This window comes from Agrobacterium sp. SOY23, from assembly GCF_027212525.1.
Classification (GTDB): Bacteria; Pseudomonadota; Alphaproteobacteria; order Rhizobiales; family Rhizobiaceae; genus Agrobacterium; species Agrobacterium tumefaciens_I.
Genome location: NZ_JAPWDT010000001.1, coordinates 453969 through 567965 on the forward strand (window position 1 = coordinate 453969; position 113997 = coordinate 567965).

A 113997-nucleotide genomic window follows, 5' to 3' on the forward strand; every position below is an offset into this window, starting at 1 on the left:
GTCTGGCCACCCACATCCTCGCTTTCGAGGGTGACAGCCATGTGGAATGGTTCGAAGGCAACTTCGAAGACTACGAAAAGGACAAGGTCCGACGTCTCGGTCCGGAAAGCATCAAGCCCGGCCGCGTGAGCTACAAGCGCCTGACGCGCTGATCCTTTTCCCGCATTTCTCAGAAAGGCCCGCCGCAAAGCGGGCCTTTTTTCGTGCAATAATTCGACTTCAAGACCGCGCAGGACACTTTGCGCTTGCATCGAACGCGACATCGACATAAAGATATCTTTATATCTTGATTAGCTTGCGAGGCGCGGCAGAGTGTCGTTCGGTTTGGACAAATTGGTGGATCTCCTGAAGGCGGCGGGCGAGCCGACGCGCTTTCGTTTGCTGGCGCTTCTTGCGGCCGGCGATCTGACCGTTACTGATCTTACCGAAATCCTCGGCCAGTCGCAGCCGCGTATCTCCCGTCACCTCAAGCTTTTGACGGAAGAGGGGCTGATCGAGCGGTATCAGGAAGGGGCCTGGGCCTATTTCCGTCTGCGGCAGGATGGTGAGCCCGCCGTTGTCGTCCGGCAACTGCTTGGCGCGGCATCGCCTTCTGACGCCGTTCTCCAGCGTGACAGTGAGCGGCTTGCCACCGTCAAGCGGGTGCGGGCCGAGCGGGCGCAGGATTATTTCAGCCGCAATGCATCCGCCTGGGACGAACTGCGCCGCCTGCATGTCAGCGATGAGGCCGTGGAAGGCGCACTGCTGAAGCTGGTGGGCACCACGCCGATCGATTCGCTTCTTGATCTCGGCACGGGCACCGGCCGCATCCTTCAGCTTCTGAGCGGCATCTATCGCCGTGCGATCGGCGTGGACGCCAGCCGCGACATGCTCTCGGTGGCACGCGCCAATCTCGACAAGGCGGGCGTCGTCAATGCCTCGGTTCGCCATGGCGATATTCTCAACCTGCCGCTGGAGGGACAGGATTTCGATCTGATCGTCATCCATCAGGTCCTGCATTTTCTTGACCAGCCGGAAATCGCGCTGGCGGAAGCCGCGCGCATGCTGCGACCCGGCGGGCGGTTGATCGTCATCGATCTCGCGCCGCATTCCTTCGAATATCTGCGCGATGAACATGCGCATGTGCGGCTCGGCTTTTCACATCCGCTGATGGAAGAATGGTTGAAAAAGGCCGGACTTTCTCTGGAGCGCGCCGTTGATCTTCATTCTGAAAAAGCGTCCGACGAAGCTCTGGACGTGACGATATGGGTTGCCCGTGACCAGCGGCTGCTGATGGCAGACGATGTGGTGCAAGAGGTGGTTTTACTTGGCTCCGGGAGGGCATGATATGTTGAGGTCGGAAACCGCGCGCCGCGATGGCGATATCCGGTTGTCTTTCGAATTTTTCCCGCCCAAGAATGCCGAGATGGAAGCCCAGCTCTGGGAAACGGTTGCCGAGCTGAAGAAGTGGGATCCGGATTTCGTGTCCGTCACCTATGGCGCCGGCGGTTCCACCAAGGCGCCGACGCTGGATGCCGTGCGCCGGATGATCGGTGACAGTCATCTGCCGACAGCGGCACATCTGACCTGCGTTGATGCCAGCCGTGAGGATGTGCATCAGGTCATTGAAGAGTTCCGTAACGCCGGCGTTCGCCATTTCGTGGCGCTGCGTGGCGATCCCTCGACGGGCATCGGCACGGCCTATAAGCCGCATCCGGAAGGTTACGAAAATGCCGCCGCTTTGGTGCGGGGGCTGCGGGAGATCAGCGATTTCGAGATTTCCGTTTCGGCCTATCCGGAAAAGCATCCGGAAAGCGCCAGCGAAGCGATCGATATCGATATGCTGAAGCGCAAGGCGGACAATGGTGCGACCCGGGCGCTGACGCAGTTCTTTTTCGATAATGACGTATTCGAGCGCTACATGGAGCGCGTGACGGCGGCGGGTATCACCATTCCGGTGGTTCCAGGCATCATGCCGATCCAGAATCTCACCCAGTTGAAGCGTTTCGCCGGCCGTTGCGGCACCAGCATTCCCGGTTTCCTGGATGAGCGTTTCGAAGGCTATGACGAGGATCTGGAAGGCCGCGCCCGCGTGGCGGCGGAGGTTGCCGCCGAGCAGATCGCCGATCTTCAGCGGCGCGGTATTAACGAGTTCCACCTCTACACCATGAACCGCGCTCCGCTGGTCGACGCCGTGCTGGAAAACCTCGGGCTGGAGCGTCTGCGCCGCAGCGCCGCCTGATCTCAGACAAGCGGATTATCGACATGAAAAAAGCGCAGGTCCCTCGGGGCCTGCGCTTTTTAAACTCGTGTCATCTACGGTTTTTATCTGCGTTTGGTCTTCACGTCTCGTCAGATGAAAAGCATCATCGCTACGAACAAAAACGCCAAACCGACTGCCAAGGCATTGAGAGATTTTGTAAGTCCCATGGGTGCCTCCTCTTGTTGACAGCTTCGATAATATGACCGTTTTGTGGCAGTTGAAAAGCGGTTTTTATAATGCGGCGCAGCATGTTTGGGCGCGGCGTAAAAATGAAAATTCTTTAATTGTTTGAAAATAAAAGACTATTTTAAAATCACGCAGTGCTTCATATGTTTAAAAAAAGTAAATGACCGGGGTGTTATCCCCAGTCATCAGGTCGAGATTAACAGATTTTGCCCTGATTCCGGCCGATAGATTAAAGGCCGGAAGACGCCGTTAAGATTGCTTAAAGCGCCTGCAGAAGTGCCGTCGACGGCCAGCCATCGGCGGGCAGTCCGAGACGCTGCTGCTCCTTCTGGATGGCGACGCGGGTGCCGGAACCGAGAATGCCATCCACCTTGCCGACATTGTGTCCGCGCGCTTCGAGCTTGGTCTGAAGCTCTTTCATCGTCGCGTCATCGAAGCCCGGTTCGGGATTGCCCTTGTTGTAGACGGGGGCGCCCATCAGGCGGGTGGCGAAATAGGCGGCCGACGTCGTGTAGATGAACGACTGGTTCCATTCGAGATAGATGTTGAAGTTCGGATAGGTGATGAAGGTCGGTCCCTTGCGGCCCTGCGGCATGATGAGGGCAGCGGGCAGGGAGGAGAAGTTCTTGTTGCCGTCGCGCGGGGTGACGCCGAGCGCGAACCAGTCGGCGGCGGTCAGCGGGCCGCCGAGGCCGGATTTTTCCCAGGGGAGGTTTTCCGGCAGGGAAACTTCCTGAATCCAGGGTTCGCCCTTCTTGAAACCGAGGTGCTGGATGAATTTCGCGGCCGTCAGGATGGCATCCGGGGCGCTGCTCTTGACGTTGACGTGGCCATCGCCATCGCCGTCGACGCCGAAGGCGATGATGTCCTTGGGCAGCATCTGCACCTGACCGATTTCGCCGGCCCAGGCGCCCGTATTGGCGGCGGGGTCGAGATCACCATGCTGAACCATTTCGATGAGTGCCAGCAGCTGCGGACGGAAGAGTTCCGGGCGGCGGCAATCATGCGAGAGCGTCACCAGCGCGTTGCGGGTGTTGAAATCGCCCTGAACGGCGCCGAAATCCGTCTCCATTGCCCAGAAGGCGGCGATGACGCCGGCCGGTACGCCGAATTCGTTTTCGGCGCGGGCGAAGGTGGAGGAGAGCTCCTGCAGCTTCTTGCGGCCGATATCGAGACGGGCCTGGCTGACGGTGCGCTGGGAGAATTCCAGGAAGGTCTGGCGGAAGACGCCCTGGGCGCGGTCACGCGAGAGCACTTTCGGGTCGATTTGCGCGCCGGCAAGCGCCTTCTGGATCGCGTCGGCCGGAACGCCCTTGGCGAGCGCATCGGCTTTTACGCCTTCGAGAAACGCGCCGAGATCACCGCCGCAGGCAACCTGCTTGGGATCGTCAGGCGAAGCGACGGGCGGCGTTGCGAAGGCGGAGCCGGTGGAAAGAAGCGACAAAGCGGCGGCAAATACGATGCTGCGCGACCGGAAGGTGGGCATGGGAATTTCCTCGATGGGTTGTTGGCCCGCTTTACCCATATGTTTGCGACAAAAAAACGGACCGGGCGATCTGCTGATGCGAAAGAACGCCGATTTTTCGAAAGTGTTGCTTCTTGGCCGTGTTATTTGGCGGAAGCAATCCATTTTCGCCAGTTTTTCTCCGTGCCGGCAAAGACATTGATGTCGGTCGGGCCGTTTACGCCGGGCACGACGCCGGTTGCCGTATATTGCCAGAAGGCCCATTTCCGGTCTTCGTAAATCTTGGCCGGATGGGCGGCGACGGAACGCACCCAGAAATGATAGTCCTTGAACTGGCCGACAAGATTGTCGCGGTGGAAATCCACCGAGGTATAGATGATCGGGCGCTTGCCGTAATGGGCCTCGATGCGGTCGAGGAAACGCTGCATTTCGGCGCGCACGATGCCGGGTGCCGGGCGCGTCTTGCAGGTGGGCGAGGAGGGGTTCCACTCCACATCGAGAACCGGCGGCAGGGTAACGGCTTCTTTCGGCACGTTGCGGATGAACCAGTCGGCCTGCGCATCTGCCGTCGAGCAGAAATAATAGAAGTGGTAGGGCGCATGCAGAATATTGGCTGCCGCCGCGCTGCGCCAATGATCGCCGAATTTCGGATCGATGCGGTCGGACCCTTCCGTCGCCTTGACGAAGACGAAGGAGACGCCGGATTTGCGCACGGTCTGCCAGTCGACATCGCCATTCCATTTGGACACGTCGATGCCGTGTACCTCGTGGCGGTGCGGGTTGTTCGTGCCGAAATCCTGCGGGTCGGTATCGGAGAACTTCGGCTTGGAAACGGATGCGGTTTCCAGCAGGTCGTAACTGGTGGACGTGCAGCCGCTGATCAACAGCAAAGCCGACATTAGTGCCGAAAAACGCAGCCGCATTGGAACCCTGATGAAAATGTTGCCCATCCCGCGGCCGCAAAATGGCGTGCCGCATCTCCCGATCTACGCATAACATGGTAAACAAGCGGTTATGGCAAGGGGCAATGGCTGATTTCGGCCTTGCAAGCCGCTGAATATGAAGCGATTTGCTGTTTTGCGGATCGGAAAATGCCGGAGCGCGCCAAAGCGTTTAACGGCAATGATGCCGATGGCAGTACTGCGCCCGCCCTCGAATCGGCAAGTCGAATCGGTAAGGCGCGATGCCAGATTGATCAGGCGTCCGCCAGTATCCGGCTGATTTTCGGCTGTGCTTCGATGACCGGAAGCGTGATGACGGCCCGCCAGGCATAACCCCGGGCAATCTCCTCGAACTCCAGATTGCCTTCAAAGCGGCCTGCCATATTGGCGAGCACATAACGAAGGTTGGCGCGGGGCGTGACGTGGAAGCGGGTAAGCCAGGCCCTGAGGAGGCTGCGGAACCACTTCGGCAATTGCTCCTGCTGGCCGAAATCGACGATATGCAGCGAGCCGCCGGGTTTCAGCGCGGTGAGCGCCTGTTCGATCGCCTTTTCCCAGTCCGGTATCATCGACAGCGCATAGGGGATCATCACACGGTCGAAACCGTCGGGCTGGCCGAATTCGGCGGCACGGAAAGCGGTGGCGTCGGCCACGCGCAGGACCGGGCGTTCTGCCTTGCCGTTAAAATTCTCGGAAGCCGTCAGCAGCATTTCGGCGGAAATATCGAGGCCGAACAGCTTTGCCTGCGGAAATTTCCGGCTGGCCAGCAGCAGGTTGCGGCCGGTGCCGCAGCCGACTTCAAGCAATGTGCCGCCCTTCGGCACGTCGAGGCCGGAAATCGTCCGGTCGCGGCCGAGAAGGTAATATTTGCGGGTGATATCGTAGATATGCCGCTGGTGGCGATACATGCGGTCCATCAGGCTCGCATGCGCGCTGTCTGCAAGGCCCACATTCTCGCCGATGGTTTTCATGCCATAGCCTTCTGGTAGATATGGAAGCCGCCATAAATGGCCGAGCGATCCATGGCGTTGAGCGCGTTGGAGCGCTCTTCGAGATAGACCCACTGGTTACGGATATCAGGAGAGAGACGACCTTCGATGACGCTCTTTTCGGCGGCGGTGCGGAAGATGACACGCGCGCCGGGGGCGGCAGTGCGGCTGATCTGCGACCACAATTCGTTGAGTTGCGTATCCGTCATCCAGTCCTGGGCGTCGAGCAGGATATAGCGGTCAACAGCGCTGGCCGGCTTTCTGGAAAGAAGCTCGGTATAGGTGGCGTGGTGCACCGCCACGCGGGCCGTGTTGTTGCGGATCGTCTCGTAATATTCCGGCTTGAGATAAGCGGGCAGGGCGCCCTCATGCGGCTCGGGATAACGGCGTGCAAAAGCCTGCCAGGCAAAATAATTGTCGCTGAGCGGGAAGTTGCAGGCCAGCTTCTCCAGCCGCTCCTTGAGCACGGAGGCGACCGTGCCGTCGTTGGAAAGGCTCGCCAGTTCGTCATATTGGCGCGGAGGAATGCCGAGGCCGAAAAGCGAGCTCTTGCGCTTCGTCAGCCAGCGTACCACCGGCTTGTCGAACAGCGGCGCAACCTTGCTGTCGAAAAACTGGCGCTGTTCGTCCAGCGTCCGGGTCTTGGCCATTTCGGTGAGTTTCACGCCATGCAGGCGGGCCATGAGGTGGCCGGCGCCGATGAAGCGGCCGAGCAGGCCGGTGCGGTAGATGTTCCTGTCGAACACCGAAATGCGGCGGCGGCCGGAAAGGGTGCGCTTCGACCAGTAAGCCTTGGTGGTGGCGTCGAGATGCTCGGCGATGAAACGGTCATAACCGACGCTGTTGCTGCGCGTATTGGCGCGGCCGAAGTGGCGCACCACGTCCTGATGGGCGGGCAGATGGCGGAAGGCGGCGAGCTTCAGCTTGTTCAGCGCAATGTGATGCGGGTTGAGGTCCACGACATCGATGCTGGCCGGGTTGCGGGAGAGATAGGCCAGCATGTTGCAGCCGCCCGAGCCGATGGTGACGATGCGGTGGCCTTCGCCAAGCTCCATCGCTTCCATGTCGATCTCAGGGTCTTCCCAGATCTGTGGATAGACGAGGCCGGAAAAGAGGACACCGAAGAACCGTTCGGAAAGTCCACTTTTGGAGAGTGCCTTGTGCTGGAGCAATGCGGACTTCAGTTTCGTGTTTTTGCTGAAGCCGGTCTTGGGTGCCGCACTCGTCATATGTTCACCTCTCAGTCGATTGAGAGGCGTCTACAGCCGTGACACTACAGTTTGATGACAGGGGCTGTGGGTTGAGGCAGGGAACAGAAAAGACCCCTGGGGATCAGCCCGGGCCAATCCGAGCCGGGCAACAGAGTCATCGCTGGAAGGGAGACGAACCACGTCCCACTCAAACGTCATCCTCGGACTTGTTCCAAGGATCTGCAACGGATTGATTTTTCGACGTGATCAAATCCCTGGGACAGGCCCGGGGATGACCAAAGAAAAGGGCGCGCAACGTATTTCAGAAAAGCCGTTTAGCTGAACGGTGTTCCCGGCATGGCCAGCGCAATCACTTGCGCAGGACGTGCAGCATGCCCTTGCGCTTGGCGTCGTAATAATAGCCGCGCGCATAAAGCCGGACGGCATTGTCACGGTCGTTACCCGCCACAACCCATGCGCCGCGCAGGTATTTGACGGCGTATTTGAGATTGGTTTCGGCATCGAACAGGCCGGAGGCGGGGCCATCGAAGCCCATGGAGCGGGCCGTGGCATGCCGGATTTGCATCAGGCCGAAATTGCCGCTGCTATAGGCACCGGGATTATATCGGCTTTCGCGCTGCACCACGCGGTGAACCAGATCTTCCGGCACATCATACATGGTGGCGTATTTGGTAATCAGTCCGCTCAACTTTTCGCGCCCGGCCGGTGCGGAATTGAGCGGCGCCGTCATTGATTCGTTCTGCCGGATGGCGGCAAGCGCGGCATTGGTGGGGCCCGCGGCATAGGCGAGGACCGTGCTGTCCGGCTTCGGCAGGGGAATGACTTTCCGTTCCGCCGTCAGTTCGGTGCCGATGGACGGCGTGCCGGGCGGTGGCGGTGCGGGCGGGAAGCTGCCCTTGACGGCGACAACCTGCGGCAGGTCGGCCGCTGCATTGTGGGTGGTGGGCTTCGCCCCCATGCTCGCCGTTTCGATGGCTGCCGCCGCCGGGGTGGCGCTTGTCGGTGCCAGAGCCGCAGCCGTGGTCGGCGCGGATGTCGTTACGGCGGCTTGCGCCACGTCGGTCTGTTGCGGCTGCATCTGCGCGGCAATAGCTGCGGCGGCTGCGATTTCTGAAGCCGGCGGCAGGGCCACGCGTCCGCCCTTGACGGCGACGGCGGTGGGAAGTGCTGCAGGCTGAGAAGATGTTGCGGCTTGGGCGGTCTGGGCCGCCGGTGCGGCCGGGGTGGCGCTGGCTGCGGCCTCAGCCGTTGCCGGCTGTGTCGATGCCTGGGCAGGAGCGGTGGGGCTGACCGTTGCGATTTTCGGACCATTCGGCCCTTCCTTCGCGGTATATTCGACGCTGGTGCATGCGCTCAATGCCAGTGCCAGACCCACGGTGGAAGACAGAAGAAGTGCACTTCTTCCGCGGAATTTTCCCGAATTTCGCATGTTGCCGCCTTCGTTATGCCTGTCTTTCGATACCCCCGCGTCGAGCGAAGCAGGCAGTGTCCCGTCGCGCCTTCATTAACCTATTGTAAGGAAAGCGGCAAGCCGGGACGTGGCGCCCCGGTTTTCAGGCCGCGATGCGCCTGTATCCGGCACTGACGGCGCGGCCGGAAATGAAGTGGGTGCGGTATTTCGGCCGGATTTTTTTATCACCGGACATGCGGCGCACCAGCGCCAGAGTCCGGCCGGCAAACAGCGCCTGCGCGGTCAGAATCACAAACGTCAGAATCAGGATCGCGGCCTGTGCCATGGCGAGGGTTTCAACGGCGTTGCCCGTGGTGGAAATAAATTGAGGCAGCAACGCCAGAAAGAAAGCGAAATAGCGTGGGCGCAGGGCCGCGATGGCGTAACAATCGCGGAAGATACCGCTCCAGGATTTGCCCGGCAGATTGTCATTATCGGCATTGGCCGCCTGTGCGGCCGGCGTGGCGAAAGTCCACAGGACAAACAGCATCAGCCAGCCGATGCCTGCCCATTGCACGATTTCAAGGAAGGCTTGTGGCAGATAGGCAAGACCGGCCACCGGAATGGCGGAAATCGTCATGGCAGTGACGATGCCGAGTGCGCCGCCGCTGACGGAGGCGAAGACCGTCTTCCTGCCGCGGATGGCGGCATAGGAGGCGACAGAGAATACAAGGGGAGAGGGGAGTGCGAACACAACGGCACATGCTGCACAAAAAATCAGCCAGGCCTGTCCAGACATTCTCTTCCTCCTTGCCCTCCCTGTCGCCGTCTTATTTTAGACTATCGTAAAATCAGGCCGCTGTGAACGGCTGACCGACGTGTTCCATCACTTCGGTAAACCATTTTGCAGAGAGGTCGAAATGCTTTCCGCCCTTGATACGCGGAAACTCGATGGTTCGCAATTTGCCATTCTGGTCTTCGTCATGGCCGGTGACACCGGAGACCTTGTTGAGCGCGCTTTCGACCGCCAGATCGACCATGCCCTGAATGAGGCGCAGGTCGTCGCCATTGGCGGCGGCGGAACGGGCGAAATAGCCCGATTTCTGCACCATGGAACGCTCTGCGCCGATGAGGCTGGCAAACTGCTTCTGGAACCAGCCGCCGACATTGATGGTGTCGATCTTCACATGGCCGAAGGCATCGCGCTTCACGGCCTCACCCGAGGCTTCGCGTTCGGCGACGATGGCGTCGAGGCCTGCACCTTCGGACACGAACAGCGTGACATAGCCGTTCTTGTCCATGACTTCCTTGAGTCGCTCGGCTTCCGCCTCGATGTCGAAGGCCATTTCCGGCAGGTAGATGCCGTCAATGTTCTTCATCTGCGTGTTCATCATCAGGCCTTCGACATATTCATTGCCGCTGGTCTTCTGAATATAGGCGCGGGCGGTGGCGGCCGTCAGCCAGCCGCAATGGCGGCCCATGACTTCGTGGATGACGAAGGTCTTCGGCGCAGCGCTCTGTTCGTTGCTGACATTGTCAAAGAAGGAAGCACCGACTTCGGCGGCCGTCCAGGCACCGAGCGACTGCTTGATCGGCACGACGTCATTATCCACCGTCTTCGGCAGGCCGACGACGGTAAGGTTGTAGCCGTTGGCGCCGAGATAGGCGGCAAGGTCGGCGGCGGTCGTATTGGTGTCGTCACCGCCGATGGTGTGGAGAATGGTGACGCCGTCAGCCGCCAGCCGGTCAGCGGCGACGCGCAGCGGATTGTCGCCTTCCTTGACGAGACCGCGCTTGGCGCAATCGGCGGCATTGGTGAGCTTGACGCGGCTGTTACCGATCGGCGAGCCGCCGTAACGGTGCAGCAGATGCGCCTTTTCGCGCATATCCTTCGTGATCTCGATACGGTCGCCCAGAAGCACGCCCTGATAACCGGAACGGTAAGCGATGATGTCGATCTCAGGCGCGATGTCACTGTAGCGTTCGATCAGGCCACCCACGGCCGAAGAGAGACAGGGCGCAAGGCCACCCGCGGTCAGCATTGCGACTTTCTGTTTGGCCATCATGGCTCTCCTTTTCACATATATCCAAAGACATGTCTGGCAAATGGATGCGACAGCCGCGTGTAGGTGTAAAGTGAATTTATCAAGAAAAACGCCGATTTCTCGCGGTTTTTCAGCGGCTTGACAAAACTGGCCGAATATAATCGTTTCAATCCGCATCAGGGCTGCCGCGCGGCCGTGTCCGTCTGCGGCATCTGTGGAAAACTGGGCTTGCGCCGTTCGCCTCGCTCTTGTTCCTGCAGTAAAACTGTCGCAAAGATGAATAAAAGTTAATGCCGCCAGGCCGCCGGGCGTCTTGCATTCCCGGTAATATCCCGTCATGCTTGTCGCATGATGTTCGATTTCGCCTGTCTGCAAATTTCATCCCTGTGGGAACGACTGCTCGGCGCAATCGGCGACGCGGCAGGCGGCGCACTCGGGCGCGTGGTGGAAGCCATCCGCACCCTGTTTGAGGGTGACCCGGAAACCCGCCGCAAGGTTTCCTTTTCCGTGGCCATCATCGCACTTTCCGCCAAGATGGCGAAGGCTGATGGCGTCGTGAACGATGCCGAGGTTCGCGCCTTCCGGCAGATTTTCGATTTCCCGGAAGAAGAAGCCAAGAACGTCGCCCGTCTTTATAACCTCGCACGTCAGGACGTTGCCGGTTACGAGGCCTATGCGGAGCGACTGGCGGGTCTGTGCGGTTCCGGCCACGCCAATTGCGAGATGCTGGAAAGCGTCATCGACGGCCTGTTCCACATTGCCAAGGCCGATGGGCTGATCCACGAGCGGGAACTGGCCTTCCTCGGCCGGATCGCGGAAATCTTTCGTATCACCGAAGATCATTTCGAAACGATCATGGCGCGGCATGTGCATATGGACGGGCGCGATCCCTATCGTGTGCTCGGCGTTTCGCCCTCCGACGATTTTTCCGATATTCGCCGGCGTTACCGTTCGCTGGTGGCAGAACACCATCCGGACAAGCTTATCGCACGCGGCGTGCCGATGGAATTGCATGCCGCCGCAAATGAGCGTATGGCGGCTCTCAACGCCGCCTATGCGGCCATCGAGAAAGAACGCCGCGTCGCATGAGTGAATGTCTGCCGGATTTTACCCCGGATTTCGGGGGCGCAACTGTTGCGCCTTCGCCTAACCATGGCGAAAGACAGGGCGTGGACGGCCCCGATATCATTCTTCTCCACTATACCGGCATGACGACGGCGGATGGTGCCCTTTCGTGGCTCTGCAATCCCGAAAGCCAGGTTTCCAGCCATTATTTCGTCTTCGAGGACGGGCGCGTCATCCAGCTCGTGCCGGAAACCCGCCGTGCCTGGCATGCCGGTAAAAGCATCTGGGCGGGGGATGAGGACATCAATTCCCGCTCCATCGGCATCGAGATCGCCAATAAGGGCCATCCCGGTGGCCTGCCGGAATTCCCGAAGAAACAGGTGGAAGCCGTTATCGAATTGTGTCGCGATTGCGGCCAGCGCTGGAATATCGCCCCTGAAAGGGTGCTGGCGCACTCGGATGTCGCGCCGATCCGCAAGGTCGATCCGGGTGAAAAATTCCCGTGGGACATCCTGTCGCAGCACGGTGTCGGCCATTGGGTGGAGCCTGCACCGATCCGTGGCGGTCGTTTTTTCCAGCGCGGCGATCATGGCCAGCCGGTCGAAGCGCTGCAGTCGATGCTGTCCATCTATGGTTATGGTGTTGAAATTACAGGCGCTTATTGCGAGAAAACCGAAGGCGCCGTGGCTGCCTTCCAGCGGCATTTCCGCCCCGCCCTGGTGGATGGGATCGCGGATTTCTCCACCATCGACACGCTGCACCGGCTGATCGCCAGCCTGCCGAGATTTTCGGCCTCCTGAGCGGCGATTCTGGAAAAGCATTCCCGCTTTTCCGGTGTGTTCAAGTCGCTTTTTTTGTTGTGCCACAGTTAATCCGCATTGAGGAAGTTTAAGAACGTCACTGCATGCGGTGTCGTTCTTCAGGGGAACCTGCCGTCAATATCAATCAAGGAGACTGGACAGCGGGAAGTCGCGATCGACTTTCCGGGCGTTGAATATTTGTGCCGCTTCATTGTTCTGGTCATCCGATCTGGAGACTTTTTCTACATATGAACAGGGTTGTTGTTGCTGTTGTGGCGGGCGTTGTTACGCTCGCTTCGCAGGCGGGGATTGCTTTTGCCAAAGACGAAGACGTGAAGACCAAGATCGTGACGCTGGAGACCTTCTTCCGCAAGCCCGGTTATCCCATTCCCGAAAAAAGCCTGCCTACCTCTCTCAAGAACGGCTATTCCGAGCTGATCGTCAAATATGCCAAGCGTTACGGCGTTCCCACCAATCTGGCGCATGCCGTGGTTTCGGTGGAAAGCAAGTTCAACCCCAAGGCCCGTGGCAGCGCCGGCGAGGTCGGGCTGATGCAGATCAAGCCGGCAACGGCGCGGATGATGGGCTATCGCGGCACGACCAAGGCGCTCTACGATCCCGAGACCAATATTCGCTGGGGCATGCAATATCTGGCGACGGCGCATCAGCTTGGCGGCGGCGAAGTTTGCAGTACCATCCTGCGTTACAATGCCGGCCACGGTGCCACCCGTATGAACCCGGTGTCCAAGCGTTATTGCGGCAAGGTGCAGGCACTGCTGGCAAGCTAAGGCCGGTATCGATCGTCTGCGGAATTGCGAAAAGCGATTCCGGTTTGGGCCGGCATGCTGTAGTCAGAAACAAATCTGATACGGAGCATGACATGCCGGATTTCAAATATATCGTGGTCGGGGCCGGGATGATGGGAGCGGCCGCGGCGCGGCATCTCTCAGTGCAAACGGATGGCGTGGCGCTGATCGGGCCGGCTGAGCCGGCCGACCGCAAAACGCATCAGGGTGTGTTTTCAAGCCATTACGACGAAGCGCGTATCACCCGTGGGTTTGACGGTGATCCGGTCTGGGCCGAACTCGCGCAGCGCTCGATCCGGCGTTATGCCGAGATCGAGGCGAAAAGCGGCATCCGGTTCTTCACCGAAGCGGGCTGCCTGTTCACCGGCAACGGCAGGGGGCTTGCGGGAGACTATGTATCGCGGGCGCTTTCCTCGGCGGATCGTCTCGGTCTTGAGGTGCAAACGCTCGGCAATGCTTCGCTGGCCGACCGATTTCCAATGTTCTCGCTGCCTGCCGATCACGGTGGCTATTTCGAGGCCAGCAATGCCGGCCTCATCAATCCGCGGGCGCTGGTGAAGGCACAATGCGTGATTGCCGAAGCGCAGGGCGCCCGGCTTTTGCGCGAGACGGCGGCGCATATCCGCGATACCTCCCGTGGCGTCGAAGTCATGACACGGGAAGGGGCCACCTATACGGCCGAAAAGATCATCGTCGCGGCGGGTGGTTTCACCAACATGGCGGAGCTTCTGCCATCGCCGGTCGATATGGCGGCGACGGGCCGTACCATCGTGTTTTTCGAGCTAGATGAGGCAAGGCAGGCGCTGTTTGGCGCGATGCCCTCGACGATCGTGCTGGCGGAAACCGAGGACGATATCGTCTATATCCTGCCGCCGGTGCGATATCTCGATGGCAAGGTCTATCTGAAGATCGGTGGCGAAAGCGAAAAGGGCAGGCTTGAAACGCTTGCCCAAGCGGTGGACTGGTTCCACTCGGACGGCACGCCGGGCGAGGTGGATTTCCTGACGAAAAAAGCCTTGTCGCTGATGCCGGAGCTGGTCGGCTGCCCGGTCACGTCCGGTTCCTGTGTCGCCTCCATCACCCGCAGCGGTTATCCCTATATCGGCTATACGCAATCCTCCAATATCGCGGTTCTGACCGGCGGCAATTTCGTTTCGGCCAAGTCTTCGGACGAGATCGGGCGACTGGGCGCGCAGCTGCTTCTGAACGGCCAGCTCACCGAGGATGAATTCGCCGCCGAGATGTCACCGGTTTTCGTCTGACATTGCCCGGCGAGGCGGCTACAAGAGTGTGGCTGAACGGAACGGGTAAAGAGGGCGGCATGTCGGGGCATTTCAATTATATCGTCGTCGGTCGCGGCATGATGGGTGCGGCCGCTGCCCGCCATCTGGCGGAAACGGTGGAGGGCGTGGCGCTGATCGGTCCCGGTGAGCCTGCCGATATCAAAACCCATCAGGGCGTCTTCGCCAGCCATTACGATGAAGCGCGGATTACCCGCACCATCGATGGCGATGCCGACTGGGCTTTGCTCGCCAACCGTTCCATCGCCCGTTATGCCGATATTGCCGCACGCAGTGGCGTCGCGTTTTACGCGCCGGTTGGTTGCCTGATGGTGGGGCCCGAACGGGGCGGTGCCAATCCCTTTGTCGACGATGTTCTCAAGGCGGCGGGTCGGCTCGGCGTTTCCACGGAACTGCTGGATGACCAGAGCCTGAAAAGCCGCTTTCCCTATTTCTCCTTCGAACCGGATTGCGAAGGCGTATTCGAAAGGGACAATGCCGGTTACGTCAACCCGCGCGCGCTGGTGAAAGCACAGGCCATACTGGCGGAAAAGGCCGGCGTTACGCTGATCGATGATATCGTCGTCTCGACGCGGGAAGAGGGTGGTCGCGCCTCGGTGCAGACGGCTTCTGGCGCGGTTTATACCGCAGACCGGGTGCTGGTGGCGGCCGGTGGCTTCTCCATCACCAAGGATTTGCTGCCGCAGCCGGTCGGGCTTGATGTTTATGCCCGCACCGTCGCTTTCTTCGAGATAGATGAGGGCGATCTCGCCCAATATGCAGACATGCCGTCGCTGATCTATGAGCCGCGTGATACCACGAAACATATCTATCTCCTGCCGCCGGTGCGGTATCCCGACGGCAAATTTTACCTGAAGATCGGCGGTGATCCCGACGATAAAAGGGTCGGCAGCGACCCGGAAATCCGCGAATGGTTCCGTTCCGGCGGACGCGAGAGTGTGCGTGACCATCTTTCGGAGATAGTGGACAAGCTGGTGCCTTCCGTTGATCTCTCTCGTGTCTCGATGGCCGCCTGCGTCGTCTCAAAAACGCAGAGCGGTTACCCGGCCATTGGCTTCACCGCCTCGCCGCGCATTGCGGTTCTGACCGGCGGTAACGGTACGGCGGCCAAGAGTTCCGATGAGATCGGGCGGCTGGGTGCTACGCTGCTGCGGGATGGAAAAATCGCCGATGATACCTTCTCGACGGATTTCACACCGGCATTTCTTTGATCTTTGCCGTCGCTTTTCGGTGGCTTTCGCTGCGGAACATGGTTATTGAGCCCATGCCAGTTGGCCGGGCAGCCGCGCTTTACCAATGTCGAAAGACGGTAAGGTGAGGAAAGTCCGGGCTCCACGGAAATACGGTGCCGGATAACGTCCGGCGGGGGCGACCCCAGGGAAAGTGCCACAGAGAGCAAACCGCCATGTTTTGCATGGTAAGGGTGAAAGGGTGGGGTAAGAGCCCACCGCGCCGCTGGTGACAGTGGTGGCAAGGTAAACCCCACCGGGAGCAAGACCGAATAGGGATGACACGGGGCGGGCGAAAGCCCGTTCACAGCCGGTTTCCGGGCCCGTCATCCGGGTGGGTTGCGCGAGGCGGCATGCAAATGCCGTCCCAGATGAATGGCTGCCACGTTCCGGGTCAAACCGGGGCCATACAGAACCCGGCTTACAGGCCAACTGGCGAATTTTCCTGCCGACCTTTCGGCGAGGATCACCCCTCGATGATATGGGGAACGTAGCGGGAGAGATTGGCGGTGATGGGCGATGCGTCCTCGCGAATGCCGAGCCCGCAGGGCCGATCGCCGACGATCCAGCTTCCGAGCACGGCATATCCGAACTCGCTTTTGAACAATGGCGCGTAGGCCTGAAAAACATACCCCTCTTTGCCATAGCTGCCCGGGGCCGATAAAATTTCGCGCCGGTTTCGGTAAAGGCTGACATTTTCGCCTTCACGCGACAGAAGCGGCTTCACCACGTAATCCTGTAATTCGTATATTTCCGGATCGTCGGGAAAGAAACTCGGGAGCAGGTTTGGGTGATTGGGATGCCGCTGCCAAAGCATGGGCAGCAGGCCCTTGTTCGACAGCACGGCTTTCCAGGCCGGCTCGATGAAAATGCCGCTCTCCGCAGGCAGATGTGCCCCAAAGGATTCCCGTAACATGAATTCCCAGGGATAAAGCTTGAAGCAGCGCTCGATGACGCGATTCTGGAGGTCGGCATAACGTCCGTTCGCATCGATGCCGATGTCTCGGATATCGAGAAACTGGGCGCGGTGGCCAGCCTGAATGGCGCAGTCCATGAGATAAATCGTCGTGCCGCAATCTTCGGCGCTGTCGCTCACCGCCGCGAAATGGAAAATCCTGTCTCGTGAGAATTGCCCGAAGGCTTCGATCAAGGCTTCCTGAACCGAGTTGAACTGGTCGGTTTGCGCCGGGAACGTTCCAAGGGCAACCTGATCCGTCAGCCAGTTATATTGGAAATATCCCGTTTCGAAGACGGAAGTGGGTGTGTCGGCGTTGTATTCGAGCAGCTTTGCGGGCCCATGTCCGTCATAGGCAAGATCGAAGCGGCCATACAGGTGGCGGTCACCCCGCCGCCAGGAATTTCGGATCACATCGTGATGATCGCGCGGGATGGCAAGGCGGGTGAGCGCCTCCTCACTGTTGACGATGTCGGCGACGAGATCCATGCACATGTCGTGCAGGACCTGGCTCGGCTCTTCGATATTGCGTTCGATTTCATCGAGTCCAAAGCAATAGGCCGCATCGTCCACCCAGTAAGGTTCGCCGTGCATTTCATGGAAGGAGAAACCCACGGCATTGGCTTTTTCGCGCCAATCCGGGCGCGGTGGTACTGTGATGCGGCGCATGTCAGCTTCCGGAAGAGGAGTGGCCGCCAAATCCGCCGCGGCCCCTTACGTTCGTTTTGGCGTTGAGCGGTTTGACGTCACTCACCAGCGTGTCGCCTCCTGCATTACGTCCGCCTGAAGAGCCGCCGTTCTGTTGGTCGGTGCGCACATCCGGTGTGACGAGGTCGCCATTGCCTTTTCGATAGGCCGACATCGCACCGGTGGAACCCGACTCGCTGTTTTGCTGATGGCGACGATATTTGCTGTAGTCTGCAAAGTTTTCGACGGACCGGGGCATGACAAATCCGACCGGTGACGGTGCGAAGACGCTCATGCCTGTGGAATTGCCGGAATCGACGCTTTGTCGCAGCTGAGCGCAATTACCCGCACCATATTCCATTTCGCATGCGACCATGTTGCGAAATCTCGGCGCGGTGGCGAGGTGATGCTGGCTGGCGTCTTCGGATGCCGCCTGGCAAGCCTTGGGATAAACTCCTGAGGCGACGCATTTGTCAACGGAGGTGTAGAGGACATCTTCCTCCGGTGAAAAAGCCATAAAAAGGCCTATCGCGGCAATCGTTCCGAGGGCGAGACGCGGATGTTCTGTCACGTCCAGATACATGTCTGTTCCTCAATACACCATGCAGGCGGCGTTCAAGGTCCCGATGACCACGGCGATGCCGCCGCTCCAGAGCCCGGCCGCGACGTTACCCTCGGTGATTTTCAGGTGCAGGTCGGTCATGGAGAGCTTGGCGATGTAGAATGCAAGGACTTGCACCAGCAGGCCGATCACCGCCCAGATCACGTAGTCGGGAAGGCTGACGGAATGGGCCGCAGCCGAAGCCAGCGGAAGGCTGAAGCCGATCAGGGCGCCGAGAAAGGCGACCACCGCCGAAATGTTTCCGGCCTTGATGAGTTCAACTTCTTCGTGTGGCGTCAGGCGCGTGTAAATGGCGGAAAAAATCGCAAAACAAACCAGGCCAATACCAAAATAACTTAAAAATGCGGGTAAACCTGTCGCGTATATCGCCATCATTACATCTCAATAAAGATCAATTTGAGGTGCATAAAATCAATTGAAAGTTTAAAAAGTCAAGCTCTGATACGGCCGTATTCGACGTCAACGTGGTTGGTATTGTCCGAGCGGGCCGGACAGGGCGCAAGGTCATCGTTGCTGTAAAGGAAGTCCGGCGGCGCGCCTTTTGCCGTCAGTGGGATGTCCCAAATCATTTCCTTGTTTTCACGCGAAAAACGTCGATTTCATCGCGCCTTTCCGTGCCGTGAAAGCGCAGCCGCGCACCTGAAGTAAACCATTCGTTAAACTTAACGGCTTATGAATTTCCGATGCGAAGTCGGTATCGTGCCGGCTTCTCCCATTGACGCCCATAGTGTCCCATGATATCCCAAATGCACACCACATTGGGTCGTGTTTTTGACCCGCAATCGCTGAAACGAGTGAGGAGCCTACGAGGGGCTGCTGCAGGGCACGTCGCCTTGGCGCTTGGCGATGTGTCGTGCGTACCGGTGTCGTCTGTGAAGTGGATGGTTCGCTTTGCGGAATGCGGTTTTGGCGAGTTGAGTAATGGACCGCTTTTTATCGAACGTGACGAACAGGATCGACGCCAAGGGGCGCGTTTCGGTTCCGTCTCCGTTTCGTTCGGTGCTGGTCAGGCGCGGCATTCAGGAGCTTTATTGTCTCCAGGATTTCGCCTTTCCGGCAATCAGTGTCGGCGGTCTGGATCTTTTGGAGCGCTACGAGCGGCAGATCGCGTCCATGGATGCCTTCTCGCCGGAGGCGAACGCAATGTCGCTGCTGGTTCACGGTGGCGGCGTTTTCATGAAGCTCGACCAGGAAGGTCGATTGATGGTGACGGATTTTGTGCGGGAATTCACCGGCATATCCACCGAGGTCACCTTCGTTGGACGGGCGGATCATTTTCAGCTTTGGCAACCGAATGCGTTTCTGGCGGCGCAGGCGGAAGCAAGAGCGGGGCGCGGTTTTTCGGCTGCTCGCCCCGCCTAGGACGGGGATACGGGATGGCGGCGAATTCTGGCGGACGATCTTCTGATGCCGATGGCGGACCTCAGCGTCACATCCCGGTCCTGCTTCGCGAAGTCATTGCGGCGCTGGAGCCTGCACCCGGCAAGATCATTCTCGACGGTACATTTGGCGCCGGCGGTTACACCCAGGCCATTCTCGATCAGGGTGCCAATGTCATCGCGCTTGACCGCGATCCGACCGCGATCACCAGTGGTCAGGCCATCGTTGCCGCCAATGGCGGCCGGCTGAACCTCATCCAGTCGCAATTTTCCGATCTCGCAAAACACGCGCCCGAGGGCGGGCTTGATGGCGTCGTTCTCGATATCGGCGTTTCCTCCATGCAGATCGACGAGGCCGAGCGCGGTTTTTCTTTCCAGAAGAACGGTCCGCTTGATATGCGCATGTCCGCTTCCGGCGTTTCGGCGGCCGATGTCGTCAACCGCGCGAAGGTTGGCGATCTCATTCGCATCTTCGGTTTTCTCGGTGAAGAAAAGCAGCCGGGTCGCATTGCCCGCGCCATCGAGAAGAGAAGGGCGGAAGAGCCTTTCCGCACCACCCGCGATCTGGCCGGCCTCATCGAGATCGTCACACCGCGTAAAGCCAAAGACAAGATCCACCCCGCAACGCGAGTGTTTCAGGCGCTTCGTGTTTTCGTCAATGACGAGCTGGGCGAACTGGCGCAGGCGCTGTTCGCTGCAGAGCGGTCCTTGAAGCCCGGCGGCCGGCTGGTCGTCGTCACCTTCCATTCGCTGGAAGACCGTATCGTCAAGAAATTCTTCTCCGACCGTTCCGGCAAGGCCGCCGGTTCCCGGCATCTGCCGATGGTCGAGGACAAGCCCGCCATTTTCGAGAATATCGGCAAACCGATGATCGCTGCCAGCGAGGAGGAGGCGGAGCTCAATCCGCGTGCCCGTTCCGCCAAGCTGCGGGCTGGCCTGCGCACCACCGCGCCGGCGCGGGCGGCGGATTTCTCGATCTTCGAACTTCCCGATCTCGCCAGCCTTGAAAAGATGGGAGGCTGATATGCTGCGCACTTTCGATGTCATCTTGATGGGTGTGATGGTCGCTGCGGCGGTCGTCACCTATTCGATCAAGCACAAGGCCGATCTGAAGCTTGAGGAGGTCCGCAAGCTCGAGGCCGAGATCAAGCTTGAAAAGGATACGATCGATCTCCTGAGGGCAGACTGGGCGCTGCTGACGCAGCCGAACCGTCTGCACCGTCTGGTCAATGCCTATCAGACGGAACTTGGCCTTTCGCCGACGCTGCCGACGCAACTGGCGCAGCCGCGTGAAATGCCCATGCTGCGTTCGCAATTGCCGCAGCCGCCTGAGCCTGAAGGCATGAGCGTCGAGGATGTCATCGCCGCCGCCGTCAACGGTTCCAAGCCGGGCGCCACGCTCGGTGGCACTTCGAAGCCCAAATCGCCGCCTGCGGGCCAGATCGCCGTGAACGGTGTTCCGGTTCCCACGCCCCGCGCACGCGTTTCACGTCCGGCGCCGGCACCTGTCCCGGTCGCTTCCGCCACCGCTGGTGATGAAACCGGCGAGATGGATGAAACCATAACAGGATCGGTGAACCGCTGATGTCTTTTCTCTCCCGCGTCATGGTTTTGAAGAGCAAGGCTCACTTTTCCGCCAGCACCACCGGTGTCTATACGGATCATGCGGCTTTTGAGGGCGCCCGCAAGAAACGCGCCGCCCAGGCGAAAAGCCGCGTCGGCCTTCTCATTTTCGGTTTTGTCGCCTTTTATGCCGTCGTGGGCGGCCGTCTCGTGCAATATGGCATGGCGCAGCAGGAAACGGTTTCGAGCATTGCGCCCGCAGACCGGCTGATGGCATCGCGCCCCGATCTTCTCGACCGTAACGGCGAGGTGCTGGCCACCGATATCCGCACCGTCTCGCTGTTCGCCGAGCCGCATCGCATCGTGGATATCGATGAGGCCATCGAAAAGCTGCGTACGGTCCTGCCTGATCTCGACCAGCGCAGCACCTATCAGAAGCTTTCTTCCAATTCGCGTTTCCAGTGGCTGCGCCGCCAGCTGACGCCGAAGCAGCAGAGCCAGATTCTGGCGCTCGGCATTCCCGGCGTTGGGTTCCGCCCGGAAAAGCGGCGCTTTTACCCCGGCGGGCCGACCGCGGCCCATGTCGTCGGTCATGTTAATATCGACAATCGCGGCGTTGCCGGCATGGAACGTTACGTCGACAGCCAGGGGCTTGCCGATCTGACGGCGCTCGGCATGACCAGCGACCAGCCGCTGGAGCCGGTGAAACTTTCCATCGATCTGCGTGTGCAGTCCATCGTGCGTGAAGTCGTGACCGCGGCAATTGCCAAGTTCCAGGCGATCGGTGCGGGTGCCGTGGTTCTGGATGTGCATACCGGTGAAGTTCTCGCCATGGCCTCGGTGCCGGATTACGATCCGAACAACCCGGCCGAAGGCGCCAAGGAAGGCTGGCTCAACCGCATGTCGAACGGCACGTTCGAAATGGGCTCCACCTTCAAGTCCTTCACCATCGCCATGGGTCTCGATTCGGGCCGCGTGCGTCTCGGCGATATGTTCGATGCGCGTTACCCGATCCGCATCGGCGGCTTCACCATCAAGGACTTCCACGGCAAGGGCCGAATGCTTTCGGTGCCGGAAATCTTCCAGTATTCATCGAATATCGGCACGGCCAAGATTGCCGACACTGTTGGTACCGAAGGCCACAAGGAATTCCTCACAAGGCTTGGCCTCCTGACCCGTATGCAGACCGAGCTGCCGGAAGTGGCGTTGCCGTCGCAGCCGCGTGAATGGAAGAAGATCAACTCCATCACCATCTCCTTCGGTCACGGCGTTTCCACGACGCCGCTGCAGACGGCGGTTGCCGGTGCGGCACTCGTCAATGGCGGCAAACTGATCGAGCCGACATTCTTGCCGCGTACCCGCGAACAGGCGGATCAGGTGGCGAAGCAGGTTCTGAAACCCGGCGCCAGCAAGGATATGCGTTTCCTGTTCGAATGGAACGGCGTCAACGGTTCCGGTCGTAATGCGCGCGTCGACGGTTTCAACGTCGGCGGCAAGACCGGCACGGCCGACAAGGTCGTCAACGGACGTTACGTGCATGACAAGAACTTCAACGCCTTCCTGTCGGCCTTCCCGATGGACGACCCGCAATATGTCGTGCTGTCCTTCATCGACGAACCGAAGACCGACAAGGGCAATGGCGCAGCACTCGCCGGCACATCCGCAGCACCGATGGTGCACGATATCATCACCCGCACGGCGGCGGTGCTGGGCGTGAAGCCGAAGTTCGGCAAGGATGGCTCGGCCTTGCTCGTGTCTTATTGATTGTTAGCTTATGATGTTCCGGCGATTCGCGCCGGGGGGACAAGACGGAAACAGTCGATGAATTTGCGAGATATATCCGGAAATGCGTTTCCGGAATTGAAAGAATTGCTCCTGTCTCAGATCGGGGCGATCGAAATCGGGGGGATCACCGCAGACAGCCGCAAGGCTGCGCCCGGCAGCCTTTTCGTGGCAGTTGCGGGCACCAGGGCGGACGGCGCGACCTATGTGAAGGACGCGGTTGCCAAAGGTGCGGTCGCCGTTGTTTCCGGACATGCGGTAGAAGCCGATGTGCCGGTGCTGGTCGTCCCGGACCCGCGGCTTTATCTCTCGCTTGCCGCTTCCCGTTTTTATGGAAAACAGCCGGAAACCATGGTTGCCGTCACCGGCACCGCAGGCAAAACGTCGGTCGCCTCCTTCGTGCGGCAGATCTGGGCTTTTGCCGGCCATGCCGCCGCACAGATCGGCACCACGGGCGTCATCGCTCCCGGCCGCGAGGATTATGGCGCGCTGACGACACCTGATCCGGTGACGCTGCACGCGCTTCTGGCCGAACTTGCCGCCGAAGGCGTCACGCACGCGGCGATGGAGGCGTCCAGCCACGGCCTCGACCAGCGCCGTCTCGACGGTGTCAGGCTTTCCGCCGCGGGTTTCACCAATCTTGGCCGCGACCACATGGACTACCATCCGACCGTCGAGGATTATATGGCCGCGAAGATGCGGCTCTTCGATACGCTGATGGAAAAAGGCGCTCCGGCGGTGATCTTCGCCGACGATCCATGGTCGGACAAGGCAATCCAGGCAGCACGCGCAGCGGGTCTCGATGTGCGCACCGTCGGTCGCAAGGGCCAATATCTGACGCTGAAGCGTGTCGAGCATTTCCGTCACAAGCAGATGATCGAAGTGCATCATGACGGCGTGATCTTTGAAGTCGATATCCCGCTGGCGGGTGATTTCCAGGTTGCGAATGCGCTTGTTGCCGCTGGTCTGGCCATGTCCACCGGTGTTGCCGCGGCAACCGCGCTGAAGGCGCTTGAAAAGCTGATCGGCGCTGCCGGCCGTCTGGAACTCGTCGGCCAGACGAAGAACGGCGCGCTTGCCTATGTGGATTACGCCCACAAGCCGGATGCACTGGAAAACGTGCTGACCTCGGTCAGGCCCTTCACCTCCGGCCGCATCATCACCGTTTTTGGCTGCGGCGGCGACCGCGACAAGGGCAAGCGCCCGATCATGGGTGAGGTTGCGACGCGGCTTTCCGACGTCGTCATCGTCACGGACGACAATCCGCGTTCGGAAGATGCCGCAACGATCCGTTCCGAGGTCATGGCAGCAGCAGCCGGGGCATTGGAAATCGGCGACAGGGCAGAGGCGATCCGTCATGCGGTGTCGATGCTGTCGCATGGCGATACGCTGATCGTCGCGGGCAAGGGGCACGAAGAAGGGCAGATCGTCGGTTCCGTGACGCTGCCGTTTTCCGATCATGAACAGGTGCGCTCTGCACTGGCAGGGCTGGAAGGATCGAAGATTTGAGCTGGTTATGGACAGTCGCCGACATGATCGCCATCACGGCAGGCCGCCCCGTGGGCAACCTGCCGACCGGTATCACCGGCATTTCCATCGACAGCCGGACGGTCAAACAGGGTGAGGCCTTCTTCGCGATCAAGGGTGATCGCGTGGACGGCCATGACTATACCAGCTTCGCCGTTGCCAACGGCGCCGGCCTTCTGGTCGTTGCAGAAGCCAAGCTGCCGGCGCTCGGTCGCCTGACCGTGCCGATGATCGTGGTCGAAGACGTGCTCGCAGCACTTGGCAAGCTTGCCCTTGCCGCGCGCGAAAGAACCTCGGCGCGCATCATTGCGGTGACCGGCTCTGTCGGCAAGACGACGACCAAGGAAATGCTGCGGCAGGCTCTGGCCCCTTCGGGCCGGGTGCATGCGGCGGTAGCATCCTTCAACAATCATTGGGGCGTGCCGCTGACGCTTGCGCGCATGCCGGCCGACACGGAATTCGGCGTGTTCGAAATCGGCATGAACCATTCCGGCGAAATCCGGCCGCTGGTGAAGATGGTGCGCCCGCATGTGGCGATCATCACCACGATTGCGCCGGCGCATCTCGGCAATTTCAAGAATATCGAAGAGATAGCTGCCGCCAAGGCGGAGATTTTCGAAGGCGTGGAGGAGGGTGGTTCCGTCATTCTCAACCGCGACAATGCCCAGTTCGAGCAGCTTGAAGAAGCGGCACAGGAGCAGGGTATCGAACATATCCTCACCTTCGGGCAGCACGCCAAGGCGGATTTCCGCCTTGCGGATTTCGAGAGCACGACGACGGGTTCGACGATATGGGCGATCCTGAACGGTGAAACCAGCGAGCTGCACATCAATATTCCCGGCCGGCACATTGCCGATAACGCCATGGCGGTTTTGGGCGCTGTGGCCGTCACCGGCGCCAATCTCGACCGCGCTTTTGAGGCGCTCGGAACCCTCGAGGCGGTGAAGGGACGTGGCCAGCGTCATCACCTGACGATCAATGGCGGCTCCTTCCTGCTGATCGATGAAAGCTACAACGCCAACCCCGCTTCCATGCGGGCAGCGATTGCCGTGCTGGCAGAAACCGAAACGCAGGGTCACGGCCGGCGCGTGGCGGTTCTTGGCGACATGCTGGAGATGGGTGAATTTTCCGCGCAGTTGCACGAGGAACTGGCCGGGCCGCTGCTCGCGGCCGGTATCGAACATGTGTGGCTCGCGGGGGAGGCCATGGCCGCGCTGCGCGATGCGCTGCCGGACAGCGTCACCGTCATCTGGTTCCCGACAACGGCGGAACTCACCGATTTTGCCCTGCAATGGGTGCAACCGGGAGACGCGCTAATGGTAAAATCGTCACTTGGGCTTGGTTTCGGCAAGATTGTCGCCGCCCTGCTTGACAAGTATCCGGCATTCCCCGAGACGGAACGCCAAGTCTGAAATAGCCTTTTGAAAGGGCAATTATGCTGATCTGGCTCGTCGAACTGTCGGATAAAATTCAAATCTTCAACCTCTTCCGGTACATCACATTCCGGGCGGGTGCGGCGATGTTCACCTCTGCGTTGATCGTCTTCCTGTTCGGACCGGCGATCATCAACTCGCTGCGCGTACGTCAGGGCAAGGGCCAGCCGATCCGCGCCGATGGGCCGCAGACCCATTTCAAGAAGGCCGGTACGCCGACCATGGGCGGGCTGATGATCCTTGCCGGTATTCTCGGCGGTTCGCTGCTCTGGGGTGACCTGTCGAATGTCTATGTTGTCGCCGTTCTGATGGTGACGCTCGGTTTCGGCGCCATCGGCTTTTACGACGATTATCTGAAGGTCACGAAGCAGAGCGACAAGGGCTTTTCCGGCAAGGCCCGTCTCGGCATCGAATTCCTGATCGCGGCGATCGCCGTGTTCTTCATGATGAAGATGGCGCTTGCCTCCGCACCGCATGGCGGCACGCTCGGAAGTTCCATCGCCTTTCCTTTCTTCAAGGAATTCGTGCTCAATCTGAGCTATTTCTTCGTGCTGTTCGGTGCTTTCGTCATCGTTGGCGCGGGTAATGCGGTGAACCTGACGGATGGCCTCGACGGCCTCGCCATCGTGCCGGTCATGATCGCCGCCGCCACTTTCGGCGTGATCGCCTATCTCGCCGGTAATGCGGTTTTCGCCAATTACCTGCAGATCAATTTCGTGCCCGGCACGGGTGAGCTCGCCGTCATCGTCGGCGCGGTCATCGGCGCGGGCCTCGGCTTCCTGTGGTTCAACGCGCCGCCCGCCGCTATCTTCATGGGCGATACGGGTTCGCTGGCGCTCGGTGGCCTCATCGGCTCCATCGCTGTCGCCACCAAGCACGAGATCGTCATGGTTATCGTCGGCGGTCTCTTCGTCATGGAAACGCTGTCGGTCATCATCCAGGTCTTCTGGTTCAAGCGCACTGGCAGGCGCGTTTTCCTGATGGCGCCGATCCACCACCATTTCGAGAAAAAAGGCTGGACGGAAAGCCAGGTGGTCATCCGTTTCTGGATCATCTCCGTGGGCCTCGCGCTGCTCGGCCTCGCCACCCTGAAGCTGAGGTGAGCGATGATCCCGGTCACGTCGTTTAAAGGTAAGAAAGTCGCTCTCTTCGGGCTCGGCGGTTCCGGTCTCGTGACTGCCCGGGCGCTGGTTGCCGGCGGTGCGGATGTCGTTGCTTTCGACGACAATCCCGACAGCGTCACCAAGGCTGAGGCTGAGGGCATTACGACTGCGGACCTTCACACGATTGACTGGTCTTCGTTTTCCTCCTTCGTGCTGGCTCCGGGAGTCCCGTTGACGCATCCGAAGCCGCACTGGTCGGTGGATCTTGCGAAGGCGGCTGGCGTCGAAGTGATCGGTGATATCGAGCTTTTCATCCGCGAGCGCCGGGCCCATGCGCCGGATTGCCCTTTCATTGCGATTACCGGCACCAACGGCAAGTCGACGACGACGGCGCTGATCGCCCATATCCTCAAGGCTTCGGGCCGTGATACGCAGCTCGGCGGCAATATCGGCACGGCGGTGCTGAGCCTCGATCCGCCGAAAGCCCAGCGCTTTTACGTGGTCGAGTGCTCGTCCTACCAGATCGATCTGGCGCCGACGATCAATCCGACGGCCGGCATCCTGCTCAACCTGACGCCTGACCATCTCGACCGTCACGGCACGATGCAGCATTATGCCGACGTCAAGGAACGGCTGGTTGCGGGCAGCGGCACGGCCATTGTGGGCGTTGATGACAGCTATTCGACGCTGATTGCCGACCGTATCGAACGCGCCGGCGTCAAGGTGGAGCGCATCTCCAAGCGCAATGTCGTTTCCGAAGGTCTTTATGCCGAAGGCAGCCGCATTTTGCGGGCGCACGGCGGCACATCTTCGCTGCTTGTCGATCTGGACGGTATCCAGACCCTGCGCGGCAGCCATAATGCACAGAATGCTGCGGCAGCCATTGCAGCCTGCCTCGCGGTCGGTGTTTCCGAAGATGAAGTTCGCGCCGGTCTTAAGTCCTTCCCCGGCCTCAAGCATCGCATGCAGCCGGTGGGCCGGCGTGGCAATGTCACCTTCGTCAATGACAGCAAGGCCACCAATGCCGATGCGGCAGCGCCCGCACTTTCGAGTTTCGACCGCATCTACTGGATCGCCGGCGGCCTGCCAAAGGCCGGCGGCATTACAAGCCTTTCGCCGCTTTTCCCGCGCATCGCCAAGGCCTATCTGATCGGCGAGGCGGCAGCGGAATTTGCCGCGACGCTCGGCGAGGCTGTGCCCTACGAAATATCCGGCACCCTGGACAAGGCCGTGCAGCACGCGGCGGCGGATGCGGAAAAAGACGCGACGGCCGGCAATATCGTGATGTTATCCCCGGCTTGCGCAAGCTTCGATCAATATAAGAACTTTGAGATCAGAGGTGATTCGTTCGTCGCGCAGGTTGCGGCGCTCGATGGCATGACGATGCTGGTTGACTCTGGAAAAGGGGGCTGAAGGCCATGGTAAGCCGAGTTGATCGCGGTCCGGTCGCGGAATGGTTCTGGACCATTGACCGTTTCTTTCTGGCGGCGTTCATCGCGCTGATGGGCATCGGCCTGATGCTGTCCTTCGCGGCGTCGCCGGCGGTTGCCGAGCGCATCGGTCTCAACAGCTTCTTCTTCGTCGAGCGTCAGGCGATGTTCATGGTGCCGTCGCTGGCGATCATGGTCGGCCTTTCCTTCCTGTCGCCGCGTCAGGTCAGGCGTGTCGCGGTCATCATGCTGATTGCCGCACTGTTGATGATGATCTTCGCGCTGTTCTTCGGCATTGAGGTCAAGGGTGCACGGCGCTGGATTTCCATCGGCAGTTTCTCGATCCAGCCCTCGGAATTCATGAAGCCGGCCTTCGTCATCGTCTGCGCTTGGCTCTTTGCGGAGCGGGCGCGCCATCCTGAAATTCCGGGCAATCTCTTTGCCATCATCACCTTCGGCATCGTGGCCGCACTTCTGATCGCCCAGCCGGACTTCGGTCAAACGATCCTGACATCGGTGGTCTGGGGCGGCATGTTCTTCATGGCTGGCGTGCCGTGGTTCTGGATCATCATGCTCGGCGGCCTCGGCGTCGGCGGCATTGTGACCGCCTATCTCATGCTGCCGCACGTTGCGGGCCGTATCGACCGGTTCTGGACGGGTGAGGGTGATACGTTCCAGGTGGATACGGCGCGCGAGGCGATCATTCGCGGTGACTGGTTCGGTCGCGGACCGGGCGAGGGTATCGTCAAGCGCATCATTCCCGACAGCCATACCGACTTCATCTTCTCGGTGGCGGCGGAAGAGTTCGGCATCGTTTTCTGCATGTTCCTTGTCGCGATCTTCGCCTTCATCGTGCTGCGCGGCCTGTCGCACGCCTTCAAGGAAAAAGACGATTTCTGCCGTTTCGCCGTGGCAGGCCTTGTGCTCCAGATCGGCATGCAGTCGATGATCAATATCGGTGTTAATCTGGAGCTGATGCCCGCCAAGGGCATGACATTGCCGCTGATTTCCTATGGTGGCTCGTCGATGATGGCGATCTGCGTCACCGCCGGCTTCCTTCTGGCGCTGACACGCCACAGACCTGAAAAGCGGGCGCAGGAGCGCAGCTTCTTCCGCGTCGGTTCCGGCGTTCCTGCGGAGTAAATGATCATGAGCAAGGGTATTGTTCTTCTTGCCGCCGGGGGTACCGGCGGCCATGTATTTCCGGCGGAGGCGCTTGCGCATACGCTGAAAGCGCGTGGTTATTCGGTGCATCTCGTCACCGACAGCCGCGCCGAGCGTTATGCGGGCAAGTTCCCGGCCGATGAAATCCATGTCGTGCCGTCTGCCACCATCGGTTCGAAAAACCCGATTTCCGTGGCGCGGTCGCTCTGGAAGCTATGGGTGGGCCTGCGCGCCGCCCGCCGGCTGGTGGCGAAACTGAAGCCGGTCGCGGTTGTCGGTTTCGGCGGTTATCCCACCGTGCCGCCGCTGCTTGCCTCGACCGGACTTGGCGTCCCCTCGATCATTCACGAGCAGAATGCGGTGATGGGCCGCGCCAACAAGGCGCTGGCTGCCCGCGTGAAGGCAATCGCCGGTGGCTTCCTGCCGCCCGCCAACGGCCAATATTCCGACAAGACGGTTGCTACCGGTAACCCGGTGCGCCCGGCGGTGCTGGCGGCATCTGAAATTCCCTATACGCCTTCGCAGACGGGCGAGACCTTCCAGCTCGTGGTTTTCGGCGGCAGCCAGGGCGCGCAGTTCTTTTCGAGCGCGGTGCCGGCAGCGATCTGCCTGATGAAGGATGAGCAGCGCAAGCGCATCGTCGTGACCCAGCAGGCGCGCCCCGAAGACAAGGACAGCGTCATCGCGTCCTATCAGAAGCTTGGCGTGAAGGCGGATGTCTCGCCCTTTTTCGGCGACATGGCCTCGCGTATCGGCGAGGCCGATCTGGTCATCAGCCGCTCGGGCGCCTCAACCGTATCGGAACTTTCTGTCATCGGCCGTCCGTCGATCCTCGTGCCCTATCCGCATGCGCTGGACCATGATCAGGCGGCGAACGCGGCAGCGCTTTCGGCGGCGGGCGGGGCAAGTGTCATCAAGCAGGCGGAGCTGTCACCGCAAAAACTTTCCGGCCTGCTGACGTCGGCGCTTTCGGAACCGGATCGTCTTTCGGCAACGGCGGCTGCGGCCAAGGCGACCGGCAAGCCGCATGCGGCGGATGTGCTGGCTGATCTGGTGGAAGCGATTGCTTCCGGCCAGTCCGTACAGGAATTCAAGAACAAGAATGAAGGAGTTGAGGCATGAAGATGCCGAAAGCCATAGGCCTTGTGCATTTCATCGGCATAGGCGGGATCGGCATGAGCGGCATTGCCGAAGTGCTTCACAATCTCGGCCATCGCGTTCAGGGGTCGGATCAGGCTGATAGCGCCAACGTGCAGCGCCTGCGCGACAAGGGCATCGAGGTTTTTGTCGGCCACACGGCGGACAATATCGGTGACGCCGAAGTGGTGGTCGTTTCCACGGCCATCAAGAAGAACAATCCGGAACTCATCGCCGCGCGGGAAAAACACCTGCCGATCGTTCGCCGTGCCGAAATGCTGGCCGAGCTGATGCGTTTCCGCAATGCCATCGCCATCGGCGGCACCCACGGCAAGACCACGACCACCTCCATGGTCGCGACGCTGCTGGAAGCCGGCAATCTCGACCCGACGGTCATCAATGGCGGCATCATCAATGCCTATGGCACCAATGCCCGCATGGGTGAGGGCGAGTGGATGGTGGTGGAGGCCGACGAATCCGACGGCACCTTCCTGAAGCTGCCGGCCGATGTGGCCGTCATCACCAATATCGATCCGGAACATCTGGATCACTACGGCAATTTCGACGCCGTGCGCGCCGCGTTCCGGCAGTTTGTCGAGAACGTGCCGTTCTACGGTTTCGGCGTCATGTGCCTCGACCACCCTGAGGTTCAGGCGCTGGTCGGCCGTATCGAGGACCGCAAGGTCATCACCTATGGCGAAAACCCGCAGGCGGATGTGCGCTTTTCGAATGTGCGTATCGATGGCACGCGGTCGATCTTCGACGTGGAAATCCGCCGTCGCCGCACCGGCAGGATATTCTCCTTCAAGGACCTCGTCCTGCCGATGCCTGGCCGCCACAACGTCTCTAACGCGACGGCGGCGATTGCTGTCGCCAATCGTCTCGGTATTTCGGAAGCCGACATCAAGAAGGGGCTTGCCTCCTTTGCCGGCGTCAAGCGCCGTTTCACGCTGACGGGCGAAGCCAATGGCGTTCAGGTCTTCGATGACTACGGCCATCATCCCGTCGAGATCAAGGCCGTTCTGGCGGCGGCGCGGGAGGCCTGCAACGGCCGCATCATCGCCGTGCATCAGCCGCACCGCTACAGCCGTCTTTCCAGCCTGTTTGACGATTTCGCCCATTGTTTTAACGATGCCGACACGATTATCCTTGCTCCGGTCTATGCCGCGGGCGAAGATCCGATCGAAGGCGCAAGCTCGGAAGCGCTGGTTTCGGCCATCAAGGCCGCCGGCCACCGCGACGCCCGTTTCCTCGAAAAACGGGAAGACCTTGCGTCGCAGGTCGCAGCCATTGCGAAGCCGGGTGATTTTGTGGTTCTCTTGGGGGCTGGAAATATCACGCAATGGGCAGCCGCGCTGCCTTCGGAATTGAAGAGCATATCAGGAAAGTCTGAATGAGACAGGTCGATGGGGTTAAATTGCTGGGGAGGCTCGGCGACGGGGTAAAGGAATTGCGGGGACGTCTGACACCGGATGCGCCCATGGACCGCGTGACGTGGTTCAGAGCCGGCGGTCTTGCGGAGGTCATGTTCCAGCCGCACGATACCGACGATCTGATCGCCTTCCTGAAAATTCTGCCGGAAGATGTGCCACTCACCGTGGTTGGAGTCGGCTCCAACCTGCTGGTGCGTGATGGCGGCATTCCGGGTGTGGTCGTGCGCCTGTCCGCCAAGGGTTTCGGCCAGGTGGAGCTTGCGGGCGAAAACCGTATCAAGGCCGGTGCGATCTGCCCGGACAAGCATATTGCGGCCATGGCCATGGATAATGGCATCGGCGGGTTCCACTTCTATTACGGCATTCCCGGCTCCATCGGCGGCGCGCTGCGCATGAATGCGGGCGCCAATGGTGGCGAGACGCGTGAACGTGTGGTGGAAGTCTATGCGGTCGACCGTCAGGGCAACCAGCATGTGCTTTCCAATGCGGATATGGGCTACAGCTACCGCCATTCGGGCGCTGATGCGGGTCTGATCTTCACCGGCGCGCTGTTTGAAGGTTATCCGGAAGACAAGGCGAAGATCCGCGCCGATATGGACGCCGTGCGTCATCACCGCGAAACCGTGCAGCCGATCCGCGAACAGACCGGCGGTTCCACCTTCAAGAATCCTGAAGGTCATTCCGCCTGGGAACTGATCGACGAAGCGGGCGGTCGTGGTCTGGTCATCGGCGGGGCGCAGATGTCGTCGTTGCATTGCAATTTCATGATCAATACCGGCCATGCGACCGGCTATGATCTGGAATATCTGGGCGAAACGATCCGCAAGCGCGTGTTCGAAAAGTCGGGTATCCGGCTGGAATGGGAAATCAAGCGCCTTGGCCTCTTCATGCCGGACCGCGAGGTTGAGCCGTTCCTCGGAGCGTGAGCCGGGCTTTCCGCCATAATTTGTGATAAATAGCTATTGATCGAACCGTCGCCTTTATCGTAACGGTCGATCAATAGTTTTTCCCCATAATTAAGGGGAATGAGCGAGCGGGCGAGGCAAGTCTCGTCCCACCGATATTCAATGCGTTTTTATTAGGGAATACCAACGACGTTACGTGATTTAGGCACTTTTGAGCATGATGTTGGGTCTTTGGAAAAAACCGATCGAGATGATGAGTTTTTCGGTCGCGACGCCGGAGGACCGCCGGCGGCTTGAACCGCTGGAATTCTCCATTCGCATTGCATGCCTTGTGACAATCGTCGTCGTGGTGATGTGTACGGGCGGCCTCGTGCTCCTGTCGCAGTTCGGGCTGGTGACCGATCTCGTCAACGGGATCATGTTGAGCGTGACGCTCGGCGGGGCCGTAGCGTTCACGGTGACGCTGCTGGTCTGCTGGCTGAATGCCAGGGAAGTGCAAATTCTCGTGCAATCCCATGAGCGCTTCCTGCATCTGAGCCATACGGATGCCCTGACGGGCCTGAGCAACCGGCTCGGGCTTTATGCCGGGTGCGCCAATCTCGGCACCGAATATTGTGTCGCCTTTCTGGATATCGATCACTTCAAGTCGGTAAATGACCGGTACAGCCATCTCGCCGGCGATCTTGTCATTGCAAGCGTGGCGCGCAGGATCAGCGACCATTTCGGTCCGCCGGCCCATGTCGCCCGTCTGGGTGGTGAGGAATTCGTCGTTGTGCAGGAAACCAGTCCGCTGGCCTTTCTGCAGATGTGCGAGAAGGTTCGCGCGGCAATCGAGGCCATGTCGGTGGAGTATCAGGGCCTGCGAATCGCCGTGACGATTTCTATTGGCGTGGCCTTCAGGGGCGACGCCGAGATTTTCGACAAGGTCATGCACAATGCCGATCTGGCGCTCTACCGGGCAAAGGACGGAGGGCGCAATCGCGTCTGCATGAGCGGTCATGTCGAGCGGCGCCAGGCCGTGGCGTAAGCGCGCAATTGAGTGAGCAAGTGAGCAAGAAAAAGCCCGCGAAACGGAGGTTTCGCGGGCTTTTTGCTGTCAGTATCCTGCGGCTCAGACTTCGTCCTTGCGGGACAGAAGAATGCAGGCCAGCGTGATGAGTGCGGATACGCAGAGGTAATAACCGACATAACCCATGCCGTAATTCACCTGCAGCCATGTGGCGATGTAGGGCGCCAGCGATGCGCCGAAGATGCCGGCCATGTTGAAGGTGATGGACGAGCCGGTGTAGCGCACGCGGGTCGGGAAGGGTGCGGCGAGCGCCGTGCCGATCAGGCCGTAGGTCATGCCCATCAGCATCATGGCCAGAGCCGCGAAGACGAAGATCGAGCCTTCGCTGCCAGTCATCAAGCCGGGCAGCAGGAAGGAGAACAGGCCGATCAGCACCGTCGTCAGGATCAGGATTTCACGACGGCCGAATTTCTCGGCGAGCTTGCCCGCGATCGGGATGAAGATGCCGAAAACGATGGAGCCGAGGATCTGCACTTCCAGCGCGTCGAGGAACGGGATTTTCAGAACCTTGACGTTGTAGGAGAGCAGATAGGCGGTGCCGATATAGAAGAGCACGAAGGTGGCCAGCGCCACGAAGGTGCCGAGCACGAGGCTGCGCTTGTGGTTGCGGAACAGTTCCGCGACCGGCACGGCCACACGTTCTTCCTTTTCGATTGCCTTCTGGAAATCGGGCGTTTCGGTAATCGACAGGCGAACCCACATGCCGACCGCGATCAGGATGATCGACGCGACGAAGGGAATGCGCCAGCCCCAGCTGAGCAGCGCTTCCTGCGACATGAAGTGCAGGAGAATCCAGAAGACACCGGAAGAGAGGAACAGGCCGACAGGCGCGCCAAGCTGCGGGAACATGCCGTACCAGCTACGCTTGCCCGGAGGTGCGTTTTCCGTCGCGAGCAGAACGGCGCCGCCCCACTCACCACCAAGGCCGAAGCCCTGGCCGAAGCGGCAAAGTGCCAAGAGCAGCGGCGCCAGAACGCCGGCGGTCTCATAGGACGGCAGCAGGCCGATCACGACCGTCGAGACACCCATGGTCAGCAGCGCTGCGACAAGCGTGGTCTTGCGTCCCACGCGGTCGCCATAGTGACCGAATACGACGGCACCGAGCGGACGGGCGAAAAAGGCGATGGAGAAGGTGGCGAAGGAGGCGAGAAGCGCCGTCATCGGGTCGTTGTTCGGGAAGAACAAGGTGGGGAACACGAGCACTGCGGCCGTGGCATAAACGTAGAAATCGAAAAACTCGATGGTCGTGCCGACCAGGCTGGCAGTGAGAACTCGTGCAGGCGAATTTGTCTTTACAACGTTCGAATTGTCAGCGGTCGGCGATACCGGAGATATCGCGTCGGTCATGGTATTGGTTCCATTTTGGATGATTGCAATGTCATGCCTTGGGAGGCGATGACTGCGTTAACGCAATTTTTGTTCCTATGGAATGCTAAAAAAGAAATAATGCAAATAATGTGATTGATGAATGCGACAGGCTTCGCATCCTGTTGCCGGATGCCGTTCCGGCGATTGAGAGACTGATTCAGGCCGTGGATTTAAAACGCTGAAACGCCAGATAATTTTCCCTGGGGAATAATCCGGCCTGTTAACGTTTCGACCTTGCCTTCATCGCGGATTGTCGGGCGCCCCAGCGCGGTTTTATTTCCGATCATTGAAAACCTGCATGTTGCAATCCGCGCAACTCTCTGATTCCAAGGAGGGAATCCGGATCGATGCTGATTCTTTAACGGAACTCGGCATGTTGGACGCGGCGGTTAACGAAAGTAAACGATTCATTAACCTTAATGGCGTTTAACTGATCTCAAGGGTCATGTGCCAGAATCACCGTTCGTTTAATTCGGTCGGTTCGCGCGAGGTCCGTAACGGAGAGTTGGTGTCAGAGGGTTCTATGAGCGGCAAGCACGTAGCTGTTCTTTTGGGTGGGTTTTCGTCGGAGCGGCCGGTCAGCCTGTCGTCGGGCAATGCCTGCGCGCTCGCGCTTGAGGGTGAGGGCTACAAGGTCACCCGTGTCGATGTGGGGCGCGATGTCGCCGCCGTACTCGACGAGCTGCGCCCGGATGTCGCCTTCAATGCGCTGCACGGCCCATTCGGCGAAGATGGCACCATTCAGGGCATCCTCGAATATCTCGCCATTCCCTATACACATTCCGGCGTGCTGGCTTCCGCACTTGCCATGGACAAGGCGCAGGCCAAGAAGGTTGCTGCTGCTGCAGGCATTCCGGTGGCTGCCGAGCGCGTCATGAACCGCTTCGATTTCACCAGCGAACATCCGCTTGCGCCGCCCTATGTGGTGAAGCCGGTGCGCGAAGGCTCGAGCTTCGGTGTCGTGATCGTCAAGGAAGACCAGTCGCATCCGCCGCAGATCCTCACCTCGTCGGAATGGCGTTATGGCGATCAGGTCATGGTCGAACGCTACATTCACGGCCGCGAATTGACCTGCGGTGTGCTGGATGGCGAGGCGCTGGGCGTCACCGAAGTGGTGCCGCTCGGTCACAATTTCTATGATTATGATGCGAAATACGCTGCCGGTGGCTCGAAACATGTCATTCCCGCAGAAATTTCACCGAAAATTTACCAAAAAATTCAAACACTGGCGGTTATGGCGCATCGGGCGATCGGGTGCCGTGGCGTAAGCCGTTCAGACTTTCGTTACGACGACCGCTTCTCAGAAGATGGCGAAGTTATCTGGCTTGAAGTGAATACGCAGCCGGGCATGACGCCGACCTCCCTGGTGCCGGAAATGGCGGCCCATGCTGGCCGCTCCTTTGGTAACCTTGTCAGCTGGATGGTGGAGGACGCTTCGTGTTTGCGGTGACCGGCAAAAAGTCGACGGCAAAAAAGCGCGAGCAATACGCGGCGGCGGCCAATGCCGACGATCGCAGGGTGCTGCCGCGTCCACTGCGTCGCTTCGTGCGTTTCGGTGTCAGCCTCGCGACCGGACGCATTCACATTCCCGCCCATACCGGCACGCTTTCGGCCGTCGCCTTTTATGCGGTGATCGGGCTTTACGGCATGTCGCTCGGCGGCCACACCAACATCGTCACCCAGACCACGACATCGGCTGCCGGTTTTGCGGTTGAGGATGTGAAGGTCTCCGGCAATCTTCAGACCTCGGAAATCGATGTCTTCCAGCTTCTCGGCCTCGACGGCAGCACCTCGCTGATCGCACTCGATATCGACGCGGCGCGCCGCAAGCTCGTCCAGCTTCCCTGGGTGGAGGACGTCGATATCCGCAAGGTCTATCCGAAGACGGTGGAAGTTCGCCTGAAGGAACGTCAGGCCTTCGGCATCTGGCAGCACGGCTCGGAACTGTCGCTGATCGAAAAGAGCGGCAGCGTTATCGCGCCGCTGCGCGACAATAAATTCGCTTCCCTGCCACTCTTCGTCGGCCGTGACGCGGAAACGGGCGCCGCCGGTTTCGTCGAGCAGCTGGCCGACTGGCCGGAAATCCGCAACCGCGTCCGCGCTTACGTGCGCATTGCCGGCCGCCGCTGGGATCTGCATCTCGATAACGGCATCGTCGTCAAGCTGCCGGAAGAAAACCTGCCGCAGGCGCTGCAACTGCTGGCGCGGCTCGACCTCGAAGAAAAGGTCCTGTCGCGCGATGTCGCAGCGGTGGACCTGCGTTTGTCCGATCGTACGACCATTCAACTGACCGAAGGCGCTGCCGAACGCCGCCAGGCTGCCGTCGATGCGCGCACCAAGGCTCTCAAGAAAGCGGAGAAGAACACATGAGCTTTTTCGGTTCTTCCCATTTCGGCCTGCCTCGTCTGAAGCCGCTTTCTTCCAAGCGTAGCCACATCGTTTCGGTGCTCGACATCGGCTCGACCAAGGTCGTGTGCATGATCGGCCGGCTGACGCCGCGTCAGGAAAGCGAAATCCTCCCCGGTCGCACCCACAAGGTTGAAATCATCGGTATCGGTCACCAGCGTTCGCGCGGCGTGAAATCCGGCGTGATCGCCGATCTCGACGCGCTGGAAGGTGTGATCCGCCTTGCAGTCGATGCGGCCGAGCGCATGGCGGGTCTCACCGTCGACAGCCTGATCGTCAATGTTTCGGCCGGACGGCTGGCGAGCGATATCTACACCGCGAGTATCGATCTCGGCGGCCAGGAAGTGGAAGCAAGCGACCTGCGCAAGGTTCTGGTGGCGGCAAGCCAGCAGTCCATGCGCCAGGACCGGGCTATCCTGCATTCGCTGCCGACGGGTTATTCGCTGGATGGCGAACGCGGCATCCGCGATCCGCTGTCGATGTATGGCGACCTTCTCGGCGTCGACATGCATGTGGTGACGGTCGAACGCACGGCGCTGAAGAACCTCGAGCTTTGCGTCAATCGTGCGCATCTGTCCGTCGAAGGCATGGTGGCGACACCCTATGCCAGCGGTCTTGCGGCTTTGGTCGACGACGAAGTTGAACTCGGCTGCGCGGCCATCGACATGGGCGGCGGCACCACGACGATCTCGGTTTTCGCCGAAGGCCGTCTCATCCACACCGATGCGATCGGCCTTGGCGGCCATCATGTTACGACAGATCTTGCACGAGGCCTCTCGACACGAATCGAAGATGCGGAGAGACTGAAGGTGGTGCATGGTTCGGCTTTGCTGAATGGCGCGGATGAGCGCGACATGATTTCGATCCCGCCGATTGGCGAAGATGATCGCGATCAACCATCGCAAGTTTCAAGAGCCCTTGTAACCCGCATCGTGCGGGCGCGTATCGAAGAGACGCTGGAATTGATCCGTGATCGTATCCAGAAGTCCGGCTTCAGCCCCATCGTCGGCAAACGCGTTGTCCTGACCGGCGGCGCAAGCCAGCTGACGGGGCTGCCGGAAACGGCACGGCGCATTCTCGCCCGCAACGTTCGCATCGGCCGACCCATGGGTGTGGCCGGTCTTCCTGTGGCGGCGAAGGGACCGGCATTTTCAACCGCCTGCGGACTGATGATCTATCCGCAGGTGGCGGATATCGAAATTCATGCGGCGCAAGGCGGAATGTTCTCGCCGTTTGGTACGGGTAGCGGCCGGATAGCCCGGGTGGGGCAATGGCTGAAAGAGAGTTTTTGAGTAGCCTCGTGGCGCAAGCCGGAGGTTTCAGAGTTGAGTTTCAAGAATCGGCCAGCGGGGCGATGCGGCCAGAGAAAGAAGGAATGTTAAAATGACGATACAGCTGCAGAAGCCTGATATCACAGAGCTGAAGCCACGCATCACCGTCTTCGGTGTCGGCGGCGGTGGTGGTAACGCTGTCAACAACATGATCACGGCCGGTCTCCAGGGCGTCGACTTCGTCGTCGCCAACACGGATGCTCAGGCGCTGACCATGACGAAGGCAGACCGGGTTATTCAGCTCGGCGTCAACGTCACCGAAGGCCTCGGCGCCGGTTCCCAGCCGGAAGTTGGCCGTGCCGCCGCTGAAGAATGCATCGACGAGATCATCGATCATCTGAACGGCACCCACATGTGCTTCGTCACCGCCGGCATGGGCGGCGGCACCGGCACGGGTGCTGCACCCGTCGTCGCGCAGGCTGCGCGCAACAAGGGTATCCTCACGGTCGGCGTCGTCACCAAGCCTTTCCACTTCGAAGGCGGCCGCCGCATGCGTCTTGCCGAACAGGGCATCGAGGAACTGCAGAAGTCCGTCGATACGCTGATCGTCATTCCGAACCAGAACCTCTTCCGTATTGCCAACGACAAGACGACCTTCGCCGACGCATTCGCCATGGCCGACCAGGTTCTCTACTCCGGCGTTGCCTGCATCACCGACCTGATGGTGAAGGAAGGTCTCATCAACCTCGACTTCGCCGACGTCCGCTCGGTCATGCGTGAAATGGGCCGCGCAATGATGGGCACCGGCGAGGCTTCCGGTCCGGGCCGCGCAATGCAGGCTGCGGAAGCGGCAATCGCCAACCCGCTGCTCGACGAAACCTCGATGAAGGGCGCGCAGGGCCTGCTGATCTCCATCACCGGTGGTCGCGACCTTACCCTGTTCGAAGTCGACGAAGCGGCAACCCGTATCCGCGAAGAAGTCGATCCGGATGCCAACATCATCCTCGGCGCGACCTTCGACGAAGCGCTTGAAGGCCTCATCCGCGTCTCCGTCGTCGCTACCGGCATCGACCGCGTTGCGGGCGTTGGCGAACAGAACATCGCCGAGATGCGCGCCGCAGCTGCCGTTGCCAAGCCGCTTATCCGTCCTTCCGCGGCCGTTGCTCCCGCTCCGGCCGCAGTACAGCCTGCAGCAGTCTCGCAGGCACCGAAGGCCGTAGACCCGATCGCCCAGACCATCCGTTCGGCAGAAGCCGAAATGGAACGTGAACTTGGTTTTGCAACGCACCAGCAGCCGGCCCAGGACTTCCGTCCGCAGAGCAAGCTGTTCGCGTCTTCTCCGGCTGAAGCTCCGGTTCTGCGTCCGGCCCAGCCGGTTCAGCAGGCTGCTCCGGCTCCGGTTGCCCAGGCGCCGGTCTATCACGCTCCGGAACAGGTCGCCGCTCCGGCACCGCGCATGCAGCAGCCGCAGGCTCCTGTCTATCAGGAACCCGCACCCGTTGCCCGCCAGCCTGAGCCGGTCCGCATGCCGAAGGTCGAAGACTTCCCGCCGGTCGTCAAAGCCGAGCTGGACCACCGCACCCACGCCGCTCCTGCTGCCCAGGAAGAGCGTGGCCCGATGGGTCTTCTGAAGCGCATCACCAACTCGCTTGGCCGCCGTGAAGAGGAAGAAGTTCCCTCCGACATGATGGATGCGCCGAGCATGGCTCCGCAGCAGCGCCGCGCCCCGCTTTCGCCGGAAGCAAGCCTCTACGCACCGCGTCGTGGCCAGCTTGACGACCACGGCCGCGCAACGCCTGCCTCGTCCAGCCATCACGATGACGACCAGCTGGAAATCCCGGCCTTCCTGCGCCGCCAGTCCAACTGAAGGCGATTCCAGACACCCTTCGAAACGCCCGGATCTCACGATCCGGGCGTTTTGTTTATTTTACGTTATTAACACTAAATTAATTCGTGTTTTCAACGGCTTGCGCATGTAACAATCCGAAACGAACAGTGATTTGTCGTGGCACGTACATGTGCGTATGTATGAGGCTGGGTAAGGGAAAAGATTGACTTTGCCGGTCGTTAAAAACCGGCTTGAAAACTTGAACGGCGCTGGCCCAGGGCGGCGCGGTTTGCAAAACAAGGCATAGACGCATGACTATCGGACTGCTCGGATTTCAGACAACTATCGCACATGCTGTTCAGCTCAAAGGCATTGGCGTGCATTCCGGCAATCCGGTCTCGATGACCTTCCAGCCCGCAGAAGCCGGAACGGGCATCGTCTTCCACCGCCTTCATGACAATGGCAGCGTTACCGAGTTGAAGGCGGTTTCGGCCAATGTCGGCAATACCGATCTGTGCACCGTGCTCGGCCGTTCGCTTTCCCAGTCGGTAGCGACGATCGAGCACGTCATGGCCGCCATCTACGCCATGGGCCTCGACAACCTCATCGTCGAGGTTGACGGCCCGGAAGTGCCGATCATGGATGGCAGCTCCGCGCCTTTCATCGAGGCGATCGAATCGGTCGGCATCAAGAACCTCGGTGCGAAGCGCCGCTATATTCGCGTCACCAAGCCGGTGCGTATCGATTCGGGTGCCTCCTGGGCGGAGTTCCGTCCCTATGACGGCACACGCTTCGAGGTCGATATCGATTTCGACACGCCGCTGATCGGCAGACAGTCGTGGAAGGGCGACCTGACGGCGGAGACCTTCAAGAAGGAATTGTCGCGCGCCCGCACCTTCGGTTTCATGCGCGATGTCGAGCGTCTGTGGGCCGCCGGTTATGCGCTGGGTTCCTCGCTTGAGAATTCGGTCGTCATCTCCGACGACAACAGCGTCATCAACATGGAAGGCCTGCGTTACGCCAAGGACGAGTTCGTCCGTCACAAGACGCTGGACGCCGTGGGCGACCTGGCGCTTGCCGGCGCGCAGTTCATCGGCTGCTACCGCTCCTATCGCGGCGGTCACAAGGTCAATGCGAATGCGCTGAAGGCTCTGCTGAGCGACCGCACGGCCTATGAGATCGTCGAAGCGCCGGCTGCCCGCAACCAGATGGTCCGCGCCCGCGAATTCGTGGCGGTCAACATGCCGGAATTTGCGCCCTGGTCTGCGTAAGTTTGTTTGCAGGCTATCAATTGACAGGAGAAGCCGCTCCCTTTCGGGGCGGCTTTTTCGTGAGGCGGGGCGGGAAGTTGCATATTATCGCCCGATAATCGTGCGATTGCATGGGCCGATGCCATAAAAATGCGTTAATGCGTCATCATTGCGTTGCCCTGCGGATGCTTTTATGGCTAGAAACGCCAGTGCAAAGCCGATGCTTATGTATTTGCGCGGGAAGTGGGAACTGTCGAATGAAGCATGTAGGGTCTGGTGCAATGAAGGGTACGATGCGGGGGATCGCCGTTTCGTTGATGTTGGTCGGCGCAAGTGTCGTCGTCACGGCCTGCCAGTCCGATCCGGATATCGACATCACCAAGCTCGGCGTCGAAACCGATCCGCCGGATGTTCTGTACAAGCAGGGCCTTGCCAACATGAACGCTGGCAACATGACGGAAGCCTCACGCAAGTTCGAGGCGATCGACAAGCAATATCCCTTTACCGAATGGGGCCAGAAGGCGCTGGTGATGCAGACCTTCATCGCCACGCGCACCAACAAGAACGATGTGGCGATCACAACCGGCAGCCGGTTCCTGCGGCAATATCCGCGTTCCAAGGATGCCGCTTACGTTCAGTACATGATCGGCCTTGCCTATTCGAAGCAGATTTCCGACGTGACGCAGGACCAGCGCGCCGCGCAGCGCACTGTCGAGGCGATGAACAAGGTCGTCAACGACTATCCCGATTCGGAATATGTCGCCGACGCGCAGGCCAAGATCCGTTTCGCCCGCGATCAGCTCGCCGGCCGTGAAATGCAGGTCGGCCGTTATTACCTTGAGCGCAAGGAATATCTCGCCGCCGTTTCGCGTTTCCGCATCGTCGTCGAGCAGTACCAGAACACCAACCAGATCGAGGAAGCGCTGGCGCGTCTGACGGAGGCCTATTACGCAATGGGTCTGACGGACGAGGCGCAGACCGCGGCCGCCGTTCTCGGCAACAACTATCCCGACAGCCAATGGTATTCGGATTCCTACAAGCTGCTGAAGGGCAGCGGGTTGGAGCCACGTGAAAACAAGGGGTCCTGGATTTCGCGCGCCGGCAAGAAGCTCATCGGCGCCTGAGACGGGGCATAGGCCATGCTGGTCCAGCTCTCGATTCGCGATATCGTCCTGATTGAAAGGCTTGACCTCGGTTTCGAGGCGGGCCTTTCCGTGTTGACGGGGGAAACGGGCGCGGGCAAATCCATCCTGCTCGACAGTCTCTCGCTGGCGCTGGGTGGCCGTGGTGATGGCGGTCTGGTGCGCCATGGCGAGGACAAGGGGCAGGTGACGGCCACTTTCGAAGTCCCGAACAATCACCCCACACGGCTGCTCCTGCGCGAAAACGGCCTCGATGACGATGGCGACCTGATTTTCCGTCGTGTCCAATCCGCCGATGGCCGGACCAAGGCCTATGTCAACGATCAGGCCATCAGCGTGCAGATGATGCGCCAGCTCGGGCAATTGCTGGTCGAAATCCATGGTCAGCATGATGATCGCGCCCTTGTCGATACCGATGCCCACCGCACGCTGCTCGATGCCTTTGCCGGGCTGAGCGATGAGGCCCGCACCGTTCAGGGCCTTTACCGCACCTGGAAGGACGCCGAGCGCGCCCTGAAGACCCACCGCGCCAAGGTGGAAGCGGCGGCGCGTGAGGCGGATTACCTGCGCTCTTCCGTCGAGGAGCTTGAGACGCTCTCGCCACGGGATGGCGAAGAGGATGAGCTGGCCGAGCGCCGGGCGGTGATGCAGAAATCCGAACGCATCGCCGGTGATATCGCCGAAGCCAGCGAGTTCCTGAACGGCAATGCATCGCCCGTGCCGATGATCGCCTCGATGATGCGCAGGCTTGAGCGCAAGAGCCATGAAGCGCCGGGATTGCTGGAAGACACCGTGCAATTGCTGGATGCCGCGCTCGACAGCCTTTCCAATGCGCAGATGGAAGTGGAGGCGGCGCTGCGCCGCACGGAGTTCGATCCGCGCGAGCTGGAGCGGGTGGAGGAGCGGCTGTTTGCGCTGCGCGCCGCCGGCCGCAAATACAATGTTGCCGTGCCTGATCTGCCGGCGCTCGCCGAAAAAATGGTGGCCGATCTCGCCGATCTCGATGCCGGCGAGGAAAAGCTCGGCAAGCTCGAAGCCAATCTCGGCGTCGTGAAGGCCGATTTTGACCGGGCCGCCCAGTCGCTTTCCGAAAAACGCCGCCACGCGGCGGATGCGCTTTCGAATGCCGTCATGGCCGAGCTTCCGGCGCTGAAACTGGAGCGGGCGCGGTTTACCGTCGAAGTGATCGCCGATCCCGAGCAGGCGACGGCGGATGGCATCGATACGGTGGAATTCCACGTCCAGACCAATCCGGGCACACGGCCGGGGCCGATCATGAAAGTGGCATCGGGCGGCGAATTGTCCCGCTTCCTGCTGGCCCTGAAAGTGGCGCTGGCGGATCGCGGTTCGGCACCGACCCTGGTGTTCGACGAAATCGATACGGGTGTTGGCGGCGCTGTGGCGGATGCCATTGGCCAGCGGCTGCGCCGCCTGTCGAAGACCGTGCAGGTTCTGTCGGTTACCCATGCGCCGCAGGTGGCGGCGCGGGCGGCGACGCATCTTCTCATTTCCAAAGGCCCCACCGGTGATGGCAGCGAGCGCATTGCCACCCGCGTCGCCACCATGGAGCCGAACCACCGCACCGAAGAAATCGCCCGCATGCTTGCCGGCGCCTCGGTGACGGACGAGGCACGGGCTGCGGCCGCGCGCCTCTTGGCCGCCAAGGACTGACCGCTCGCCTTGGCTGCCTTTTGGCGCTGTGAGTCCAGCGGCAAAACTGTTTTTAATGTTCTCTATTTCGGCTAAAAGCGTTCGGTAATTCCGAAACGAGGCCGCCATGTCGAAAGACCAGAAATCCGTCGAAAACCTCACCGAACTCGAAGCCTCTTCCGAGCTTGCATTTCTGGCGGCCGAGCTTGCGCGTCACGACGCGCTTTACCACGGCAAGGATGCGCCGGAGATTTCGGATGCGGAATATGACGCGCTGAAGCGGCGCAATGATGCCATCGAGGCGGCTTTTCCGGCGCTGGTGCGGGCCGACAGCCCGTCAAAGAAAGTCGGCTTCGCGCCGCTCCCCACTTTTGCGCCGATTGTGCATGCCCGCCCGATGCTCTCGCTCGACAATACGTTTTCGGAAGAGGACCTGCGCGACTTCGTGAGTTCCGTTTATCGCTTTCTCGGGCATCTGCCGGATGATTCGATTGTCTTTACTGCGGAGCCGAAGATTGACGGGCTTTCCATGTCCATCCGTTACGAGAACGGCAGGCTGAAGACTGCGGCGACGCGCGGCGATGGCACGACGGGCGAAAACGTCACCGCCAATATCATGACCATCAAGGAAATCCCCAACACCTTGCCCGCCGATGCTCCCGATGTGGTGGAAGTGCGCGGCGAGGTCTATATGGCCAAGAGCGACTTTCTGGCGCTCAACGCCCAGATGGAGGCGGAAGGCAAGCAGACCTATGTGAACCCGCGCAACACGGCATCCGGTTCGCTGCGCCAGCTCGACCCCAATGTGACGGCCCGACGCAAATTGCGTTTCTTTGCCTATGCGCTGGGCGAGGTCTCGAATGGCGGCCAGCCGGGGCGGATTGCCGATACGCAATATGGCATTGTCGAGAAGTTCCGGGAGTGGGGTTTTCCGGTCAATCCGCTGATGAAGCGATTCACCTCCGCCCAGCAATTGCTTGAGCATTATAATGAAATCGGCGTCGCGCGACCTGATCTCGATTACGATATCGATGGCGTGGTCTATAAGGTCGACCGGCTCGATCTTCAGGAACGGCTGGGTTTCCGCTCGCGCAGCCCGCGCTGGGCCACCGCGCACAAGTTTCCGGCCGAGCAGGCTTTCACCACGGTCGAGAATATCGAAATCCAGGTGGGGCGCACGGGTGCGCTGACGCCGGTCGCGCGTCTCACCCCGATCACCGTCGGCGGCGTGGTCGTCACCAATGCGACATTGCACAATGCCGACTACATCGAAGGCATCGGCAATAGTGGCGAGCGCATTCGCCCCGAGGATCATGACATTCGCATCGGCGACACGGTCATCGTGCAGCGTGCCGGGGATGTCATTCCGCAGGTGCTGGACGTGCTGTTGGAAAAACGTCCGGCCGAGGCGGTGAAATACCCGTTCCCGGAAAAATGTCCGGTCTGCGATAGCCATGCGGTGCGGGAGCGCAACGAAAAAACCGGCAAGCTCGATTCGGTCACGCGCTGTACGGGCGGTTTCGTCTGCCGGGCGCAGGCGGTGGAGCATCTCAAACATTTCGTTTCACGCAATGCCTTCGATATTGAAGGGCTCGGCACCAAACAGATCGATTTCTTCTTCGAAAGCGACGATCCGGCACTCTCGATCAAGACCGCGCCTGACATCTTTACGCTGAAGGCGCGGCAGGAAGCATCCCATCTGACCAAGCTCGAAAATATCGACGGCTTCGGCAAGGTCAGTGTCAAGAAGCTGTTCGACGCCATCGATGCCCGCCGCGAGATCGATCTTCACCGCCTGATCTTTGCGCTCGGTATCCGCCATGTGGGCGAGACGACGGCGAAGCTTCTGGCGCGCTCCTATGGCACCTACGAACATTTCGAAGAGTGCATGAAGGCGGCGGCGGACCTGGCAAGCGACGCCTGGGCCGAACTCAACAGTATCGACGGCATCGGCGAGGTAGTGGCCCGCGCCATCATCGAGTTCTACAAGGAACCGCGCAATCTCGATGTCATCGATCGGCTGATACGCGAATTGCAGCCGAAGGAGGCCGAAAAGCCCTCGACCGAAGGCAGCCCGGTGGCGGGCAAGACCGTGGTTTTCACCGGCTCGCTGGAAAAATTCACCCGTGACGAGGCCAAGGCCCGGGCCGAAAGCCTCGGCGCGAAAGTGGCCGGTTCCGTCTCGAAAAAGACCGATATCCTCGTAGCCGGGCCGGGAGCCGGTTCCAAGCTGGCCAAGGCGACGGAACTGGGTGTGCAGACCATGGATGAGGACGAGTGGCTGGCGTTGATCGGCGGCTGATGGGCCGTCATGGCCGTGTTGTTCTGCACAGCTAGAGCTTTGCGGCCGAAACGGAGAACGCAGCATGGATGACCGCATCGTCGTCACCACACAGCAGGTCCGGGCGCTGATCGCCAGCCAGTTTCCGCAATGGGCGGCGTTTAACATCCGGCCGGTGGAACTGAGCGGTTGGGACAATCGCAGTTTTCGCCTCGGTGATGACATGCTGATCCGCATGCCAAGCGCCGCCCGCTATGTGGCGCAGGTGGAAAAGGAGCACCGGTGGCTGCCGGTGCTTGCGCCGCTGCTGCAGGTTCCGATTCCGGTGCCATTGGCGCTGGGGCAACCGGGAGAGGGTTATCCGTACCCTTGGTCCGTTTATCGCTGGCTTGAAGGCGAACCTCTCGCCCGGCATCTGGACAGCACCGATCTTTCGGCCATCGCTGTCGATGTCGCCACCTTCCTGAAAGCCCTGCACGGTATCGATGCTTCCGATGGCCCGCTTGCGGGCGCGCATAATTTCCATCGTGGCGGGTCGCTTGCGGTTTATGACGGAGAGACAAGGGCTTCTGCGGCGCGGCTTGCCGATGAGGTGGATCAGGCGCTGGCCATGGAGATATGGGAGCTTGCGCTTTCCAGTAGATGGCAAAGGCAGGGTATCTGGGTGCATGGCGATATTGCCGAAGGCAATCTGCTGGTGAAGAACGGGAGGCTGGCGGCCGTCATCGATTTCGGTAGTTCCGGCATCGGCGATCCATCGTCCGATCTCATTCTTGCGTGGAATGTGCTCGATGCGCAAAGCCGGGATGTTTTTCGTCGGGCGCTGGATCTGGATGAGGCCACATGGCAGCGCGGGCGCGGTTGGGCGCTATGGAAGGCGTTGATCGTGCTGGATGCCGAGCGGGGGCATAACGAAAAAATGGCCGAATGGTCACGGCGGACCATTCGGGAAGTGTTTGCCGATCACCTTGAAAGCTGAAAGCGCCTATCGAAGCCGTGCCATCACATGGGCGTCGACGTATTTTCCGTCACGATAGGCGTCGTTGCGCAGGGTGCCTTCGCGTTCGAAACCGAATTTCTCGTAAAGCCGGATTGCCGGGAGATTGTCGGTAAAGACGTTGAGCTCGATGCGGCGGATATCGTGCCAGTTGTCGGCGGTATCGACCAGCGCTCCAAGAAGATGCGAGCCCACGCCTTTGCCCGCGAAATCGTCATGAACGCTGATTACCAGATCGGCGATGTGAGCCTGCCGTCCCGCCCGGCGATACAGTCCGCCATTGGCGACGATCTTTCCGCGCCATTCGCCGATGATCGCAATATCGTTCGGACCGCGATTTTCCATCGCCTTCCTGGTCTTTTCCACCGACTGGAAAGGTTGCCGCAGCGTGCCGTGGCGGACACCGGGCAGGTTGAACATTTCGGTCAAGGCTTCGGCGTCCTCCAGACGTGGAGCGCGCAGGCGGATGTCGCTCAACCGGAACTGAGCATCTTCATTATCGGCAAATTTCGCATTCTGCATACCTGTCTCCTTGGGCGTGTGCGGAGCAGGTGTCCGAACCCTGCTCTAGCTGGCAGGGTGGAAATGGATCGCTTAACGCGACGACATACCTTTCCCTGCCGAACGGCCGGTCATGGTATGGCGACGGGTGATGTACTGTGTCGTTGCGATCATGGGCGCAGAATGCTTTTGCCCCGTGTCCCTGTCAAGCGGGCGCGTTGCGCAGCATGCTTCGGAGCTTGGCTGGCAATCTGCCATCGATGGCAGCCAGTCCTGCGGCAATCATCGCCATGCCGGCGAAATGCTTGAATTCCAGTTGCTCACCGAGAAGCAGCGAACCGAGCAAAATGGCGCTGACGGGGATGAGGAAGGTGACGAGCGCGAGATTGGTGGCGCCGGCGCTGGCGAGAATGCGAAAGAAGATCAGATAGGCGAGCGCGGTGGACAATAGCGCGATGCCGATCAGCGCCCCCCAGGTTCCAAGGCTTGGCATGGCGAGCATCCACGGCTTGTCGATGAAGAAGGCCGCAGGGATGAGCATCAGCGTCGAAGAGGATATCTGGCCGGTGGCGGTCATCAGCGGCGGTACGCCCATGGCCTTGAAACGGCGGCCGAATATGCCGGCGAAGGAATAGGAGATGGCCGCGCCGAGAATGGCGATCTGGCCCCAGAGACCGGATGAGCCGCCAAAGGCCGCCGGTCCGATCATGGTCGCCACGCCGACAAAACCGATCAGCACGCCGGCGAGCTTGTTGCCGGTCATCTTCTCGTCGGCGGTCAGAAAATGGGCGACGATGACGGTGAAGAGCGGTGTCGTGGCATTGAGGATCGAGGCGAGCCCGCTGGCGATCTGGGTCTGGCCCCAGACGATCAGGCAGAAGGGGATGATGTTGTTGAGCAGGCCCATGCCGAAAAAGGCACGCCACACCGCCCATTCCCGTGGCAGGCGAAGACCCATGATGCGGCAGACAACCAGCAGCGCCATGGCCGCAAGACTGACCCGCAGCGTGACGATGGTGACAGGCGGCAGCTCCTTGACCGCGACACCGATGAAAAAGAACGATCCGCCCCAGAGCAGCGAAAGTGCCACCAGCATTGCCCATTCGCTGGCATCCATCTGTTTCTGTATCGCCATTTTCGTCTCCCACGGGGTATGAATATCGCTATTGTTGCAGACAGGGCTGTCGCCATCCACCCGATATCGGTTGAGTTTATCTGAAGTGGATATTGTTGGCCTGTCGCGGCCTTTTCTGTCCTATTGCGTCTATTTACGCCCTGTTTTATGGTTCTTTCAAACGATAGTTTCTCGTCAGGTAATTGAGCTGGGCTAAATCATGGCGGCTGAACTTCCATCGCTCAAGGGGCTGCAGGCCTTTGAAGCCGCGGCGCGGTATCGCAGCGTGACGCTTGCCTCCAACGAATTGAACGTCACGCCCGGCGCGGTCAGCCTGCAAATCCGGGAGCTGGAGGCGCGCCTTGGTGTGCAGCTGTTTTTCCGCAGGCCGCGCAGCATCCAGCTGACACGGGAGGGCGAGCGCTATTACGGTGCGCTTCGCACCGCCTTCCGGATGATGCGCGAGGCGACGGCGGAGCTGACGGCGCGATCCGAGATCACGGTTCTGACGCTGAGCTGCACGCCGACTTTCGCCGTGCAATGGCTGATGCCGAGATTGCCGACCTTCCAGCAGCAGCACCCGCATGTGGATGTCCGCATCAGCGTCACCAACCGGCTGGTGGATTTTTCGCGCGACGATGTCGATCTGGCGGTGCGGCATGGCTTCGGCCGTTACGAAGGGCTGGAGAGCATCCGCTTCATCGATGACAGCACCCTGCCGGTCTGCGCGCCGCAGCTTCTCGAAAAATACGGGCCGCTTCGGGAGGCGGGAGACCTGAAATCCGTGCCTCTGCTGCATGATGAAAACCGCAATGAGTGGCGACGCTGGCTGGAGGCGGCGGGCGCATCGGAAGTCGACGCCTCCGGCGGCACCGTCTTCATCGACAGCAATGGCGCGCTGGATGCGGCCAAGGCCGGGCACGGCATTGCGCTGACCCGGCGCTCCCTCGTTTCCCGCGAGCTGGCTGAAGGCGCATTGATTGCGCCCTTTGGGAAAGACATGGCCAGCACACTTGCCTATTTCATCGTTTATCCGCGGCGCATGCTCGACAATCCCGATCTGGTGATGCTCATCGACTGGATGCTTTCGGAAGCGGGTTCTGCCGAGGCCGGTTCTCTTTGAGGCCAATCCGGTCTATGCCGGAATGAAACAACGGGAATCACTCTTGAAAACCATCGCCATCGATTTCGAAACCGCCAATGAGGAACGGGGCAGCGCCTGCTCCGTGGGGCTTGCGTGGATAGAAGAGGGTGAGATCGTTCGCGTCGAGGAACGTCTCATTCGGCCGAAGGACATGCGGTTTTCGCCCTTCAACATTGCCGTGCACGGCATTCGCCCGGCCGATGTTGAGGATGCGCCGGAATTTCCCGAGGTGATGGAGGAGTTTATCGACGACTTCCAGGGCGCCACCATGATCGCCCATAATGCCGCCTTCGATTTCAGCGTCATGCGGGCTTCCTTCGATAAATACCGGCAATCCTATCCGGACCTGTCCTATCTCTGCAGCGTCAAGATTGCCCGGCATGTCTGGCCCCAGCTCGAGTCGCACAAGCTGAATGTCATTGTTCATCACCTCCAGCTTCGTTTCGTGCACCATAACGCGGCGGAAGATGCCGTCGTCTGCGCGGCCGCTTCGATTGCCGCCGCCAGGGCGCTGCGCGTTGCGCATATTCGCGACCTGCCGGAAAAGATCGGTATGGTCGCCGGTCGTCTCACCTCCACGGGTTACCAGCCCTGCAGCATGAAAAAACGCGCCGCCTCCCGGCTTGCGTAACGCTTGCTCCCACCTATGTTTGAAGCAGCGTAACGGAGAAGATGCGATGAGGATGAAAACTCTCTCGGGTTTGTTTGCGGGCTTTCTGGCATTGCTTCCGGTGACAGCGGCGCATTCGCAGGTCGTCGGCGAGGTCGGTGTCGACTGGATCGGCAATGACATCGTCATCGAGGCGATCGCCGATCCGAAGATCAAGGGCGTGACCTGCCACGTCACCTATTTCGAGCGCGGTGTCATCGACCGGCTGAAAAACGGCAACTGGTTCGAAGATCCTTCCAACAACGCCATTTCCTGCAGCCAGACGGGGCCGGTGGAGATCGGCGACATTGATCTCTCCAAGGGTGGGGAAGAGGTGTTCCGGCAGGGCATGTCGCTGGTCTGGAAGAAACTCGTCGTCAGCCGCGTTTATGACAAGGCGAATGACACGCTGATCTATCTGGTGCATGCGCGGGAGCTGACGGATGGTTCGGCCAAGATGGCGATATCGACGGTGCCGCTCTATAACCAGCAGGTGACGTGGCAGAAGGGCAAGCCGTGAGGGTGCTGTCGGGGCTGCGTTGCCGCCAATAGCTCAACCGTCATACCGGACTTGATCCGGCATCCAGCCACGGCGCGTCTACGCCGTGAAAAAAAGTGTTTCTCGATCAAGGACTTGATCGAACTGCATTCCGGCTCAAGGCCGGAATGACGGAGTGCGGATGTTTCGGAATCGTTAAAGTATCTGGTGAGCGGGCCTAGTTAGGCCGCTTCGCGTGCCAGTTCGTCCGCGATAACCGTGTCGAGGTTAAGGAAGCAGACCATGCTCTTTTCCAGCGCCACGATGCCGCGGCAGAAGCTGCGCTGTTCTTCCGGAATGATATCCGGCGCCGGCTGCAGGTCTTCGGAGCGGATGGTCATCATGTCGGAGACCTGTTCCACGAGAAGTCCGACCAGCTTGCCGCCGATATCGGTGACGATGATGGCGGAGCGTTCGGAAGGTTCGGTCATCTTCATGCCGAGGCGGCCGGCCATGTCGATGACGGGAATGACGGCGCCGCGCAGGTTGATGAGGCCGAGAACATAAGGCGGGGTATGCGGCATCGGTGTAACCGGCGCCCAGCCGCGGATTTCGCGGATCGCCATGATGTCGATGCAGAATTCCTGATCGCTCAGATGGAAGGAAACGATTTCGAGATATGCGCCGGATTGCTTGATGGCGTTGGACATGACGGCAGGTTTCCTCTGATGGCTCTCTAACAGGCCCGCGCAGGATTGAGCTTTATGCGGTGGCCGGAATGGACCGGGAGACATCATGTCGAGGCTTGAAAAACCGCTGCGGTCATCATGCGCAGCAAGATTTTAAACTTTCCCTAACAATTACCGCCGCTGGACCGCGAAAACCCAGTATTTTGGCGGTTTTCGCGTCTGCGCAAACAGGTTATAACAGGGATATGAAGGCACTGACGTCCCATCCGCTGAAGTTTATTCTGGCAAGTCTTGCCGCGGCGGCTTCGCTTGCCATCGTGCTTCTTGCCTTTGACGGCTGGGTGCGGCACGGCACGGATATCTTCCTGTCCGCCGTACAGAGTGGCATCGCCTGGTGCCTGTGATCCTTTTGGTCACTGCGGCTTTGTGACAAATCAGCGCGGTCGGCCCAAATACGGCCAGTTGATTTGCCGTCGCCGCTGCCGTCCGCTATCAGTCGGGGCAGGGCCTGCGATATGCCGTGGCTTCCGGGGTAGGATTGGACAATGAGAAATATTCGCATCGTATTGTGGGCCGTGGTGGTCGTTCTTGCCGGTGTCGTCAGCTGGTTGACGATCGAGATGACGAAAACCCGTGAGGAGATGGTGGAGACGGCCTATGGCGTTCCGTTCCAGCTTACCGCGCAAAATGGCCAGCCGATCACCGAAAAGGCGTTTCAGGGCAAGCCGACGGCGCTGTTCTTCGGCTTCACCCATTGCCCGGAAGTCTGCCCGACCACCCTGTTCGAGCTGAACGGCTGGATGGAGAAGGTGGACCCGGCCGGCGATAAGCTGCAGGCCTATTTCGTGTCCGTCGATCCCGAGCGCGATACGCCTGAGATCATGCAGCAATATGTCTCCAACGTCTCGAAGCGGATCACCGGCATCACCGGCCCGGCCGACAAGATTGCCGAGACGCTGAAGGGCTACCGTATCTATGCCAAGAAGGTACCGGTGGACGAGAAGAATCCGAATGGCGATTACACCATGGATCACACGGCGTCCGTGATCCTGCTCGATGCCAACGGTCGCTTTGCGGGAACGATCGCTTATGGCGAAAATCCCGATGTCGCCGAGCAGAAGCTCCAGAATCTTCTTAAAGGCGCGAAGGCATAATTACGCCGGGCTTATTGGACTGGTGAAGGTTTTGTGGCAAAGGCAGATTGAGTAGCCCTAGCCAGAGAAAGCAGCCGCCGTGAGCGAAATCCGCCTCTATGTCACCACGACCGAAATCAAGGCCGGTGAAATCCTCGATCTCATGTCGGACTATTTCGGCGAGGAGGATGTCGCGATCGCCACGACCGAGGTGGATGAGAAGCGCGATATCTGGGAAGCCTCCGTCTATTTGATGGCCGAACAGGAAGAGGAGTTCCGCGAGCGCGTCGAAGCGCTGCTCGCGCCCGCATTTCCCGGTCTCGTCATTGAGAAGGAAATCGTTCCCGATGTCGACTGGATTGCCAAGTCGCTCGAGGGGCTGAAGCCGGTGCGGGCAGGGCGGTTCATCGTTCATGGCGCGCATGACCGAGACAAGGTGCAACCCCACGATCTCGCAATCGAGATCGAGGCGGGTCAGGCTTTCGGTACCGGCCATCACGGCACGACGGCCGGTTGCCTTGAAATGATCGAGGAGGTGCTGCGGGCGCGCACCGTGCGCAATGCGCTCGATCTCGGCACCGGCAGCGGTGTTCTCGCCATTGCCGTGCGCAAGATGCGCCCCATCCCCGTGCTGGCGACGGATATCGATCCCATCGCCGTCAAGGTGGCGAAGGAGAATGTGCGGCTGAATGGCATCGTTTCCGGACTGGCGCTGGAAACGGCGCCGGGTTTCCACTCGGATGCCTTCCGCAAGCACGGGCCGTTCGATCTCATCATCGCCAATATTCTGGCGCGGCCGCTCATCAAGATGGCGCCGCAGCTCGTTACGCATCTGGCGCCCGGCGGTACCGTCATTCTTTCGGGTATTCTCGCATCGCAGCGCTGGAAGGTCCTTTCCGCCTATAATGGCGCAAGACTTTCCCATGTCCGCACCATCTGGCGTAATGGCTGGGTGACGCTGCATCTGCGCAAGGACTGAGGTTTTCCGGACATCTCTTTCGGGCAAAAGAAAAGGCGGCGCTTTCGCGCCGCCTGGAAACCCGCGAGCATGGGAGGAGCTTGCTCAAGCGGGTCGACGTATTCCTGTTCAGACGCGGGGAAGGGAGGATCGCCGCGCCCGACGTGATCAGAATACGTAGCTGGAATTTGCCTTGCGGCGGAGATCGGCGCGGTTCATGCCAAGCGCTTCGAGCGACTTGTCGTCGAGGTTCAGAAGGGCGGCGTTGACATGACGGCTGACCTGACGCTCGCGTGCTTCAATGACGCGATCGAAGGCGGTGCGGAGGAAAGATTTTGCCACTGCTTCAAATCCTTGTTTGCCAGGAGAGTGTCTCTCTCGCTGTGTTGACCTGAAGATAAGCGATGTGTTTTTGTTTGGTTAGAGGGGATGTTTCAGGGTAGATGTGCGTTTTATGCATAACACTGTGCCTTCAGTATTACTTAATTTGCGGATTATGCACAATTTATCGCCGTATTCCGGTCTGTCATATATGGCTTGAAACCGGCTTTGTCGGCATGGCATTGTCGTTGCGCGCCAATGATTTGACGGCGCGGACGAATAGCTTTCCTCACGACAGTTCCTGAAAGACACCCATGTTCCAGACCTTCGAAAACAAATCCGCGCCGCAATTCGGCAAGGCCCGCGTCGAGGCGCTGCGTGCCGGTTTTGATGCCCTCGGTATCGACGGTTTTCTCGTGCCGCGCGCCGATGAATATCAGGGGGAATATGTGCCGGAATGCGCCGAGCGCCTGTCCTGGCTGACCGGCTTTACCGGCTCGGCGGGTATTGCGCTGGTGACGCGCAACGAGGCCGTGGTGTTTGTCGATGGCCGTTATACGACGCAGCTCAAGTCGCAGGTCGATCAATCGATCTTTAGCGGCGGCGATCTGGTCGGTGCACCGCCGTCCGTCTGGCTTGCCGAACATGCTTCACAGGGGTTCCGGCTCGGTATCGATCCTTGGCTGCACACCGGCGCCGAGTTGAAGCGGCTGGAAAAGGTGCTGGCCGGCAAAGGCGGCTCGGTCGTCCTCCTGGAAAAGAACCCGCTCGATGCCCTCTGGCAGGACCGTCCCGCCGAGCCGCTGGAACCGGTCGTCATCCAGCCCGAAGCCTTTACCGGCAAGCTTTCGAAGGAAAAGATCGCCTCGCTCGCGGAAACGGTCTCGGCCAAGGGCGCGGATGCCCTGCTGGTCACCGACCCGTCCTCCATCGCCTGGATTTTCAATATTCGCGGCAATGATGTGCCGCATACGCCGCACCCGCTCGCCCGCGGTATCATTTATGCGGACGGCAAGGCGGATATTTTTCTCGATAAACGCAAGACCGGCATCGAGACCGAGGCCTATCTGGCGCAGCTTGCGACACAGCTGCCGCCTTCGAAGATCGCCGACCGTCTGCACGCCATTGCCAGTGCCAAGGGCCGGGTGATGGTCGATGCCGAGCTGACGCCGGTGGCGCTGACGGGTGCGGTAACGGCGGCTGGCGGTTCGCTCATCGAGGAGGCCGATCCTGTCCGTCTGCCGCGTGCGCGCAAAAATCAGGCGGAACTTGCCGGCTCGGCTGCCGCCCATGTGCAGGATGGTGCGGCCATGGTCGAATATCTCAGCTGGCTGGACCGCCAGCAGCCGGGCAGCGTCACCGAAATCGCCGCGGTCAAGGCGCTGGAGGCGACACGCGCCAAAGTGGGGCAGGCGATGCAGAACCCGCTGAAGGATGTGTCGTTCGACACGATTTCCGGCGCTGGCGAACATGCCGCCATCATCCATTACCGCGTCACGACGGACACGGACCGCACACTCGCGGACGGCGAGATGTTCCTCGTCGATTCCGGCGCGCAATATGTCAACGGCACCACGGATATTACCCGTACCGTTGCGATCGGCGCGGTGCCGGAAGAGCAGCGGCGCTTCTTCACGCTGGTGCTGAAGGGCGTGATTGCCATCAGCGCTGCTCGGTTTCCCAAGGGAACGCGCGGCTGCGACCTCGATCCGCTGGCGCGTATCGCGCTGTGGAAGGCAGGCGCCGATTACGCTCATGGCACAGGCCACGGTGTCGGCTCCTATCTCTCCGTGCATGAAGGGCCGCAGCGTATCTCACGGCTTTCGACGCAGGAGCTCTTGCCCGGCATGATCCTGTCGAACGAGCCCGGCTATTATCGCCCCGGTGCTTTCGGCATCCGTATCGAAAACCTGATCTATGTGCGCGAGGCGGAAGAGGTGACCGGCGGCGACCAGCCGATGTTCTCTTTCGAGACACTGACCTGGTGCCCCATCGACAACAGGCTTGTCGTCGTGTCCCTGCTGACCGACGAGGAACTCAACTGGCTTAATGCCTACCACGCCAGCGTTCTGGAGAAGCTGTCGCCCCTGATCACCGATGAAGAGGTGAAGGCGTGGCTCGTTGCGGCGACGAAGCCATTGGAGCGGGCCGCTTAAAGCAGCCCGAAATGCCTGATGGCGATGACGATGGCCCAACCGATGGCGAGCATCGTCAGGCCGGGAAAGCGCAGGCAGACCAGAAGGGCTGCCGCCATGCCGATCTTCACCTCGTATCCGCCTTCAAAAAAGGCGGGTGCGACGAGCGTGGTCAAAACCGCAACGGGCACGGCATTAAGTCCCGCCTCCATGCGTGGCGGGATGGATTTCATCCGCGTCATCAGCACATAACCGCCGATGCGGGTGAGATAGGTGGCGATGGCGGCCAGCGCGATCAGGAACAGCGTATCGGCGTGAAGCATATCGTTCATGGTGTTTCCGCCCCGCTTTCGGAGGTCATCCCGGCCTTTGGTTTCGGCGGATAGAGGACCGCGACGATAATACCGGCAACCGCGCCCAGGCTGACATGCCAGGGCGAGCCAACGAAATGATAGGCCGCCGTCGCGCCGGCAGCGCTTGCCAGCATGACAGGGTAGAAATTCTCCCGCTGGCGGAAGCTCAGGACCATGCCCATGAAATAGATCGGCAAAAGCACGTCGAGCCCGATGGCTTTCGGATCGCCGACGAGATTGCCGAGCGAGGCGCCGAGAATGGTCATGGCGAGCCACAGCACATAAACGGGTGCGGCAAAGCCCATGTACCAGGAAAAACCGACCGTGCCGGTGTTTTCGTATTTCCTGACCGATTCGGCGAATTGCGGATCGACCAGCACGAAGAAGCCTGCGGCTTTTTGCAGGAGCGACCAGTTCGAGATCATCCGGGCGATGGCGGCCGAATAGAGGATATGGCGGAAATTGACCGCGAAGACGGAAAGAACGATCAGCCAGGGGGCAACCTTCTGGCCGAACAGTTCGATACCGACCAGCTGGCTTGCACCGGCATAGACGGCGCCGCTCATGATCGTGGCTTCGGTGACGCTCAGGCCGTTATCGACCGCGACCGCGCCAAACAGCGCACCGAAGGGCGCGGCGGAGAGGGCGATCGGGAAACCGCTCTTCAATCCCTCGCGAAAATCTGCATTGAACATGTCTGGAAACTCCTTGCCGTCGCTCTATCGCCGCACCGGCCGGCTGGCAAACGAATTGCATGAATGGATCGATTGATTCCTTTGAACCTTCCGTTACGGTGACGCCTCATGCGGCGGCGCCGTGAGGAGAGGACCTACCGCTTTCTTCGCGCTTGCCCTCATGCGCAGACCATGGAGGATCGATGCTGGAAAAGCAGGAAAAGGCCGCTCTGGCCGCACGTATCAGGGACTATCTCGCCCGTGAGACAGAAACCGAGATCGGGCTATTGCAGGCGGAAATCTTCGTGGATTTTCTGGCCGAGGAAATGGGATACGTGTTTTACAATCAGGGGCTCGGGGATGCCCATGCGGCGATCCTGAGGCGGCTGGAGGATGCGGCTGCTGATATCGACGTGCTGGAGAAGGCTAAGCCGCGCTAAGGGCGCGACCTCCTCATTCCTGTGACAAGCACAGAAATGAGGAGAGCGGTAAGCCCAGTGCTGTTCAGTTCCGCAATATGTCGCGGCTCCTGAGAATGATCGCACCCTTCTCCCGCATGGTCGCCACCGCGGCCTTGATGCCCTGCGGGTCGATGCCACGGCTGGCATCCTCGATGAAGCGAACCTTGACGCCGGGCAGCATGTCGAGGGCGTCGAGCACCGAAAAACTGACGCAATAATCGGTCGCGAGGCCGCAGACGTCGAGTTGCGTCACGCCCTGGCGGGCCAGATAGTCGGCCAATCCGGTCGTGGCCACCTGGTCATTGTCGCGAAAGGCGGAATAGCTGTCGATGGCGGGGTTTTCGCCCTTCTGCTGGATGTAATCGAAGGCTTCCGTCTTCAGGTCGGGGTGAAATTCCGCATCCGACGTGCCCTGCACGCAATGGTCCGGCCACATCATCTGCGGCTTGCCGGAGAGTTCACCCATGTCGAAGGGCTTCTTGCCGGGATGCTGCGAGGCGAAGCTGCCGTGATTTTCCGGGTGCCAGTCCTGCGAGGCGACGATGAGATCGTAGCCGCCATTGTCGATCAGGGCATTGGCAATGGGCACGACCCCGTCTCCATCGGCAACGGCCAGATTGCCGCCCGGGCAAAACCCGTTCTGGATATCGATGAGCAGCAGCGCCTTCATGATGTGCCTCCCTTTTTGGCTCAGGATGCCAAGCCGGCTTTGGCGGATCAAGCCCCTTTTGATCTGTCCTGTCGGCACGGGTGTTTCCGGCAAGGGGTTGGCCTGTCGCAGTCCTGCCGCATTTGCAGCAAATTTCCGGCCAAGTCGGAATTTACCTGACAATGCGGCGACGGAAATTTTTTAGGCCGATGACGCCCCTTCAAGGGGCATTTCCCGGGACGATGCGGTGCCGATGCACGCAGTACCCGCGCAAGTCATTGTTTTGCCTTCGCCTTACAATGCGCAGACCTTAACGAAAGATTTTTGCAGGGACTCGTAAACACTTTGGTTACCATAATTCGTCATGCTTCGAACCAGTCAATTCCGAAACCGGCGTGGTGTTTGCCCGCTCTTCGGATGTCCCAAAATCCCTCCGGCATCGGCCGGGTATGCGTGAACGGTTCGAGTAACGAGTATCATGGCGTTTTCTGCTGCGGCCTATAATGGTGCCGGCTTTGCCGGTTCGTCTTCCGCCAAGAGAGGCAAATCCTCTTCGCTCGGACGGATGTCCGCACTTCTCGGCGGTGGCGTCTTCGCTGGCCTCTTTGCAGTCGCTGCCTTTGCCTCGCTGCACAGCATGGCTGCCGCCTCGCATGGTGTGGGGCAATTTGAAAAGACCCTCGTAACGCGACTGGATTCCGCTGAAACGGCGGTTGCCCGCTCGGCCGCGCGCGATATTCACGTCCGCAAGTTTTCCCGCCTGAGCGACCACAGCCATGGCCAGCAGAAGGCCGTTCGCCTTGCCGGCATCATGCCCGAAATCGGCGCGAAGGAATTTGGCGAGCGATTTGGCGCGGTTGCCAATGCCAAGGGGCAGGCCACGGTGAAGGAGTTTGCAGCTCTCAAGCCGTCGGCAATCGTCGATTCGGCGCTGGGACGCACGTCCGAGGTCGCTTATCAGAGCGCGGTTCCGCAGCATCCGGCATTTGAAGTGGCGCTGGCGCGGCCGCAGATCGAAGAAGAGGCAAGCAGCCTGCTTCCCGACGATGTTCCGCTGCCAAGCTTCAGGCCTGAAGTCGCGACGGCCCAGGCCGTCGAACCGTCACCGCGTCCCGCCACGCCCTCCAAGGCCGAGGAACATGTTCCCGCTGTTGCTTCCGCACCCGCGTTTGATGCGCCGGTTCCGCTGCGGGCACCTGCGCCGCCGAAGCAGAGCACCGGCGCCATGCTCGCCTTTGCGAAACCCGACAATCCGATGCGTGAGCCGAGCAAGATGGATGCGGTTCCCTGGCCGGACCGCGGCAATGGAACGGCGATCTACGATATTTCCTCCGGCGTGGTGCATATGCCGAATGGCGAGAAGCTGGAGGCGCATTCCGGCATCGGCAAGATGCGCGACAATCCCGACTATGTGCATGTGAAGATGCGCGGCTCGACGCCGCCTTCCAGCTATCGCCTGACGATGCGCGAGGCCCGCTTCCATGGTGTGGAAGCCATTCGCTTGACACCGGAAAATGGCGTCAACCCGCATGGCCGCGACGGCCTTCTTGCCCACACCTACATGCTGGCGAAACGCGGCGAATCGAATGGCTGCGTCGTGTTTCGCGACTACCCACGTTTCCTCGCGGCCTTCAAGCGCGGTGAGATCAAGCGCATGGTGGTGGTGCCGAAGCTGAACGGCAACCGCCCGACGCTTGCGAGCAGTGGCGGTAAAAGCGGTGGCAAGACGCTGCTCGGCATGTTCTCGCGCGGCAGCGATTCCTGAGCGGATTTGATTTTAGCGGAATGCCCTAGCGGCGGCGCTGTGTCAGCACCATGCCGCCAAGGATGAGCAGGATGCCAAGCGCGCTTGCCCAGATTTTCGGCGGGTGATCGCTGAAAAGATCAAGAACGACGCCCGATACCATCTGGCCGCTGATGACGAGAAGGGCCGTATTGACCGCGCCGATGCGGGGAATGAGCCAGCTTCCCGAAGCGATGAAGACGACGCCGATGGGGCCGCCGATAAAGGCAAGCCAGGGCGCGTCGGCCGCACCCGGCGGAATGAGGCCGCCGACGATGAGGCCGATGACGGTCAGCACCGCGAAGCCGACGATATGGTTCCAGAAGGAAGCGATCAGCGGCGAGTTGGACAGGCTGAGGCGGCCATTGATCTGCCGGCTCAGCGCCACGAAGACACCGCCGGTAAAGGCCATGGCGATCCAGACGATCATGCCGCTCTCCCGACAAGAATGATGAGCGCGCTGCCGCAGAGAATGAGGGCCACCGCCGCCATGTCCTGCAAATCCGGTCGCCGTTTTGGTAACCCGAAGAGGCCGAAGAGATCAGCCAGAAGGCTGAAGATCACCTGCCCGCCAAGCCCGAGCGCAATGGTGCCGGAAAGCGCCAGCGGCGAATTGACCGCCGTGGAGGTGAGGATGACGATGGCGGCACCCACGACACCACCGCAATAGGCCCAGAGCGGCGCTTTTGGTTTTTCTGTCGGGCCCGCATCCTTTTTCGGACGCATGATCGCCAGATAGATCAGGGCTGCAACAGTGCCGGTGCCGTGCGCCGTCCACGAGGAAAACAGCGCATTGCCATAATGGGCAAGCTGACCGTTGAAATGCACCATCAGCGTCAAAAGGCAGCCGCTTGCGAAGGCGGCGGCGAGATGCAGCGGGTTCAGTCGGGGATGCGTCGTTTCTGTCATGGCGGGCCGGGAAAGCTGAAGATGAAAACGAGCTTTAGCCGATATGTGCCTGAAGCGGAATCGAATTGCGCCGATGCAAGGCTTCAGGCGACATTATCCTGTGTGTCGAGGAACAGGCGACGCCGTCGCGCATTATTCCATTATGAAGAAAACGACCCGCAAACCATTGAACCGGATGACGATTTTCGTCATTTCGATCTTCATTCTCGCAGCCGTGATTGCAGCCATCTATCTCGTTGGCTTCACACCTGGGGAGGTGTGAGCCGCAGGTTCAGTTGCCGGCAGGAATTGCTTTGGCCTTGCCGCGTTCCATTGCCACCTTTGCCTTTGCCATCAAGAAGCGGATGCCGCGCAGCAGGAACCGGCTGCTTTCCAGATAGGCACGATAGGGCAGAACGGTGAAATACCGCCAGCGCGGCAGGCGGTAGATGCGCAGATTGTTCTGGATCTGGCTTTCGTCATCCGCATCCTGCGTGGCGCAGAGCGGATAGATGAAGGCCGCCTTCAGGCCGGCGAGATATTCCAGATCGAAGGCAATGTCATAAGCGAGTCGCATGGGAATGAGTTTCGATATCCATTTCCCGGCACGGCGGTTGACGAGGTAGGCCCCCGATCCCTTTTCGCGGGTGAGTGCCACTGCCAGCGAACGGCCATTGGACAACGGGCGGAATGCAAATTTCCGGCCGTTGCTGACCGTCGTCAGCCGCAGCAGATCCCAGTCACTGCCGTTCAGCACCGCTTCGTCGATGGCATTCAGAAAATCATTCTCGAAGACAACGTCGTCTTCGAGAATGAGGGCGATATCGGCATCGCTCGCCATGAATTTATTGGTGCAGGTGACATGGCTGAGATAGCAGCCGATCTCCGGCGGCGAGGTGCGGCGGCCATGCATGAGCATGTAGGAAATTTCACTGAATTCCGGGATCGGGTAATTCAGCTCCCTGCCATTGACGCCGGCTACACGCTCCGCCTTCAGCCCCAAGGCGTCGAGGCGGGCGTTCATATCGGCGAGGCGCTTGGTGGCGCTATCCATATTGATCAGGAAAACGGCAAGCTTGCGCCGGCTTTTCGGTAATATATGCAAAGCAGTCCTCGCCCGGTTTTTACACCCCTGTTGCAACTCCTTTATTGCAACGACATGACGCGGGCTACGGAAAAAAAGCGGGCTTCAGGCACCTATAGTTGCCGAATCAGGCCTTTTCCACAAATCCATCCAGCACGCGCTTTTGCCCGGCGCGGTCGAAGTCGATGGTCAGCTTGTTGCCTTCGATGGCGGAGATATTGCCATTGCCGAATTTGAGATGGAAAACGCGGTCGCCGACGAAGAATTTCGAGGGCGTGTCGGCCACGGATTTCGCCACCAGCTCTCCGTCGATGGTGCGGCTGCGCGGCCCGCTTTCGCCATAACCGATCCGTTCCACCGCATGACCGGAGCGCGTGCCCCAATTGTCGCGGGTGGCATCGCTGCGGTTCTGCTGCGCGCGCTTCCAGCCGGGGGTGGAATAGTTGTTGGTAAAGGGATCGGCCTTGTCGAAACGTGACTGGCCATAGCCGCCGCGTCCGCCATAACCGCCGTAATTGCTGTCGGAAGCCGCCACATCCACGTGCGCGGGCGGCAGTTCGTCAAGGAAGCGGGAGGGCAGGGTGGATTGCCACAGCCCATGAATGCGGCGGTTCGACACGAACCAGATATGGCAGAGCTTCTTGGCGCGGGTGATGCCGACATAAGCGAGGCGGCGTTCTTCCTCCAGACCGGCACGGCCACCTTCGTCCAGTGCCCGCTGGTGCGGGAACAGGCCTTCTTCCCAGCCGGGCAGGAAGACGGTGTCGAATTCCAGGCCCTTGGCGGAATGCAGCGTCATGATGGAGACGGCGTCGAGATTCTCGTTCTGCTCGGCATCCATGACGAGCGCGACATGCTCGAGGAAGCCGCGCATGCTCTCGAAGGCTTCCATCGAGCGGATGAGTTCCTTGAGGTTCTCAAGCCGTCCGGGCGCTTCGGCCGTCTTGTCGGCCTGCCACATGGCGGTATAGCCGCTTTCGTCGAGGATCTGCTCGGCGAGCGTGGTGTGTTCGGTGTTTTCCAGCAGGCCCTGCCAGCGGCGGAAATCCTGCACCACATCGAACAGCGCCTTGCGCGCCTTTGGCTTCAGCTCGTCGGTTTCGATGATGTCGGCGGCTGCCGCCAGCATCGGAATATCGCGGGCACGAGCATAGTCGTGCAAGTTACGGATCGTCGTATCGCCAAGGCCGCGCTTCGGCGTATTGACGATACGCTCGAAGGCGAGATCGTCGGCCGGCTGGCAGACGAGCCGGAAATAGGCCATGGCATCGCGGATTTCGAGGCGCTCATAAAAGCGCGGGCCGCCGATGACGCGGTAATTGAGGCCAAGCGTGACAAAACGATCTTCGAATTCGCGCATCTGGAAGGAGGCGCGAACGAGGATGGCCATATCGTTCAGCTTGTGGTTCTTGCGCTGAAGCTGCTCGATCTCCTCGCCGACCGCGCGGGCTTCCTCTTCGGAATCCCAGGCGGCATGCACCACGACCTTTTCATCGTCGGGGCTGCTGCGTTCGGTGAACAGTGTCTTGCCGAGACGGCCCTCATTATGGGCGATCAGATGGCCGGCCGCACCGAGAATATGTTCGGTGGAACGATAGTTGCGTTCGAGCTTGATGACCTTGGCGCCGGGGAAGTCCTTGTCGAAACGGAGGATATTGTCCACCTCCGCGCCGCGCCAGCCATAGATTGACTGATCGTCGTCACCGACGCAGCAGACGTTCTGCGGTTCGCCCTTGGCGCGCTGGGCCAGCAGCCGCAGCCACATATATTGCGCCGTATTGGTGTCCTGATATTCGTCCACCAGAATATAACGGAACTTCTGATGATACTCCTTCAGAATATCCGTATGGCGGCGGAAGATGCTGATCGGGTGCAGCAAAAGATCGCCGAAATCGCAGGCGTTCAGCGTTTTCAGCCGGGCCTGATAGGCGGCGTAAAGCTCACGGCCCTTGCCGTTGGCGAAAGCACGGCTGTCACCCTCCGGAATATCCGGCGGCGTCAGTCCCTTGTTTTTCCAGCCGTCGATCATGCCGGCGAACTGTTTGGCCGGCCAGCGTTTGTCATCCAGACCTTCGGCCTGAATGAGCTGCTTGATCAGCCGCACCACATCGTCGGTATCGAGAATGGTGAAATCCGATTTCAGGCCGATGAGTTCGGCGTGGCGGCGCAGCAGCTTGACGCCGATGGAGTGGAAGGTGCCGAGCCAGGGCATGCCCTCGACGGCGCCGCCAATCAGAACGCCGATACGTTCCTTCATCTCGCGCGCGGCCTTGTTGGTGAAGGTCACGGCAAGAATCTCGCGTGGGTAGGCGCGACCGGTGGCAATTATATGGGCGATGCGGGTCGTCAGAACGCGGGTCTTGCCGGTGCCGGCGCCGGCGAGGACGAGAACCGGGCCATCCAGCGTTTCCACGGCTTCGCGCTGTTCCGGGTTGAGACCGGAAAGATACTCGGGGGCGGGCCGTGCCTGATCACGCGCCGCCATGGCGCGGGCAGCAATGCCAAGCCCGCCGCTGCTTTCCGCACCGGCATTGTTCGTCGCCCTGCGCGGCGCCACGGGTTCTTCATCGAAGAACGGCATATCGTCAAAACTGTTGCTCATGCGGCCCAATGTAGTGATTCGGGATATAAAGGCCAGAACCGTGTTCTGCTTTTATTCCGGTATCAACCGTCAAAACGCCTATTCCAAGGCATTTTTTAAGGCTCATGCCTTCCTGTCGGCGTCGAAAGCGGCATCCACGGGCACTTGCAGCGCCACCGCAAGCTGGTTGGTCCTGGCGGCGAGCGCGATCACCCGCATCAGATCGGCGTGCTGTTCCCTGGTCATGCCCTTGGCTTTTGCGGCCGCCGTGTGGGAATGGGCGCAATAGGAGCAGCCATTGGTGACGGACACCGCGATATAAAGCATTTCTTTCACCAGTGGATCGAGCGCCGAAGGTGTGGCCATCACTTCCTTGACCTCGGCCCAGGTTTTTTCCAGTAATTCGGGGTCGAAGGCGAGGTAGAGCCACATATTGTTGATGAAGTCCGATTTGCGGGTAGTGCGGATATCATCGAACACGGCCTTGACGCGTGGATCGGTTTCGGGATTTTGCGTTTTCGTTACGGTGCTCATGGCTTCCTCCGGCTCATTTTCCGGGGGCAGATTATCGCGTTGAAGAATATTTGCGATAAAAATGGCCTTCGCCGTGCCTTCGACGAGAATCCATCACAAATTACAATTACGTAAGAAACGGATTTGTGCGTTGCCTCGTTTCAGACGAGCGGGAATACTGCGCATGTTCCGAAGTGAGTGCTTCAGGGGCGGCTTTGTGCTGCGATGATCGACCGGAGAAATATATGCGGGTCTGGAAACAGGTGGGTGTCAGTCTTGCCGTGGTAGGGGCGGGTCTCTGTCTTTGGGGCGTTTATTCGTCCGAAGGCCGCAATCTGCTTGCCGGCATGGGGCTCGGCAAAACGCCTGCCGGTGCTATTGAACTCGCCGCATCCGGCGCGGGGACACCCGCATCGTCGGGCCAGAATGCCGGCGGCAACCGCCGTAACGGCAATGCCACGCTGGTGGTCACCGCTCCGGTAAAGACAGGCACGGTCAACGACAGGCTGAATGCCATCGGCAATGGCGAGGCGATCCAGTCGGTCGTCGTCATGCCGCAGACCTCCGGCACGCTTTCGGAAATCCGCACATCGTCCGGCGCACGCGTCGTGAAGGGGCAGGTGCTCGCCCGGCTGGATGACGAGGAGCAGGTGATCGAGCGCGACAAGGCGCAGGTCTCGCTGCGCAGCGCCGTTGAAAAATCCAACTCCTACAAGAACCTGAAATCCGTCTCCCGCCTCGATGTGCTGGATGCACAGATTGCCGAAGAGGCCGCCAAGCTTGCGCTGAGCACCGCCGAACTCAACCTCAGGCGCCGCGATATCGTCGCGCCCATCGAAGGCGTGGCCGGTATCGTCGCCGCCAATATCGGCGACAACGTCACCACACAATCAACCATCGTCAGCATCGACGACCGCTCCGAGATTCTCGTTAATTTCTGGGCGCCCGAACGGTTCGTGACTGCGATCAAACTCGGCATGTCGGTGGAGGCGACCTCCATTTCCCGCCCCGGCGAGACCTTCAGGGGCGAGGTCGAGGCAATCGACAACCGCGTCGATGAGGCAAGCCGCACCATCCGCATCCGGGCGAAGTTCGGCAATGAGAAGGACGAGCTCAGGGCCGGCATGTCCTTCGGTGTTACCATGCGTTTTGCCGGGGAGACCTATGCCTCGGTCGATCCGCTCGCCGTGCAATGGGATGCGGAAGGGGCCTATGTCTGGCGCGTCGTCGACAACCGCTCGAACAAGGTGCGGGTGCAGATCGTGCAGCGCAATCCCGATGCGGTTCTCGTCAAGGCCGAGCTGGCGGAAGGCGAGCCGGTGGTGATCGAGGGCCTGCAGCGCGTCAGGGAAGGCGGCGCGGTCCGTGTCGGCAATCAGCCGAAATCGGAGGAGGTTGCCAGCCAATGACGACGCAGCCGCCTTCCGGTCAGGATTCGAAGCTCGCCTTCACCGCACTCTTCGTGCGCCGGCCCATACTGGCAGCGGTTCTCAACACGCTGCTGGTCGTTGCCGGCCTTGCCGCGCTGGTGGGCGTTGAAGTGCGTGAATTGCCGGATGTCGACCGGCCATCGATCAGCGTCAGAACCACCTATGACGGGGCGGCTCCGGAAACCATCGATCAGGAGGTGACGCAGACCATCGAAGGCGCTGTCGCCCGCGTCAGCGGTGTCAAATCCATTGCGTCCAATTCGCAATTCGGAACCAGCCGCGTGACGATGGAATTCGGCGACAATGTCGACATGGCCGTGGCCGCGAACGATGTGCGCGACGCCATCGGCCGCATCGCCGACCAGTTGCCGGACGATGCCGACGAACCGCAAATCATCAAGGCGGATTCCGACAGCCAGCCGATCATGCGCCTTGCCGTCACCTCGTCCACGCTCAGCATGGAGGATCTGACCAAGCTGGTGGATGACGAAATCATCGACCGCCTGGCCGCCGTCGATGGCGTTGCCGATGTGGAGCTTTACGGCGATCAGGAAAAGGTTTTTCGCGTCGATCTCAACCAGGCTGCGCTCGCCAGCCGTGGTTTGACGGTGACCGATGTTTCCAACGCGCTCGCCAGCGCCGCACTGGACGTGCCGGCAGGATCGCTGAAAAGCACGACGCAGGACATCGTCGTGCGCGCCACGGCCAGGCTGACGAAGCCGGAAGATTTCTCCAACCTTCTCATCAAGAACAATATCCGCCTTCGCGACGTGGCGACCGTCATGCTGGGTGCGGACGATGAATCCACCTCGCTGCGCTCCAATGGCGTGCAGGGCGTCGGTCTCGGTATCATCCGCCAGGCGCAATCCAACACGCTCAATATTTCCACCGGCGTGAAAGCGGTCGTCGACACCATGACGGCCAATCTGCCGAAAGGCACGCAGGTCGTCGTCACCAGCGACGATGCCGTCTTTATCGAGGGCGCGCTGCACGAAGTGGAGCTGGCGCTCGGTCTTTCGGCGATCATCGTTGTCGTCGTGCTTTATCTGTTCCTGCGTGACTGGCGCGCCACCCTCATTCCGGCAATCACCATGCCGGTGGCGCTGATCGGCACCATCGTCGCCATCTACATGGTCGGCTTCTCGGTCAATATTCTGACGTTGCTCGCCATCGTTCTGGCGACGGGTCTCGTTGTCGATGATGCCATCGTGGTTCTGGAAAATATCGTGCGCCGCCGGGCGGAAGGCATGGGGCCGCGCGCCGCCGCGGTTCTCGGCACCCAGGAAGTCTTCTTCGCCGTCATCGCCACGACGGCCACACTAGCCGCCGTCTTCATTCCGCTCTCCTTCCTGCCGGGTCAGCTTGGCGGTCTGTTCCGCGAATTCGGCTTCGTGCTCGCCTTCGCCGTGGGCTTGTCCTCGATCGTGGCGCTGACGCTCTGCCCGATGCTTGCCTCGCGCATGTTGAAGCAGGGGCTGAAGGAACCGACAGGACCGCTCGCATGGTTCGGCAATGTCTTTGCCTCCACCTACAAGACGACCCTTGCCGCCTGCCTCAACAATCCGCTGATCGTTATCGTCGTTGCGCTGATCTTTTCGGGCCTGTCGTGGATCGCCTTCGGCATGATCCAGAACGAGCTGACGCCGCGCGAGGACCGCGCCTCGATCATGATGCGCATCACCGCGCCGCAGGGTGTCAGCCTCGAATATACGCGCGACCAGTTGCAGCGGATCGAGGAAAACCTGCAGCCGCTGCGCGACAGCGGTGAAATCCGCAATATCTACTCCATCACCGGCATGAATGGTTCGTCCAATACCGGTTTCATGGTGCTGACGCTCGCCCCCTGGGCGGATCGCGAGCGCACGCAGAACCAGATTGCCGCCGATGTCACCTCCGCCGCCAACAAGGTGCCGGCGCTGCGTGGCAACGCAGCGCAGCCGAACAGCTTGCGCATTCGCGGTGCCGGCAACGGGCTGCATATGGCAATGGTCGGCAGCAACTATGGAGCGCTGACCGCCGCGACGCAGAAACTGCTGCTTTCCATGGAGGAGAGCGGCCTGTTCGATACGCCGCGTTTCGATAACGAGCCCAACCAGGCGCAGCTTTCCGTCTCCATCGACCGCGAGCGCGCTTCCGATCTCGGCATCGACATCACCGGCCTGTCGCGCGCCATGCAATCGCTTCTGGAAGGGCGCTCGATCGTGGATGTCTTCGTGGATGGTGATGCGATCCCGGTCAGGCTCCTGTCCTCCACCCGGCCGATCAATGATCCGACCGATCTTGAAAACGTCTTCCTGAAAACGGGCGACGGCAAGATCGTGCCGATGTCGGTCATCGCGACGCTGAAGGAAAATGCGGTCGCGCCGCAGCTCAATCGTGAACAGCAGCTTCCCTCCGTCGGCTTCACCGCCAACCTGAAGGACGGTGTTTCGCTCGGCGAGGCGTTGCAGAAGGTCAATGAGCTGTCGCAGTCGGTCCTGCCGCCGGGCGCCCGCCTGCTGCCGCTCGGCGAGGCCGCGACGCTCGAGGAAAATTCCAGCGGCATGCTGCTGACCTTCGGTTTCGCCATCGCCATCATCTTCCTCGTGCTGGCCGCCCAGTTCGAAAGTGTTCTGAGTTCGGTCATCATCATGACCACGGTGCCGCTCGGCCTTGCCTGCGCGGTCATCGCGCTGCTGGTTACCGGATCGAGCCTCAACGTCTATAGCCAGATCGGGCTTGTGCTGCTTGTTGGCGTCATGGCCAAAAACGGCATTCTCATTGTTGAGTTCGCCAACCATCTGCGTGATCAGGGCGCGACCGTGCGCGAGGCGATCGAAAAGGCCACCAGTATCCGCCTGCGCCCTGTCATGATGACGATGATCGCCACCATTCTGGGCGGCGTGCCGCTGGTGCTGGCGCAGGGGGCGGGTGCGGAAGCGCGCATCGCGCTCGGCTGGGTCATCGTCGGCGGCCTCGGCTTCGCGACGCTGGTGACGCTTTACATCACCCCGGTCTCCTATCTGCTGATCGCCCGCTTCGCCAAACCGCAGGCGGATGAGGAAATTCACCTGCACCGCGAACTGGAACTCGCCGCCCGCCGCAAGGCGCTGGAGGAAGACAAGCCGCTGCTCGCTGCGGAATAGAATGGGGTTTTCGCCAAACCGTATCCGGCGCAATCGCGATGCTGGACAAAGCGTTAACCTTATCCCATACCACCTGACGAAATTTCGCAACGGATCGAATCCGTTACGGGTGAATGTTGCGGTGGAGATGCATGATGGCGCTGAAAGATGTGGTGGCGGGTGAGCGGAACGAAGAGGGCATAGCCTCAGTGCTTGCCGTGCTGAAGCAGCAGCTTGGTGACAGGCTCCAGACCGGACAGGCGTTTCGCGAGCAGCACGGGCACACCACCACCTACCTGACCCTGCAGGCGCCTGATGGCGTTGTCTTTGCCGAAAGCGCCGATGATGTGAAAGCCGTGGTCACGGCTTGCGCGCAGTACAGGGTGCCGGTCATTCCCTTCGGCACGGGGTCTTCGCTGGAAGGGCAGGTCAATGCGCCGAATGGCGGAATCTGCATCGATTTCAGCCGGATGAATCGCATCATTGAGGTGAATGCCGAAGATCTTGACGTGACGGTGGAGCCGGGCGTGACGCGCGAGGACCTCAATGTCTATCTGCGCGATACCGGCCTGTTCTTTCCGATCGATCCCGGCGCCAATGCCTCCATCGGCGGCATGGCCTCGACGCGGGCTTCCGGCACCAATGCCGTGCGTTACGGCACGATGAAGGACAATGTGCTGGCCGTTACTGCCGTTGTCGCCAATGGCGAGGAAATCCGCACGGCGCGGCGTGCCCGCAAGTCATCCGCCGGTTACGACCTGACCCGGCTTTTTGTCGGTGCCGAGGGTACGCTCGGCGTCATCACTTCGGTGACGTTGCGCCTGCAGGGCATTCCGGAAAAGATCGCCGGCGGCGTCTGCACGTTCGACAGTATCAAGGCGGCCTGCGATGCCGTCATTATGACGATCCAGATGGGCGTTCCGGTTGCCCGTATCGAATTGCTTGACGAGGTGCAGGTGCGCGCCTGCAACGCCTATTCCGGCCTGAACTACGCGGAAAAACCGACGCTCTTCGTGGAATTCCACGGCACGGAGGAGACGGCGGCGCTGCAATCGCAGCAATTCGCCGAGATTGCGGCCGAATGCGGCGGTGTCGATTTTCGCTGGACGAGCGATGCGGCCGAGCGCAACAAGCTCTGGAAAGCGCGGCATGACGCCTATTGGGCCTCGCGCGCACTCGCCCCGCATCTCGACGGGCTTTCCACCGATGTCTGCGTGCCGATTTCGCGGCTTGCGGATTGCGTGGTGGAAACGCAGCGGGATATTCAGGAAAACGGCTTTCTCGCGCCGATCGTTGGCCATGCGGGCGACGGTAATTTCCATGTCCTTATCCTTTTCGACGGCAAGGATGCCGAAAGTGTCGCGAAAACCGAAGCCTTCGTCGCCCGTCTCAACCGCCGCGCCATCGCCATGGACGGCACCTGCACCGGCGAACATGGCATCGGCCAGGGCAAGATGAGTTTTCTGGCCGAAGAGGCGGGAAATGCGCTCGACGTGATGCGTGCCATCAAAACGTCGCTCGATCCGGATAACATCTTCAATCCGGGCAAATTGTTCCGTCTTGTCTGATCATTCTCATATTTGATTGGTACAAAAGGCTGCTTGCCGTTAAGGCAGAAAAGAATAGGTTTGCTGCGTTCGCGAAGGGAGATGCAGGTCAGTGCTCGGGCGTATTCTGGTTTTTCTGGGCGGACTGCTGGCCGTGGTGCTGTTTTCGGCGCTGCTCATTCCCTATTTTGTCGACTGGACGGATTTCCGACGCGATTTCGAGGACCAGGCCAGCCGCATTCTGGGCAAGAAGGTGGTGGTGCATGGCCGTGTCGAGGCCCGTATCCTGCCTTTCCCGTCGGTGACGCTGCATGATGTGCGCGCCGGAACCGATGCGGATGGATCGCCGCTCATTCAGGTCGCCCGTTTTTCCATGGATGCCGAGCTTGCGCCGTTCCTTTCGGGCGAAGCGCGCATCTTCGACATGCGTATCGAGGAGCCCAAGGCCAAGATCCGGCTGCTGAAGGACGGCACGCTGGACTGGATGCGCGGCAGCCGCGCTGAAATTCCCGCCCGCACCGTGGTTCTGGAAAGCGTGCAGATCGAAGGCGGGCAGATCGAATTCATCGACGAGCAATCCGGTCGCAACCGTGTCGTGACGGGTCTCAATGCCGACATGTCCGCCAATTCGCTGGCCGGACCGTGGAAAGCGGAAGGGCGTGCTGCCGTCGACGGGCATCCGGGCTCATTCTCGCTCTCCAGCAGCGAGCCGGATTATGCCGCCGGTCGCATGGGGCTCCGGGTTCGCGTGGTGCCGGATGAACATCCGGTCGAGGTCGATCTCGATGGCGCGATTGCCGCGACAGCGGGAAAGCCCGCCTATAGTGGCTCCTTCTCTTTCAGTTTCCGTGAGGATGAAAAGCAGAAGCAGCAGGCCGGGCAATCGCTCTTTTCCTCGCCGCGCACCCGCGGCAGTTTCGAACTGACCAATGAAAGCGTGCGCATACCGAGCTACCGCATGGAACTCGGCGGCAGCGAAAATCCCTATGTCGTGACCGGCGAGGCAACGCTGGACACCGGCGCGAAGCCGGAATTCCTGCTGACGGCCGACGGCCAGCAGATCGATGTCGCCCGCTTCGCGCCGCCCGTCGTGCAGGCGGGCAAGACTTCGCGCCAGCCCACCGTCTCGGTACGCCAGCGCATCGAAGCCTTCGCCGCCATGGTGGCCCGCATTCCCGTTCCGCCGGTGCCGGGCAAGGCAAGCATCAGCCTTCCCGCACTCGTTTCCGACGACACGACCATCCGCGATATCAGGCTGGATGTGCGCCCGGAGGGGACTGGCTGGCAGGTGGTGAATGCCGTGGCCACATTGCCCGGCAGGACGCAGCTCGAAGCCAAGGGATCGCTGACGCTGCTCGGCGGCCCCGCTTTCAACGGCAATCTGCTTCTCGCCTCCAATCAGCCCTCGGGTCTGGCGAACTGGCTTTCCGGTTCCGTCGATCCGGCGATCCGGCAGCTCAATGCCGCCGGTTTTTCCGCCGATGTCTCGCTGACGACGCTCAACCAGCGTTTCGATAATCTGGAGCTTGCCATCGGCGACGCGTCGCTGAAGGGTGAGCTGGAGCGGCGCTCCGACGGCAAGACCTCCAATCTTTCCATCGATCTTGCCGGCAACGAAATCGATCTCGATGCGCTGAAGGCGCTCGGCAGCCTGGCGCTTGGCGATCAGGTCGGAAGTTCGGTCCTCGACCATCGCATCACCGCGAAATTCAAGGCCGACCGGTTCAACATGTCCGGGGTGACCGCCAATCACGTCGAGACCGCCTTCACCATGGCGGGCGGCATTCTCTCGCTTGAAAACATGACCGCCGGCGACATTGCCGGCGCGGAGGTGCGGGCGAGGGGCCAATTGCAGGGTTCGCTGCTGAAATATGCCGGCAAGGGCACGGTGAACCTGCACGCGGCGGATATGCAGCCGTTCTTCACCATGCTGCAGCAGAAATTGCCGAACCATCCGTTCCTCAGCCGTCTGGCGGCGAGCGCGCCCTGGTACGCCAATTCCGACCTTGCGGTGGATGTTTCGGTGAACAGCGAAAACGGCGGCGCCAATGTCGCCGTCTCCGGCACGGTCAATGGCAGCCGCCTGTCGGCCGTTGCCAAGATGCCGGATTTCCTGTCGATCACGGACGATACGGCCATGTCGCTGGAAGCGGTGCTGAAAAACCAGTCGACGGCCATCCTGTTCGGGCAGGCGGGGCTTGATCCGCTACCCTTCGATGCGGATGGCGAGGGGCTTTTATCCGTCAAGCTCAACGGCACGCTTGGTTCACCGGCCCAGACCGAACTCCGCTTTTCGACGGAACGCACGCATTTTTCGATGAATGGTTCCTTCGCCGTTTCGGCCGCCAATTTTGGCGAGGGCAGCGCCGATGTGGCGCTCGAAAGCGCGGATATCGAACCATATATCATCATGAACGCCATTGGCCTGCCGCAACTCGGCGGCGGCATGGCGTTGAAGGCCAATGCGAAAGTGGCGGTGGATGGGCAAAAGATCGCCCTTTCCTCCATAGGCGGGCAGGCGGGCGGCAATCCCTTCTCGGGCAATCTGACGTTCCAGCGTGCCGCGCCCTATCCCGTCGACGGCGATCTTGCGGTCAGAACGGTCGACCTCGCCTGGCTCGGGGATGCGATCTACGGCCCGGTGATCGATCCGGAAACCGGTGCGCTCAACGCCAAGCCTCTGGCCATGGCCGCTTTCCCGCAGCTCAAGGCTTCGCTTGCCTTGAAAGCGGAAAGCTTCGAGGCAGGCCCCTTCGGAACGGTTACGGGTGTTTCGGCCAAGGTCACGCATGATTCGGGCAGTCTCGCGCTGGACGATGTTGCCGGCACCTTCATGGGCGGCACATTGACGGGGCGGCTTGCCATGTCCACCGGCGAAGGCGCCGGTATTTTCCGCACCAAGATCGCGGTGGCCGACGCCAATCCGGAGCCGATCCTGTGGGCGAATGCCAACGGGCCGGTTGCGACAGGCCGGGTCGCCATTGATCTCACGGCCGAATCGACCGGCAAAAGTGTCGGTGAAATGCTGAAATCTGCCGGCGGTTCGGGTGAAATCCGGGCAGCCGGGCTGGTGCTGAAGGGGCTCAATCCCGGTGCCCTGACGCCGGTGCTGCAGGCGGCGGATGGCTTGCAGCAGCCGATCGATGCACCCAAGGTGCGCCCGCTGGTCGACCAGAGCCTTTGGCAGGGTGAAATAGCGCTCGGCGATGTGGCGCTGCCGTTCTCGCTGAATGGCGGTGCGCTTCATTTCCAGAATTTGCGTGCGGGGATCGATCCGTTGACGCTGACCGCCGATGCGACGGTCGATCTTGCGGCCTCGACTGTGAATGGCGACCTCAATCTCCTGTTTAATCCCGGTACTGAAACGGTTGCCGGCGCTGAACCGTCGGTGCGTCTGAATTACAACGGTCCGCTTGCCGCGCCGGCTTTGACGACCGATGTTTCGGCGCTCAGCAATTACCTGTCGCTCCGGGCATTCGAAAAGGAACGCCGCCGGGTGGAGGCCATGCAGGCCAGCGTTCTTGAAAAGCAGCGCCTGCGCCGCGAAGTCGCGCTTTATCGCTCCCAGGCAGCCGAGCGGCAGGCCGAGAAGGAACGGGCCGAGGCGGAAGCCAAGGCCAAGGCCGAAGAAGAGGCACGTTTGAAGGCTGCGGCCGAAGAGCGTCTGCGCCAGGAAAAGGAACAGCAGGAGCGGTTGCAGCAGCAACAGCAGCAGGAACAGGGACAGCAGCCGGCACCCGAGCGGCAGTCCATGCCGGCCCTGGTGGTGCCGCCGACGGAAAACGCGATCCGGCAACTGGCGCCGGAAAACGCTCCGGCTCAGCAGTAACAAGGGCTGGGCGGAGGAGACCATTCTCAGCTTGCTGAAGGGTGGAACCATTCCCTTAATCCGGAATGGTTCGTTGCGTCCGATTGGCAGGTCACATCAAGAGCGAAGAGGTAATCCGTACTTTCAGCTCCGAAACACCCGCCCCCTATGGCGGATGCGGATCAGCACACCTGTTGTGCGTTCCCCGGACGGCGGAAGCCGCCGATTTGTCTCGTGACGGGTCGGGGAATGAGGGGTCCGAAATACCGCTTGAAAGCAAGGCTACGCAATACGGGAATGCCTTGCAGCGCAGATTAGGCCGCCAATGTTTAATGAATACTTTCACGGCGTTACGAGTTTTTGGCAGGAATATTTGTAGTCGCGGATGGCGGGGCGGGCGCCGCGCATCGCAGATTGTGATCGGTTGCGCATGGCAGCGGGATGATGTCGTGGGGTGTGCCGGCCAGTGTCAGCGGCTTTTCAGCCAGTTCAACACATAAACCCGCAGGGATGAGGACAGATTGCTGTCGGCCGGGCGGTTGTCGTCAATTTCGGCCAGCAGTGCGGCGAAACTGATCTTGCGCCTTTCCGCGATGATTTTCAGCTCGTCCCAGAACGCATCCTCCAGCGAAATGCTGGTGCGGTGGCCGTGCAGGGTCGCGGAGTGCTTGCGGATCATCAGACTGGTCTCCGGCTGGAAATCTCACGCATATTTCGCCGGCAAACCCCTGTTTTGCGATTCTCTTCAGGGTGCATCGGCAGCCTCACCCGGCGGGGCGGATCGTCAGTCGCCGTCGGTCCTGTCATCGCCTTTTTCGAGCCGTCCCCGATCGAGCGCTTTTTCGGCTTTTTCATTCAGGGCAGAGGTGAGGTTTTTTTCCGCCTTGGTGCGGCCGAAGGACAGGCGGTTCTGTTCCGCCTGTTTTTCTTTTTCGCTACGGGCTTTCTGTTTCCGAAACTGACGCAGATTGACGATATCGGCCGCCATGGGGATATGTCTCCTCGGGTCTTGCGGTCAGGCAGGCCGTTACTGCTTCTTGCGGAAGGCATCCAGCGAAACGACGGAGCCTTCCTTCTTTTCCTCGCCGGATTTGGGCGTCTCGGAAGCGGGCTTTGCTTCCTGGGACACGGGGTAGGCGGTGATTTCGGCGTCTTCCAACTCTTCTTCGTCCGCCAGGGGCACATCGAACTCAAGTTCGAAATTGACGGAAGGATCGTAGAAACCGCGAATGGCGTTATAGGGAATAACCAGCTTTTCCGGCGTATCGGAGAAGGACAGGCCGATTTCGAAGCCGATTTCCGTCACCTTCAGATCCCAGAACTGATGCTGGATAACAATCGTCATCTGCTCGGCATATTTCGCCTTGAGGTGCTGGGAAATCCGCACGCCCGGTGCGCCGGTCAAAAAGGTAATGAAGAAGTGGTGGTCGCCGGGCAGGCGGCCGGTTGCGGCCACTTCACCCAAAACCTTGCGAATAACGCCGCGAAGGGCATCCTGTGCGAGAATGTCGTAACGGATATGATCCTGCCCCATGCGGTCCTGTCTTTCCCTTATTCGAACGTCTTTTCATGCACGGCGCGGCTTGCGCGCCAAGGACGCTGTAACACTTTGAATCTTCGCGCAATCCTCAAGCCGGGATCAATCCCGATGCCGATGCCTGCGCGTTGGCCAAGTATACGCAATGTCCCGAACGGCAGCAACGGAAAAGCCGACGCCGTCCGCAAGTCAGCTATCATATAATCAATTCAGGCAAAATGGAGAAGGTGGAGGTTTCTGTTGCCAGGTACCTCCGAACCCCGCCTTACGGGGCTAACCGTAAGGACTTTAGAGCGGAATTCCCGCACCGCCATTAGGCAGCGAGAGCATATTCCTTAGCGTTGTTGTCGTTTGCAACTACACTTGTGACCCGATAACGGCGGTATCATGCCGAGCAAAAGTTCGATCTTTACGCCCTTGTCGATCCTATTTCGCCCCCATCAAAAGCCGGCCTGTTTTGAAGAAGCCGCCGGTTTTTGGTGGAGGCGCCGGGTACCGCCCCCGGGTCCAATAGGTTTATTACACCGACCGTTTATCGCCATAGCCGGGTTGCCCCGGCAAGGCTCATATAGGCGTTTCGGCCGCCTGAGAAAAGGGGGGCGATGACAATTCCATGAAAAGGTTTCGTGATTGCAGCCTGCAATTTAGACTATTCTTGACGACGAGGGATTGCTGTCCCATTCTCCCTGCAACCGGTCACCAGAAGCAACACCGGGCCGGGGACACACGAAGGAGTGGACATGACCGACTATCTCGCAGATGTGAAGAAATACGATGCAGCAGCCGATGAAGCCGTTGTTGGCAAGATCGTCAAGCATCTCGGCATTGCCTTGCGCAACCGGGATTCATCGCTGGTGTCCGCTTCCGATCCGGAAGAGCTTGCACGTGTCAAGGCGAGCTGGTGCGGCAAGAAGCTCGGCGTGACCGATGGTACAGCCGATCAGGCGATCGACGCCGTCGCAAAAGCCATGGCCGCCGACCGCTCCAAGTCGCGCGTGACCTTTTATTATCTGGTCGCCAAGGAACTGGGTAAGCTCCAGTCGCTTTGATTTGAGCCGGGGATAGCCCGCAATAGGTGATTGGTTCTGCCGCCCTGTGCTATTATATTCCCTGAACTTCTGGAGCGTTGTGTATCCCTGCGGACGCGTAACGCTCCAGTTTCGTGAGGAAATTCATCGTGCTTTCCGAAAATCGATTCGGTTTTCGGGCCGGTGCTTTGAGAATCGGCGGCAGAACGCATGAAACAATATCTCGATCTTCTCCGGCATGTGATGGAAACCGGCTCCGACCGCGGAGACCGCACCGGCACCGGCACGCGCTCGGTCTTCGGTTACCAGATGCGTTTCGACCTTTCCGAAGGCTTTCCGGTTCTCACCACCAAGAAGCTGCATCTGCGCTCCATCATCCATGAGCTGCTGTGGTTCCTGAAGGGCGACACCAATATCGCCTATCTCAAGGAAAATGGCGTTTCCATCTGGGATGAATGGGCCGATGAGAACGGTAATCTCGGCCCGGTCTATGGTGCGCAATGGCGCTCCTGGCCGGCACCGGACGGCCGCCATATCGACCAGATCGCGCTTCTGATCGAGGCGCTTAAAACCAATCCCAATTCCCGCCGCCACATCGTTTCGGCCTGGAACCCGGCGCTGGTGGATGAGATGGCGCTGCCGCCGTGCCATTGCCTGTTCCAGTTCTATGTTTCGGACGGCAAGCTCTCCTGCCAGCTTTACCAGCGCTCGGCCGATATTTTCCTCGGCGTGCCCTTCAACATCGCCTCCTACGCGCTGCTGACGCTGATGGTGGCGCAGGTGGTGGGCCTGAAGCCCGGCGATTTCGTTCATACGCTGGGCGATGCGCATATCTATGCCAACCATTTCGAACAGGCGCGGCTGCAGATGACGCGCACGCCAAAGGCCCTGCCGACCATGCGCCTCAACCCGGATGTGAAGGACCTTTTTGCCTTTAAGTTCGAGGACTTTACGCTGGAAAACTACGAAGCCGATTCATCCATCAAGGCGCCGATCGCGGTATGAGCGAGCCACGCGTCACCCTCATCGTTGCGGTCTCTGAAAACGGCGTCATCGGCCGCGATCTCGACATGCCGTGGAAGCTCTCCACCGATCTGAAGCGCTTCAAGGCGGTGACGATGGGCAAGCCGCTCATCATGGGCCGCAAGACGTTTCTCTCCGTCGGCGAGCGCCCCCTTCCGGGCCGCCCGCATATCATCGTCAGCCGCAATCCCGACTATCGGCCCGAAGGCGTGGATGTCGTCTCGTCGCTGGACGAGGCCCTGAAGCTTGCAAAAACGAAGGCTGCGGAACTGGGCGTTGACGAGGTTTTCGTCGCCGGTGGCGGCGAGATTTACCGTCAGGCCATGCCCTTTGCCGATCAACTTTCCGTCACCCATGTGGCCGTAAAACTCGACGGCGACACTTTTTTCCCGGAAATCGATCCTGCCGTTTTTGAGAAAACCGAGGAAATCCCCGCTCCCGCAGGGGAAAAGGATAATTATCCGGTTCTGTTCACCACTTATGTGAGAAGAGCCGCGTCAAAGTGAACTATTTACCCTGATTGGGTATTTAGTTACCACCTCTGCGTTGAAACGGGCGCTTCTCCTTCCTATAACGGGTCGATATTCCCGCCGCACGCGAGCAATCGCTTTCGAACGGGGCCGGGAGAGGCTTTTATAAAGAGGTATTGATGCCCTGGAGCAATCAGAATGGCGGCGGCGGCCCTTGGGGCGGCGGCGGTGGCGGAAACAATCAGGGCGGCGGTGGCGGCCCGTGGGGGCAGGGGCCTAACCGGCCTCGCGGCGGTGGCGGCGGCAATGGCGGCCCGCCCGATCTGGAAGAGATCATCCGGCGCAGCCAGGACCGTTTCAAGAATGTGCTGCCCGGCGGCTTCAATGGCGGCGCGGTTGCCATCGTGGTTCTCGTCGTACTGGTTTTCCTCGGCATCCAGTCCATCTATACCGTCCAGCCGGACGAGCGCGGCGTCGAGCTGCGTTTCGGCCGTCCGAAGGACGAAATCTCGATGCCCGGCCTGCATTTCCATCTGTGGCCGATCGAGACGGTTGAAATCGTCAAGGTCACCGAGCAGCAGCAGAATATCGGCTCGCGCGCTTCGTCCTCTTCTTCGAGCGGCGTGATGCTGACGGGCGACCAGAACATCGTCAATGTGCAGTTCTCGGTGCTCTATACGGTTTCCGATCCGAAATCCTATCTCTTCAACGTCGACAGCCCGGCAGAAACCCTGCAGCAGGTTTCCGAAAGCGCCATGCGCGAAGTCGTCGGCCGTCGTCCGGCGCAGGATATCTTCCGCGATAACCGTCAGGCGATTGCGGCGGATGTGCGCGCCATCATTCAGTCCACCATGGACGGTTATGGCGCCGGCATTTCCATCAATGCCGTGGCCATCGAAGATGCGGCACCGCCGCGCGAAGTGGCCGACGCCTTCGACGAAGTGCAGCGTGCTGAACAGGACGAAGACCGATTCGTTCAGGAAGCCAACCAATACGCCAACCAGAAGCTCGGTGCCGCACGCGGTCAGGCCGCGCAGATCCTCGAAGAAGCGAACGCCTACAAGTCGCGCGTCGTCAACGAGGCACAGGGTGAGGCGCAGCGCTTCATTTCCATCTATGACCAGTATCGCACGGCGCCGGATGTGACCCGTCAGCGCATGTTCCTGGAAACGATGGAGCAGGTTCTGAAGGGTTCCAACAAGATCATCATCGATGAGAAACAGGGCGTGGTGCCTTATCTGCCTCTGAACGAGATCATGCGCAACAATCCGGGCGCAGCACAGCAGGGAGGCAACTGATATGAACAACCGTCTTACGGCCGTTCTCATCGGTCTCGCCCTCGTGTTTTTCTTCGCCTATTCCTCGATTTTCGTCGTCAACGAGCGCCAGCAGGCCATCGTTGTCCGCTTCGGTGAAATCCAGGATGTGAAAACCGCGCCGGGCCTCTATTTCAAGCTGCCCTTCGCATTCATGGATGCCGACCGGGTCCAATATATCGAGAACCGGGCGCTGCGCTTCGATCACGACAATATTCGTGTTCAGGTGTCCGGCGGCAAGTTCTATGAGGTCGATGCCTTCGTGGTCTATCGCATCACGGATGCACGCCGCTTCCGGCAGACGGTCTCGGGTGACCAGATGTCGGCGGAATCGCGCCTGCGCACCCGTCTCGACGCATCGCTGCGCCGGGTCTACGGTCTGCGCGGCTTCGAATCGGCACTTTCGGATGCGCGTGCATCGATGATGCAGGAAGTGCGTGACGATCTGCGTCCCGATGCGGAATCGCTCGGCATCAGCATCGTCGATGTCCGCATCCGCCGCACCGACCTCACGCAGGAAGTCTCGCAGCAGACCTTCGAACGCATGAAGTCGGAACGTCTGGCCGAGGCCGAACTGATCCGCGCCCGTGGTAACGAAGAGGCACAGCGCCGCCGCGCCATCGCCGACCGTCAGGTCGTGGAACTGGAATCCGACGCCCGCCGTCAGTCCGAAGTTCTGCGCGGTGAAGGCGATGCCGAGCGCAACAAGGTGTTCGGTGAGGCTTTCCAGCGCGATCCGAACTTCTTCGAGTTCTATCGCTCCATGTCTGCTTATGCCAATGCGCTGAACGGCAACGGCACGACGCTGGTCCTGTCCCCGGATTCGACCTTCTTCCGTTATTTCAACAATATCGACGGTGCGGCTCCGGCTGCGCCTAAGCCGGCGCCGGCGAACTGATAACGGATCGAATGATTTTGAAGGGGCCGGTTTTTACCGGCCCTTTCTTTTTACTCCGTTTTCGTGCCAAAGCTTCAGCAATGGATGAGCGCCCGCCCGCCTGTTCACGAAAAGGTATTTTTACACTTCATCATTCCGCCTTATGCTTTGACGATATATGCAGGGCATGACGATTTGAAACGCGAGGACGCTTATGGCCGTGACCCTTCTTTCGCCTTTTCGCAGCAGCATTGCCGCAGTTGCGGGCATTGCGCTTGTGGCGGGCAGCCTTTCGGCGCCGGTTGCGGCAAGAGCGCAGAGCCATGGGCCGGAATCGGTGGCCGATCTTGCCGAGCCGCTTCTTGATGCGGTGGTGAATATTTCCACTTCGCAGAACGTCAAGACCGAGGGCAAGGGCCCGGTTCCGCCGAAGCTGCCGGAAGGCTCGCCCTTCCAGGAATTTTTCAAGGATTATTTCGACAGCCAGAAGCCGGAAGGTGGCGAGAAGGTCAATTCGCTCGGGTCAGGTTTCGTGATCGATCCGGCCGGTTATGTCGTGACCAACAACCACGTCATCGAGGGTGCCGATGCCATCGAGGTGATTTTCCCGAATGGCTCGAAGCTCAAGGCGACGCTGGTTGGCACCGATACCAAGACCGATCTTTCCGTCCTGAAGGTGGAGCCGAAAACGCCGCTGAAGGCCGTCAAGTTCGGCGATTCGCGCAGCATGCGCATCGGCGACTGGGTGATGGCGATCGGTAACCCCTTCGGGCTCGGCGGCTCGCTGACCGTGGGTGTCATTTCCGCGCGCGGACGCAATATCAATGCCGGCCCCTACGACAATTTCATCCAGACGGATGCGGCGATCAACAAGGGCAACTCCGGCGGCCCGCTCTTCAACATGAAGGGCGAGGTGATCGGCATCAATACGGCGATCATTTCGCCGAGCGGTGGTTCGATCGGTATCGGTTTTGCCGTGCCGACGGAGCTTGCCCAGAATATCGTGCAGCAGCTCATCGAATTCGGTGAGACCCGTCGCGGCTGGCTCGGCGTTCGTGTCCAGCCCGTCACCGATGACGTGGCCGCGAGCCTCGGCATGGACAGCGCCAAGGGTGCGCTGATCTCCGGCGTGGCCAAGGGCGGACCGGTGGAGAACGGCCCGATCCAGGCTGGCGATGTCGTGTTGAAATTCGACGGCAAGGATATTCACGAAATGCGCGATCTCCTGCGCATCGTGGCGGAAAGCCCGGTCGGCAAGGAAGTCGATGTGGTCGTCTATCGCGATGGCAAGGAAGAGACCGTGAAGGTCAAGCTCGGCCAATTGCAGGATACGACCGACGAAAAGGCCTCGACCGAGAATCAGCAGAGCGAAGACGGCGATGGTGGCGTGGTCGCCCCTGAAGACAATGACGGTGGCGACGATCAGGCGCAGGACCAGACGCCGGAAGTGCGCGAAGCGCCGCAGAGCGTGCTCGGCATGAACCTCGTGGTGCTGAGCAATGAGCTGCGCGCGGAAAAAGGCATTGCCGAAAGCGTGGAAGGCGTGCTGGTCGCAAGCGTCGATACCGGTTCTCCCGCCGAACAGAAGGGCATGAAGGCCGGCGACGTCATCGTTGAGGTCGGGCAGGATTTCATGGAAGTTCCCGGCGACGTGCTGGTGCGTGTGAACGGCCTGAAATCCGAAGGCCGCAAGAATGCGCATATGATGGTGGCGGATGCCCAGGGCAATCTGCGCGTGGTGGCGCTGCCGCTGGAATAAATGCTTTTCGCCCGATCCGTCAGGAATCGGGTGGTCGCGGCCCTGTTATCTCTTTATCCCTTGGTCTCCAGCAAAGGAGGCCAAGGATATGAAATTACTCGAAAACAAGGTTGCCATCATCACCGGCGCGTCATCCGGCATCGGCCGGGCGACGGCGATGCTGTTTGCCGCTCAAGGCGCGGCAGTCGTCATCAATGCGCGTGGCGAAAAGGCGCTGCAGGAGGTTGCGGCTGATATTCGTGAGGCGGGTGGCCGTGTCCACACGGTTGTGGGCGATGCCATTGTGGCGGAAACCCATTCTCGGTTGGCGGATGCGGCCGTGAGCGTTTTCGGTGGCCTTGATATCGCCGTTAACAATGCCGGTGCGGTGGGGGCCATGAAGCCGCTGGCGGAGATTTCGCCCGAGGAATGGGAGCATGTGCTCACCGCCAATCTCACCTCCGCTTTTCTTGGCGCACGTTGCCAGATCCCGCCGATGCTGACGCGGGGTGGCGGTTCCATTGTCTTTACGTCAAGCTTTGTTGGCACCAGCGTCGGCATACCGGGCATGGCGGCTTATGGAACGGCGAAAGCGGCGCTGATGGGGCTGGTGAAAGGCATTACCGCCGATTATGCCGTCAGCGGTATTCGCGCAAATGCGCTTCTGCCTGGCGGGGTCGATACTCCCATGGCCGGAGATGCGGCCCAGAAGGAATGGGCCGCCGGCCTGCATGCGATGAAACGCATCGCTGAGCCGGAGGAAATTGCGCAGGCAGCGCTTTTTCTCGCCAGCCCGATGGCGAGCTTCGTGGCCGGTGCCGCATTGTTTGCCGATGGTGGCAATGCCGCGGTGAAATGATTTTCGGAACTGGCGGGCAGGCGTCTTATCGCGCCCGCCATTCCTCCAGCGTCAGCGCATAGGTGACGTGCGGCCGCAGATGCGGGTGCGTCTCTTCCGGTACGCGCGGATGGTCGAAATCACGGGAAGGGTCACGTTTCAGGCCGATGCGTTCCATCACCGCCGTCGAACGGTGGTTGTTGTGGACGGCGAAGGAAACGATCTCCGGCGTCTCCTTTTCATCGAAAGCCATGACGAGCAGCGATTGCGCGGCCTCGGTGACATAGCCATGACCCCAGAAGCGGGTGGCAAGCCGCCAGCCGATTTCCATGGTGCCGATCGGGAAGGGCGGATCGAGGTTCAAGACGGGCGATATGCCGCAGAACCCCATGACTTCGCCGGTCTCGCGCAGTTCCATGGCATAAAAGCCGTAACCGCTGCCGCGGATCATGCCATTGATGGTTTCCAGCACCGCATCCGCTTCCGCATGGCTGCGGCGGAAGGGGAAAAATTCCATGACCTTCTCGTCCGCATTGATTTCGCGGAACAGGTCGCGGTCGCTCTCCTTCCACTCGCGCAGAATGAGTCTCTGTGTTTCGCGGATGATCATGGAGTGACAAAATCCGTCTTGCGATAACCCTGAATGTAAAGAAGTGCGGTCAGGTCGCCATGGTCGATGCGCATCTGTGCTTCTGCGGCCACGGCCGGCTTGGCGTGAAGGGCAACACCGGCACCGGCCAGATGCAGCATGCCGAGATCGTTGGCGCCATCGCCCACTGCCATTGCCTCTTCCGGCGAAATGCCGAGCGTTGTGGCGATGTCGTTCAGCGCGTCCACCTTGGCCTGTTTGCCGAGGATGGGTTCGGCAACGGTTCCGTCAAGCGCGCCATTGGCTTCGCCGAGCAGATTGGCGCGGTTCTCATCGAAACCGAGCATCGCAGCGACACGGCCGGTGAAGACAGTGAAACCGCCGGAGACGAGGGCCGTGTAATAACCCTTTGCCTTCATGGTGGCGATCAGCTCCTTGCCACCCGGTGTGAGGGTGATGCGCTTTTCGATGACGTCGTCGATGACGGAGACCGGCAGGCCCTTCAGCAGCGCCACGCGCTCGCGCAGAGCCGGTTCGAAAGCGATCTCACCATTCATGGCGCGGGCGGTGATGGCGGAGACCTTGTCCTTCAGCCCGACTTCGGCGGCCAGCTCATCGATGCATTCCTGGCCGATCATGGTCGAATCCATGTCGGCGATCAGCAGCTTCTTGCGCCGTTGGTCCTGTTCCTGGATGACGATATCGATGGGTTGTCCGGCAAGCGTGGCTGCAATCGCGCTGCGTGCCTGTTCGGCTGCGGTGCCGGAGGGCAGGGAGATATCGCAGGCTATGCCATCGGCCAGCCAATAAAGGCCCGATGCATTGACGGCCTTTGCGGCGGCTTCGCCGAGGGCCGGTGTCAGAACAGGATTTGACGGATTGGCGATAAGCGTGGCAACGAGAGCCATGATGAAAAACCTTGATCAGAATTTTGATGCGATCCTGATAACCGGCCCGACGGCAAGCGGCAAGTCCGCGCTTGCGCTTCGTCTGGCGCGGGAGCGGAACGGTGTCGTCATCAATGCCGACAGCATGCAGGTTTACGACACGCTGCGGGTACTGACCGCCCGGCCTTCCGAGGACGAAATGCAGGGTGTGCCGCACTGTCTTTATGGCCATGTGCCGGCCAGCAGCGCCTATTCAACCGGCGAATGGCTGCGGGATATTTCCAGCCTGCTTTCGAAACTGCGCGGTGAGGGGCGCTTTCCGGTCATCGTTGGCGGCACGGGGCTTTATTTCAAGGCGCTGACCGGTGGCCTTTCCGACATGCCCGCCATTCCCGATGACATCCGCGAGGGGCTGCGCGCCCGGCTGATCGAAGAGGGGGCGGCAAAGCTGCATGCCGAATTGGTGAGCCGCGATCCGTCCATGGCGGAGACGCTGCAGCCGGGAGATGGCCAGCGTATCGTGCGGGCGCTGGAAGTGCTCGAGGCGACGGGAAAATCGATCCGCGATTTTCAGCGTGCCAGCGGCCCGGTGATCGTCGATCCCGAGCGGGCGCAGAAATTTGTCGTGCTGCCGGAGAGGCCGGTGCTGCATGACCGCATCAACCGCCGTTTCGAAGCGATGATGGAAAGCGGTGCGGTGGAGGAGGTGCAGGCGCTTCTCGCGCTCAATCTAGCACCCGATGCAACGGCGATGAAGGCAATCGGCGTTGCCCAGATCGCCGACATGCTGGCCGGACGCATGAGTGAGGCGGAGGTGATCGAAAGATCGGCGGCCGCGACCCGTCAATATGCCAAACGGCAGATGACCTGGTTCCGCAACCAGATGGGCGACGACTGGACGCGTATCCAGCCGTAAATGGGCTCAATCCTTGCGGTAGAGGCTGCCGAGCGGCTTCTTCAGCAGGCTTTCGCGCAGCGAAGGGCGTGTCTCGCCAGGTGGCGGGCCATTCTGCGCCTGCATCTGGAAACCGGCCCTGCGCAATTCGTTGACGGCGCCGGAGGCGGTGTCGGTTGGCGCCGGGTTTGGTGAGGCGGAGAGTGCGCGTCCGGGCAGCATGTCCGGCCGGTAGGGTTCATAGCCCTCCGTTGCGCCCGTGCCCGGCTCCCGACCCAGTTCCCGCTTCCAGCTGTCGATCTCCTCCGTCGCCCGGCCTGGGGCTGCCGGCTCCGGCAGATCGGAAAAGGCCGCCTCGACGCTCTGCTGGAAGCCGGTGATGACCGGCTTGGCTGCGGCGCGCATGCGGGTGACGATGCTGTTCAGGTCGACCGTATCGGGTGTTTCGTGGTTCGCGTGGCTGGCGGTGCCGCTTGCCTTCGGCAATTTGACCGTAGGCACGCGGTCGAAACGCATGCGCATCGGCACGTTCACGGCCTCGCCGAAAGCGATGGCTTCGCCATTGCCGATGGACGAGAGAAAATTCGTGGTCGAGGTCGATGCGTTCGGCACGGCGGAAAGAATGATCTTCTGGTCGATCTCGTTCGAGAGCCGCATGGCAAACACGGTCGAGCATTGCGAGAGGATCGTCTGGTCCAACTCGCTGGGGCGTTGGCTGATGACGCCGAGTGAAATGCCGTATTTACGGCCTTCCTTGGCGATCTGGGCGATGGATTGCCGGGTGGGGAAAAAGCCGCGCTCCGGGTCGGCCGGGACATAACGATGCGCTTCTTCGCAGACGACGAGCATATGCAGCGAACCGCGCGCCAGCACCGCCAGTTCGAAGGACATGCGGCAGAGCACCGAGACCACCGAATTCACCACTTCGGAGGGGATGCCGGAGAGCTGGAAAACCGAAATCGGCTTGCCATCCCCCGGGATGCGGAAGATATGCGCGACCGTCTCCAGAATATTGTCGTTGATCGTATTGCTGGAGAACATGAAATTATAGCGCGTATCGTTGATGGCCGAGAGAATGCGGCCTTTCAGCGTGCGCAATGCGGGTTTTTCACCGCGCCCTTCCAGTCGGCCGATGCGCTCGTCAATGAGGGCGAGAAGATCGGCCATGCGGTATGGCACAGGCGTATCCGGCGTGATCGCACTCTTGTCTGAGGTGCGGCGAACGGCGGAACCTTCCGTGCCGCGAAATGCCTTTTTCGCTTCCGGAATGAGATCGCGAAGAACATCCATCTCTTCCGGCGCCGGCTTGCGGCCGCGGAAAATGACTTCTGCGAACTCTTCGAGACGCATCAGCCAGAAGGGAAGGTCGAGCGTATCGGTATCGATGACGACGGAATGATCGGGAAAGGCGGCGGCGAATTCATTGTGCGGATCGAGAATAAGGACACGCAGCTTCGGATCGGTCTCGATCGCCTTGTTCAGCAGCAGCGAAACGGCGGTAGTCTTGCCGACGCCGGTCGAGCCGACGACGGCGAAATGTTTGGCGAGCATCTGCGGAATGCTGATGCTGGCGTTGATGGTTTCGTCCTGTGTCAGCTTCCCGACGACGCAGGCATCGCGCTTGCCGCTGTCGTAAATCTTCACGAGGTCGCCGGTGCGGATGCGATGCGCCACCGCGCCGAGATAGGGGTAACGGGAGATGCCGGTGGAAAAGCGTTCACTGCCGTCTTCGGTACGATAGACCTCACCCACGAGTTCAACGTCGATCAGCAGCCTGTTCGGCTTGTCCGCTGCCCAATGGTCCTCGCCGGTGCGCATGGAAAAGACCAGTGCGGCGACCCGGCTCGTACCCATCTCGATGGAAATCAGGCGTCCGACGGACCAGAGCTGCGACACATCGGTGGAGCCGGGTTCCGTTTCGGCGGCAATGGTGGCGTGCGCGCCGTTACAGGCGATGACGCGACCCAGCATTCGGTTCGCCGGCTGCTGGCTGGCGCGACGTTCGTTTTCGTCCGTGCGGGACGCATTATGAAGCGGGTCGTTATTCACATTTTTTCCCGGTACTTGCAGATGATCGCGGTGGTTCGGGCAGCTTCTGCGGCTGCCATGTTAAAAGATTATGCTTAACAACATGTGTACTGGGTGCGTTCGAAAATTTCGCCGAAACGCCCTTTCGGGTAATAAAAGAAGGCCGGGCGGATTTTTTCCTGCAATATGCGTTGACGGCTGGGGCTTTTGTAGCTAACACTCCGGCCCATGAAAAATCTTAACGTACTTATCGTGGTGGGACGGCGCATGGGCAGGATGGTGTAACCATCCGGCGAAAGCACCCATGCGCTGAACGAGGCTCCTCTAGGGGCCTTTTTTTATGTCTTCAAACAGGCCCTCGGGCTCCTCGATATCCAAAGCCAAAGCGGGATGGAAACAGGCAATGACGGATAAGGACAATACGGAAAACAGCAATCGCATGACAGGTGCGGAGATCGTTCTGCAGGCGCTGAAGGACAATGGCGTCGAGCACATCTTCGGTTATCCGGGCGGTGCCGTACTTCCGATCTATGACGAGATTTTCCAGCAGGAAGACATCCAGCACATTCTCGTGCGCCATGAGCAGGGCGCCGGCCATGCGGCTGAAGGTTATGCCCGCTCCACCGGCAAGGTCGGCGTGATGCTCGTCACCTCCGGTCCTGGTGCGACGAATGCGGTCACCCCGCTGCAGGATGCGCTGATGGATTCCATTCCGCTCGTCTGCCTGTCCGGCCAGGTTCCGACATCGCTGATCGGTTCCGACGCGTTCCAGGAATGCGACACCGTCGGCATCACACGCCCCTGCACCAAGCACAACTGGCTGGTCAAGGACGTCAACGAGCTGGCCGGCATCATCCATGAGGCCTTCCGCATTGCGCAGACCGGCCGTCCCGGTCCCGTCGTTGTCGATATTCCGAAGGACATCCAGTTCGCCACCGGCACCTACACGCCGCCCTCCGCTGCCATCCAGCAGAAGAGCTACAAGCCGAAGGTCCAGGGCGATCTCAACGCCATTCACGCCGCCATCGAGCTGATGTCGAAGGCGAAAAAGCCCGTCTTCTATACCGGCGGCGGCGTTATCAATTCCGGCCCGGAGGCAACCCGCCTGCTGCGCGAACTGGTCGAGCTGACCGGCTTCCCGATCACCTCGACGCTGATGGGTCTTGGTGCCTATCCGGCTTCCGGCAAGAACTGGCTCGGCATGCTGGGCATGCACGGTTCTTACGAAGCCAATATGACGATGCATGATTGCGATGTCATGGTCTGCGTCGGCGCGCGTTTCGACGACCGTATTACCGGTCGCATCAATGCGTTTTCGCCGAATTCCAAGAAGATCCACATCGACATCGACCCGTCCTCGATCAACAAGACCGTTCGTGTCGACGTTCCTGTTATCGGCGATGTCAGCCATGTTCTGGAAGATATGGTTCGCCTGTGGCGCGCTCTGCCGAAGAAGCCGGAAAAAGCACAGACGGCCGACTGGTGGTTGCAGATCGAGCGCTGGCGCGCCCGTAATTCCTTCGCCTACAAGAACTCCAACGATGTCATCATGCCGCAATATGCCTTGCAGCGGCTTTATGAGGCCTCGAAGGGCCGCGACACCTACATCACCACCGAAGTTGGCCAGCACCAGATGTGGGCGGCGCAGTTCTTTGGCTTCGAGGAGCCGAACCACTGGATGACCTCGGGCGGCCTCGGCACCATGGGTTATGGCCTGCCGGCGGCTATCGGCGTACAGGTTGCGCATCCCGAAGCGCTGGTCATCGACATTGCCGGTGACGCCTCGATCCAGATGTGCATTCAGGAAATGTCCTGCGCCATCCAGTACGGTCTGCCGGTGAAGATCTTCATCCTCAACAACCAGTATATGGGTATGGTGCGGCAGTGGCAGCAGTTGCTGCATGGCAACCGCCTGTCCAACTCCTATACCGAAGCCATGCCCGACTTCGTCAAGCTGGCGGAAGCCTATGGCGCGGTCGGCATGTATTGCGATGATCCGAAGGAACTGGACGACAAGATCGCCGAGATGATCGCGGTCAACAAGCCGGTCATCTTCGATTGCCGTGTCGCCAATCTTGCCAATTGCTTCCCGATGATCCCGTCTGGTAAAGCCCATAACGAGATGCTGTTGCCGGATGAGGCGACGGATGAAGCTGTTGCCAACGCCATTGACGCCAAGGGCCGTCAGCTAGTCTGAGCCGGGAGAGGAAAAGGACATGAACGCACACCTACAACCCACCGGCTCCGCCTATTTCATCCAGAAGGAAACGGCTGCCGTCGAAAATCACACGCTGTCGGTTCTCGTCAGCAACGAGCCGGGCGTTCTCGCCCGGGTCATCGGCCTGTTTTCCGGCCGTGGCTACAACATCGAAAGCCTGACGGTTTCGGAAACGGAACATGAGGCGCATCTGTCGCGCATCACCATCGTCACGCGCGGCACGCCGATCGTGCTGGAGCAGATCAAGGCGCAGCTGGAACGTATCGTGCCCGTGCACCGGGTTCTCGACCTTACCGTCCGCGCCCGCGAACTGGGGCAGGAGCGGCCGATCGAGCGCGAAGTGGCGCTCATCAAGGTTGCCGGCACGGGCGAAGTCCGCGCCGAGGCACTGCGCCTTGCCGATGCATTTCAGGCCAAGGTGGTGGATGCGACGGTGGAGCATTTCATCTTCGAGATCACCGGCAAGTCATCCAAGATCGACCAGTTCGTGGCGATCATCAAACCGCTCGGCCTGATCGAAATCTGCCGCACGGGCATTGCCGCCATGAACCGCGGTTCGCAGGGGATGTAGTCTCCGCCTCCAAAGCGTAACCTTCAATAAAGCCCGCGGTTCGCCGCGGGTTTTTTTATGGAATCCGCCCGGGATCAATATTCAACCATATGGTTGACATTCCGCGGCGGCGAGTTATATTCAACAACATGGTTGAATTATCCGCTTCACATCTCGACACCGTCTTTCATGCCCTTGGCGACGCAACGCGACGCACGATGCTGCGTGATCTTTCCCGTGGTGAGCGCACGGTGAGCCAGTTGGCTCAACCCTTCGACATATCGCTTGCTGCGGCCTCGAAACACATCAAGGCGCTGGAAAATGCGGGGCTTATCCACCGTGAGGTGAGGGGGCGAACCCATGTCTGCCGTCTTGCGCCGGAGCCGTTGGCGGAGGCGCATGAATGGCTGGATTTCTACCGGCGGTTCTGGGGCAATCGCCTCGATATTCTTGAGCAGATGCTCAGGGAGGAAGATCAGGGAAAAATCCCTGCAGATGGAGGAAATGACAATGGCTGATATCGCAATGCCTGACACCTATGGCCGTCTCGTAGAGCCCACGACCCTGAAGATCGAGCGGCTGTTGCCCGGACCGATCGAGCGGGTCTGGGCCTATCTGACCCAAAGCGAGCTTCGCCGCCGCTGGCTGGCTTCCGGCGAAATGCGGCTTGCGCCGGATGCGCCCTTCGAACTGGTCTGGCGCAACGACGAGCTTTCCGATCCGCCGGGCCATCGCCCGGAAGGTTTTTCCGAAGAACACCGGATGGCCTCGCGCATCATCACGGTTGTTCCGCCGCATCGGCTCGTCTTCACCTGGGGCGAGGGGGCGGAGGTGTCGATCGAGCTTCAGGCTCTGGGCAAGGAAGTGCTTCTGACGCTCATTCACCGCCGGCTGGCCGAGCGGACAACCAGGCTCAATGTCAGCGCCGGCTGGCACGTGCATCTCGATATTCTTGCTGCCCGCCTTCAGGAAAAGGAACCGGGACCTTTCTGGGATACATGGCTGGCGCTGAAAGAGGAATACGAGCCCCGCATACCGTCATGAAACCGCCACTGGCTATCTGACCGACGGCGCGGCTTGCCGCGCCGTTATCGCGGTTCCGATGGCGGTCGTTTCTCACATTCCGATTCAACCGCTTCAGCGCCTGATTCCGAAATGTCTCTTAACGTCCTGTTCCGTCAGAGCATTTCCAAAGCCGTCTTGCGCGTCGGCGGCGGGAAGGCGACGTCGAGGGCGGTCCAGTCTTCCTCGGTTATTTCAAGATCGGTGGCGCCGCGATTTTCCTCGATACGGGATACGCTGGCGGATTTCGGAATGGCGATGACTCCGTCCCTGTCCAGCAGAAAGGCCAGGGCCAGCTGCGCCGGGGTTGCCTGATAGGCCTTGGCGATGCGGATGAGTTCGTGGTTCTTCAGGATACGACCCTGCTCGATGGGGGAATAGGCCATTAGCGGCACGCCGTGCTCCTGGCACCAGGGCAGAAGGGAAAATTCCGGTCCGCGCCGGGAGAGGTTGTAGAGCACCTGATTGGCGGCGCAGTTTTTACCTTCGGGAACGGCGAAAAGCTCCTCCATGTCGTCAGTATCGAAATTGGAGACACCCCAGTTGCCGATCTTGCCGTCGCTCTTCAGCCTTTCGAAGGCGGCCACGGTTTCCGCAAGCGGGTGCTCGCCGCGCCAGTGCAGCAGATAGAGATCGATATGGCCGGTGCCGAGCCGTGCAAGGCTGCGCTCGCAGGCCTCCGCCGTGCCTCTCGCGCCGGCATTCCACGGATAGACCTTGCTCACCAGAAACACCTCGTCGCGGCGGCCGGCGATTGCCGTGCCGACCACCTCTTCCGAGCGGCCATCGGCATACATTTCCGCCGTGTCGATCAATGTCATGCCGAGATCGATCGCCTTGCGGATGCTTTCAACCTCGTGGCCCGCCGATGATCTCGTCTCGCCCATGTTCCAGGTGCCAAGGCCGAGGGCTGGAACTTCTTTTCCGGAGGGCAGGGTGACGGAAGGAATATCCTCATGCATGGTTTTGCTCCAGCGGTTGTCGATTGGACAATAGTCCTTTGTGCCGACTTCTCAAACCCACGGCGGAAACGATTGATCCATCAAAAAATTTGACCTCGCCCATCGGTGCGTCGGGATGGTTCGATGGCCGGGCGGCGGATAGGGTTCGTGCTCAAGGAGAGATCATGACCATCGAAACCTTCGCCGCGCTGGTGCTGTTTGCCTTCACCACCTCCATCACGCCCGGCCCCAACAACATGATGCTGTTTGCTTCCGGTGTGAATTTCGGTTTCCGCCGCACCATCCCGCATATGCTGGGCATTGGCGCCGGGTTTCTGTCGCTGCTGATCGGGGTGGGATTTGGCCTTGGTGCATTGCTGCATTCCGTGCCTGCGCTTTATACGGGGCTGAAATTCGCGGGCGGGCTTTATCTCGTCTGGATTGCGTGGAAGATCGCGACGTCGCGCAGCCTCAGCGAAGGTTCGGCCGCATCCGAGCCGATGAGTTTCCTTGCCGCTGCCGCCTTTCAATGGGTCAACCCCAAGGCCTGGGTGATGGCGGTGACGGCGATGGCGACCTATACGGATGAGGGGCAATATTTCCTCACCGTTCTCGTCGTCGGCCTGGCCTTTGCAGCCGTCAATCTTCCCAGCGTTTCCACCTGGGCGGGCTTCGGCTCCGCCCTTCGGGATTGGCTGTCGGTACCCGTCCGGCTAAAATGGTTCAACATCAGCATGGCCGTGCTGCTGGTCATCAGCCTCTGGCCCATGCTGAAGTAGGCGTTCTCTTTCCCTCATTCCAGTGACGAGCGCAGGAATGAGGGCTTGAGATAAGTGAGAAATCCTTGCCCGTGCATCGTGGTCATACTTTTCAGTCCGACACTCTATGTCGGAAACTGCCGGTAACATTCCTCGGCGATTGCCTGCACCTCGTCCCGTGTCAGTTCAGCGGAAACGGCATAACCCAGTTCGTTGTCGATCCAGTAGAAGGTCTCGATGCCGTCGGCGCTCGCCATGCGGAAGCTGGTGGTGCGGTTTTCCTCGTTGTGACCGATCAGCACCGTCACCCGGCGACCGGTCTTGTCCTGATACATCAGCATCGCGCCCGGCTTGCCACTGACGGGAATGAGCCGACCGCCGACGAGGTCATATCCGATCTTCGAGAGATCAGGGATGGCGAAGGGATAACCCAGCCGCTTGCCGAGCCATGTCGCAAGATGCTGCTGTTCGCCGGCACCGACTTCGACGGGATGGCGCACCTCGCTTGCATAGATGAGATAGGCGGATTTCGCCTGTGCGGGAATATCCGTCGTCAGTGATGCCAGGGTCACGTCCTGCGGCGTGGAAAAGGACGTGGGCAGCAGCCTGCCGGCTGCACCGCCCGCAACGAAGATCAGCAAGGCCGCCGCCGTTTGCAGGAGAGCCGGTTTCAGCCGCCATGTGCGATCCCTCTTCTGCGGGCCGAGCATCGATGCGTCATGGGGATGCGCGGCGGCATAGGAGGCAAAGGCATTACGCAGAATGTCAGCCTGTTTTTTCCAGGCCTCCACCCGGCTCTGGTCTTCCGGTCTTTCAGCCAGCCAGGCCTCGACAGCCGCGCGATCATCGTCGGAGAGGAGCCCGTCGACATAGGCGTGCAGATCGTCTTCGGTTATGGCATCGGGCCGTTTCATCGTGGTCTCCGCAGGGGTATGATATTATCCGCCGCCAGATGCTGGCGAAGGGTTTCGCGGGCGCGGGACAGCCTGGACATGACGGTGCCGAGCGGGATCGCCAAGGTCGCGGCCGCCTCCTGATAGCTGTAACCTTCCACCGTCACCAGCATCAGCACCGCCCGCATATCCGGTGAAAGAAGTGCCAGCGCACCGTGCAGCCGGTCGTTCTCCAGCGTATCGGAGAGCGTATCCGTGACGGCGATGGTCTCATGGCCGTCGAGGCTTTCGGACGGATGACGTTTCTCGGCGCGATGGCGGTTGCGATAAAGATTCGTCATTATCGTGTAGGCCCATGTTTTCAAACCCGTTCCGCGCCATTGCCTTTTATTGGCAAGCGCCTTTTCCACGCAGTCCTGCAGAAGGTCCTCGCCATCGGCGTCGGAGCGGGAAAGGCTGCGGGAATAACGGCGCAGCATGGGTATCAGCGCCAGCATCTCCGCTTCGAAGCTGCCGGCTGCGGGGGAATGGCTCCCCCGCTTGTCGTCATTCATGCCATCATGGTTTTGCGGCATCCCATACACCGTTCACGCCTTCGCCGGTGGCATCGCCCTTCTTGGTATCCTTGACCCAATAATAGAGCGGCATGCCGTCCTTCGCCCACTGCATCTTGCCGTCCTTGCGCTTCACGAGGGAATAGGCGCCCTCGGCCTTGTCACTGGCGGCTGCGAAAAACGGCGGCCAGTTCACCGCGCATTTGTCGTAACAATTGGATACGCCCTTCTTGTCGTTCTTGAAAGTGTAGAGCGTCATGCCTTTTTCGCCCGCCAGCACATCGCCTTTGTCAGTCTTGACCGTTTCGACCGCAGGCGCGGCATAGGCCGTTCCGGCAAAAGCCAGAACGAGGGCGGGAACGATAAAGCGGATCTTCATGGACATATCCTCCTTGGTTCAGGCGGGCTCAAGCCGCCAACACATCAAGAGACACCGTTGCCCGGTGATTTATTCCCGTCTCGACAGAAAAAATGGCGCTTTATCCCGGTGGCGCTTTCGAGACCCGTAACGGCGAGAATGGCGCGCCCTTCGGTCCGCATATCAGCGGCTGATTTCCGATCCTCCACTCACGCCGTTCCTGACCGCCGTCATGCAGTCAGCCGAACAGGGGAATATCCGGCTTGTTGAGCATCAGCCAGATGATGCCGAGAACGGCGAAGAAGGCGGGGAAACCGCAGGCGAACCAGATGCGGTAAAGGCGGAACCATTGCGCCGGCAGGTCTTGTCCCTTGGTGGCGCAATCATGGGCGATATCCCGCAGCCGGATCTGGATCCAGACGACCGGCAGCCAGAAAATGCCGGTGAAGACATAAAGGCCAAGCGAAAGGGCGATCCAGCCTTCGCTGAGCGGCCAGCCGATGATGCGTGCGAGAAAATAGCCGGTCACCGGCTGGATGATTGCGGCCGTCGCGGTGAAGATCGTGTCGGCGATGACGACCGTACCCGCGACATGCGCGATCAGCGCCGGGTTTGCCGTTCGCCGCGCCATCACCATAAAAAAGGCGATGCCCGCGCCGGTGCCGAACAGCACCGTTGCGCCGATGACATGCGCAAGCCGCAACAGTTCCTCAAGCGTCATCAGCGTTCATCCAGGGTGGCAAGGGCAACGAGGATCAGGGCGAGGGAAGGCAGGACCTTGACGAGGGGGCCGAGCGGATCGAGCCACAGGCTCGGCTCTAGCAGAGTGCCACCCGTCAGATAGGCGCCGCTGACCAGCAGCATGCCGATAAGCGCCTTTCTGGCGAGTGGTCGCAGCAGGACGGTGACGCCGAGGGCTATATCGATGAGGCAGGTGGCGAGCGTGAGGGCGATGGCCGAAGCTTGGGGCATGAAGGGCAGAAAATGCGCCGCTGCTCCATGGATGTTCAGCAGCGGCACGAGGCCGGATAACAGCCAGAATAAAGACAGGCAGAGAATGACCAGCGGTTTCAGCAGATAGGATCTGGCAAACCACAGGTCCTGCACGCCGGAGGGGTGGGCGGCCAGCGTCTGTTTCAGGCTCCTGAGCGATGTCATCCCCGATTGCGCCTCACCCTCCGTGACGATGCCTTCCGACATGACCGTCATGGCGGTTGAACGGAGCGGCGAGCGCCAGCCGAGCGCGCCTGCGGCATCCGCCATCAGACTGACGGGGCGCATAAGGGCCGCCGGAAGGTTGATGACGGGAGCGGTGGGCAGGCCAAGCCATTGCCGGTGCGTGGTGACGACGTCCTGCAATGTCAGCGTTTCTTCCGCGGCGAGCTCGAGATCGCTGCCCGGCGGAATTTCACCATCAATGGTCGCGCAGACTGCTGACGCCACATCCTCGACCGCGACCGTTCGAACCGGCATTGCGCCATTGACGAGCGGCAGAACGAAAGGAAAGCCGGCAAGCGCGCGCACCAGCGCCGTGCCGCCATGGGCATTGCGCCCGACAACCAGCGCGGGGCGGAAGATGACGTAAGGCAGGCCGCTTGCGGTAAGCGCCTCATCGGCGCGGCGTTTGGTGGCGAGGAAGGGCAGGTCGGCTGCGGCTCCCGCCGTGCGGGCCGATATCTGGATCAGAATCCTGCCGCCCGCCTGTGCCGCCGCCTCGTAAAGCGCCAGCATGGCTTTTTCCTGTGTCGCCGCCAGATCGTCCGACAGGCCGTCCTGAAGCGCGCCGGCGCAATTGACGATGGCGTCGTGATCCCTGACCAGCGCGTCCCAGTCCGATGCGCGTGTCATGCGGGCGAGATCGGCGGAAACCCAGTTCGCAAAAGGCCATTTGTCTGTGGCGCGTGTAACGGAACGTGCAAGCCCGGTGACGACGTGGCCTTTGCCGTGAAGGCCACGCACAACCTCCGAGCCGATGAAACCTGATGCGCCGAGAATCAATATCTTCATGCGCGGCATGATAGCTGCCGCGGTTTAAAAACCAGCCGTGTTTTATTGCCGCATTCTCACCCGGCGATTCATCTTTCGTTCTTTTTCTGTTGCGCATCAGGCTCGAATCCTGCGATGAGGGCGCATGTTATTTTCACCGCAACAGGACGAAGCGCTCAAGGCTGTTTCCCGCTGGCTGAAGGAAGGCCGGACGCCGGTTTTCCGGCTGTTCGGTTATGCCGGAACCGGCAAGACGACGCTTGCCAAGCATTTTGCGGAAAATGTCGATGGCGAAGTGCTGTTTGCGGCCTTCACCGGCAAGGCCGCGCAGGTGCTGCGTTCGCGCGGGGCAACCAATGCCCGCACCATCCATTCGCTGATCTACCGCCCGCGCGGCGAAGAAACCGTCGAAGACGAGGAAACCGGCAAGACCTCGATCGCACCGATGTTTTCCATCAACCGCCAGAGCCCGCTCGCCAAGGCGGCGCTTATCATCATCGATGAATGTTCGATGGTGGACGAGCAGCTCGGCAAGGATCTGATGAGCTTCGGCACGCCGATCCTCGTGCTAGGCGATCCGGGGCAGCTGCCACCGGTTTCGGGTGGTGGCTTCTTCACCGAGCAGGAGCCGGACTATCTGCTGTCGGAAATTCACCGCCAGGCCAAGGACAATCCCATCATCCATCTGGCCATGGATGTGCGCGAAGGCCGCGAGATCATGCGCGGCGACTATGGCTCCGCGCAGGTGATTTCCAAATCCGAAGTGACGCAGTCGCTGGTGCTGGAGGCCGATCAGGTGCTGGTCGGCACCAATCGCACCCGCCGCCGCTATAATCAGCGGCTTCGCGAGCTGAAGGGTTTTTCCGCGGATTATCCGCAATCCGGCGACAAACTGGTCTGCCTGCGGAACGATCCGGCCAAGGGCCTGCTCAACGGCTCATTGTGGCAGGTGATGAGTTCTTCGCGCGAGACGGTGAAGCCCGGCATCAACCTGATGATCCGGCCCGAAGACGACGATATGGATCGCGGTGCCGCCAAGATCAAATTGCTGAAGGCGGCCTTCGAGGATGTGGAGACCGAAATTCCGTGGTCGACCCGCAAGCGCTACGACGAGTTCGATTTCGGTTATGCGCTGACCGTGCACAAGGCGCAGGGTTCGCAATGGAACAATGTGGTTCTCTTCGACGAGAGCTATGCCTTCCGGGATTCCCGCGAAAGGTGGCTTTACACCGCCATCACCCGCGCGGCGGAAACCCTGACGATCGTTCGTTGATCAGGCGCGGATAACGCCCAGCAGAACCGCCTTGGCGACCGCCTGAAAGCGGTTGCTGGCGTTGAACTTGCCTATGATCTTTGCCTCGAGGATGTTGAGATCGCCGCCTGAAAGGCCAAGGGCACGGGCAAGCCGCACCGGCGCATAACCCTCCGCCATCAGTTCCAGGCATTTGCGTTCTGTGTCGGTGAGGGCGATGTCCTTTGCCGGCGCCCGTTCGCTGCCATCCATGCCGTCCGCATCCGTCTCCGTCACCAGCAATTCCTCGATCTGCTGGGCCTGGCGCTGGAGCGTGGAAAGCTCGGCGGTCAATTCCCTCTTCCGCTGCCGCAGGGCGGCGTGGAATATGTCGTCCGCCTCTTCCTGCGAAAGCGAACGGACGAGTTTTTCCATGATCTCGGTAATCGCGGCGACGGAAATGCCCACTTCGCGACAGACGTTGATGACAGCCATGCGCTGTACGTTGCGATGGGTATAAACGCGCATCTGGCCGATACGCTTTGAGGTCAGCAGCGCTTTTTCCTCGTAAAAATGCAGTGTTCGGTGGGTTACCCCGAAGATATTGGCCATGTCAGCGATGGGGACCGGTTCGGCGGGCAGGGAGGAAGGCAGGCTCACATCCGGTAGAAAGATGCTGATCCTTAGATTGGGTTTGTCCTCGTCGCCGTGTTCAAACGGCATCCTGCCATCCTGCATCGTCTCCCCCTTCACGCTTTTTGACAGTGTGCCTGCTTCTTATGGCATCCGTTACTTGTTCCCCTGTCACGGGCCTGTCTTCTGATCTAGACATCATGCCAAACGCAGCAAAAAACCATAACGTGTATTGCCTGCTTTCGTTCCCGCACCTTTAAAAAATTTTATCGGCCTCCTTGCGGTCGGCGTCAACCTGCGTGAAACAAGGTGTCAATTCCGAACCGGAGCTCCGATGCCATGCCTGCAAAACTTTCCGTCAATTTGAACGCAATTGCCATGTTACGCAACCGCCGCGATCTTCCCTGGCCGGATGTCGCGCATTTCGGGCAAATTGCGCTCTCGGCGGGTGCAAGCGGGCTGACTGTACACCCTCGGCCCGACCAGCGCCACATCCGCTTTTCGGACCTGCCGGTGCTGCGGGCGCTGATCGATGACCGTTTCCCCGGCGCGGAATTCAACATCGAAGGTTATCCGACCGAGGATTTTCTGGTCCTTTGTGAAAAGACGCAGCCGGAACAGGTGACGCTGGTGCCGGATGATCCGTCGCAGGCGACCTCCGACCATGGCTGGGATTTCTGCAAACATGCCGTTTTCCTGAAGGACGTCGTTGGACGCCTGAAGGCCGGCGGCATGCGCGTTTCGCTGTTTGCCGATGGCGACGGGGAACGCGAGCCCGTGGAACTGGCAGCCGAGACGGGGGCTGCCCGCATCGAGCTTTATACCGGCCCTTATGGTGGCTGTTTTGACGATCCGCAAAAGGCTGACGTGCTTGTCGAGAAGCTGGGGCAGACGGCGGATCATGCCGCCGCACTCGGGCTTGCGGTCAATGCCGGCCATGATCTGACGGTGGCGAACCTGCCCAGGCTGATGAAACGTATTCCCAATCTTGCCGAAGTCTCGATCGGCCACGGGCTGACGGCGGATGCGCTGGAATATGGCATGGCTGAAACAGTCCGGCGTTTTTGTCAGGCCTGCGGTCAGCCTAATTCATAACCAAAGTCAATTTTTTCACCTATGCTCTGCCTTGCGCATGCTCCGTGCGCAGATTTTGGAAGGCAGAGACATATGCAAGAACATCATGTTGTCGTCGTGGGTGGAGGCTTCGGCGGTTTGCAACTGGTTCACGGGCTGGAGGGGGCCCCTGTCCGCATCACATTGATCGATCGTCGCAACCATCACCTGTTCCAGCCCCTGCTGTATCAGGTTGCGACGACGGCGCTGGCGACATCCGAAATCGCCTGGCCGATCCGCCATCTTTACCGCGACCGCAAGGAGGTGACGACCCTGCTTGCGGAGGTGACCGGTGTGGACCGGGTGGCGAGAACCGTGCATCTCAACACCGGCGAGAGCATCGGCTTCGATACGCTGGTACTGGCCACCGGCGCGCGCCACGCCTATTTCGGTCGCGACGAGTGGGAGCGTTCCGCCCCCGGCCTCAAGACGCTGGAAGATGCAACGACGATCCGCCGCCGCCTGCTTCTGGCCTTTGAAAGAGCCGAACTCGCCACCAGTGAAGAGGAACGGCAGGCGCTTCTCACCTTCGTCATCATCGGCGCGGGCCCGACGGGCGTGGAAATGGCGGGCATGATCGCCGAACTGGCCCACAAGGCGTTGCCGGCGGAATTTCGCAATGTCGATACCACAAAGACCCGTGTTCTGCTTGTCGAGGCCGGCCCTCGTGTCCTGCCGGTCTTTACGGAGGATCTTTCGACCTATGCCAAAGAAGCGCTTGAGAAGCTTGGCGTCGAGGTTCTGCTCGGCACGCCGGTGACGGCCTGCAACGATGAGGGTGTGACGGTGGGCGAGACCTATTATCCCTGCCGCACCGTCGTCTGGGCCGCCGGTGTGCAGGCCTCTCCCGCCGCGAAGTGGCTGAATGCCGCTGGCGACAGGGCCGGGCGTGTCATCGTCGGGCCGCAGCTTCATCTCGAAGACGATGCTGATATCTTCGTCATCGGCGATACCGCCGCCGTCAATCAGGAAAACGGCAAGCCGGTGCCGGGCATCGCGCCCGCGGCAAAGCAGCAGGGCGCTTATGTGGCGAAGGTCATCAAGGCGCGGCTGGAGGGCAAGCCGTCGCCGGCACCCTTCCGCTACAGCCATCAGGGTAATCTCGCCACCATCGGCAAACGCGCGGCGGTGATCGATTTTGGTCGGTTCAAGCTGAAGGGCGTGCTGGCGTGGTGGATATGGGGGCTTGCCCATATCTACTTTCTGATCGGAACGCGCTCGCGGCTGGCCGTGGCGTGGAGCTGGCTGTGGATTTATCTGAGCGGCCAGCACAGCGCGCGGCTGATTACCCAGAAAGAGACGCTGAAGGACGAGGCCTGAAGTAACAAAGAAAAGAGCGGGAAGCATGGCTTCCCGCCCTCGTTTATTTGGTCGTCTCTGCGCGTATCAGGCGTCGAGCGAGGCCATGTCGATGACGAAGCGGTAACGCACGTCGCTCTTCAGCACGCGCTCATAGGCTTCGTTGACGTCCTTGATGTCGATCTTTTCGATTTCCGAAACGATGTCGTGCTTGCCGCAGAAATCTAGCATTTCCTGGGTTTCCTTGATCGAGCCGATCATCGAACCGGCGAGCGAACGGCGGGCGGGAATGACCGAGAATGCGTGGACCGGGATCGCATGTTCCGGCACGCCGAGTAGAACCATCGTGCCATTGACCTTCAGCAGGTTGAGATAGGCATTCCAGTCGATTTCGGCGGAAACGGTGCACAGAATCAGATCGAAGGTGCCTGCGAGCTTCTCGAAGGTCGAGGCGTCGCTGGTGGCGTAATATTCCTTCGCGCCGAGCTTGAGGCCGTCTTCCTTCTTCGACAGCGTCTGCGAGAGAACGGTGATATCAGCACCCATGGCCGTACCGATCTTCACGCCCATATGGCCAAGGCCACCCATGCCGAGGATCGCGACCTTCTTGCCGGGGCCGGCATTCCAGTGGCGTAGCGGCGAATAGAGCGTGATGCCGGCGCAGAGAAGCGGCGCGGAGGCATCGAGCGGAAGGTTGTCCGGGATGGACAGGACGTAGTATTCCCTGACGACGATATGGTCGGAATAACCGCCCTGCGTCGCGGTCTTGCCATCGCGCTCTACTGAATTGTAGGTCTGCACGAGGCCCGGCAGGTACTGCTCGTTATCGACATCGCGCGTGGCGCAGCCGACGCAGGAATCGACGAAGCAGCCGACGCCGACATGGTCGCCGACCTTGAATCGGGTGACCTTGGAGCCGACGGCCCGCACGACACCGGCGATTTCGTGGCCCGGCACGATCGGGTAAACGGCATTGTGCCATTCGTTGCGGACGGTGTGGATGTCCGAGTGGCAGATGCCGGCATATTTGATATCGATGACGACATCGTCATCATTCGGCTCGCGGCGTTCGAAGGTGAACGGGGTAAGCGGCGTCGACGCGTCGGTCGCAGCGTAACCTCTTGCAATAGCCATCTGAATATCCTTTCGGGAGTTGGGGACGGCGGAATATGCAATGGAAGCGTCAAGGGGCGTTAGAGCGATCCTCCGAGCTTCTTGCACGATCCTGCAAAAAATACCCGCGTGCTCTTTGCGGATGGCGGGCGGCCTTCTAGATAAGAGACATCCAATATGTCTCTTCCTTCAGCCAGGGGATTTTCCCTCATGTCCTTGCCGTTCAATGTCTATCAGGAGATCGCTTCCATCGCCGCGCGGCACGCCACCCAGGACGGTGAGGTGCGCACGGCGATCGAATCCCTCGGCATCAGTCGGCGCACGATACCCAGCGCGCCGTGCCACGGCAGCTACCGTCCCTCTCTCGCACTCGTGATCCAGGGCTCGAAAAGCGTTCAGCTGGGTACGGACACCATCAATTACGGCGCCGGTGACTATCTCCTGACCTCGCTTGACCTGCCGGTTGCCTGGCGGGTGGTGGAGGCGAGCAGGGAGGTGCCGCACTTCTGCATCGCCCTTGCCATAGACAGTGAAAAGCTGCTCGATCTTATGAGCCGCGTACCGATTGATCCACCTTCGGAGCCGGCGAATGGGCAGCGCGGCATCGTCGTTAACAAGGCCACACCGGAGCTTCTCGATGCGGCCATCCGGCTTCTGCGCTTGCTCGATCGTCCAGCCGACATTGCCGCCATGGCGCCGCTGATCGAGCAGGAAATCCTTTATCGCATCCTGACCGGACCGGCCGGCGGGCAGCTGATGAACATCATCGCAGCAGGCAGCCATGGCAACCGCATCGCCCGCGCCATCGCCTGGCTGCGCGAGAATTTTGCGCGCCAATTGCGTATCGAAGAGCTGGCCGAGCAGATCGGCATGAGCGTTTCGTCCTTCCACCATCATTTCAAGACGATCACGGCCATGACGCCGGTTCAATATCAGAAGCAGCTGCGCCTGCATGAGGCGCGCCGGCTGATGCTTGCGGAGCGGCTGGATGCGGGTACCGCCGGACATCGTGTCGGTTACCAGAGCCCGTCGCAGTTCAGCCGTGAATATAGCCGGTTTTATGGGTTGTCGCCGTCGCGTGATGTGGATGCATCGCGTGAAATTGCGGCGGGGTAGATGTCCATTCAAGGCGGAGCGGTGGCGCGTGGGGCTTACCCCCCTCTGCCCTGCCGGGCATCTCCCCCACAAGGAGGGAGATCGGCAAGCAGCTTTGGCCCTGCTTCATTCTCTGTCCTCGAGATGGGCGAAGCGTAGCGGCATATCGATCTCCCCACCTGTGGGGGAGATGCCCGACAGGGCAGAGGGGGTAAGCCCCACGCGCCATCGCTCCGTTATCAACGCACAACCGCCTAAAGAACCCTACCACGCTTCCATCCCCAATACGCCGCACCGCGTCAATTCTCATCTCCCTTTAAAGAATCCGCTTGACGCCCAAGCTGCCTCCGCTTAAATGGCGCTCGAACCGTACCGTACGGTACATTAATCAAGCCCCTGGAGTGGAAAAGACTTGGCTTCCGACCCGATCACAGCGCAGGAATTTTCGCCGCGCCAGAACGCCGTTCTGGACCAGGCATTGCGTCTATTGGTCGAGGGCGGGGAGAAAGCGCTCACCACATCCGGGCTGGCGCGCGCCGCCAACTGTTCCAAGGAAAGCCTCTATAAGTGGTTCGGCGATCGCGACGGCCTGCTGGCGGCGATGATCACCTTCCAGCAGAGCAAGGTCCGCACCTTCGAAAAGGCGGGTGACCGTGTTTCTGCGCCGCAGCTTGCTGATCACCTCGAGGTTTTCGCGCATGATCTGCTGGACGTGCTGGCGGGCGATGTGTCGCTGGCGCTCAATCGTCTCGCCATCGGGCAGGCGAGCCGGGATGGTTCGAAGCTTGGCGATCTGCTGCTGGAACGCGGCCGTCGCCAGATCGATCGCCGCGCCCGCGGACTGATCGAGGCGGGTCGCCGTTCCGGCTACCTGCGTTTCGATGACGCCGAAGAGGCGTATCGCAGTTTTTACGGCCTCATCGTTTCGGATCTGCATGTGCGCATGCTGCTGGGCGAGGCGCCGGACAAGGATTTTTCCGCCCGGGCAAAGAAGGCGGTCGTCGCCTTTCTGACGCTCTACGGGACGGAAAAGGTACATTCGGAACTCAGCGGCAAGCCCGCCTGAGTTTCCGGTTCAGACAACCGAGAGACAAGCATTAGGGAAGGACCATAAAATGCGCGTTTATTATGATCGTGATGCCGATCTCAATCTCATCAAGTCCAAGAATGTCGTCATCGTCGGTTACGGTTCCCAGGGCCGCGCCCATGCGCTGAACCTCAAGGATTCCGGCGCCAAGAACGTCGCCATTGCACTCAAGGCCGGTTCGCCGACCGTCAAGAAGGCTGAAGCCGACGGCTTCAAGGTCATGACCGTTGCCGAAGCCGCCAAGTGGGGCGACCTCATCATGATGGCAACGCCTGACGAACTGCAGGCCGACATCTACAAGGCCGACATCGCCGGCAACATCCGTGATGGCGCAGCGATCGCCTTCGCACACGGCCTCAACGTTCACTTCGGCCTTATCGAGCCGAAGGCTTCGCTCGACGTCGTCATGATCGCACCGAAGGGCCCCGGCCATACGGTTCGCGGCGAATACCAGAAGGGCGGCGGCGTTCCCTGCCTCGTTGCCGTTCACCAGAACGCTTCCGGCAACGCGCTTGAACTCGCTCTCTCCTACGCCTGCGGCGTTGGCGGCGGCCGTTCGGGCATCATCGAAACCAACTTCAAGGAAGAGTGCGAAACCGACCTCTTCGGCGAACAGGTCGTTCTGTGCGGCGGTCTCGTCGAACTGATCCGCGCTGGTTTCGAAACGCTGGTCGAAGCCGGTTACGCTCCGGAAATGGCCTATTTCGAGTGCCTGCACGAAGTGAAGCTGATCGTCGACCTGATCTATGAAGGCGGCATCGCCAACATGAACTACTCGATCTCCAACACGGCTGAGTGGGGCGAATACGTCACCGGTCCGCGCATCATCACCGCCGACACCAAGGCTGAAATGAAGCGCGTTCTGCACGACATCCAGACCGGCAAGTTCACCTCCGAGTGGATGCAGGAATGGAAGGCCGGCGCTGCCCGCTTCAAGGGCATCCGCCGTAACAACGACGCCCACCAGATCGAAGAAGTCGGCGCCAAGCTGCGCGGCATGATGCCCTGGATCGGCAAGAACAAGCTGGTCGACAAGGCCGTCAACTAAGCTTCATCGCTTGGTGGAAGATATGAAGGCCGGGGCGAAAGCTCCGGCCTTTTTCATTGGCGATCGCACCGATATGTCTTGACTCACTATTTTTTGTACGTACATAAATCTGTACATGTTTGCGGAAAGGCAATTCTCATGGCGAATGTGCGATTTACCGAGTTCCGGCAGAACTTCGCGACCCATTTCGACCGGGTGCTGGAAACCCGCGCGCCATTGCTTGTCACGCGGCAGGGCAAAGAGGCGGTGGTCGTGCTCGCCGAAGGGGAATATGAGAGCATGCAGGAAACGCTGCATCTCTTGTCCAACCCGGCAAATGCCTCACGGCTTCGCGCCTCCATGGACGAACTTGAGCGCGGTGATACCGTCGAGCGGGATCCGACCGAAGAGTGAAGCTCGTCTGGACGCTAAGTTCATGGGACGATTATGAGTTCTGGCAAAGAACCGATGCCCGCATGGTCGAGAAAATAAACGACCTTATCCGAAATGCCAAACGCACGCCCTTTGCAGGGCTTGGAAAACCGGAGCCCCTGAAGGGCGATATGGCAGGATATTGGTCTCGGCGGATTACCGCCGAGCATCGGTTTGTCTATCGTGTATCCGGGTCTGGAAGCGAGCAGAGGCTGGAAATCATCCAGTGCCGCTTCCATTACCAGTAACCGCTCACTTCGGCGGGATGACACCCTTGGTCAGCAGGAAGCAGCCGTAGAAGCGCGTCTCTCCAGTCGTGATGACGCAATAGGCCTGCTTGGCTTTCTCGTAGAAGGCGAAGCGTTCGATGCCATACATGGGGGCTGATTTTCCCTCGGCCGCGTCGATTTCCTTCTGCACTTCGGCCTGCACCGGTTCCAGCTGATCGGGCGCACCCATCACTTCCATGCGGCCGACCGAAGGCTGCAGCGGGGTGTCGAGCGGCAGCACCGAGAGGATCGCCTTCATCGCGCGGGCCGCCGAGACATTGTCGATATGCAGCACCTTGCCGACAGCCGTGTGCCGGGCAACCGAATCGGACGGGAAATTGGTGTCGGATATCACCAGCGTATCACCGTGACCCATGGCGCGCAGCGCGTGCAGAACATCGGCATTCAGCGCCGGGTCGATATTTTTCAACATGTCTTCTAACTCCCATCATCGTCATGCCGTCCGCGGCACCGGCGCGCAATCCAGCCGGAAAAGCGCGCGGCGTCAATCTCAAACGGAAGATTGTTAAGCCTTCTCAGAGGGTGTATCTGGCTTTGTCCGGAAAAACGGCCGCGAATGCGGGGCTGTGGCGGGCACCGTGCAGGGAGGCAGAAATAATTCGAAAAACTGATAAGTCAGTATTGCTGACATATCGACATTTCTGTAAAGATGCGCGCATAAAAACGACACAAGAGGAAACGTACCCATGCTTAATTGGGAACAAATTTTCGCCACGCGCTCTTCGCGCATGAAAGCGTCTGAAATCCGCGAGCTGCTGAAGCTGCTCGAACAGCCCGATATCATCTCCTTTGCCGGCGGTATTCCGGATCCGGCTCTCTTCCCCGCAGAGGAGTTCCAGCAGGCTTATGCGGAAATTTTTTCCGGTGCGCAGGTCAACGCCGCCCTGCAATATTCGGTGAGCGAGGGTTACAAGCCGCTGCGCGAATGGCTGGCGGGCGAGATGGACAAGATCGGCATCGAATGCACCGCCGACAACGTCTTCATCGTTTCCGGTTCGCAGCAGGGTCTCGATTATCTCGGCAAGCTGTTCCTGTCGCCGAAGGATACGGCGCTGGTCACCTGGCCGACCTATCTCGGCGCGCTTTCTGCCTTCAACGCCTATGAGCCGAATTACGACCAGCTGAACCCCGGCGGCAACCGCACGCCCGAGGCTTACCGCGAAACAGCCGCCAAGCTCGGCGGCGCGGTGAAGTTTGCCTATCTCTCGGCCGATTTCTCCAATCCGACTGGCGAAACCGTCGATCTGGCTGGCCGCGAAAAGGTTCTGGCGCTGGCCGACGAGCTGGATATCGCCGTTATCGAAGACGCCGCCTATCAGTCGCTGCGTTACGATGGCGAAGCGGTGCCGCCGATCATGGCGCTCGATATTGCCCGCTCCGGCGGCATCGAGAACACCCGCACCATCTATTGCGGTAGCTTCTCCAAGACGCTGGCACCCGGCCTTCGCGTCGGTTACATCGTTGCTTCCGCACCGGTTATCCGCAAGCTGGTGCTGATGAAGCAGGCGGCCGATCTGCATTCCTCCACCATCAACCAGATCGCCATCGAACGCGTGGCCTCGCGCGGCTTCGACAGCCAAGTCGCCAAGATCAAGGCAGCCTACAGCGCACGGCGTGATGCGATGCTCTCCGCGCTTGAGAAGTACATGCCGAAGACCACCAGCTGGACCAAGCCGGAAGGCGGCATGTTCATCTGGGTCACGCTGCCTGAGGGTATGGATGGGGCCGCACTTTTGGCAAAATCCATCGCGACGGAAAAGGTAGCCTTCGTTCCCGGCCGCGCTTTCTTTGCGGATGGCTCGGGTACGAATACGCTGCGCATCAGCTTCTCCTGCGCGAATGAGGCGATGATCGAGGAAGGCATGAAGCGACTTGGCCGGTTGATCACGACGGCGCAGGCGGAAACGAGCGAGGCGATCGCGGCGATTTGAGGAGCTTTCCCGTGGCGGGGGAGGGTGTGGCTTTACCCCCTCTGTCCTGCCGGACATCTCCCCCTCAAGGGGGGAGATCGACTCGTGGTTAGGTCTCGCCCATCTCGGCGTCTGCAAATGAAGTGAAGGCAGAGCCTCTTGCCGATCTCCCCCCTTGAGGGGGAGATGCCCGGCAGGGCAGAGGGGGTAAGCTGCAAGTGCCAAGGGAGCTCTCGATCCCAACGGCCCCCAAGAGATCATCCCTCAAAAATCCTGCCTGTCACATACATGTTATGCAATCATGTTTTAGCGGTCCCACCGAACAACAGGGACTGGACCCATGAAAACGCTGCTCTCCGCTTTCACCGCCATCGTATCGCTCGGCTTCATCGCCACCGCCGCCAATGCCGCCGATCTGGTGCTTTACACCAGCCAGCCGAACGAGGACGCGCAGGCGACCGTTGATGGTTTCAAGGCCGCCAATCCGGGCCTTGAAGTCGAATGGGTGCGTGACGGAACGCCGAAGATCATGGCCAAGCTGATGGCCGAAATCAATGCCGGCAATCCGGTTGCCGACGTGCTTCTGATCGCCGATACGGTAACGCTGGAGCGCATGAAGCAGGCCGGCCAGCTTCTCGCCCACAAGTCTGCCGAAGCCAAGAATATCGATGCCTCGCTTTATGATGCGGACGGCTTCTATTACTCCACCAAGCTCATCACGACCGGCATCATGTACAACACCGCCGCCGCGATGAAGCCGACGAGCTGGAAGGATCTGGCCAAGGCCGAAGCCAAGGGCCTCGTGACCATGCCAAGCCCGCTCACCTCGGGCGCGGCGCTGATCCACGCGCAGACGCTCGCCGCCGCAAACGGCCTCGGTTGGGATTATTACAAGCAGCTGAAGGCCAACGAAGCCATTGCTGGTGGCGGCAACGGTGCGGTTCTGAAGTCCGTCGCATCCGGCGAGAAGGCCTATGGCGTCGTTGTCGACTACATGCCGATCCGTGAAAAGGCCAAGGGCGCTCCGGTCGAGTTCGTCTTCCCGGAAGAAGGCGTTTCGGCCGTCACCGAGCCGGTTGCGATCATCAAGGGCACCAAGCACGAGGAAGCCGCCAAGAAGTTCGTTGACTACGTGCTTTCGGAAAAGGGCCAGCAGGGCTTCGTCAAGCTCGGCTATATTCCTGTTCGCGCCGATGCTGGCATGCCGGAAGGTTTCCCGGCCCGCGACAAGATCAAGGTTCTGCCGCTCAGCGCTGCCGATGCGCTGAAGAACTCCGAACAGGACCTCAAGACCTTCTCCGATATCTTCGGCTCCAAGGGCTGATAGTTCGGAATGACCCGTTCCAAGGCTTATGGAAGCAGCCAGCCGCGCTGGCTGTTTCCTTTTGTGGTGAGTGTCGTTTTTGCACTCAGCGCCCTGCCGCTCGGCCGGCTCGCCTATACCGGCATCATCTCATCACTGAATGGTGATATATGGCGGCTTCTGGCCGATCCCGCTCTCTGGGATGCGGCGCTGAACACGCTCTCCACCTCGTTTTTCGGCATGCTGATTTCACTCGGCATCGGCGGCGCCTTTGCGCTTGCACTGACGCTTTGTGATATTCGCGGCAAGTCGATTTTGAGCTTCCTGTTCATGCTGCCGATGATGATTCCGCCGCAGGTGACGGCGCTGTCGTGGATCGGCATGACCGGCCCATCGAGTACGCTTTTGAAGGCTATTGGCCTTGCGCCGGCGATGGGGTCGCCGCAGCCGCTTTATTCCATTGCCGGCATCGCGTTGTTGCTCGGTGTGCAGCACGCGCCGCTCGTCTATCTGTCGCTGCGCGCCGGGCTGCTGGCCTTGCCGCAGGACGGCATCGAGGCCGCCAAGCTTTCCGGTGCTTCCCCACGCCGCGTGTTGTTCGATATCATCCTGCCGCTTTCGACGCCGGGATTGATCGCCGGGGCGGCGATCTCCTTCGTCTCCAGTGTCGGCAATTTCGGCATTCCGGCGATCCTCGGCATTCCGGCCTCGATCTTTACCCTGCCGACGCTGATCTACAGCCGTTTCGCCAGTTTCGGCACCAGCACCTTCGGCGATATCGCCATTCTCTCGACCATGATCGCCATCATTTCCGTGGCCGGGCTCGCGCTGCAGGAACGGGCGATGAAGGGCAGGGATTATCGCATCATCGGACTTTCCGGCAAGGCGGCGACTTTCGGGCTGGCGCGGTGGCGGGTGCCGGCGGAGCTTGCCCTGTGGCTCGTGCTGTTCTTCATGCTGGTGGCACCATTGACGGCACTGGTGGCAAGTTCGCTCGCTCCCGCCTATGGTGTGCCGCTCAGCCTCAAGACCGCGACGCTGCATGCCTATGAGGAACTGCTTTACCGGCAGAGCGTGACCCGCACGGCCTTCCGCAATTCGCTGTTTCTGGCGACGGCGACCTCGCTTTGCCTGCTGGCGGTGACGGTGCTGACGGCTTACTTTCTGGTGCGCGGCAAGAGCCGCTTCATGTTCCTGCTTTCGGCGCTGGTGGATATTCCCTATGCGTTGCCGGGCGTGGTGATTTCCGTCTCCTTCGTGCTGCTCTTTGCGGCCCCCATTCCGCTGCTGGGCGTGACGCTCTACGGCACGATCTGGATCATATTGCTCGCCTATTTCTCCTCCTTCTTCGCCGTCAGCCTGAAACCCATGGTCAGCGCTTTCCTGCAATTCGATCCGTCGCTGGAAGAGGCAGCAAGGCTCTCCGGCGCCGGTTTCTGGCGGCGGCTGAAGGATATCATCCTGCCGCTGGTCGGGCCTGCTGCCGGGGCGTCGGTCATTCTCGTTTTCCTGATCGCCTGCAACGAGCTGACGGTCTCGGCGCTCCTCTGGTCCGCCGGCACGCAGACGCTTGGCGTCCTCATCTACAATCTCGATGACAGCGGCAGTTTCGATCTCGCCTCCGCACTTTCGGTGCTCGTCGTCATCATGGTCATTATCCTCATGCTGCTGCTCGAAATTCTGGGGCGCTATCTGCCGAAAGGAGTCGTCCCTTGGCGAAACTGATCCTCAACCGCCTGTCGAAAAGTTTCGGGGCGGGTTCCCGGCCCGCCGTCGACGATGTGTCGCTGACGGTGCGTGACGGTGGTTTCCTGGCGCTGCTCGGGCCTTCCGGCTGCGGCAAGACGACAGTGCTGCGCATGATCGCCGGTTTCGAACAGCCGACCGATGGCTCCATCCTGCTTGGCGAGCGGGTGCTGGCCGATGCCGGCAGCATGGTGCCGCCGGAGCGGCGCAACATGGCGATGGTGTTCCAGTCTTATGCGCTCTGGCCGCATATGTCGGTTGCTGACAATGCCGGTTATCCTCTCAAGGTGCGCGGCGTTACCGGCGAAAGATACCGCGAAAAGGTGCGTCAGGCGCTTGCAGCCGTCCGTCTCGAGAGCTTCGCCGACCGCCGTCCTGCCGAATTGTCCGGTGGCCAGCGGCAGCGCGTGGCGCTCGCCCGCTGCCTCGTCACCGAGCCTGACGTGGTGTTGCTCGATGAGCCGCTCGCCAATCTCGATCGGCATCTGCGGCAGGAGATGGAGGAGACGTTTCGCGATTTCCACGCCCGTTCCGGCGCGACGATGATCTATGTCACCCATGATCAGGCGGAAGCCATGGCGCTGGCGACCGATGTCGCCGTCATGTCGCAGGGCAAGCTGCTGCAGGTCGCTGCGCCGGCGGAGCTTTATGCGCGGCCGGAGGGCAGGCTGGTCGGTTCACTGGTGGGGCAGGGGGCGATCCTCACCCTGCCGGTCTCGGAAGGGGCATCGCGCGATCTCGACTGGGCGGGGCTTCGGGCGGCGATGGAGGGCGGCAGGCAATTGCCGCAGGCGGATATTCTCGTGCGGCCGCAGGATGTGGTGCGGGATGCGGACGGAATTGCCTGTACCGTTACCTCGGTTCTTTATGAGGGCGAGCGTTATGCCCTGCGGCTCGATCTGCCAGACGGGCAGGCGCTCCGGGCCTATTCGCGTGAAGCGGTTGCAGTCGGGGACCGGCTGCCGGTCGCCATTCGTGCGGGGTGGCGACTTTAGATAAGGGCGTCAGTGCGGCAGGTCCGATTTTTCCTGTCCTGAAGCTTTTCTCCCGTCATTCCGGCCTTGAGCCGGAACGACGGAAAAAGATGTGGCTGTGGGTAAGAGGCTTGCGTCACCTTACCTTC

Annotated in this window: 106 protein-coding genes and 2 other RNA genes (1 of these 108 cut by a window edge); 69 read left to right on the top strand and 39 right to left on the bottom strand. The window is 60.3% G+C overall.

Features of this window, described 5'->3' with window-relative positions; all coding sequences use genetic code 11:
- The 3 genes from ettA to metF all read left to right on the top strand — a co-directional run.
- On the top strand, positions 1-152 hold the end of the coding sequence (ettA, locus tag O3S81_RS02170; protein ID WP_269340634.1) for an energy-dependent translational throttle protein EttA. It extends 1498 nt beyond the left edge of the window; 152 of the gene's 1650 nt are visible here — the last part of the coding sequence; its start codon lies beyond the left edge, outside the window; its stop codon occupies positions 150-152.
- Positions 153-312: 160 nt separating this feature from the next.
- Positions 313-1326 (top strand): ArsR/SmtB family transcription factor, encoded by a 1014-nt coding sequence (locus O3S81_RS02175; RefSeq protein ID WP_269340635.1) that lies wholly within the window; start codon positions 313-315, stop codon positions 1324-1326.
- A 1-nt stretch (position 1327) separates the two neighbouring features.
- Positions 1328-2221 carry a methylenetetrahydrofolate reductase [NAD(P)H] gene (gene metF / locus O3S81_RS02180; protein WP_269340637.1) on the top strand — a complete coding sequence of 298 codons (894 nt, stop codon included), beginning with the start codon at positions 1328-1330 and terminating at the stop codon, positions 2219-2221.
- 466 nt (positions 2222-2687) lie between these two features.
- Here the strand turns inward: metF and O3S81_RS02185 are convergent, their stop codons facing one another.
- The 7 genes from O3S81_RS02185 to O3S81_RS02215 all read right to left on the bottom strand — a co-directional run bounded on the left by O3S81_RS02185 (position 2688) and on the right by O3S81_RS02215 (position 10487).
- Complete coding sequence (locus tag O3S81_RS02185; RefSeq protein WP_269340638.1) at positions 2688-3914, bottom strand: lytic murein transglycosylase; 1227 nt, start codon at positions 3912-3914, stop codon at positions 2688-2690.
- Between the two features lie 122 nt (positions 3915-4036).
- Complete coding sequence (locus O3S81_RS02190) at positions 4037-4816, bottom strand: glycoside hydrolase family 25 protein (protein ID WP_269340639.1); 780 nt, start codon at positions 4814-4816, stop codon at positions 4037-4039.
- 272 nt (positions 4817-5088) lie between these two features.
- Positions 5089-5805: a class I SAM-dependent methyltransferase gene (locus tag O3S81_RS02195; RefSeq protein WP_269340641.1), complete on the bottom strand. Its 717-nt coding sequence runs from the start codon at positions 5803-5805 to the stop codon at positions 5089-5091.
- Positions 5802-7052 carry a DUF3419 family protein gene (locus O3S81_RS02200; protein WP_269340642.1) on the bottom strand — a complete coding sequence of 417 codons (1251 nt, stop codon included), beginning with the start codon at positions 7050-7052 and terminating at the stop codon, positions 5802-5804. Before O3S81_RS02200 ends, O3S81_RS02195 begins: the two co-directional genes overlap by 4 nt.
- Before the next feature lie 331 nt (positions 7053-7383).
- Positions 7384-8463, bottom strand: a complete 1080-nt coding sequence (locus tag O3S81_RS02205) for a lytic transglycosylase domain-containing protein (protein ID WP_269340644.1) — start codon at positions 8461-8463, stop codon at positions 7384-7386.
- A 124-nt stretch (positions 8464-8587) separates the two neighbouring features.
- Positions 8588-9223, bottom strand: coding sequence for a LysE family translocator (locus tag O3S81_RS02210; protein WP_269340645.1), 636 nt, complete (start codon positions 9221-9223; stop codon positions 8588-8590).
- A gap of 52 nt (positions 9224-9275) precedes the next feature.
- Complete coding sequence (locus O3S81_RS02215; protein ID WP_269340646.1) at positions 9276-10487, bottom strand: pyrophosphate--fructose-6-phosphate 1-phosphotransferase; 1212 nt, start codon at positions 10485-10487, stop codon at positions 9276-9278.
- Between the two features lie 330 nt (positions 10488-10817).
- On the opposite strand from O3S81_RS02215, the gene O3S81_RS02220 reads away from it, so the two are divergent.
- The 6 genes from O3S81_RS02220 (at position 10818) to rnpB (ending at position 16110) form a co-directional block, all read left to right on the top strand.
- Positions 10818-11558 carry a J domain-containing protein gene (locus tag O3S81_RS02220; protein WP_003522185.1) on the top strand — a complete coding sequence of 247 codons (741 nt, stop codon included), beginning with the start codon at positions 10818-10820 and terminating at the stop codon, positions 11556-11558.
- On the top strand, positions 11555-12334 hold the full coding sequence (locus O3S81_RS02225; RefSeq protein WP_269340649.1) for an N-acetylmuramoyl-L-alanine amidase: 780 nt from the start codon (positions 11555-11557) through the stop codon (positions 12332-12334). Before O3S81_RS02220 ends, O3S81_RS02225 begins: the two co-directional genes overlap by 4 nt.
- A 248-nt stretch (positions 12335-12582) precedes the next feature.
- A complete protein-coding gene (locus tag O3S81_RS02230) occupies positions 12583-13122 on the top strand; it encodes a lytic transglycosylase domain-containing protein (protein WP_269340650.1) in 540 nt (179 codons plus the stop codon).
- 92 nt (positions 13123-13214) lie between these two features.
- Complete coding sequence (locus O3S81_RS02235; protein WP_269340652.1) at positions 13215-14402, top strand: FAD-dependent oxidoreductase; 1188 nt, start codon at positions 13215-13217, stop codon at positions 14400-14402.
- 59 nt (positions 14403-14461) lie between these two features.
- Positions 14462-15652 carry an NAD(P)/FAD-dependent oxidoreductase gene (locus tag O3S81_RS02240; protein ID WP_269340654.1) on the top strand — a complete coding sequence of 397 codons (1191 nt, stop codon included), beginning with the start codon at positions 14462-14464 and terminating at the stop codon, positions 15650-15652.
- 56 nt (positions 15653-15708) lie between these two features.
- Positions 15709-16110: RNase P RNA component class A (gene rnpB / locus O3S81_RS02245), an RNA gene on the top strand.
- A gap of 26 nt (positions 16111-16136) precedes the next feature.
- Here the strand turns inward: rnpB and O3S81_RS02250 are convergent.
- From O3S81_RS02250 to O3S81_RS02260, 3 genes are read right to left on the bottom strand one after another with little or no spacing between them, the layout of a single operon-like run.
- Complete coding sequence (locus tag O3S81_RS02250; protein ID WP_269340656.1) at positions 16137-17294, bottom strand: glutathionylspermidine synthase family protein; 1158 nt, start codon at positions 17292-17294, stop codon at positions 16137-16139.
- A gap of 1 nt (position 17295) precedes the next feature.
- Entirely contained in the window at positions 17296-17895 is a 600-nt protein-coding gene (locus tag O3S81_RS02255; RefSeq protein ID WP_269340657.1) for a DUF1190 domain-containing protein, read from the bottom strand.
- A 9-nt stretch (positions 17896-17904) separates the two neighbouring features.
- Positions 17905-18306 (bottom strand): DUF350 domain-containing protein, encoded by a 402-nt coding sequence (locus tag O3S81_RS02260; RefSeq protein ID WP_269341384.1) that lies wholly within the window; start codon positions 18304-18306, stop codon positions 17905-17907.
- A gap of 549 nt (positions 18307-18855) precedes the next feature.
- Here O3S81_RS02260 and mraZ point away from each other — a divergent pair.
- The 13 genes from mraZ (at position 18856) to O3S81_RS02325 (ending at position 33817) form a co-directional block, all read left to right on the top strand.
- Complete coding sequence (mraZ, locus tag O3S81_RS02265) at positions 18856-19296, top strand: division/cell wall cluster transcriptional repressor MraZ (protein WP_269340659.1); 441 nt, start codon at positions 18856-18858, stop codon at positions 19294-19296.
- 14 nt (positions 19297-19310) lie between these two features.
- Positions 19311-20336, top strand: coding sequence for a 16S rRNA (cytosine(1402)-N(4))-methyltransferase RsmH (rsmH, locus tag O3S81_RS02270; RefSeq protein WP_269340661.1), 1026 nt, complete (start codon positions 19311-19313; stop codon positions 20334-20336).
- A 1-nt stretch (position 20337) separates the two neighbouring features.
- On the top strand, positions 20338-20898 hold the full coding sequence (gene ftsL / locus O3S81_RS02275) for a cell division protein FtsL (protein ID WP_269340662.1): 561 nt from the start codon (positions 20338-20340) through the stop codon (positions 20896-20898).
- Positions 20898-22640, top strand: a complete 1743-nt coding sequence (locus O3S81_RS02280) for a peptidoglycan D,D-transpeptidase FtsI family protein (protein WP_269340663.1) — start codon at positions 20898-20900, stop codon at positions 22638-22640. Before ftsL ends, O3S81_RS02280 begins: the two co-directional genes overlap by 1 nt.
- A gap of 57 nt (positions 22641-22697) precedes the next feature.
- Positions 22698-24167 carry a UDP-N-acetylmuramoyl-L-alanyl-D-glutamate--2,6-diaminopimelate ligase gene (locus tag O3S81_RS02285; RefSeq protein ID WP_269340664.1) on the top strand — a complete coding sequence of 490 codons (1470 nt, stop codon included), beginning with the start codon at positions 22698-22700 and terminating at the stop codon, positions 24165-24167.
- Positions 24164-25597, top strand: coding sequence for a UDP-N-acetylmuramoylalanyl-D-glutamyl-2,6-diaminopimelate--D-alanyl-D-alanine ligase (locus O3S81_RS02290; protein ID WP_269340666.1), 1434 nt, complete (start codon positions 24164-24166; stop codon positions 25595-25597). The genes O3S81_RS02285 and O3S81_RS02290 overlap by 4 nt, the downstream gene beginning before the upstream one ends.
- Before the next feature lie 23 nt (positions 25598-25620).
- Positions 25621-26721, top strand: coding sequence for a phospho-N-acetylmuramoyl-pentapeptide-transferase (mraY, locus tag O3S81_RS02295; RefSeq protein ID WP_269340667.1), 1101 nt, complete (start codon positions 25621-25623; stop codon positions 26719-26721).
- A gap of 3 nt (positions 26722-26724) precedes the next feature.
- Positions 26725-28134 carry a UDP-N-acetylmuramoyl-L-alanine--D-glutamate ligase gene (murD, locus tag O3S81_RS02300; RefSeq protein WP_269340669.1) on the top strand — a complete coding sequence of 470 codons (1410 nt, stop codon included), beginning with the start codon at positions 26725-26727 and terminating at the stop codon, positions 28132-28134.
- Positions 28135-28139: 5 nt separating this feature from the next.
- Positions 28140-29294 carry a putative lipid II flippase FtsW gene (ftsW, locus tag O3S81_RS02305; protein WP_269340670.1) on the top strand — a complete coding sequence of 385 codons (1155 nt, stop codon included), beginning with the start codon at positions 28140-28142 and terminating at the stop codon, positions 29292-29294.
- Positions 29295-29300: 6 nt separating this feature from the next.
- A complete protein-coding gene (gene murG, locus O3S81_RS02310; protein WP_269340671.1) occupies positions 29301-30437 on the top strand; it encodes an undecaprenyldiphospho-muramoylpentapeptide beta-N-acetylglucosaminyltransferase in 1137 nt (378 codons plus the stop codon).
- Positions 30434-31849 carry a UDP-N-acetylmuramate--L-alanine ligase gene (murC, locus tag O3S81_RS02315; protein ID WP_269340672.1) on the top strand — a complete coding sequence of 472 codons (1416 nt, stop codon included), beginning with the start codon at positions 30434-30436 and terminating at the stop codon, positions 31847-31849. Before murG ends, murC begins: the two co-directional genes overlap by 4 nt.
- Positions 31846-32811, top strand: coding sequence for a UDP-N-acetylmuramate dehydrogenase (gene murB / locus O3S81_RS02320; protein WP_269340673.1), 966 nt, complete (start codon positions 31846-31848; stop codon positions 32809-32811). The genes murC and murB overlap by 4 nt, the downstream gene beginning before the upstream one ends.
- Positions 32812-33007: 196 nt before the next feature.
- Positions 33008-33817, top strand: a complete 810-nt coding sequence (locus O3S81_RS02325; protein ID WP_269340675.1) for a GGDEF domain-containing protein — start codon at positions 33008-33010, stop codon at positions 33815-33817.
- An 84-nt stretch (positions 33818-33901) separates the two neighbouring features.
- Here O3S81_RS02325 and O3S81_RS02330 read toward each other — a convergent pair whose 3' ends face one another.
- Positions 33902-35206, bottom strand: coding sequence for an MFS transporter (locus O3S81_RS02330; RefSeq protein WP_269340677.1), 1305 nt, complete (start codon positions 35204-35206; stop codon positions 33902-33904).
- Between the two features lie 544 nt (positions 35207-35750).
- Between O3S81_RS02330 and O3S81_RS02335 the strand changes: the two genes are divergently transcribed.
- The 9 genes from O3S81_RS02335 (at position 35751) to O3S81_RS02375 (ending at position 48034) form a co-directional block, all read left to right on the top strand.
- Positions 35751-36677 (top strand): D-alanine--D-alanine ligase, encoded by a 927-nt coding sequence (locus O3S81_RS02335; RefSeq protein ID WP_269340678.1) that lies wholly within the window; start codon positions 35751-35753, stop codon positions 36675-36677.
- Positions 36665-37597, top strand: coding sequence for a cell division protein FtsQ/DivIB (locus O3S81_RS02340; RefSeq protein ID WP_442864851.1), 933 nt, complete (start codon positions 36665-36667; stop codon positions 37595-37597). The genes O3S81_RS02335 and O3S81_RS02340 overlap by 13 nt, the downstream gene beginning before the upstream one ends.
- Positions 37594-38925 (top strand): cell division protein FtsA, encoded by a 1332-nt coding sequence (ftsA, locus tag O3S81_RS02345; RefSeq protein ID WP_080856566.1) that lies wholly within the window; start codon positions 37594-37596, stop codon positions 38923-38925. Before O3S81_RS02340 ends, ftsA begins: the two co-directional genes overlap by 4 nt.
- Positions 38926-39016: 91 nt before the next feature.
- Positions 39017-40771: a cell division protein FtsZ gene (gene ftsZ / locus O3S81_RS02350; RefSeq protein ID WP_269340682.1), complete on the top strand. Its 1755-nt coding sequence runs from the start codon at positions 39017-39019 to the stop codon at positions 40769-40771.
- A 272-nt stretch (positions 40772-41043) separates the two neighbouring features.
- Positions 41044-42003 (top strand): UDP-3-O-acyl-N-acetylglucosamine deacetylase, encoded by a 960-nt coding sequence (gene lpxC / locus O3S81_RS02355; RefSeq protein ID WP_269340684.1) that lies wholly within the window; start codon positions 41044-41046, stop codon positions 42001-42003.
- A 236-nt stretch (positions 42004-42239) separates the two neighbouring features.
- Positions 42240-43106: an outer membrane protein assembly factor BamD gene (locus O3S81_RS02360; protein WP_269340685.1), complete on the top strand. Its 867-nt coding sequence runs from the start codon at positions 42240-42242 to the stop codon at positions 43104-43106.
- Positions 43107-43121: 15 nt separating this feature from the next.
- A complete protein-coding gene (gene recN, locus O3S81_RS02365) occupies positions 43122-44795 on the top strand; it encodes a DNA repair protein RecN (protein ID WP_269340686.1) in 1674 nt (557 codons plus the stop codon).
- A gap of 106 nt (positions 44796-44901) precedes the next feature.
- Positions 44902-47076 (top strand): NAD-dependent DNA ligase LigA, encoded by a 2175-nt coding sequence (gene ligA / locus O3S81_RS02370; protein WP_269340687.1) that lies wholly within the window; start codon positions 44902-44904, stop codon positions 47074-47076.
- Between the two features lie 64 nt (positions 47077-47140).
- Positions 47141-48034 (top strand): aminoglycoside phosphotransferase family protein, encoded by an 894-nt coding sequence (locus O3S81_RS02375; protein ID WP_269340689.1) that lies wholly within the window; start codon positions 47141-47143, stop codon positions 48032-48034.
- Positions 48035-48040: 6 nt separating this feature from the next.
- On the opposite strand, the gene O3S81_RS02380 is transcribed toward O3S81_RS02375, so the two are convergent.
- Positions 48041-48574: a GNAT family N-acetyltransferase gene (locus O3S81_RS02380; protein WP_269340690.1), complete on the bottom strand. Its 534-nt coding sequence runs from the start codon at positions 48572-48574 to the stop codon at positions 48041-48043.
- A gap of 184 nt (positions 48575-48758) precedes the next feature.
- Positions 48759-49688 (bottom strand): DMT family transporter, encoded by a 930-nt coding sequence (locus tag O3S81_RS02385; protein ID WP_269340691.1) that lies wholly within the window; start codon positions 49686-49688, stop codon positions 48759-48761.
- Between the two features lie 199 nt (positions 49689-49887).
- On the opposite strand from O3S81_RS02385, the gene gcvA reads away from it, so the two are divergent.
- From gcvA to O3S81_RS02400, 3 genes are read left to right on the top strand one after another with little or no spacing between them, the layout of a single operon-like run.
- Complete coding sequence (gene gcvA / locus O3S81_RS02390; RefSeq protein WP_269340693.1) at positions 49888-50790, top strand: transcriptional regulator GcvA; 903 nt, start codon at positions 49888-49890, stop codon at positions 50788-50790.
- 43 nt (positions 50791-50833) lie between these two features.
- Positions 50834-51442, top strand: coding sequence for a 3'-5' exonuclease (locus O3S81_RS02395; protein ID WP_269340695.1), 609 nt, complete (start codon positions 50834-50836; stop codon positions 51440-51442).
- A 46-nt stretch (positions 51443-51488) separates the two neighbouring features.
- Complete coding sequence (locus tag O3S81_RS02400; protein ID WP_269340696.1) at positions 51489-51980, top strand: CreA family protein; 492 nt, start codon at positions 51489-51491, stop codon at positions 51978-51980.
- Between the two features lie 200 nt (positions 51981-52180).
- Here the strand turns inward: O3S81_RS02400 and O3S81_RS02405 are convergent, their stop codons facing one another.
- A complete protein-coding gene (locus O3S81_RS02405; protein WP_004430791.1) occupies positions 52181-52648 on the bottom strand; it encodes a chemotaxis protein CheW in 468 nt (155 codons plus the stop codon).
- Positions 52649-52872: 224 nt separating this feature from the next.
- Between O3S81_RS02405 and O3S81_RS02410 the strand changes: the two genes are divergently transcribed.
- The 3 genes from O3S81_RS02410 to O3S81_RS02420 all read left to right on the top strand — a co-directional run bounded on the left by O3S81_RS02410 (position 52873) and on the right by O3S81_RS02420 (position 54739).
- A complete protein-coding gene (locus O3S81_RS02410) occupies positions 52873-53031 on the top strand; it encodes a hypothetical protein (RefSeq protein ID WP_173987260.1) in 159 nt (52 codons plus the stop codon).
- Between the two features lie 141 nt (positions 53032-53172).
- Positions 53173-53781, top strand: coding sequence for a cytochrome oxidase assembly protein Sco (sco, locus tag O3S81_RS02415; protein ID WP_269340702.1), 609 nt, complete (start codon positions 53173-53175; stop codon positions 53779-53781).
- 79 nt (positions 53782-53860) lie between these two features.
- On the top strand, positions 53861-54739 hold the full coding sequence (locus tag O3S81_RS02420) for a 50S ribosomal protein L11 methyltransferase (protein WP_269340703.1): 879 nt from the start codon (positions 53861-53863) through the stop codon (positions 54737-54739).
- Between the two features lie 147 nt (positions 54740-54886).
- Here the strand turns inward: O3S81_RS02420 and O3S81_RS02425 are convergent, their stop codons facing one another.
- Entirely contained in the window at positions 54887-55060 is a 174-nt protein-coding gene (locus O3S81_RS02425) for a hypothetical protein (protein WP_269340705.1), read from the bottom strand.
- A gap of 293 nt (positions 55061-55353) precedes the next feature.
- On the opposite strand from O3S81_RS02425, the gene O3S81_RS02430 reads away from it, so the two are divergent.
- Positions 55354-57195, top strand: coding sequence for an aminopeptidase P family protein (locus O3S81_RS02430; protein ID WP_269340706.1), 1842 nt, complete (start codon positions 55354-55356; stop codon positions 57193-57195).
- Here O3S81_RS02430 and O3S81_RS02435 read toward each other — a convergent pair.
- The gene (locus O3S81_RS02435; protein ID WP_269340707.1) at positions 57192-57506 is read right to left on the bottom strand and encodes an AzlD family protein; all 315 of its coding nucleotides are present in this window, start codon (positions 57504-57506) and stop codon (positions 57192-57194) included. The genes O3S81_RS02430 and O3S81_RS02435 overlap by 4 nt on opposite strands.
- A complete protein-coding gene (locus O3S81_RS02440) occupies positions 57503-58222 on the bottom strand; it encodes an AzlC family ABC transporter permease (protein WP_269340709.1) in 720 nt (239 codons plus the stop codon). Before O3S81_RS02440 ends, O3S81_RS02435 begins: the two co-directional genes overlap by 4 nt.
- A gap of 182 nt (positions 58223-58404) precedes the next feature.
- On the opposite strand from O3S81_RS02440, the gene O3S81_RS02445 reads away from it, so the two are divergent.
- Entirely contained in the window at positions 58405-58641 is a 237-nt protein-coding gene (locus O3S81_RS02445; RefSeq protein ID WP_269340711.1) for a DUF2164 domain-containing protein, read from the top strand.
- A 64-nt stretch (positions 58642-58705) separates the two neighbouring features.
- Here the strand turns inward: O3S81_RS02445 and pncA are convergent, their stop codons facing one another.
- Positions 58706-59332 (bottom strand): bifunctional nicotinamidase/pyrazinamidase, encoded by a 627-nt coding sequence (pncA, locus tag O3S81_RS02450; protein WP_269340713.1) that lies wholly within the window; start codon positions 59330-59332, stop codon positions 58706-58708.
- Positions 59333-59789: 457 nt separating this feature from the next.
- On the opposite strand from pncA, the gene O3S81_RS02455 reads away from it, so the two are divergent.
- A complete protein-coding gene (locus O3S81_RS02455; protein ID WP_269340714.1) occupies positions 59790-61076 on the top strand; it encodes a DUF2778 domain-containing protein in 1287 nt (428 codons plus the stop codon).
- A 25-nt stretch (positions 61077-61101) separates the two neighbouring features.
- Here O3S81_RS02455 and O3S81_RS02460 read toward each other — a convergent pair whose 3' ends face one another.
- From O3S81_RS02460 to O3S81_RS02480, 5 genes are all read right to left on the bottom strand, one after another.
- Positions 61102-61524, bottom strand: coding sequence for a DMT family transporter (locus O3S81_RS02460; RefSeq protein ID WP_269340716.1), 423 nt, complete (start codon positions 61522-61524; stop codon positions 61102-61104).
- Positions 61521-62003 (bottom strand): DMT family transporter, encoded by a 483-nt coding sequence (locus O3S81_RS02465; protein WP_269340718.1) that lies wholly within the window; start codon positions 62001-62003, stop codon positions 61521-61523. The genes O3S81_RS02460 and O3S81_RS02465 overlap by 4 nt, the downstream gene beginning before the upstream one ends.
- 271 nt (positions 62004-62274) lie before the next feature.
- Entirely contained in the window at positions 62275-63087 is an 813-nt protein-coding gene (locus tag O3S81_RS02470) for a glycosyltransferase family 25 protein (protein ID WP_269340720.1), read from the bottom strand.
- A gap of 106 nt (positions 63088-63193) precedes the next feature.
- The gene (locus O3S81_RS02475) at positions 63194-65668 is read right to left on the bottom strand and encodes an ATP-dependent helicase (protein WP_269340722.1); all 2475 of its coding nucleotides are present in this window, start codon (positions 65666-65668) and stop codon (positions 63194-63196) included.
- A 102-nt stretch (positions 65669-65770) separates the two neighbouring features.
- Positions 65771-66181, bottom strand: coding sequence for a carboxymuconolactone decarboxylase family protein (locus O3S81_RS02480; RefSeq protein WP_269340723.1), 411 nt, complete (start codon positions 66179-66181; stop codon positions 65771-65773).
- 224 nt (positions 66182-66405) lie between these two features.
- On the opposite strand from O3S81_RS02480, the gene O3S81_RS02485 reads away from it, so the two are divergent.
- From O3S81_RS02485 to O3S81_RS02500, 4 genes are all read left to right on the top strand, one after another.
- Positions 66406-67569: an efflux RND transporter periplasmic adaptor subunit gene (locus O3S81_RS02485; RefSeq protein WP_269340725.1), complete on the top strand. Its 1164-nt coding sequence runs from the start codon at positions 66406-66408 to the stop codon at positions 67567-67569.
- Complete coding sequence (locus O3S81_RS02490) at positions 67566-70715, top strand: efflux RND transporter permease subunit (RefSeq protein WP_269340726.1); 3150 nt, start codon at positions 67566-67568, stop codon at positions 70713-70715. The genes O3S81_RS02485 and O3S81_RS02490 overlap by 4 nt, the downstream gene beginning before the upstream one ends.
- Positions 70716-70849: 134 nt before the next feature.
- Positions 70850-72262, top strand: coding sequence for an FAD-binding oxidoreductase (locus O3S81_RS02495; protein WP_269340727.1), 1413 nt, complete (start codon positions 70850-70852; stop codon positions 72260-72262).
- A gap of 91 nt (positions 72263-72353) precedes the next feature.
- Positions 72354-76070: an AsmA family protein gene (locus tag O3S81_RS02500; protein ID WP_269340729.1), complete on the top strand. Its 3717-nt coding sequence runs from the start codon at positions 72354-72356 to the stop codon at positions 76068-76070.
- Between the two features lie 448 nt (positions 76071-76518).
- Here the strand turns inward: O3S81_RS02500 and O3S81_RS02505 are convergent, their stop codons facing one another.
- The 4 genes from O3S81_RS02505 to ssrA all read right to left on the bottom strand — a co-directional run bounded on the left by O3S81_RS02505 (position 76519) and on the right by ssrA (position 78184).
- Positions 76519-76728, bottom strand: coding sequence for a ribbon-helix-helix domain-containing protein (locus O3S81_RS02505; protein ID WP_269340730.1), 210 nt, complete (start codon positions 76726-76728; stop codon positions 76519-76521).
- Between the two features lie 105 nt (positions 76729-76833).
- Positions 76834-77037, bottom strand: coding sequence for a DUF4169 family protein (locus O3S81_RS02510; protein ID WP_269340731.1), 204 nt, complete (start codon positions 77035-77037; stop codon positions 76834-76836).
- A gap of 39 nt (positions 77038-77076) precedes the next feature.
- A complete protein-coding gene (locus O3S81_RS02515) occupies positions 77077-77583 on the bottom strand; it encodes an SspB family protein (protein ID WP_269340732.1) in 507 nt (168 codons plus the stop codon).
- Between the two features lie 229 nt (positions 77584-77812).
- Positions 77813-78184, bottom strand: a transfer-messenger RNA (tmRNA) gene (ssrA, locus tag O3S81_RS02520).
- Positions 78185-78326: 142 nt separating this feature from the next.
- Here ssrA and O3S81_RS02525 point away from each other — a divergent pair.
- The 7 genes from O3S81_RS02525 to O3S81_RS02555 all read left to right on the top strand — a co-directional run bounded on the left by O3S81_RS02525 (position 78327) and on the right by O3S81_RS02555 (position 84897).
- The gene (locus O3S81_RS02525; protein ID WP_003522365.1) at positions 78327-78635 is read left to right on the top strand and encodes a DUF2853 family protein; all 309 of its coding nucleotides are present in this window, start codon (positions 78327-78329) and stop codon (positions 78633-78635) included.
- 189 nt (positions 78636-78824) lie between these two features.
- Positions 78825-79619: a thymidylate synthase gene (locus O3S81_RS02530; protein WP_269340734.1), complete on the top strand. Its 795-nt coding sequence runs from the start codon at positions 78825-78827 to the stop codon at positions 79617-79619.
- Positions 79616-80143, top strand: coding sequence for a dihydrofolate reductase (locus tag O3S81_RS02535; RefSeq protein WP_269340735.1), 528 nt, complete (start codon positions 79616-79618; stop codon positions 80141-80143). Before O3S81_RS02530 ends, O3S81_RS02535 begins: the two co-directional genes overlap by 4 nt.
- A gap of 143 nt (positions 80144-80286) precedes the next feature.
- The gene (hflK, locus tag O3S81_RS02540; RefSeq protein ID WP_269340737.1) at positions 80287-81405 is read left to right on the top strand and encodes an FtsH protease activity modulator HflK; all 1119 of its coding nucleotides are present in this window, start codon (positions 80287-80289) and stop codon (positions 81403-81405) included.
- A gap of 1 nt (position 81406) precedes the next feature.
- Complete coding sequence (gene hflC / locus O3S81_RS02545; RefSeq protein WP_269340738.1) at positions 81407-82321, top strand: protease modulator HflC; 915 nt, start codon at positions 81407-81409, stop codon at positions 82319-82321.
- Positions 82322-82514: 193 nt separating this feature from the next.
- A complete protein-coding gene (locus O3S81_RS02550) occupies positions 82515-84059 on the top strand; it encodes a Do family serine endopeptidase (RefSeq protein ID WP_269340739.1) in 1545 nt (514 codons plus the stop codon).
- A gap of 88 nt (positions 84060-84147) precedes the next feature.
- On the top strand, positions 84148-84897 hold the full coding sequence (locus O3S81_RS02555) for an SDR family oxidoreductase (RefSeq protein WP_269340740.1): 750 nt from the start codon (positions 84148-84150) through the stop codon (positions 84895-84897).
- A 25-nt stretch (positions 84898-84922) separates the two neighbouring features.
- Here the strand turns inward: O3S81_RS02555 and O3S81_RS02560 are convergent, their stop codons facing one another.
- Together O3S81_RS02560 and serB are read right to left on the bottom strand one after the other, a co-directional pair.
- Positions 84923-85486, bottom strand: coding sequence for a GNAT family N-acetyltransferase (locus O3S81_RS02560; protein ID WP_269340741.1), 564 nt, complete (start codon positions 85484-85486; stop codon positions 84923-84925).
- Positions 85483-86373 carry a phosphoserine phosphatase SerB gene (gene serB, locus O3S81_RS02565; protein ID WP_269340742.1) on the bottom strand — a complete coding sequence of 297 codons (891 nt, stop codon included), beginning with the start codon at positions 86371-86373 and terminating at the stop codon, positions 85483-85485. The genes O3S81_RS02560 and serB overlap by 4 nt, the downstream gene beginning before the upstream one ends.
- Here serB and miaA point away from each other — a divergent pair.
- The gene (miaA, locus tag O3S81_RS02570) at positions 86372-87268 is read left to right on the top strand and encodes a tRNA (adenosine(37)-N6)-dimethylallyltransferase MiaA (protein ID WP_269340744.1); all 897 of its coding nucleotides are present in this window, start codon (positions 86372-86374) and stop codon (positions 87266-87268) included. The two genes, serB and miaA, sit on opposite strands and share 2 nt — an antisense overlap.
- A gap of 6 nt (positions 87269-87274) precedes the next feature.
- Here the strand turns inward: miaA and O3S81_RS02575 are convergent, their stop codons facing one another.
- Complete coding sequence (locus O3S81_RS02575; RefSeq protein WP_269340746.1) at positions 87275-89296, bottom strand: ATP-binding protein; 2022 nt, start codon at positions 89294-89296, stop codon at positions 87275-87277.
- A 382-nt stretch (positions 89297-89678) separates the two neighbouring features.
- Between O3S81_RS02575 and O3S81_RS02580 the strand changes: the two genes are divergently transcribed.
- From O3S81_RS02580 to O3S81_RS02595, 4 genes are all read left to right on the top strand, one after another.
- A complete protein-coding gene (locus O3S81_RS02580) occupies positions 89679-91472 on the top strand; it encodes an acetolactate synthase 3 large subunit (protein ID WP_269340747.1) in 1794 nt (597 codons plus the stop codon).
- A 19-nt stretch (positions 91473-91491) separates the two neighbouring features.
- The gene (gene ilvN / locus O3S81_RS02585; protein WP_003507555.1) at positions 91492-92064 is read left to right on the top strand and encodes an acetolactate synthase small subunit; all 573 of its coding nucleotides are present in this window, start codon (positions 91492-91494) and stop codon (positions 92062-92064) included.
- Between the two features lie 128 nt (positions 92065-92192).
- Entirely contained in the window at positions 92193-92561 is a 369-nt protein-coding gene (locus tag O3S81_RS02590; protein ID WP_269340751.1) for an ArsR/SmtB family transcription factor, read from the top strand.
- Entirely contained in the window at positions 92554-93087 is a 534-nt protein-coding gene (locus tag O3S81_RS02595) for an SRPBCC family protein (RefSeq protein WP_269340753.1), read from the top strand. Before O3S81_RS02590 ends, O3S81_RS02595 begins: the two co-directional genes overlap by 8 nt.
- A 134-nt stretch (positions 93088-93221) precedes the next feature.
- On the opposite strand, the gene O3S81_RS02600 is transcribed toward O3S81_RS02595, so the two are convergent.
- Positions 93222-94067, bottom strand: a complete 846-nt coding sequence (locus tag O3S81_RS02600; RefSeq protein ID WP_269340754.1) for an aldo/keto reductase — start codon at positions 94065-94067, stop codon at positions 93222-93224.
- 164 nt (positions 94068-94231) lie between these two features.
- Here O3S81_RS02600 and O3S81_RS02605 point away from each other — a divergent pair, with 164 nt between their 5' ends.
- Positions 94232-94825: a LysE family translocator gene (locus tag O3S81_RS02605; RefSeq protein ID WP_269340756.1), complete on the top strand. Its 594-nt coding sequence runs from the start codon at positions 94232-94234 to the stop codon at positions 94823-94825.
- Positions 94826-94929: 104 nt separating this feature from the next.
- On the opposite strand, the gene O3S81_RS02610 is transcribed toward O3S81_RS02605, so the two are convergent.
- The 5 genes from O3S81_RS02610 to O3S81_RS02630 form a co-directional block, all read right to left on the bottom strand.
- Positions 94930-95718: an anti-sigma factor family protein gene (locus tag O3S81_RS02610; protein WP_269340758.1), complete on the bottom strand. Its 789-nt coding sequence runs from the start codon at positions 95716-95718 to the stop codon at positions 94930-94932.
- Positions 95715-96272 (bottom strand): RNA polymerase sigma factor, encoded by a 558-nt coding sequence (locus tag O3S81_RS02615; protein ID WP_269340760.1) that lies wholly within the window; start codon positions 96270-96272, stop codon positions 95715-95717. The genes O3S81_RS02610 and O3S81_RS02615 overlap by 4 nt, the downstream gene beginning before the upstream one ends.
- Positions 96256-96636 carry a COG4315 family predicted lipoprotein gene (locus O3S81_RS02620; RefSeq protein ID WP_442864853.1) on the bottom strand — a complete coding sequence of 127 codons (381 nt, stop codon included), beginning with the start codon at positions 96634-96636 and terminating at the stop codon, positions 96256-96258. The genes O3S81_RS02615 and O3S81_RS02620 overlap by 17 nt, the downstream gene beginning before the upstream one ends.
- Positions 96637-96847: 211 nt before the next feature.
- A complete protein-coding gene (locus O3S81_RS02625) occupies positions 96848-97330 on the bottom strand; it encodes a DUF2269 family protein (protein WP_269340763.1) in 483 nt (160 codons plus the stop codon).
- On the bottom strand, positions 97330-98616 hold the full coding sequence (locus O3S81_RS02630) for an SDR family oxidoreductase (RefSeq protein WP_269340764.1): 1287 nt from the start codon (positions 98614-98616) through the stop codon (positions 97330-97332). The genes O3S81_RS02625 and O3S81_RS02630 overlap by 1 nt, the downstream gene beginning before the upstream one ends.
- A 124-nt stretch (positions 98617-98740) precedes the next feature.
- Between O3S81_RS02630 and O3S81_RS02635 the strand changes: the two genes are divergently transcribed.
- A complete protein-coding gene (locus tag O3S81_RS02635) occupies positions 98741-99868 on the top strand; it encodes an ATP-dependent DNA helicase (protein WP_144577439.1) in 1128 nt (375 codons plus the stop codon).
- On the opposite strand, the gene O3S81_RS02640 is transcribed toward O3S81_RS02635, so the two are convergent.
- The gene (locus O3S81_RS02640; RefSeq protein WP_269340765.1) at positions 99869-100564 is read right to left on the bottom strand and encodes a MerR family transcriptional regulator; all 696 of its coding nucleotides are present in this window, start codon (positions 100562-100564) and stop codon (positions 99869-99871) included.
- A gap of 234 nt (positions 100565-100798) precedes the next feature.
- Here O3S81_RS02640 and O3S81_RS02645 point away from each other — a divergent pair, with 234 nt between their 5' ends.
- Complete coding sequence (locus O3S81_RS02645) at positions 100799-101554, top strand: pyridoxine 5'-phosphate synthase (RefSeq protein ID WP_269340766.1); 756 nt, start codon at positions 100799-100801, stop codon at positions 101552-101554.
- 72 nt (positions 101555-101626) lie between these two features.
- A complete protein-coding gene (locus O3S81_RS02650; RefSeq protein WP_269340767.1) occupies positions 101627-102892 on the top strand; it encodes an NAD(P)/FAD-dependent oxidoreductase in 1266 nt (421 codons plus the stop codon).
- A gap of 66 nt (positions 102893-102958) precedes the next feature.
- Here O3S81_RS02650 and O3S81_RS02655 read toward each other — a convergent pair whose 3' ends face one another.
- Positions 102959-104005 carry an NAD(P)-dependent alcohol dehydrogenase gene (locus O3S81_RS02655; RefSeq protein ID WP_269340768.1) on the bottom strand — a complete coding sequence of 349 codons (1047 nt, stop codon included), beginning with the start codon at positions 104003-104005 and terminating at the stop codon, positions 102959-102961.
- Positions 104006-104194: 189 nt separating this feature from the next.
- On the opposite strand from O3S81_RS02655, the gene O3S81_RS02660 reads away from it, so the two are divergent.
- From O3S81_RS02660 to O3S81_RS02680, 5 genes are all read left to right on the top strand, one after another.
- Positions 104195-105100: an AraC family transcriptional regulator gene (locus O3S81_RS02660; protein ID WP_269340769.1), complete on the top strand. Its 906-nt coding sequence runs from the start codon at positions 104195-104197 to the stop codon at positions 105098-105100.
- A 391-nt stretch (positions 105101-105491) separates the two neighbouring features.
- On the top strand, positions 105492-106145 hold the full coding sequence (locus tag O3S81_RS02665) for a TetR/AcrR family transcriptional regulator (protein WP_003507581.1): 654 nt from the start codon (positions 105492-105494) through the stop codon (positions 106143-106145).
- Positions 106146-106194: 49 nt separating this feature from the next.
- Entirely contained in the window at positions 106195-107214 is a 1020-nt protein-coding gene (gene ilvC / locus O3S81_RS02670; protein WP_269340770.1) for a ketol-acid reductoisomerase, read from the top strand.
- 138 nt (positions 107215-107352) lie between these two features.
- Positions 107353-107607, top strand: a complete 255-nt coding sequence (locus tag O3S81_RS02675) for a type II toxin-antitoxin system Phd/YefM family antitoxin (RefSeq protein WP_269340771.1) — start codon at positions 107353-107355, stop codon at positions 107605-107607.
- On the top strand, positions 107604-107873 hold the full coding sequence (locus tag O3S81_RS02680) for a Txe/YoeB family addiction module toxin (RefSeq protein WP_174008824.1): 270 nt from the start codon (positions 107604-107606) through the stop codon (positions 107871-107873). The genes O3S81_RS02675 and O3S81_RS02680 overlap by 4 nt, the downstream gene beginning before the upstream one ends.
- Before the next feature lie 4 nt (positions 107874-107877).
- Here O3S81_RS02680 and O3S81_RS02685 read toward each other — a convergent pair whose 3' ends face one another.
- On the bottom strand, positions 107878-108327 hold the full coding sequence (locus O3S81_RS02685; protein ID WP_209087637.1) for an RbsD/FucU family protein: 450 nt from the start codon (positions 108325-108327) through the stop codon (positions 107878-107880).
- 274 nt (positions 108328-108601) lie between these two features.
- Here O3S81_RS02685 and O3S81_RS02690 point away from each other — a divergent pair, with 274 nt between their 5' ends.
- From O3S81_RS02690 to O3S81_RS02705, 4 genes are all read left to right on the top strand, one after another.
- A complete protein-coding gene (locus O3S81_RS02690; protein ID WP_269340776.1) occupies positions 108602-109846 on the top strand; it encodes an aminotransferase-like domain-containing protein in 1245 nt (414 codons plus the stop codon).
- Positions 109847-110165: 319 nt separating this feature from the next.
- A complete protein-coding gene (locus O3S81_RS02695) occupies positions 110166-111149 on the top strand; it encodes an ABC transporter substrate-binding protein (protein WP_149740945.1) in 984 nt (327 codons plus the stop codon).
- Positions 111150-111158: 9 nt separating this feature from the next.
- Entirely contained in the window at positions 111159-112853 is a 1695-nt protein-coding gene (locus O3S81_RS02700) for an ABC transporter permease (RefSeq protein ID WP_269340780.1), read from the top strand.
- Positions 112841-113869, top strand: a complete 1029-nt coding sequence (locus tag O3S81_RS02705; protein WP_269340782.1) for an ABC transporter ATP-binding protein — start codon at positions 112841-112843, stop codon at positions 113867-113869. Before O3S81_RS02700 ends, O3S81_RS02705 begins: the two co-directional genes overlap by 13 nt.
- The last annotated feature ends 128 nt before the right edge of the window (positions 113870-113997 follow it).

Coding starts and splice junctions, on each gene's coding strand:
- metF (WP_269340637.1), top strand. CDS start 1,328: ATGTTGAGGTCGGAAACCGCGCGCCGCGATGGCGATATCCGGTTGTCT.
- O3S81_RS02185 (WP_269340638.1), bottom strand. CDS start 3,914: ATGCCCACCTTCCGGTCGCGCAGCATCGTATTTGCCGCCGCTTTGTCG.
- O3S81_RS02190 (WP_269340639.1), bottom strand. CDS start 4,816: ATGCGGCTGCGTTTTTCGGCACTAATGTCGGCTTTGCTGTTGATCAGC.
- O3S81_RS02195 (WP_269340641.1), bottom strand. CDS start 5,805: ATGAAAACCATCGGCGAGAATGTGGGCCTTGCAGACAGCGCGCATGCG.
- O3S81_RS02200 (WP_269340642.1), bottom strand. CDS start 7,052: ATGACGAGTGCGGCACCCAAGACCGGCTTCAGCAAAAACACGAAACTG.
- O3S81_RS02205 (WP_269340644.1), bottom strand. CDS start 8,463: ATGCGAAATTCGGGAAAATTCCGCGGAAGAAGTGCACTTCTTCTGTCT.
- O3S81_RS02210 (WP_269340645.1), bottom strand. CDS start 9,223: ATGTCTGGACAGGCCTGGCTGATTTTTTGTGCAGCATGTGCCGTTGTG.
- O3S81_RS02215 (WP_269340646.1), bottom strand. CDS start 10,487: ATGGCCAAACAGAAAGTCGCAATGCTGACCGCGGGTGGCCTTGCGCCC.
- O3S81_RS02220 (WP_003522185.1), top strand. CDS start 10,818: ATGATGTTCGATTTCGCCTGTCTGCAAATTTCATCCCTGTGGGAACGA.
- O3S81_RS02225 (WP_269340649.1), top strand. CDS start 11,555: ATGAGTGAATGTCTGCCGGATTTTACCCCGGATTTCGGGGGCGCAACT.
- O3S81_RS02230 (WP_269340650.1), top strand. CDS start 12,583: ATGAACAGGGTTGTTGTTGCTGTTGTGGCGGGCGTTGTTACGCTCGCT.
- O3S81_RS02235 (WP_269340652.1), top strand. CDS start 13,215: ATGCCGGATTTCAAATATATCGTGGTCGGGGCCGGGATGATGGGAGCG.
- O3S81_RS02240 (WP_269340654.1), top strand. CDS start 14,462: ATGTCGGGGCATTTCAATTATATCGTCGTCGGTCGCGGCATGATGGGT.
- O3S81_RS02250 (WP_269340656.1), bottom strand. CDS start 17,294: ATGCGCCGCATCACAGTACCACCGCGCCCGGATTGGCGCGAAAAAGCC.
- O3S81_RS02255 (WP_269340657.1), bottom strand. CDS start 17,895: ATGTATCTGGACGTGACAGAACATCCGCGTCTCGCCCTCGGAACGATT.
- O3S81_RS02260 (WP_269341384.1), bottom strand. CDS start 18,306: ATGGCGATATACGCGACAGGTTTACCCGCATTTTTAAGTTATTTTGGT.
- mraZ (WP_269340659.1), top strand. CDS start 18,856: ATGGACCGCTTTTTATCGAACGTGACGAACAGGATCGACGCCAAGGGG.
- rsmH (WP_269340661.1), top strand. CDS start 19,311: ATGGCGGCGAATTCTGGCGGACGATCTTCTGATGCCGATGGCGGACCT.
- ftsL (WP_269340662.1), top strand. CDS start 20,338: ATGCTGCGCACTTTCGATGTCATCTTGATGGGTGTGATGGTCGCTGCG.
- O3S81_RS02280 (WP_269340663.1), top strand. CDS start 20,898: ATGTCTTTTCTCTCCCGCGTCATGGTTTTGAAGAGCAAGGCTCACTTT.
- O3S81_RS02285 (WP_269340664.1), top strand. CDS start 22,698: ATGAATTTGCGAGATATATCCGGAAATGCGTTTCCGGAATTGAAAGAA.
- mraY (WP_269340667.1), top strand. CDS start 25,621: ATGCTGATCTGGCTCGTCGAACTGTCGGATAAAATTCAAATCTTCAAC.
- murD (WP_269340669.1), top strand. CDS start 26,725: ATGATCCCGGTCACGTCGTTTAAAGGTAAGAAAGTCGCTCTCTTCGGG.
- ftsW (WP_269340670.1), top strand. CDS start 28,140: ATGGTAAGCCGAGTTGATCGCGGTCCGGTCGCGGAATGGTTCTGGACC.
- murG (WP_269340671.1), top strand. CDS start 29,301: ATGAGCAAGGGTATTGTTCTTCTTGCCGCCGGGGGTACCGGCGGCCAT.
- murC (WP_269340672.1), top strand. CDS start 30,434: ATGAAGATGCCGAAAGCCATAGGCCTTGTGCATTTCATCGGCATAGGC.
- murB (WP_269340673.1), top strand. CDS start 31,846: ATGAGACAGGTCGATGGGGTTAAATTGCTGGGGAGGCTCGGCGACGGG.
- O3S81_RS02325 (WP_269340675.1), top strand. CDS start 33,008: ATGATGTTGGGTCTTTGGAAAAAACCGATCGAGATGATGAGTTTTTCG.
- O3S81_RS02330 (WP_269340677.1), bottom strand. CDS start 35,206: ATGACCGACGCGATATCTCCGGTATCGCCGACCGCTGACAATTCGAAC.
- O3S81_RS02335 (WP_269340678.1), top strand. CDS start 35,751: ATGAGCGGCAAGCACGTAGCTGTTCTTTTGGGTGGGTTTTCGTCGGAG.
- ftsA (WP_080856566.1), top strand. CDS start 37,594: ATGAGCTTTTTCGGTTCTTCCCATTTCGGCCTGCCTCGTCTGAAGCCG.
- ftsZ (WP_269340682.1), top strand. CDS start 39,017: ATGACGATACAGCTGCAGAAGCCTGATATCACAGAGCTGAAGCCACGC.
- lpxC (WP_269340684.1), top strand. CDS start 41,044: ATGACTATCGGACTGCTCGGATTTCAGACAACTATCGCACATGCTGTT.
- O3S81_RS02360 (WP_269340685.1), top strand. CDS start 42,240: ATGAAGCATGTAGGGTCTGGTGCAATGAAGGGTACGATGCGGGGGATC.
- recN (WP_269340686.1), top strand. CDS start 43,122: ATGCTGGTCCAGCTCTCGATTCGCGATATCGTCCTGATTGAAAGGCTT.
- ligA (WP_269340687.1), top strand. CDS start 44,902: ATGTCGAAAGACCAGAAATCCGTCGAAAACCTCACCGAACTCGAAGCC.
- O3S81_RS02375 (WP_269340689.1), top strand. CDS start 47,141: ATGGATGACCGCATCGTCGTCACCACACAGCAGGTCCGGGCGCTGATC.
- O3S81_RS02380 (WP_269340690.1), bottom strand. CDS start 48,574: ATGCAGAATGCGAAATTTGCCGATAATGAAGATGCTCAGTTCCGGTTG.
- O3S81_RS02385 (WP_269340691.1), bottom strand. CDS start 49,688: ATGGCGATACAGAAACAGATGGATGCCAGCGAATGGGCAATGCTGGTG.
- gcvA (WP_269340693.1), top strand. CDS start 49,888: ATGGCGGCTGAACTTCCATCGCTCAAGGGGCTGCAGGCCTTTGAAGCC.
- O3S81_RS02400 (WP_269340696.1), top strand. CDS start 51,489: ATGAGGATGAAAACTCTCTCGGGTTTGTTTGCGGGCTTTCTGGCATTG.
- O3S81_RS02405 (WP_004430791.1), bottom strand. CDS start 52,648: ATGTCCAACGCCATCAAGCAATCCGGCGCATATCTCGAAATCGTTTCC.
- O3S81_RS02410 (WP_173987260.1), top strand. CDS start 52,873: ATGAAGGCACTGACGTCCCATCCGCTGAAGTTTATTCTGGCAAGTCTT.
- sco (WP_269340702.1), top strand. CDS start 53,173: ATGAGAAATATTCGCATCGTATTGTGGGCCGTGGTGGTCGTTCTTGCC.
- O3S81_RS02430 (WP_269340706.1), top strand. CDS start 55,354: ATGTTCCAGACCTTCGAAAACAAATCCGCGCCGCAATTCGGCAAGGCC.
- O3S81_RS02435 (WP_269340707.1), bottom strand. CDS start 57,506: ATGAACGATATGCTTCACGCCGATACGCTGTTCCTGATCGCGCTGGCC.
- O3S81_RS02440 (WP_269340709.1), bottom strand. CDS start 58,222: ATGTTCAATGCAGATTTTCGCGAGGGATTGAAGAGCGGTTTCCCGATC.
- O3S81_RS02445 (WP_269340711.1), top strand. CDS start 58,405: ATGCTGGAAAAGCAGGAAAAGGCCGCTCTGGCCGCACGTATCAGGGAC.
- pncA (WP_269340713.1), bottom strand. CDS start 59,332: ATGAAGGCGCTGCTGCTCATCGATATCCAGAACGGGTTTTGCCCGGGC.
- O3S81_RS02455 (WP_269340714.1), top strand. CDS start 59,790: ATGGCGTTTTCTGCTGCGGCCTATAATGGTGCCGGCTTTGCCGGTTCG.
- O3S81_RS02460 (WP_269340716.1), bottom strand. CDS start 61,524: ATGATCGTCTGGATCGCCATGGCCTTTACCGGCGGTGTCTTCGTGGCG.
- O3S81_RS02465 (WP_269340718.1), bottom strand. CDS start 62,003: ATGACAGAAACGACGCATCCCCGACTGAACCCGCTGCATCTCGCCGCC.
- O3S81_RS02475 (WP_269340722.1), bottom strand. CDS start 65,668: ATGAGCAACAGTTTTGACGATATGCCGTTCTTCGATGAAGAACCCGTG.
- O3S81_RS02480 (WP_269340723.1), bottom strand. CDS start 66,181: ATGAGCACCGTAACGAAAACGCAAAATCCCGAAACCGATCCACGCGTC.
- O3S81_RS02485 (WP_269340725.1), top strand. CDS start 66,406: ATGCGGGTCTGGAAACAGGTGGGTGTCAGTCTTGCCGTGGTAGGGGCG.
- O3S81_RS02490 (WP_269340726.1), top strand. CDS start 67,566: ATGACGACGCAGCCGCCTTCCGGTCAGGATTCGAAGCTCGCCTTCACC.
- O3S81_RS02495 (WP_269340727.1), top strand. CDS start 70,850: ATGGCGCTGAAAGATGTGGTGGCGGGTGAGCGGAACGAAGAGGGCATA.
- O3S81_RS02505 (WP_269340730.1), bottom strand. CDS start 76,728: ATGATCCGCAAGCACTCCGCGACCCTGCACGGCCACCGCACCAGCATT.
- O3S81_RS02510 (WP_269340731.1), bottom strand. CDS start 77,037: ATGGCGGCCGATATCGTCAATCTGCGTCAGTTTCGGAAACAGAAAGCC.
- O3S81_RS02515 (WP_269340732.1), bottom strand. CDS start 77,583: ATGGGGCAGGATCATATCCGTTACGACATTCTCGCACAGGATGCCCTT.
- O3S81_RS02525 (WP_003522365.1), top strand. CDS start 78,327: ATGACCGACTATCTCGCAGATGTGAAGAAATACGATGCAGCAGCCGAT.
- O3S81_RS02530 (WP_269340734.1), top strand. CDS start 78,825: ATGAAACAATATCTCGATCTTCTCCGGCATGTGATGGAAACCGGCTCC.
- O3S81_RS02535 (WP_269340735.1), top strand. CDS start 79,616: ATGAGCGAGCCACGCGTCACCCTCATCGTTGCGGTCTCTGAAAACGGC.
- hflK (WP_269340737.1), top strand. CDS start 80,287: ATGCCCTGGAGCAATCAGAATGGCGGCGGCGGCCCTTGGGGCGGCGGC.
- hflC (WP_269340738.1), top strand. CDS start 81,407: ATGAACAACCGTCTTACGGCCGTTCTCATCGGTCTCGCCCTCGTGTTT.
- O3S81_RS02550 (WP_269340739.1), top strand. CDS start 82,515: ATGGCCGTGACCCTTCTTTCGCCTTTTCGCAGCAGCATTGCCGCAGTT.
- O3S81_RS02555 (WP_269340740.1), top strand. CDS start 84,148: ATGAAATTACTCGAAAACAAGGTTGCCATCATCACCGGCGCGTCATCC.
- O3S81_RS02560 (WP_269340741.1), bottom strand. CDS start 85,486: ATGATCATCCGCGAAACACAGAGACTCATTCTGCGCGAGTGGAAGGAG.
- miaA (WP_269340744.1), top strand. CDS start 86,372: ATGATGAAAAACCTTGATCAGAATTTTGATGCGATCCTGATAACCGGC.
- serB (WP_269340742.1), bottom strand. CDS start 86,373: ATGGCTCTCGTTGCCACGCTTATCGCCAATCCGTCAAATCCTGTTCTG.
- O3S81_RS02580 (WP_269340747.1), top strand. CDS start 89,679: ATGACGGATAAGGACAATACGGAAAACAGCAATCGCATGACAGGTGCG.
- ilvN (WP_003507555.1), top strand. CDS start 91,492: ATGAACGCACACCTACAACCCACCGGCTCCGCCTATTTCATCCAGAAG.
- O3S81_RS02590 (WP_269340751.1), top strand. CDS start 92,193: ATGGTTGAATTATCCGCTTCACATCTCGACACCGTCTTTCATGCCCTT.
- O3S81_RS02595 (WP_269340753.1), top strand. CDS start 92,554: ATGGCTGATATCGCAATGCCTGACACCTATGGCCGTCTCGTAGAGCCC.
- O3S81_RS02600 (WP_269340754.1), bottom strand. CDS start 94,067: ATGCATGAGGATATTCCTTCCGTCACCCTGCCCTCCGGAAAAGAAGTT.
- O3S81_RS02605 (WP_269340756.1), top strand. CDS start 94,232: ATGACCATCGAAACCTTCGCCGCGCTGGTGCTGTTTGCCTTCACCACC.
- O3S81_RS02610 (WP_269340758.1), bottom strand. CDS start 95,718: ATGAAACGGCCCGATGCCATAACCGAAGACGATCTGCACGCCTATGTC.
- O3S81_RS02615 (WP_269340760.1), bottom strand. CDS start 96,272: ATGCCGCAAAACCATGATGGCATGAATGACGACAAGCGGGGGAGCCAT.
- O3S81_RS02620 (WP_442864853.1), bottom strand. CDS start 96,636: ATGTCCATGAAGATCCGCTTTATCGTTCCCGCCCTCGTTCTGGCTTTT.
- O3S81_RS02625 (WP_269340763.1), bottom strand. CDS start 97,330: ATGACGCTTGAGGAACTGTTGCGGCTTGCGCATGTCATCGGCGCAACG.
- O3S81_RS02630 (WP_269340764.1), bottom strand. CDS start 98,616: ATGAAGATATTGATTCTCGGCGCATCAGGTTTCATCGGCTCGGAGGTT.
- O3S81_RS02635 (WP_144577439.1), top strand. CDS start 98,741: ATGTTATTTTCACCGCAACAGGACGAAGCGCTCAAGGCTGTTTCCCGC.
- O3S81_RS02640 (WP_269340765.1), bottom strand. CDS start 100,564: ATGCAGGATGGCAGGATGCCGTTTGAACACGGCGACGAGGACAAACCC.
- O3S81_RS02645 (WP_269340766.1), top strand. CDS start 100,799: ATGCCTGCAAAACTTTCCGTCAATTTGAACGCAATTGCCATGTTACGC.
- O3S81_RS02650 (WP_269340767.1), top strand. CDS start 101,627: ATGCAAGAACATCATGTTGTCGTCGTGGGTGGAGGCTTCGGCGGTTTG.
- O3S81_RS02655 (WP_269340768.1), bottom strand. CDS start 104,005: ATGGCTATTGCAAGAGGTTACGCTGCGACCGACGCGTCGACGCCGCTT.
- O3S81_RS02660 (WP_269340769.1), top strand. CDS start 104,195: ATGTCCTTGCCGTTCAATGTCTATCAGGAGATCGCTTCCATCGCCGCG.
- ilvC (WP_269340770.1), top strand. CDS start 106,195: ATGCGCGTTTATTATGATCGTGATGCCGATCTCAATCTCATCAAGTCC.
- O3S81_RS02675 (WP_269340771.1), top strand. CDS start 107,353: ATGGCGAATGTGCGATTTACCGAGTTCCGGCAGAACTTCGCGACCCAT.
- O3S81_RS02685 (WP_209087637.1), bottom strand. CDS start 108,327: ATGTTGAAAAATATCGACCCGGCGCTGAATGCCGATGTTCTGCACGCG.
- O3S81_RS02690 (WP_269340776.1), top strand. CDS start 108,602: ATGCTTAATTGGGAACAAATTTTCGCCACGCGCTCTTCGCGCATGAAA.
- O3S81_RS02695 (WP_149740945.1), top strand. CDS start 110,166: ATGAAAACGCTGCTCTCCGCTTTCACCGCCATCGTATCGCTCGGCTTC.
- O3S81_RS02700 (WP_269340780.1), top strand. CDS start 111,159: ATGACCCGTTCCAAGGCTTATGGAAGCAGCCAGCCGCGCTGGCTGTTT.